Origin of the sequence: Candidatus Cytomitobacter indipagum (assembly GCF_008189285.1) — a bacterium.
Taxonomy (GTDB): Bacteria; Pseudomonadota; Alphaproteobacteria; order CAJXXZ01; family 1604HC; genus Cytomitobacter; species Cytomitobacter indipagum.
The window spans coordinates 519,045-627,924 of sequence record NZ_CP043315.1; the positions used below are offsets into that span (position 1 = coordinate 519,045).

A 108,880-nucleotide genomic window follows, 5' to 3' on the forward strand; every position below is an offset into this window, starting at 1 on the left:
CACTTCCCATTGAGGAAGATCCATCAGAGCTCATCACATCAGCCACAACTCTGCAAACTTTTTTATTCTCTGCTATTTGTCTTATTGATCTTTTTGCCAAGTTTCCATGACCTATATCTCTTCTAGAAACGCAAACTTTTCTTATATCTCCGCATGAATATGGATCAAACATATAGTGAAATATAAATCTATCCTTATAATTTCCATCCAAGGACTCTATTATTTGCGAATCTTCATTTTCTCCAAAAGTCACAGAAGCAAGGACTTGGGTATTTTCTTTAGAATATAATCCACTTCCATTGGCTCCATTTAAAATTGATGTTTCAAATTGCATTTTTCTTAAATCTTGCAACCCTCTCCCATCAAATCTTTTTCCAGACCAAACCAAATAATTTCTCGCTATAGATCTAATAATTTGATTCCATTTTTCTTTTCCAACTGATTCGTTTTCCCATTTAGAAATAAAATCTTCTTTTTCACTGCTAATACTTTCATTCTTCTTCATTTTCTCAAGCAAAGCAGATGTATCTATGCAAATATTTTTTCTCTCTACTAAAGGAGCGGCCTTGACTTCAGATTTTTTGTCAGAAACAAAATTGCTACACATTTGCAAAATACTATTAATATCTTGTTGAGCAGAATTAATCCCTTCAGAAATCACACTTCTTTTAACCGGCTTTCCATATGAATCAAACATAACTATTCCATTTGCAGATTTAGCAAATGTTAAAGCATGCTTTCTGTCCTTAGAAGTTCCAAAACTCCACTTCTCACCATTCCAACTCATTTTATAACCACAAATTGGCACGCATGGAATTCCAGCTAATTGCATAGCAACAGAGCTTCCAATAATTGATAACATGTCAGAGCAATATTGATTGTCATGACTAAGAACTGTGCAAATAACTTGCATATTAAATCTGTAAGAACTATCAACAGAAGACCTTATAGATCTATCTATCATACGTGAAATTATAGATTCTTTATCGCTTTTTCCTTCTCTTCTTAAAAATCCTCCAGGAATTTTTCCAGAAGCATAAGCTCTTTCTTGATAAATAACTTGCAAAGGCAAATAATCCGCTTGATTTTCCCAATTCCCTATACATACAGTACAAAGAATTGAAGTTTTTCCATGTTGAATAAGAACAGACCCATCGCTATTTGGTCTAATAATATCATTTCTTAGACTTATAGGAGATCCTCCAATAATATAACTAGACATATATTAGTTACGCAATCCCAACCTTTTATTCAGCTCAAGCAACTTGTTTTCGCCTTGCTTGCGTACATGCAAACCTAATTTTTTTCTATAGCTTGCAAGTTGCTTTAATCTTCTTTGTACAGGAAAATCTTTCTTGTGAGTTTTTAGATGCTCACTCATTTCTTGAATTCTTTTTGTCAAAAGAGCAATTTGCAACTGAGAAGACCCAGTGTCTGTGTCGTGCTCTCTGAATTGATTGATGATTTCTTGTTTATCGATATTTACAATATCTTCTTTACTCACCAAATTCTCTACTAATTTCTCCACTAAAATTCTCCTAAAATCAAGCATATTTTAACATACGTTTTGGATAAAGTATACCCTCTCGCATTTCTAAAATACCTATCACATCGCCTTGATAAAGCCCAACCACTTCTCCATCATAATGCGTATAATTCACTGTTCTTCCATGTTTTAAGTTATCATATTGCTCGCTTGATAGATCAATTTTGCTTTCCCATTGAACGTCTTTCAAGTCAATTATTTTTCCTTCTGAATCTTCAGAAAAATACCAATAATGCGTTCTGGTAAGACTTTTTACATAACATAAGCTGTTTAGATTCTTTGCAATATCAACTGCTAAAGAGCGAATATAAGTGCCAGAAGTGCATTCTGTAGAGAAAGTTGCAAATGGAGCATTGAATTCATCTAAAACTAAAGATTTAATTTCAACTTGTTTTGCATTTAATTCAAAATCTACATTTTTTCTTGCTAAATCATAAGCTCTGCGACCGTCTACTTTGCATGCAGAGAACTTTGGAGGAACTTGCATTATTTTGCCTAAGAAATTAGGAATCATTTCCAATATCATGCTTTTTGAAGGAATTACATCAGTTTCATCAATAACACTTCCTTCTTCATCGTAAGAATCTGTATGCTTTCCGAACTCAACAGAAAATGTATATTTTTTAGTTTGATCATGAAATAAAGTTGTGAATTTTGTCGCTTCCCCTATTAGAATAGGAAGAATTCCATCAGCCATAGGATCTAATGTTCCAGCATGCCCAACTTTTTTTATATTTAACTCTCGTTTGCTTTTTCTGATTAAATCCATTGAAGTGCAACCTCGCGGCTTATTTAAAATTAAAACTCCATTATCCATTTTTATCAACTTTTTTTATCAGCTGAATATGCGCCAAATAATAATGATGTATTTGTTCCACCAAATCCAAAAGAATTAGATATAGCGTATTTAAAGCTATGATCCTGACATTTAGGAACAAAATTTATTCCACTAATTTCTTCAATTGGATTTTCAACATTTAGTGTTGCAGGAATATGTTGATTCATAAGAGATAGAATTGTGTAAATAGATTCTATTCCACCTGCAGCTCCTAACAAATGCCCTGTATAAGATTTTGTAGATGATAATGCAAATTTATCTGAATACACATGATCTCCAAAAACAGATTTAATGGACCCAATCTCACATTTATCCCCAACAGGAGTAGATGTGGCATGAGCATTAACATATCCTATATCTTCAGGGTTCAATCCAGCCATTTTTATTGCAAAAGACATAGCTCTTTCTGATTGTTTTCCATCAGGAGTAGTAATATGACTAGCGTCACATGTCATTCCATATGAAAGTAATTCGCCGTATATTGTTGCATTCCTAGCCAAAGCGGAGTCCAAAGATTCTAATACCAAAACACCAGCACCTTCTCCAATTACAAACCCATCATGTCCAGCATCAAATGGTCTAGATGCAACTTCTGGGCGGTCATTGAATGAAGTAGACAATGCTCTTAAAGCAGCAAATCCACCAACTCCCAACGGACATATAGCAGCTTCAGCTCCTCCAGCAATCATAATATCAGCATGACCTTCTTTGATTAACATCGCAGAATCAGCTATAGAGTTTGCAGCAGATGCACAAGCACTAGAAGCTCCATAGTTTGGACCTTTGCATCCAAATTTTATTGCTACATAGCCTGGGGCCAAATTAGTTAAAACAGAAGGAATAAAAAATGGGCTAATTCTCTTAGATCCATATTCTTCTTTTTGTTTTTCAAACACGTTGCTTGTACTGCATATTTCTGGCAATCCACCAATTCCTGATGCAATACAAGTTCCAATTCTTTCTCGGTCTTCAATGCTATCTAAATTGGCCATTTTTACAGCCTCGGTTGCAGCAGATACAGCATAGGATATAAATAATCCATTTCTTCTTTGCTCAGAAGAGCTCATAAAATCATTTATATTAAACTCCCCTTCATTAGAACCAACAGGAACTAAACCAGCAACCTTGGAAGGAATTTTATCATATCCTTCTCCTAATTTTGCTAATCCAGATTTATGAGATTTAATAGAATCCCAATTCCTTTTAATTCCATTTCCAAGCGGAGAAACAATCCCCAATCCAGTAACTACTACTCTTTTCACAGTCAATTATCCTTTTGTTGTAATATTTGCGCTAATATAGCTAACTATATCACCTATAGTTTTTAATTCTTCAACTTTTTCATCTTCAATTGAAATGTCAAACTTTTCTTCTAGTCCCATAACTAATTCAACTGAGTCCAAACTATCAGCTCCCAAATCATTCATTAAACTAATTTCGCTAACATTTTTATTTAACTTTTCAGAAATTTCGCTAACTTTTTTATCTAACTTTTCAGAAATAATAGCAAAAACCTGATTCTGTATCTCTTGATTGTCCATATAATATTTTCCTCTTAACAAGAAGTTTTTACCATAACCAAAACAAAAAATCCATAGATATTGATAAATTTAACAATTATACCGAAGCATTCTTAGGTAAATTTATTCATATTTTTCATATTTTTATACACTTCATCTTTTTGAAGCATTTCTATTGCCTCTACATTCCAAAAATTGCATGTTTCTGGAGATATCTCATCGATTAAAACTATGTTTCCATCTATTTTTCCAAACTCTAATACAACATCTCCTAGCCTCATATTATTGCAATAAAAATAAGCTTGCAAAACATCATTTGCTCTAGTTGCCACAGACTCCATTTCAACAATTTGCTCCTCTTTAAGCCATTCAAAATGTCGTATATGTCCTAAAGAAATTACAGGATTCCCTAGTTCTTTTGATTTTAAATGCCATTCCAGAAGAGGTTTGTGAAAACATGTTCCCTCTTCGATTCCAAGCCTTTCATGCATTTCTCTTGAAACAATATTATAAACTTTTACAAAAACAGAATATGTTTCTGCAGTTTTAACTAATTGCTCTCTCAAACTCAACCTTTGTATAAAGTGATTTTTTATACCCATGCCAGACAGGTATTTCCATATCATGGAAGATGCGTAATTTCTCCAAACATCATTCTGTAAATTCTGAGGATAATGAATCACTAAAGTGTCTTTGCTAGCTCCATATATTTTCTTAGTAGTTCCAGAGTATATTAATTTTCTTTGGCCTAAGCTTCCACTATCAACGTACATACAAACTTCCAAATCGGAATATATCAGTCATATTTTTCAATGCTCTTACTCCTTCCAACTTCTTCACTAACAATACCGTAGGTAAAGCTTCATGACCTAATGAAGAACATAAATCCCTAGTTTCTTTAATTAAAATAGGAATCTTTGAATAAATTTTCTGTAAATCTATGCTTTCTAGTCTACTACACAAATCAATCAATTTGCGAGAGGAAAGCAGAATATCATTTTCATTAAACCATATTTGTTGAGTTTTAAATATATGCTTCCGCATTTTTTCAGGATTGTTAGAATGCATAATAATGGAACTTCCTATTGCATCCAAAACATTAACAGAAATATCAACATATCTTATATTAAATCTATTATTATTATATTTCTTAATAATGTCATCACATTTCACATGAAATTCAGAGCAATAACGGCAAGATGGAGATGAATAAATCACAACGCTATCTTTCTCACATTCAAGCAAAGAAGCCCTGTCATATTTATTATAATACTTATTATAACTTTCTGTTTGAATTGGTGAAAATTCAATAAAAAATAAAGCAGACAAAATCCCAATGGAAAAAGTTATTAAATTATGCAAGATCATTGAACAATTATGTTTTATTAGTGGGAATTAATCTATAGACAATAAGATGAAAATTAATATATTTCTCTTCTTATTTCTCTTAAAAAATATAAATATCTTTAAGTGTATTATGTATTTCTTAAATTTATTATAGCTGCTTATTCATATCAATTTTATTGTTATTTATTTTACGTTAATTTTCATATCAAATATTCATATCAAATAATTAATGTATTCAAAAATTATGATATTGGGATGACTTGTTTTATGCCATTTATAATTCTTTTTAAACCTCTCTTCATACTTTTCTTTCAAATAAATAGGAACCTCGCATAATAGAATACCCTCATTCTTTAATGGCATATTTTGTAAAATAACTGTAGGGTCATCACAAAACACAGCTGAAATCGGATCAAATTTAGTTGCATGATCAATTTCTTCGCATACATATGGAGGATTGGAAACTATTAAGTCAAATTTCTCAGGAATTCTTGATTCTTGGTTCCTAGAATATAAATCCAATGTAAAAGCACATCTATCAATATTTAATTTTTCAGCATTATATCTAGCAGTATTTAAAACAAATTCTGAAATATCAACTCCAACCCCATATGAATTAGGAAACTCTTTTAATAAGCTAAGCAAAATACATCCTGTTCCAGTTCCAACATCTAAAATACATAACGGATTTGATTCTTTTGAATTCTCTATTTTTTTTGAAAAAATATCCTTGAAAGAAATGGCAGTTTCAATAATGCATTCAGTTTCTGGTCTAGGCTCTAAAGTATAAGGAGAAATGAAAAATTCATCTTTCCAGAAATATTTGCATTTCTTTGCTCTATACATAGGCATTCCATATTTTAATTTATCAAGCAAAAACATGTATTTCTTTACTTCAATTTCTGGCAATTCATTATTTTTATTAATCCATGCGTCTGTATGATTTTTATCTAAAAAATTCACTATAGCATGCCATGATTTCTGCATTTTATCTTCCTCAAAATAATTTGACGCCAAATGCCAAATATCATTCAGAGAATACTTTTGTAACATAATAAAGATGATATAATAATTGCTCAAAATATGTAATACTTATAAACAAATAAAGTGAAAATTGATCATATTGAAGTATAGATATATTTGTGTTTTGCATTGTTTTATAATAATATAAATTTTTAGGAGATCAAAAATGAATAGATTAGAGATCAAAAAATGAATAGTTCGGTTAGATCAGTAGGCCTTATAGGAGCAACCTCAATGGTTGTAGGAAGCATGATCGGAAGTGGAATCTTGATCATATCTTCGAAAATTTCCCTTTTCGGTGGATTTGGCTTACTTGCATGGGCGTTATCATCTTTTTGCGCAATATCATTAGCTTTTAGCTTCTCCGTAATGAGCAGGAAATTTAGCAAACCTGGAATTCCTTATTACGTCTATAAAGCATTTAATAGTCATTTTCTTGGCTTTCACACATCTTGGGCACATTGGCTAGGAATGGTAATAGGATGCTGCACAGTATCTATAGCCTTTTCAGATTATTTGTTTTTCATGTTACCTGACAACGTAGCATTCTTAAAGCCAATTGCATCAATTGCTATAATTTGGGCGCTAACTCTAATGAGCATTAGAAGTTCAATTTTCTCTGTAGGGCTGATAACATTGATAACATTTCTAAAAGTAGGAATATTGCTTTTGCTTGTTGGCTCATCTATAAAATATTTTTCCTTTGCAAAGCTATGCATATCAAGTCAAGCTAAAGATATTAGCGGGAATAGCATTAGCGGAATAGCTTCAATATTGCAAGCTATGCCTTTAGCATTATTTGCATTTCTAGGATTGGAATCTGCTACTGCATCTGGAGATTCAGTTAAAAATCCTGAAAAAACATTGCCTATTGCTACATTGCTTGGAACTCTAATTGCTTCTTTTGTGTTTATAGCAATTCACATTTCTGTCATGTCTGTATTGCCTATTGAAGCGCAAATTGCAAGCAAAACACCAGTTGCAGATGTTGCCAATTACACTATGGGAAGTTTTGCAGTTATACTGACTTCATTCATGGCATGCTTTGGATTAATTGGAAGTATTAATGGATTGGTTTTTGTATCTTCATATATTTTATTCAGCGCATCTAAAATGGGATGGATATCAGAAAAGATGCAATTTTTAAGCAAAAAATCTAAATTCCCTGCTGTGTCTGGACTTTGTTCAGCTCTATTAATTACAGTTGCAATATTGGCATATAATTTTGGAGTTATTGACATGCGAATGCTAGTTTATATAGATGCATTCTTATTAATCTTTGTTTATTTACTTGGAAGCATAGCTTATAAAATTCATGGAGGAAATTATTTTATATCTTTCATTAATCTTGCAGCATGTTTGGTTTTGATGTACGGATGCGGATTAATTGCTGCATTAAGTGCTATGTTTCTAGTATCAATTGGAAGCATAATATTCTACTTCAGAAAACATTCATTTAACAATATTTCCTAATCACACAATAGATTCCACATGACTGATAGGGTAATTTAGAGCTTATAGCTAATCATATATTGACCTTAATTCATTTCTAAACTTGCAATTAATAATTGTTAAATGCACCATAATCATGCGTTAATTCCATAAATATTTTCTTATCGTATGCAATATGCAAATATTTTCAATCTATAACTAATGATAAATAATGAATGGCAATGATTTTTGATTTAATTGAAATGATTTAACTTCAAGATTATTTTTTGAAATGAATTTAAGATCTGTTTTTAATAAATAATGCTATTTCAATATTTATATTCTCAATGTTTAGTGTTGGAATTTTGAAAATAATAAAGCCGATTGATTGATAAAAAACCACAAAATGATCTACTTATCTAGCTTCTTTAGTAATTTATTTAATCGCTTTAATAGCAAGGCATAATAAATAAATTAGCAATATGCGCACCCTCTTTGAATCATCTCAGGTCTGATTCCACATGTCTTGTATGCATCATGCCATCTCTTAACTACTGGAGTGTCAAAAACTAATTTGCTAGATCCATGAACATTAACCCACTCTCCATTTTTAATATCTTCAATGAATTCTGAATAAATAAAATTCATGCAACCATGCACCGCATAATACTTTTTTGGATAAAATTGCATCTTCTGTTCTGTGCTTGTAACAAAAATATTTTCTGCTAATTTCTCACTATTCTTCAATCTTTCATCTTCATCATGCAAAAAAAACATTTTTTTCTGCCCAGATATTTTTCCTTCATCGCAAATAGGATAAGCATAATGTTCGTCCCTATTTAGTTTATGTTGATTTATTTTGATAGCAGATACGATAGACTCATTGCATTCTAGTATCATTATAACAGTATTGTACAATAGTTTATTTGAAATAAATGGAGAAGAGGCGAGAAACTCTCCTTTTTGCATCTTATGATCTCTAAAATTATGAAAATTATACATATAAACATAATATCAAATAAAAAATTTCTATGCTACGCTATTAAATTCTGCACTTATGCTATTGATTTCATAAGTAAATTAGTTATAATTTGTCAATCGATAAAGAAAGTGAGATGAGTATAATGAATAAGCATGAAAATGTTAAAAATGACAATGAAAAGTATGAAGAAATAGAATTTGAAAGCGAAGATGAACTGGATCATTATTACGAATCAGAAGATTTGATAATGGATGCAACTGTAAGCATATTTACTGCTATAGTAAATAAGTTAGAAGAAAAGATAGAAATAGAAGACATAAGACAAATGCTTTATTCAATCAAATCTCAAGTTACTGATGTATTCAGATCTCCAGACAAGCCATTGAAGCCAGCTGTTCCTATAGAAGATTCAGTTCGTGATGATTGTATTATTTGTCTTGAAGACGGAAAAGAATTAAAAGTTCTAAAAAGATATTTGCAAAACAGATATCACATGTCTCCTGAAGTATATAAGAAAAGATGGGGATTGCCTGAAGATTATCCTATGGTAGCTCCTAACTATTCTGATGTAAGAAAAAGACTTGCAATTAAAACAGGCCTTGGTTATTCAAAAACTAAAGACAAAAAAGCAAGCAAATAATAACTATAACTAAATAGTTATTCAAAATAATCATTTAAAATAGAAGCAATTGAGTGGCTATTAACTTTATGTAAATTTTATCATTATATTGAAAATGAAACTTTTTATTATTTATGCGATCTTGCTAAAGGATTTTGTCGCAAACAAATGAAAAATCTTTCTTAAATTTTATCATAGAATACAATATGAAATGAATACAATATGAAATCTTTTTTATATTTAACATATTTTTCAGCACTTACAATACATTGCAACCATGAAGAATTTTGTTATCACAAACAGAAATGCTCTAATAACAATGAACAACTACTAAATGAATATATGGATTCTTTTGTAGAAAATTCAAATTTTTATGACATGCATCATGAAGAATTATTGCGAAAAAAAGAGCGATCTTTTAAAATTTTCTCTTGTATTACACTTATTCATTAACAAATTTTTGGAGGAATCTCATCTTGCTGAAAAAAGAATATGTCTACTGCGGAATACAATAAAAAATATGATTTGACTCAAGACTACACTGTAATAGCTCCTAATTATTCTGATATTAGAAAAAACTTACACTTAAAGCAAACCTTGATAATTCAAAAACTAAAGGTAAAAAGTAAGCAAATAAGCATACTCCCTTAAGATTAAATTGCCATTTCTAAGTTTATTTAGAAAAAGCGCTTATATGACCAAATTGTAAAAATGCAATTTAAAATCAATAAAATTAAAATTAAATTGCATAATATGCATAATAAAATTAAAAATAAAAATTTACCAAATGAATATTTTAAACGCAAAACGTCTCTTGGCAAGAATGAATCTTCTTTTAGCATTAATTTTCTTTTAGCAGTAACAATTAGAATTCAGCCACTTAATTAATCTGATAATATTCCTCATCATTGAATAATTTGCATTAATTGAAAGATCTGAGAAAGCAGCTAAAAAATACTCCAATTAATTAATGTAATTTTCATAAAAGCAAAATAGCAATGTTGAAAAATAGTTAAAATAATATTTTTGAAAAAATTATATAAAATCAAACTGTATATGGAGGCTTAACATATGGAGATTCAGAAAAAACATTTTTTCTTATATGCAAACTGGCTAAAGCTGCTTCTGAGAATCCACATACAATTAAATTATGTCTATTTGTATAATATGAAGAATCTCCTACAGCATATATTCCTTCGCATGAAGTTTTCGCAGTAGCAGGGTCAATTTTCACTTTTGACCCATATAAATCTACTCCTATGTTATATAACAAATCATTGTTGCTTTGTAATCCATAACAAGGAATTAGCGTATCAATATCGATCACTTTCTTTTCTTTGGTATCTTTGTGTGCAATATTCAAATTTCTAATAATATATTGATCACATTCATTTAAGCTATCCAAAGTATATGGGGTCAGAATTTCACATTTTCCTGTTTTACATATCTCATGCAATTTATCTAAAGATCCATCCATAGCTCTAAATTTATTTCTTCTATGTATCAAAAATACTTTATTTGCATGATTCGCCAAGCTCAAACACCAATCAACTGCAGAATCTCCTCCTCCAACTACAGCTATATTTCCAGTAAATTGCGCTGGATTTTCCAATTTATAAAAAACATTGTTATAAAGATCTATATTTGGCAAATCTGGTTTTTTAGGGGCGAATGAACCTGCGCCAGATGCAATAATTATCGCCCTAGTTCTTATGCAACTCTCATTATATCGAACCATAAAATGATCTCCATCTTTTTCAATATTTGAAATTTTTGTTTCTAATAATATATTTGGACTATATTGAATCATCTGATTATATAGTCTATCAATCAATTCTTGAGCATATATCTCTTGAAAACCAGCAACATCATATATATATTTATCTGGATATAAGGCTGTGCATTGCCCTCCTATTTGGGATCTAGAATCAATCAATGTGCATTTAAGCCCAACTTGCCCCAACATAAATACACTAAACAAGCCACTAGGGCCAGATCCAATTACAACAACATCAGACTCAGTTATTTTTTCCATGATGACTCCATTCATTATTTACTTATTCTATATATATTTGACAGCTTGCACAAATAATTCGACAATAAATCAATATGCAAGAACAAGACGTCTTAGAGAAATTAGAGCAAATATCACAATACTTAAATTTTTGGCAAATTTATATAGAGTGTAATGATGTTGCAAATGCAATTGAAAAGCTAGAAAAACAATCTTTAGATCAAAACTTATGGAATGACCAAGATAATGCAAAAAAGGTTTTGCAGGAATTATCAAAATTAAAAAACATGTATACTGAATTCAATAAATCAACAAAAGATTTAAAAGATTTAAAAGAAGCAGTTAAAACAGACTATGATGATTTTGCAGAAATGATCTCAGAAGAAACATTAGATTTATATAGCAGAGTAGAATCATGGTATGTGCAAACTTTATTCTCTGATGAATCAGATGCTTTGGATTGTTATTTAGATTTAAATGCTGGAGCTGGAGGAACTGAATCTCAAGATTGGGTTGAAATGCTTCTAAGAATGTATATAAGATTTGCAGAGAAAAATGGATATAAATGCGAAATCACAGATCAATTAATGGGAGAAGGAGCTGGTGTAAAATCAGCAACAATTAAAATTTCTTCTGGAGAATCCTCATTTCCATACGGATGGCTAAAAGGCGAATCTGGAGTTCATAGATTGGTAAGGGTTTCTCCTTTTGATTCAAATAATAGAAGACACACTAGCTTTGCCTCTGTTTATACTACCCCAGCAATCAATGATGATATTAAAGTAGAAATAGATGCAAAAGATATTAGAATCGATACTTATAGAGCATCAGGAGCTGGTGGTCAACATGTTAACAAAACAGATAGCGCTATAAGAATTACACATATTCCTACAGGAATAGTCGTTCAATGCCAAAATGACCGATCTCAGCACAAAAATAAAGATCAGGCTATGGGAATGCTTAAATCTAGAATATATTCTGCAGAGCTAGAGAAAAAGAAACAAGAAGCGGCAGAGGGAGTGGCCGCTAAAAGAGACAATGCGTGGGGAAGTCAGATTAGGTCTTATGTTTTGCATCCTTATAAAATGATAAAAGATGTTAGAACTGGAACTGAATCCACACAAGCTGATAAAGTTTTGGATGGAGATATAAAGGAATTCCTTATATCTTTTCTAAAGCAACAAAGATACAAGAAAAAGTCTTAATAATCTTATTTTTATCATGCATTAAAAAATAGTTGTATTAATTGCCTATTGTGCATTTCTTTTCATTGCTACAAATTAGATAGTATTATGAAACTACTAAAATTAATCATATTTACTTTATCTTACACTATCAATGCAAATGATCAAATATTTCAATGGATTGATCAATGTTATAGAAAAGAATTGCAAAATCCTGCGTCAATAATTCAAGATAAAAAAGAGGATGACCCGGAAACTCTCATCATGTTTTTCTTATGCGATAGCGCATCAAATCACATGCAAAACTTAGCTTCAAATTTATTAAGCAAAATAAATCAAATATTAGACAATGCATCACAAAATTCTCAAATATATCCTATACTTTGCATTAAATCAGTTCGCTTTGAATCAGAAGTTATAATTAGTATTAGCAAAGAAATATGCGGCCTGGTAAATTTTGTACTTGCAAAGCCTTCTCAAGATGTGGTTATTAATGCAAGAAACTTATTAATCGGCATAATTTTTGACAATGAATATACGAATCCAAACATAAATAATAGATTAGAGTTTGTCAAACGCTTAGAAAATAAAATAAGTAATTATTCTGATGATAATTATGAACATTGTATATATAAAAATATTAGTCAAAATGATTATTTTCTATATTTTAGGAAACTTATAGTTGAGATTATGCATAATAAAATGAAATTTCTAATTGAAAATGAAGCAAATGATTTCGTAAATTAATAATTGCAATCTATTAAATGTGATTTGCTTATAAAGCATGCTATATAAATTGTTTAGCACTCTCTTTGTTAAGCTTTGTATTTTTTTTATTTCTTTGATATCTTATTAATATGACATTAAATTTAATTAAGCCCTCTAATATAAAAAATAGAAAAAGAGTGGGTAGAGGCATTGGTTCAGGAACCGGAAAAACAGCTGGAGCAGGACACAAAGGACAATGCGCTCGTTCAGGTGTTTCAATAAATGGATTTGAAGGTGGACAAACTCCTATTTACAGACGTTTGCCAAAAATCGGATTCACTTCATGGAAAAAAGTAAATGATAATACATACATATTGAATATTCATGATTTGTTGTTTGCATTCCAAAAAGGAACTTTAAATAAATCTGATACAATCGATATGGATGTTTTGAAAAAAGCTAAAATTGTAAAATCAGAGAAAAAAGTTAAATTAATTGGTAAAAGCAAAATTGACTTTCCTATTAAAATTAAATTAAATTCCATAACTTCTGGAGCTCAAGAGTCAATCGAATCTGCTAATGGAGTAGTAGAAAAAATATAATGAGTTTTCTGAATAGCATCAAAAGCTTTAAAGAAGTAGCATCTAGAATATCTTTTACTTTCTTCATAATTTGCTTATACAGACTTGCTGTATTTGTTCCAATACCAGGAGTAGATCTTACAGCGGTTTCATCTTTCTTAGAAGCAAAATTTAATGCAAAATTATTTAATATATTTAATTCGTTTTCTGGTAGAGCATTAGGGCAAATGTCTATCATGTCATTGAATTTAGCTCCATATATTTCTGCAAGCATTGTTTTGCAACTTTTAACTTCTTCTGTGCCAAAATTCAGAGAATTAAAAAAAGACGGACCTTCTGGGCAAGCTAAAATTAGACAATATACCAGATATTTAACTCTGATATTAGTTGTTTTGCAATCATATTCTCTATCTTTATTTCTAGAATATAATACAGGAATTGACAGTCCATTAGTTATGTATCCAGGGTATTTCTTTAGAATTTCCACTGTTCTATCATTAATGGGATCCACTTTATTGCTTATGTGGTTTTCTGAGCAAATTACAGCTAGAGGAATTGGTAACGGATCTTCGATGTTGATTTTTGTTAATATTATAAGCGCTTCATTTGTAGGCTCTCTTAATTTTATTGGAACAGTATTAAGCAGCAAAATATCTTTAATTTATGCCATTTTTTACTTAGCTTTAATTCTATTTTTATTGCTTGTAGTAGTTTGCTTTGAAAGCGTAATAAGGCCTGTAAAAGTTAAACTCCCTCAAAATCGCATGATGGGATCTGATCATGAAATGCCTGTGAAATTAAATGTATCTGGTGTTTTGCCTCCAATGTTTGCACAAATGTTTCTTGGATTCATTTTGATTGGATTGGACAGGCTGCTAAGTTGGAAATTGCTTAATCTTGGAGACTCATATAAGGCTATTTTATATAATGATTATTTAAATATATTATTTAAAGCTGCAATGATTATATTTTTTGCTTTTGTATATTCTTCTATGACATTTAACCCAGAAGAAGTGGCTGACAATCTAAGAAAAGGCGGCTCTTACATTCCTGGAATTAGACCTGGAGAGAAAACAAAGCAGTACTTTAATAAATTGATAAACACTTTAACTGTATTTGGATCTATTTACTTGATGTCTATTTCTATTATCCCTGATTTTCTTTTAGACAAATCAAGTGATATATACATAAATGGAACAAGTTTATTAATTGTTGTTGGTGTAACATTAGAATTCTTTACGCATGTTTATTCTCATATAAATGCTAGCAAACTTAAAACAGGAAGATTTAAGAGATAATGCTGAACTTAGTTTTTTTAGGGCCTCCTGGATCTGGGAAAGGTACTCAAGCTTCAATAATTTGTAAAAAATTTGACTTAGAACTCATATCTATGGGGGATATGCTAAGAGCAGAACAAGATTCTCAAACTGAATTAGGAAAACAAATAAACAGCTTGATATCTCAAGGGAATTTAGTTCCTTTGAATGTTATAATCGATATATTGAAACAAAAAATACAGTCTACAAATAAGGGAATATTGTTTGATGGAGTTCCTAGAAGCCTTGACCAGGCAAATGCATTAGAAAATATATTACATTCTTTAAAAATGACATTAGATGCAGTCATTGTATTCAACATAGATTATGACACAGCAACAAAAAGAATGAAGCATAGATATATATGCAAAGATTGCAATGCTATATTGTCTATGCAAGATTCAGATGAAAAGATTTGCGATTTATGTCAATCATCATTAATTGAAAAAAGAGAAGATGATATTTGCGATCAGGCAATAGAAAAAAGATTGAGTGTATTCGAAGAAGAATCTAGTCATATTATAGATTTCTATAAGAAAAAAGGGATTCTTCTAGAAATCAATGCTTGCAAAAATCAAGATGAAGTAACAAAAGAAATATTATCCAATCTTTCAAAATAATTCAATAAAAGGATTAATAATTTAAAACGATAAAAGTGATTGTTTGACCTTCCTCAACAATCATCTAAATTCAATAAACTTCATTGATGTTGAATAAAATCCCATAAATCATTAACTATTAACTATTAACTATTAACTATTAACTATTAACTATTAACTATTAACTATTAACTATTAACTATTAACTATTAACTATTAACTATTAACTATTAACTATTAACTATTAACTATTAACTATTAACTATTAACTATTAACTATTAACTATTAACTATTAACTATTAACTATTAACTATTAACTATTAACTATTAACTATTAACTATTAACTTTGAATTATTAACTTTGAATTATTAACTTTGAATTATTAACTTTGAATTATAAGATTTCTATTTAATCAAATTATCAGATTATGCATTTTGAGATGCGCACCAATCACTTGATCGCTCATTTTGCTCACTTATATCATTTTCAGCTTCGCTTGGATCATTCGTTTCATTGAATTAATAAATTTCATTTGCACTTATTGTATTTGTTAAATCCATTAAAATTATAATTTGCATCATATTTTCATTTTCCTGCATAGTTGTTGTTCTTTACATTAACAAATCTTTTGACATAAGAAATCTCTTAATCGCTATATTTAATTCTTACATTAGAAATCGCTATATACCCTAATTGAATATTAATTAAATCTTTTAATTCTGAAGATTTATATTGCAATGATAATAAATTAGCAGTTTTGTCTGTTTTGAGCCATAAAGTTTTTGTTTGTCTTGCATAATTAGAAGGAGTGAGTGAGCTTGCCCACTCAGGCATATAAGACCAACTTTTAATAATATTAGCTATAATTGGATCTTTAATTATAGGAGCAATAATCTTTTTTACAGAATCTCCCAATTTTTTTGCATAATATTTTTTTACCATATTCTATTATATATTGATTGGACTTGAAGATGAATAAACTTAGGCGCAATATAGAATTTAATAAAAGAACAAAGCAAGTGATATGAGCATTAATTGAATATGCAAAGTTTGTTATGTAAATATTTCATATAACTATAACAATTTAAGTCAATGTGATAAAATATCTCTATGCCTAATTTAGTGATCTGGGACTGGTCAGAAACCATTGAAAAGAGTGAAAATGCACATTTTTTTGTAATGAACAAATTATTGAATAAATATACAGGCAAATCTTTTGACTCATCTCATACAATGAATGAATATTGGAATCAGATTTCTTTTGCTGTCAGAAATGTCATTAAAGCCCAAATCCCAATTGAGATTGAGAAATGCTCTACGTGGGTTGCTCCTTACGCTATATCTCTAATAAAATATTTTAAAGATAATAATATTCCGCAATGCATTATTAGCAATGGAGATTCTAAAAAAATTAGAGAGCAAATTTTTCAATCTAGACTAGATTATTTTGATTCTGTTATAGGGCATGATGATGGTTTTATGCCAAAGCCAAACCCTAGCTCTATTTTGCATTTATGCAAAAAATATAAATTGAAAAATGATCATAATGTATGGATGATAGGAGATTCTAGCCAAGATATGGAATTTGCGATGCATGCACAGGTTAAAGGAATTAAAATCACAGATGGATTGCATATAGTATGGGATGAAATTCACAATCTTGAAAAATAAAGTCATTTAATATTTTTGAATAACTAACATTTTTGAATAACTCACCTACTCATTCATTATTTAGACACTGAATTTATTGTGTTCCTTTTCATGTTCTATAAGCCATTTTTTACGCTCTATTCCACCTGCATATCCACCAAGCTTTCCATTGCTATTAATAACTCTATGACATGGAATAATTATCGCCATATAATTCGCTCCATTTGCATTTGCTACTGCTCTAAATGCCTTGTTATTCCCTATTTTCTCAGCTTGCTGTAAATAGCTTATAGTTTTACTGTATGGTATTTCAATTAACGCATTCCAAGCTTTTCTTTGAAATTCACTTCCTAATATATGAATTGGAGTTTGAAATTTTTTCAATTTTCCAGAAAAATACAACTCCATCTCTTCTTCTATCATCTTGATTGGATTTGTTATATGAGAAGTAATTATTGCTATTTTACTTAGTTTCTTGACATGTATATTCAAATTCTTTTGATCAACAAATTCCAACATAAATAATTTTTCATCATCACTAACTACATACATAGACCCAAGCTTTGTGTTAATCAAAGATGATTTTAAAATCATTTGCTTATTTTCCATCAATTGCCCAACCAATCTTTCCATTTTTTATTTGAATTTTAATCCATATGCAAAAACATGTTTTCACTCAATTCTTTGAATGATTTTGCTCATTACTTATTATATTATATTTATTTTATTATCTTTAAACTCAATATTCAATCCTTTTCAGCTCATGAAATATATTTGCAAAATTATATATTACTTGAAATAGCAAATCTTTCTACTTATTTAATAATATTTCTATCAATAAAAATTTATTTATTTTATCGCTATTAATATATATTTTTCTACTTCAAAGACTGCGTATTTTTAAGCAATTTTTTGAAATTTGTATATAAATTATAATGCAATACTTTGATTTATATATAATTTGCCTAATGTCATGAAAATTAAAATTGAATTTTTTGTTCCACATGGAACATTTATATATTTTATATAACTTTTTATAAAACTGTAAAAAATTTAAGCATTAAAGATGTGCAAAAATATCAATATCATGCCATCCCGCACAATCTAAATGAACTCTATGCTCTAAGAAATCAAAACATGACATTGCCAAATTATATCTTCCTTCTCTAGTAAGCATCTCGCTAAGCTTTTCTTGTAATTTGTGCAAAAAGACTACATCTTTAGCAGCATAATGCTTTTGATCATCTTGCAAAGCTTCAGCTGCCCAATCAGAGCATTGCTTATCTTTAGATATATCTATACTTAACAATTCTCTGCATAATTCACGCAATCCATGTCTTTCAGTATAAGTTCTCACTAATTTTGAAGCTAATTTTGTACAATATATTGGCCTTGGCATTACTTTAAAAGCCTGATAAAGCATTGCCATGTCAAACCTTCCAAAATGAAATATTTTTTCTATTTTTTCATCTGCAAGTATATTAGTTAGATTTTTTGCTTCTGTTTGATCTTTATCTATTTGAATTAGATGGCAAATTCCATCGTTAAATGTCAATTGAATTAAGCAAAGTCTATCTCTGTATAAATGCAGTCCAGTTGTTTCTGTATCAATAGCAACAGAATCAGATTTTTCTACATAATCTGGCAAATCACCCTTATGCAATATAACTTTGCATGGCTGTCTTCCATAATAATTTATAGTCACCACGAATTATAGCATAATACAAGAATTTATTAAAGTTATATAATATTCTTCATCAATTCATTTAAATTTTATTAATTCTTATTTGATTTATATTAAAAAATAGAGAATTACTCTCAACGGGATTTGAACCCGTGTTACCGCCGTGAAAGGGCGGCGTCCTAGGCCTCTAGACGATAAGAGCAATAAGTCTATTATACTAAACTTAAGCCAAAAAGCAAGCTCCATTGATGAATGAGATTATTTATGAATGGATTGTGTATTTTAAACAACATAAATACATCTTAAAAATATTAATAAACATTAATATAATGTTATAATAATGCAATGAACTATAAATTTATTTCTACATTATTATGCTCATTAACAATAAGCATATCATCATCTCCTCAAGAAAAACTTTCTGAGAAATACAATGCACTAGATGAAAAAATCAATAGAATGGAAAATAATTCTATTTGTGAATAAACTTCGGAAGATATAGCAGTCATTGAAGAAGGAAGGAAGAATACAAACTTCCTACAATGTTCATATTATTCAACAGGATTCAAAGAGGATATTTGCAGAATAATCAATTCATTTTTATCTTTCGATGATGATTTGCATCAATTGATTTATTTAGAAATTTTATTTGATTGGTCCAAAAATGATAAATTAAAATCTTTAATGAAAAAGATGTATATATTGGCATATGACGATATAAGCAATCAACTTAGAGAAAGTATACACAAAGATGTTGAGTTGTTAAATCAATTATCTTTGCAAGGTTGCATCATTCCAATTATTCCCAATTTATTGCTTAATAATTCTATACCTATATAAAATCTTGATTTATCAAACTGTGAACTGCAACTTCTGTCTAACAATCAATTTGAGAAATTATATAATTTGAGGGAATTGCATATATAACAATAATATTTGGTCAATTCCAGACTCTCTATTTTTAAATGCTAAGAATTTAAAATATTTAGATGCAAGTTTTAATAAGCTCAAATCATTTGATGGAATAACTAAAGCGCAATCATTGGAACATCTTAATATGAGGGGAAATAATTTAGAGCAAATAGGAGTGCTTGTTCAATTTAAATCATTGAAGCATATTAATTTAAGTGATAATAAATTAACATCAATCAAAAGAAGATGATTTTGCTGGATTTGTCCAAATTGAATGCATTATATTACAAAGAAATAAAATATATAATTTAGAGGATAATACGTTGAGAAATTTATTCAATTTGATAAAATTAGATTTGTCTGGAAATGGATTAAAGAGCATTAATGGAAAGCAATTTAAAGATTTGATCAATATAGAGGAGCTAATATTGCAGATTTAATATATTGTTAAATAAGCATATAACAAATAATTACAATATTACTTTGCATTTTATTTTTGATTATTTTCTCTAATTAGCTATTAAATTCATCAATTCTTATTTCAATCTAATTGGCTATTCATTTTTGAAAGTCAAAATATTAATATTTTGAATAATTCATTAATCTCATTGTTCCACGTAGAACATTTGTGATTATTAAAAAAGTAAATTTTATCAACTTATAATTCTCTAAAATTATTAATTCAATTATTAATTCAATTTAATTAAATAAGGTTTTTGATTATTGTGCTATTTATTGAATTGAATTTTCCATTTTCTAAATCAGAAATCATTTTGGATAAATTATCTAATTTCGCGAACACTAACGGCAAATTATTTTCCTTTGCAATAAGTGCAGCAGATTTATCATATGCATCATATTTCAAAGCCTGATCATAATCTAAATAATTCAACAACTTAGCTTCTGGGTTAATATTTGGATCTTCTTCGAAAACTCCTCCTATTTCAGATATTTTGCAAACCCAAGAACATGATAATTCTAACCCTCTCACAACCATTGCTGTGTCTGTGCTAATATTTCCACTCCAACCCAATCCTCCACATACAATAATTTTATGCGTATTTTTTTGCATTAATTCTTTTATTTTCATTGGATTGTATGGATTTATAACATCTTCATTGCAAATTGGAGCACATATATATGGATTCAAACTTAAACTAAGCATTTTTTCTCCTAATGACACCCCATTAATTAAAGTGCTTAGTATTCCCATTCTGTCTTTTAAAAGCCTATCTTTGGATTCTACATATCTTCCTCTGGTAATGTTTCCACCACCAACCATAAACACTAACTTCTTGTCACGATTTTTATTCAAGAAATTCATTAATTCTTCTTCTTTATCTTGAAAATATGCCCCAGATATTTTTATAAGTCCAAAATTATTATAATTCATCAATTCTCCAAATATTTATTTTATTATTTTGCATATCGCATTGTACAGATAGCGAATGCATAATGCTCAACAATTCATGAAAAAAATCTATGAAATTGCATTAATGAACAAATTCACTATTAAATTGCAGTGAAAATTATTTTAAAATCTCAATTCTTTTAAATTCTAAGATTTCAATTCCTTTTTCTTTAGCAAATTGCTCTATAGTGTATTTTTTTCCTGATTCATAATCTTCATAATCTTGTGATAGAAGAACTTTGTCTTTAAGAGCTTTTTTAAGCATTCCTTCTAACATCGCACTTTGAACAGCTTCAGGCTTGCTTTGGTCAACCTTAGCAGATGCCACTTCTTTTTCTCTTTCCATTATATCAGATGGAATTTGACTATAACTTATAACTTCTGGATTCATTGCTGCAACATGCATTGCAATTTTCTTTCCGAAATCATCATTTGGCTTAGAAATTCTTACCAAAACTCCTATTATTCCTATTGTTGGCAATGGAACTATATTTCCATGTGCATAACCATATACATAAGTATCAGGTTCAGATTTTAGAGTTGCAACTTCTCCAAGCTGTATATTTTCTTTAATTATTGCAGATTTATCAACCAGCAAATCAGAAACTTTAGTTCCATTTAATGCTTGATTTGGCAAATCTTTTGAATTCACTATTGAAAGCGGACATAAATCTCTAGCTATTCCCCAGAAATCCTCGCTTTTAGCAACAAAATCTGTTTCACATTTCAATGAAACTAATGTTCCAGCATTTCCTTCAAGTAGCATTGCAATGATACCTTCAGATGCATCTTTTCCAGATCTTTTTGCTTGTGATGCAATTCCTTTTTGTCTAAGCCAATCTATAGCTTTTTCTTCATTTCCACCATTTGCAACAAGAGCTTCTTTGCATACTGCTATACCTGATCCAGTTCTGCTTCTTAAAGATTTTATTTGATCCATAGAAATATTAGTCATTTTTCTCTTTTTCCTTTTCCTTTTCTTTCTTTTCTTCTTCTTTTCTCTTCAAAATTTCTTGCTCATCATGAATTCCAAGCAACCCTGCTCTAGAACATAATGCACAAAACAAATGAACAGAAATAATTGAGTCATCATTTCCTGGAACTGGGTATGAAATTCCCTTAGGGTCTCCATTAGTATCCAGAAGAAGAATTATAGGAATATTCAAAACTTGAGCTTCTTTAATTGCTGTTTGCTCATGATGAGAAGTGATGATAATCAAACTAGGAAGATCACTCATATCTCTTATTCCTTCAAAAAGACTTTTATCTTTTTCATAGTTTTTTTGTATCTTAACTTGCTCATGCTTTTTATATGTGCTGAAATAGCCTTCTTTTATCTTTTTTTCTATGTCTTTCATTCTCTTAATGGATTTTGAAACTGTATTCCAGTTTGTTAGCAAACCACCAAGCCATTTTTTATTAACATAATATTGAGCACATTGCATTGCTGCTTCTTGCACTGCTTCTGAAGATTGGTGCTTTGTTCCAACAAATAATATTCTTCCATTACGAGGGTTTGAAGCGTGTTTTCTAACAGCCAATAATGCATTTTTCAACAAAGGAATGGTTTTTCCCAAATTTATTAAATGTATTCCATCTTTTTCACCATATATATATGGAAGCATTCTTCTGTTAGTTCTAGCTACTTTATGCCCGAATTGTAACCCTGCATCTTGCAAATCTCTAAAACTAAACTTAATGATAGATTCTATATCAGAATCGCTTTTTTGTTTTTCATTAACATCTTTAGCATCTTGCTCTTGACTTGCTACAATTTCAGACTCTATATCAGCACCACCGTGCTTACTATTAACATCTTTAATGCTTTGTTCGTCTATAACTTTATTCATTTAATCTCCTTCTGTTTTATGCTGCAATCAAGAATTTTAAATAATTTAATACTTTTATTTTCTTAAATTATTTTTACAAAAATTCCACAGAAATAATTTGACTGCACTTACTGGACATTGTTTCATAAAAAGATATAAAATACAAATACGTGAATAAGGCGGAAGAATATGAATAACTATTTTCCAATTACCAAAGAAGGGTATAAAAAGCTAAATGATGAGCTTTTTGAATTAGAAAATGTAAAATTGCCTAAAATTATAGAGGCTATACAAAAAGCTAGAGCATTAGGCGATTTATCTGAAAATGCAGAATACAAAGCTGCTAAAGAAATGCAAGGAGCTCTTGAATCAAGAAGATCTTATTTAAGAAGAAGGATTCCTGCATTAAGAATTATAGATTTTTCAAATGGATTTGATGATATAAGATTCGGAGCAACAATTACATTATGCGATTTAGATAATGATGCACAAGTATCATATCAACTTGTAGGTGAAGATGAATCTGATCCTGATTCTGGTAAAATATCTATCAAATCACCTGTAGGGCGATCTTGTTTAGGTAGATCTGAAGGTGATTGCTTTGAAGTCATAACTCCTGGCGGATCAAGAGAATACGAAGTCATTAAAATATTATACAAATAAATTACATAAATAATAAATTATTCCAGATAAAATTTTAACTTCTTAAGCGAAATTAAATAGTAATTTTTTCGCAATTCTGATGTTGCAGAAAAATGATATAATTAATATTATATTGTAAAAGAGAGTAAATTTATGACAAATCATATAGAATCAGATTTAAAAAACAGAATGGAAAAAACGATAGTCGCATTGAAAAGCAATTTATCTGGACTTAGAACTAATGTTGTGACTCCAGATTTTTTAAGTTCAATTAAAGTTGATTCTCATGGCCAAATCATGCCTATCAAGTCTGTTGCAAGCATTACAGCAAGAAATCAAGCTTTACATGTTCAAGTTTGGGATAAATCCCTTATTAGGTCTACAGAAAAAAGCATTAGAGATAGTAATCTTAATGTAAATCCTTATGTAGAAGGGGATTCTATAGTGGTAAAAATTCCTTCTTTGACACAAGAAAGAAGAAATGAAATTGTAAAAGTTGCCAAAGATTTTAAAGAAAAGGCAAAAATATCTATGAGATCAACTCGTCAGGATATTATGTCAGAATTGAAAAAAATGGAAAAAGACAAAGAAATATCTGAAGACATAAGAAAAAAATCTGAAAAAAGCTTCGATGAAATTGTAAAAAAATACACTGCTAAAGTTGATGAAATTGTTAGTCAAAAAGAAAAAGAAATACTAAACTAATTTCTTTTCAATAATTTGAACAATCAATTTAATTATATTTTTAATACCTCTGTCTCTCTTATCACTTAATGATGATTTATTTATCAAATTACACATGGAGTAATCAAATTTTGCAATTTATTTTCATAATGTTATAAGAGCCTTAATGAAATGTAAAATTATCCAATTGCTTTCCATAATATGCGCTGCAAATATAAGATCCAGCAAAGATCTATTCTATAAATACATGATTAAAGTGGATTCTTATAGTTCTAATTATCTGAAAAAGGTTAAAACTGAAGCAGGATATGAAAGATATTTATCACAAAAAGTAAAAAAGAAGCATTAACATTATATTGCGCTTATCAAATTAAAAAAAATAAGCCAAATGCATCTCATTTTGTAAGAGATTATAATCAATTTCAAAAAAATAAGGCAAATAACTTTCTATATACACTTTGCATGGGAGATAAGAATGTTTTAAATAGATTGAATAAAGTTGCTATATGCAGATGGGACCCCTAAGTATATTCCAGATAATTTGTTTGATAATTTGCATAACTTGAGAGAGCTTAATATCTCAAACAATGAATTGACCAAACTGCCTATTTGTCTAGGGAGCTTGAAGAATCTAACAAAGCTTAGCATTTGTGATAATAGATTGGTCACATTGCCTGGCTTCCTAGGAGATTTGAGCAATTTAGTAAATCTTTCTGTATCATACAATAGATTGACTGCATTGCCAAATAGGATTGGAGATTTGAGCAATTTAACAATGCTTGATTTAGGGAATAATAAATTAACCTTATTGCCAGCTTGGATTGGAGATTTGAGCAATTTAACAGAACTTTATATACAAAATAATTGCTTAACCTGCTTACCAGAAGATGTATGCGATTTAGATTTATCATTAGGGAGTTTTTGTTATTCAAGCAATAATGTTAATATAATCTCTAATTCTGATTCATGCGTTCAAGAATGGATTGATAGTGGACTAGAAGCCTTAGAATGGGATGAAGAGGAAGAAGAATATGAAGAAGGACGCTATGAAGAGCAAAGAGTGGAATACACATGCGATCCATATTTAACAACATTAGAAGCAAGCGATCAAAATCAAAGCTATATCGATATAATTAATGTGAATGCTTGGGCAAGAGAATATCCTAATTATAATTCGCTTAGTTTATGCCGCAATAATTTAATGAAACTGCCTAATTGGATAGGGTCGCTTTATAATTTGACATCACTTGATATATCAGATAATCAATTAAAAACACTTCCAAAAGAAGTTGAAACGTTAAAATATTTACATTACTTAACTTGAACGACAATCAACTAACTGTATTGCCAAAAGAAATGAGAAAGCCGAAAAATTTAGAGAAACTATTTTTAAAAGATAATCAATTAAGGTCATTTCCAACTTGGATTGGAGATTTAAGAAGTTTGGCATTACTTAATATATCGTATAATCATTTAGATGCGCTACCATTTGGGATTGGGGATTTAAGAAACTTAGAAGCACTTGATGTGTCATATAATAAATTAACCATATTGCCAAAGGAAATGGCATATCTATATAATTTAAAATATCTTGACATGCAAAACAATTACATAACCTTTTTGCCAAATTGCATTAAGGAATTGAAAAATTTGACAGGACTTTATATATCTAATAATCAATTGACTTCACTGCCAGATTGGATTGGAAATCTGGAAAGATTAGAAGAGCTTGATGTATCTAATAATAAATTAACTGCGCTACCAGAAGGAATTTGCAATTTATCATTAAAAGAATTTAATTATTCAAACAATGCTATTAATTTAGAATTTTCTTCTATGAATATGAAAACATGGATGCAATATGAAGGAAAATACACTATTTCTTACATTGTATCCGCACAAGATCGAGAGCGAGCAATAGAAAAACAAAAACAAAAACAAATGAAAGTATTGGAAGAAGAGCAAAAACGACAAATAGAAGAAAGAATCCATGCAGAAAGAATCCATGCAGATGCAGAAAAAAAATAAAAGCTTATTCAAGAAGGTATTTAATATTTCTGCTAGTCAATCAGATATAAATAAAAGCGCTAAAAGATACTTTGAACAAAATAAAGATCTTTTTTAATCAATAAATTTATATTTAATGTATTTTTTGTTCCACATGGAACAAAAGCTTAATATTATATCTTATTTAGAGAAAATCTACTCTCTAGCTCTTTTGCAATTTTGCAGCTTTAGTCATTTTACATTTTCTGTAAACTGTATATAAAAGTTGAAAGGTCATCAAAAATAGGAATTCTACTAACGTTTATTTTCAATTTTTTCAAGGTATTGCTATTATATAAGTTTTGTTTAATTCATTGCATTGAATAGCTTTATGCATTAAGGTTGATTGGTTGTTTGGATTTTATTTATGAAGATTTTAGGATTAGATGTTGGATTGTGTAAAACTGGATGGGGATTGATCAAAAAAGGGAAAAAACTTCAATGTGTGGATTATGGACTTATAAAGCCAAATCCTAAGCTCCCATTAGAACAAAGATTGGCTCTTTTATGGTCAAATACAATGAATATTATCCATACTCACAATCCAGAAAACATAGCTATAGAGCAAACTTTCTTTGGCCTAAATGCATCTTCTGGAATTAGATTAGGAGCTGCATATGGAGCTATTATATCTGCTGCTGGTTTAGCAAAAGTCCCTGTTACATCATATCCTACGACAGTAATTAAGCAAAAAGTAGCTGGAAAAGGCAATGCAACTAAAGAAGATGTCATGAGTTTTGTTTGTAAAATTTTAAAAACTGAAATAGACCAAGAAGATATTTCTGACGCGCTTGCAACTGCTATATGTCATTTACAAAAAATAGAAAATAATTCGCAAGAAATTGCATAGAATTTGTTAGAGATGCAAGGATTTAAAATATAGATATCTAATGGAAGCATTATAGATGTAGAAATTTAAAGATTTAAAATATAGATATCTAATGGAAGCATTATAGATGTAGAAATTTAAAATTCAAATAATATCACAACTTCACTTTAACTTGCCCTGCAAAGGATATGCTAATTACTCCACCCCAAATGCAAAATGCTTTAGATTGATCATTCAATGCTGGAATCTCTCCAATTAATACATCTGGCTTTCCAGTCACCCATGGAGCAACAACTGCAGGCACACATGGAGCCTGAGTAACAGTTCCTAAACTTGCTATGATAACAGCTTGTACAGCTGGATTTGCAGGAGATGTGCACATGACAAACGGATGAATATTTGCGATTGGAATATTATCTGCAATTGTTGCTGCTGGCTGCCCACAGGCATTAACTCTTTTTGCTGGCAAGATCATTAAATCAGATTGAACTGTTCCAAATGTACAATTCGCACAAGCTCCATTACATACTAGATTCATTGTATATTTTTTGAATCATAATGATTAATTTTTGATTAAACTTTTATCTTCAATTACTTTGCTATTTTGCTCTATTCGCTCCATTATCTTAATATTTTTAAGATCTTAACTCAATTTATCTTTTTTATTATTCGCTACATTTATTAAATTTAGAGCCGTTATCTTGAATAGCAATTCATTTCATCCAGTTTAGATTCGCTTTTTTATATATCAACTCCACTTGCCCTTCTCGCTTTGCTCAACTTAACTTCTATTTCTCGTTTCTCTCAAAATCTTGCTCTTCTCGCTTTGGTCTGCTTATTAAATCTCAATTCAATGAAGTTTCAAATATAGAGCTTACAAATATTACAGATGGAGCTCTTTTGTGAATAATGCATTGTGTGTGAATTCTACTTACTGCATTGTATATTTCATCATAAGATCTTTTCACTCGTTTAATAATAAATTGCAAAACATCATTATGTGCATCAAGTCCAAAATCTCTAAACAATTTATGCATTATCGCAATGCAAATTTCATTATCTGGATTAGGTATTTGCATGTGAGTAATTACATTGAATCTTGACCTAATATCTGGAATTAGATTATCAATAAAATTCAAATCCTCAATAAGCCATAAAATATTACCATTAGATTGAGATGAATTAAACAAAATATTAAAAATTTTCTCTTCCGAAAATCTATTCACATTATCTATAATTATATTTTTTGAGTAATCTATATTGCTGCATTCAGGATCCAAGAAAAAACCTCCAGAAATTTCTTTCCAAATATTCGCTAAATGGGTTTTTCCAGATTTTTTAGGGCCCACTAAAATAGTTTGGCCATTCCATAAATTATCATTTTCAATCCAATTTATTATAAATCTATTTGTTTTATTGGTAAAAAAATTAGCTTTAGAAGAGCTCTCGCTCCAATTAAAATTTAAGATCATTTTTTCTTATTCAAGACCATTTCCTTTTAATTATTCCGGTCCTCCATACTGCTGCAAAAATCACAGATAGCGGCAATGTTAATATAATACCGCTAATTCCAAGTAATTTTCCAAAAATTAACAACAGTATAAATAAAAATAAAGGATGTATTCCCGCTTTTCTTCCTATAAATAATTGAACCATAAAAACATTTTCCAATACAAATCCAAGGCTTAAAATAGCAAATGAATATATCATAAATTCTGAGAAAAATGGTTGATAACCAGATAAAATACTAAACATAATGATAAATGAAATCATGTCTCCAATATATGGAATTATTGATAAAATACTAAATAAACAAGACAGTAAAAAGGCAAATGGCATATTGATATAACTTAATGCCATAAAGTAATATGCAAATAAAGTTAATGTAACTAACATTTGTCCATAAATCCATATTTTCAATGAATGCATAATGTCTTCGAAAAGTATATTTGCCGTACTTTTATATTGCTCTGGAACAATGCTAAGAAATCTTGGCCTCCATAGCTCCCAATCTTTCAACATATAAAAACACATCATAATGACAGAAATAAATTGTAAGACTAAATTTACCAAATCATAACCATATCCAGATGCAACAACAACAGCTTTTTGCAAACTATCTTTACTAAGAAGCATATTGCTTAAGGGTTGTTGGCCATAATCATCCAAAATATGCGCATATTTATCAATGACTAATCTATATACTAATTGAAGAAATTTAAATAATTCAATTGCCTGCATGTAAAGTTTTGGTACTGAATAAATTAATAACAATACCAATAAAATAGCAGCAATAAACACAGATAATAAAGCAGATAAAAATCTAGAAAATCCTATTTTCACTAATTTTTCATAAATTGGAGACAGAACATATGCAAGAAGAAAAGAAGAGAAAACAAGGGTTATAATATCTAAAAAATAAAATGCAATTCCAGTTGCAATAATGTTCATTTAATCAGCCTTCTGCAATAATCTAATATATTGAAAATCATAAATACTATGCATATCAAATACATTCTCCTCATGCAGAGTTGGCAATCTTCATATAAAGATAAAATTATTGTTGATCCAATTATAACAGCAGTCAATTTTCCAGACCAACTTGCTTTGAAATTATTAATTCCATTTATAAACATAAATATAAATGCACTGAAAAACATCATATCTCTTGCTATGCATACAAATAAGAACCATTTAGGAATAATGCTGCTCAAATACAAGCGAGATAAAATCAACATCCAGAATATTTTGTCTGATATTGGATCAATTATTTCCCCTAATCTTGAACATAGTCCAAATTGCCTAGCTATAAATCCATCCAACACATCGCTAAATGCTCCAATGAACAAAAATATAACCGCATAACTTTCTGGGTATAAGCAAAAAAAAGATATTCCAAAGAAAATTCTAGAAATGCTTATTAAATTTGGTATTGCCATAATTGGCATGAATACCATTAGCAAATTTCCAGATCAGAAAAGAAGAAAGAGATTTCTCTGTTAGCGCTTTCTTCTGAATCTGAACCATGCACAGCATTGTTGTCGATAGAATCTCCATACATTTTTCTGATTGTTCCGTTATCAGACTCTGATGGATTTGTAGCTCCCATTAGATCTCTATTTGCTTTAATTGAATTTTCTCTTTCCAAAACTTGAACAATTACAGGTCCAGAACACATAAAATCACATAAATCCCCATAAAACGGTCTTGCAGAATGCTCTTTATAGAATTCTTCAGCTTGTTTTTTAGACAAATGAATCTTCTTCATTGCAACTATATTGAATCCATTGGACTCGAACATGCTTATAATATTTCCAGACACGCCTTTTTTAACTGCGTCAGGCTTAATAATAGATAAAGTTTTTAAAATCATAATAAAATTCTATCGTGTTCCTAAAATTAATTCAATTCAATTGAAACATTTCCTATATTGAAATGCTAAAAACTCATTATAAATTATTTTATATTTCAAACATTACTGGAACATGATCGCTTGGTCTTTCCATTTTTCTGTAATGCTGCAAAGTTTTCAGTTTCCCTGAAACATTTTTAGATAATATATAATCTATTCTCAAGCCTTCATTAGGCCTTCTATAATCCCACCAAGTAAAATCATTTTTTCCATCAGATATTTCATGGCAATCATCAAATTCAGCATCAAACACTTTTTGCATTCCATTTCTAACTTCATCTGTGCATAATACACTTCCAATCCATTTTGCAGGAGTTTGCATATCATCATCAGACATTGCAACATTGAAATCCCCTCCTATAATTGCACTTTCTTCGCCCTTCCATCTCGATGCAATAGATCCTAAAAATTCTTGCTTGTACTTATATGCTTCATCAGACTTATTTCCACATGGAACATATGCAGAAACTACATAATGTCCATTTGTAAATCCTTCAATATATCTTGCTTCTGTAGAATCATCTAAATCCCATTTCACATTCTCTATAGGATATTTTGAAATAATAGCAACTCCATTATAAGTTTTTTGACCATGTATAGCTAAATGATAATTATGAGATTCAAAAAAATCTTTTGGGAAAAATTCATTCATGCACTTCGTCTCTTGCAGCAATATAACATCAGGATTTTCTTCTGCAATTAATTGCTCTATTAATGGCAACCTCACCCTTACAGAATTAACATTCCATGTAACAATTTTCATATTTATCATATTATCACGTTCTTTAATTTAGTAGTAACAGCTCTCAAAAAAGATATCGCCATAAATATTAGAAATTTGTCAAGAAATTGTATTGATTTTGGAGCGCTGGATTAGTATGATGTTTATGTTGGGGTATAGCCAAGCGGTAAGGCATCGGGTTTTGGTCTCGTGATCCTAGGTTCGAATCCTAGTACCCCAGCAATTTTCAAATATCATTATATTTCAGCAAAGATAAAATATCATTAGATTTCAATAAAACAAATAAATTATATAAATATTGCCCATTTTGCAGCTATGAATCGAAAAACGCTTCTCTCTTTCGTTCTTGCTTCGCTATGAATCGAAAATCGCTTCTCTCTTTCGTTCTTGCTTCGCTATGAATCGAAAATCGCTTCTCTCTTTCGTTCTTGCTTCGCTATGAATCGAAAATCGCTTCTCTCTTTCGTTCTTGCTTCGCTATGAATCGAAAATCGCTTCTCTCTTTCGTTCTTGCTTCGCTATGAATCGAAAATCGCTTCTCTCTTTCGTTCTTGCTTCGCTATGAATCGAAAATCGCTTCTCTCTTTCGTTCTTGCTTCGCTATGAATCGAAATTCGTTTCTCTCTTTCGTTCTTGCTTATCTCATAATTATCATCAACCATTTAATTGCAAAATCACCTATAATACGATTATGAATATTATAGTTCTAGATACGGAAACCACTGGATTAAGCAGATCAACAGATAGGATCGTAGAAATAGGATGCATAGAATTAAATAATTTTGAATATACTGGAAGAAAATTACACTTGTATATCAATCCGGAACAAGAAATGGGAGAAGAAGTACAAAAAATTCATGGAATAACTAATCAATTCCTTAAAGATAAGCCTGTCTTTAAAGATGTATATGAACAATTTCTAGACTTTGTAAAAGACTCAACTATAGTTGCTCATAATGCAAAATTTGATATGGGATTCCTAAACGCTGAGCTTTCAAGGCAAAAGCAAGAAAATTTAAGTAATAAAGTTGTAGATACTTTAGCTGTAGCGAGAAAAATGTTTCCAGGATCTCCTGCAAACTTAAATGCATTAGCTAAAAGATTCAATATTTCACTTCATGAAAGAACATTGCATGGAGCGCTGATTGATGCAAAAATATTGTCGAAAGTATATGTATCTCTTTATGCGCCAAAGCAACAGTCTCTTTTTGTTGAAGAAAAGAAAATAAAAACTGTATCTGGGAAAATTGAAAGATCTGAGAGCAAATTAACTGTTTCTGAAGAAGAAATGGATGCGCATAATAGTATTATGGATCAATTGAGGCAGAAATGAATAATGATTGCAATATAGCTGATGATGAAAAAAATAATGCAATTGATAATGCAAAAAACCATGTAATTGATAATGCAGTTTTTATAGATAATAAAGTTGATTTAGATAACTTTATAATCACGCTTGAAGCTCCAGAAATAATATATTTTGACACTGAATTTCATCGCAGAAACACTTATTGGTCTACATTATGCTTAATACAATTAAAAATAAATAATAAAATTGCCATTATTGATGCTCAAAAAGTAGAAATAAAAAATACTCTTATAGCAGAAATGTTTGCAAATTCTGAAATTCTTAAAGTATGCCACGCATGCGAACAAGATTTAAACGTTCTTAAACATGCTGAAATTAGCATAGAAAATTGCTTTGACACTCAAATAGCAGCTTCATTTTGTCAATTAGGACACAATATGTCATATCAAAATCTTACAAAGCAAATTGTAGATGTAGAATTAGAAAAAAAATACCAAGATGCAATATGGAATGTTAGGCCACTTACAAAAGAAATGCTCGAATATGCAAAATATGATGTGATGTATCTTGATGTTATATTTAAATCATTATCATGTAAATTAAAAAATACAAATAGATATGAATGGGTTAAAGAAGAAGTATCAAATATTAAATATAACCCAAAGAAAAAATCTATGATTCATTTGTGGAGAGATAAATTAGCACAGAAAAAAAATATTCCACCTGGATGGATCCTGAACAATAAAATTCTTCATTCAATATCATGTGAAACAGATAGAAATAAAATAAAATCTATGATTCCAGATAAATTGCAAATATACTTGCAGGATATAATGGATATTTTAAATTCCAGCACAAAACAAAAAGATAACATTGATGCTAATTTGCAAAATGCGCTACATATATTAATTAAAATTATTGCTGAAAATGAGAATATTCCTGCAAGCTGGCTTTGTAGCTCTGAGCAAGTAAGATTTATATGCGCAAATGGAAAATTACAATATAAATATGGATGGAGATATGAAATGCTAAATCAATCGATAAATGATTTCTTAAATGACAAAATTAGCATATCATGCAAAAATAACAAAATGCATATTAAAAATAAGTAATCCATAATTTTCTAAATTTATTAATTTATATAAAATTTATGATTTATGCCATGAAATTAATTAATATAATTCAAATCATCAAAATAAAGAGATAATCCAAAATGGAGAAACGATATTGTTCCACATGGAACAGTAAATTTACAATTGTTTTTTGCTGATAAGTGTTCCACATGGAACAATGAATCCCTCAATGCATTCTTCAGAAAATGCTCCACATGGAACATATCTTGTCACATTAATAATTTCATAAACTTTCATTTTTATAAGATATTTTACAAAAGCTAATAAATCATTCAACATTCTTAATGCCTTTGTTCCACATAGAACATTTGTTAATTGCTATATTTGATAAGTGTAATTATATATTAGAGCAATTATGCCAAACATTTTGAACATCATCATGATCTTCCATTATATCAATGAAATTTTTCACTTTTTCTATATCTTCAGCATCAATTTTACTTGTTGTCTTGTATGCTGATTCACAAATAATTTCACTAAATTTGCTTTCAAGCGCATTCTGAATGTTAAATAAATCTGAGAAATTAGCAATTACATTAATTCCATCATCTTCATAAATATCATCAATATCAAAATCTGCAAGCAATTCCAATACATCATCTTCACTAACTTTCTCATCATTTGTGCTTTTAATATTTGCCAATGCGATATGCTCAAACATAAATGATAAATCATTAAGTCCAGATCCATATTTATTAAATAAAACTTTTAATTCTGTAAATGTTCTATTGCTATTATCTGTAATTCCTTCAATAAGAAATGCTATTTTCCCAGGCCCATATCCTGTATATTTTACTTCTATATCGGCATTCTTATCAGCAGCTTTATTGATAGCATTTTTAATATTATCTTTGGGCATATTAGCCCTTCTTGCTGCCTCTAATGCCGTTCTAAGAGAAGGATTCATCTTAGGGTCAGTCCCATTCCGAGCTGCTATAGTAAGAATTTTTCCTATTTTTGTAAAAACTTTAGCTCTTTTTGAGTCTTGTCTTTCTTTTCTATGTTTAATATTATGAAATTTCGAATGACCAGCCATGATTTCATTCTATCATTTTATAAAATTGCAATCTATTGCCTGGAACCAAACAAGCATTAACGAATTATCAAGCAAAATCTGCGCAATAATTCAACGGATTATCTGTATATTCGCTAGTGTATTGAGGTTGATCTGACTCCTCGCTTAAAGCTCTATTTAGATTCTGTAAGTAATCAGGAACAGAAGGATTTGGCAATCTTGGAGAAGCAACTGATTCAGTCAACTCTACATCTTCATAAATCTCTTCTTCTGCCCCTGTAAAGTTTAATCTTCTCGCAGCTACATCTTGCTCATAAGATGACAAAGAAAGGCAATCAATCAAATTATTCACTAAAAGATCTGCAGAATCTTCTTCAGATAACAAAGTAGGAGCACTACAAGAATCTGATGAATCACTGCATGATGAAAAACTTTCTAAAGCAGGAATACTTGATAAATCACTGGCATCACAAGACATTGGAATTAAATTAGGCATATCCAAATTTAATAATTCGCTTAATAATTCACTTGATATTTCATTATTAGGCAAATATGCATTATTTGCTGGCTTCCACTCTATTTCTTCTTCAGAAATCGGATCCAATGAATTGACTTCATTTGTTTCTTTTATCCAATTTGCGCAAGATTCAACTTTATCTAAATCTTCGCTTATTTCATTTACCATTGCTTCTGAAGTTGTATTTTTTCCTATAAATGTATATGGATTATGATTAAATAATTCATTATTTAAGTCATCATCTGTAGCGCAAATACTACTTGCCAATATTATTAATATACTATTTTTTAACATAACTATACTATAACATAAATTAATATTCAAAGTAAAGAAATAATTAAATTATTATTTAATCAATACTGAAAAATACATAATAAGTAATAGTTTATACTATTCTTTGATAATATAGAAATAGCAAATAAGTTGATTAATATAAACAAAATGAAAGAAATGGGAATTTGAAAATAAAGATAGTAAAATAGCAAATTGCTATAATATACAATACAATATGCATCATATGAAAGTAAAAATTGAGCCATACAATTCAAACTGGATTAAACAATTTGAAATCGAAGAATGTAAAATTAAATCATCATTAGGGAAAAATTTAATATCTATTCATCACATTGGATCTACAGCAATTCCAGAATTATCTGCAAAACCTATAATAGATATAATTGTAGAAATTGATAACTTAGAATTTGAGCACAAAGACTTAGAATGCTTGAATTATGAATACAGAGGTGGATTCAATTTACCTTTGAGAAAATGCTTTACTTACAGATCGTCAAAATTAAATATTAATCTTCATATTTTTGAGAAAAATAATCCAGAAATAGAGCTAAACTTATTATTTTGCGATCATTTAAAAAATAATGATAACAATAAAGAAGAATATGAAAAGTTAAAATACAAACTTATTAAAAATGCAAAATCACATCAGAAAGATAATTCAATGTTTAAAAATTATACTTTAGGAAAACATGATTTTATAAAAGAAATATTGAAAAAGACAAAATTTAATCGTTTGAGATTTGTAATATGCGCGCATTTTGAAGAATTAAATGCAGCAAAGAAATATCGTAATGAGTATATTAGAAACGATAAATATGAACTCACTTTTCATGACGAAGATCACAAGCATTTTATTTTGTATGAAGGAATTAAAATTATTGGATATTCTCATATTCAACTGAAATTTGAAAAAAGAGCTATAATGCACATAATTGTAATAGATAAGAATAATTGCACCCAATCAAATTATGATAAAAATTACATCAAAGAATTTCTATTTTTAATTGATAAATGGCTAAAACTGCAAAATTATATAAGATATGACAAATAGATTTTTCCTGAAAACTGCATTATATATTATATTTTTGAAAATGTTCCATGTGGAACAAGAGCTCAACTTTTTAATTAGATAGATAATTTTGAATATATTTTGTTTATTGTTTTGTTTATTGACCTGAATACTCAACATTGTTCTACGTGGAACAATTTGTTTTTACATCACTTGTAAAAATTTAAAATTTGTTTGCAATGCCAGTCAAAAAATACTTTATGCATTGATGCATTGCTCAATTTGCATCAATGCATTAATTTTCAAACCCAACTCAATATGAAGAACTTTACATCAAATGACCTGCGATCGATAATTTTATTTATTGATATTTTCTTCATTAATATGAAGATTTTGCATAAAATTGACAATTTTATAGACGTTTAATTATTTTATAGATATTAAATTAAGTGAGACAATATGCATTTTGCACATTTTTATTAACAAAATTTCTTTGTAAAAACACTTAGTACACATTCAAATAATTCTGAGAATTTTACATTGAAAGATTCTTTTTTCAAAACAATAACGATATTTTTCTTGATTTCTGTTTGAAATGTGCTTAAAGATAAGTCTATAGCACTTCTCATTCTTCTTCTGCATTTATTCCTAAACACAGCATTGCCTAACTTTTTACTCGTTATAATTCCTATGCACAATTGAGATTCATTATCCATATGGCGCACAGTAAAAAATTGAGTAAAGAACGGCTTACTTTTTTTAATTTCTCTAAAGATAGATTTCTTATTTAAAGCAAGATACTTTCTCACCTAAGCTGAAATCTTAATTCTACCTTTTCTTCTTCTAGCAGCTAAAATATTCCTACCGCTTTTGGAAGACATTCTTTCTCTAAATCCATGTCTTCTTTTTCTTACCAATTTACTTGGTTGATACGTACGTTTCATATCATTATTTTCGCCACTTTCAAGCAATATGTCAATAATAATTTAAAATTTATAAACAATTTTTGCATTTTAGAGAAAATTATATTGTAAAACAAACAATAAAAGAGTAAAATCCATTCTGGAGAGGTGGCCGAGAGGCTTATGGCGGCGGTTTGCTAAACCGTTATACGTTTTCAGCGTATCGAGGGTTCGAATCCCTTCCTTTCCGTGTTTAATAAAATTACAAAAAGAGGGACAGAAAAAGATTTTTGAATAAATAAATATTGAAGTTTAAGACTCCTAAAAAGGGCAGAGCCAATTAGATTCTCATAGAGATTTAGCTAAGCATTAAAATTTAAAGTGCTAAGTAAGAGAATTAAGCAAAATTAGCTTATAAACAGGTAAAATTATATTAAGATGAATTCTTTATCTTGTAGATTTTGCAAATATTTAATAGAGAGATAAAATTTAATGGGATAAATAACTGTATTCAGTATTTTCCTTTTTGTTAAAATATTATAAATATTTAAGTTTTTCGAAATTTAAATAAAGAAAGGGAAATAAAAAATGAATGAAAATGACACAGTAAATAACTCAAACTCTGGAAACGACGGAGGAAACAGAGAAAGAAGTTCAGGCGGAGATTTTAGAGGAAATCGTGAAGGCGGCGGAAGTCGCGGAGGTTTCGGCGGCGGACGTGACGGTGGAAGTCGCGGAGGTTTCGGCGGCGGACGTGACGGTGGAAGCCGTGGCGGATTCGGTGGCGGACGTGATGGCGGAAGCCGTGGCGGATTCGGTGGCGGACGTGATGGTGGAAGCCGTGGCGGATTCGGTGGCGGAAGTCGCGGAGGTTTCGGTGGCGGACGTGACGGTGGAAGCCGTGGCGGATTCGGCGGAGAAAGATCTGGCGGATTCGGTGGCGGACGTGACGGTGGAAGCCGTGGCGGATTCGGTGGCGGACGTGATGGCGGAAGCCGTGGCGGATTCGGCGGAGAAAGATCTGGCGGATTCGGTGGCGGACGTGACGGCGGAAGTCGCGGAGGTTTCGGCGGCGGACGTGACGGTGGAAGTCGCGGAGGTTTCGGTGGCGGACGTGACGGTGGAAGTCGTGGAGGTTTCGGTGGCGGAAGTCGCGGAGGCTTCGGTGGCGGACGTGATGGCGGAAGTCGTGGCGGATTCGGTGGAGAAAGATCTGGTGGATTCGGTGGCGGACGTGACGGCGGAAGTCGTGGCGGATTCGGTGGAGAAAGATCTGGTGGATTCGGTGGTGGACGTGACGGCGGAAGTCGTGGCGGATTCGGTGGCGGACGTGACGGTGGAAGTCGCGGAGGTTTCGGTGGCGGAAGTCGCGGAGGCTTCGGTGGAAGCCGTGACGGTGGAAGCCGTGGCGGATTCGGTGGCGGACGTGATGGCGGAAGTCGTGGCGGATTCGGTGGAAATCGTGATGGTGGAAACAGATTCGAAAATGAAAATTCAAACAGAGGAAACTTCAGAGATAATAACAATGAAGAAAGATTCAATAACGAAGATGCAAACGAAAATCAATTCGAGAGCAATATAGTGATTGAAGATGAATCCGAAGAAGGAATTTCAAATGAAAATCAATCTGAGAATGAAACATCCAATGAATCTGAAGAAAATTCTAACGATGAATCTAAAGAAGATGAATCCGAAGAAGACTCTAACGATGAATCTGAAGAAGATGAGTCAGAAGAAGATTCTAACGATGAGTCAGAAGAAGACGCAACAAACAAGGACTAATAATCCAAATTTCAAAGAAATGATGCAATCTGCATCGATTTTGCGATTATTTATCGCAAATAAAATTACAATAATACAATAAATATAGCCAGGATCGAGCTACTCAAGTTAAAACAAAGAATATAAATGCTCCAAGCGGAGCATGCTAAAATACTAATAAATTTACTTCATATAAAATATTTTTGAATATACAAATTAACAAGCATATCTAAACAATTATTATTTTATAAAAAATATTGATGCTCCACGTGGAACAATTTATAAGATCTTGCATTGTCTGCATTTTAAATTTTAAACATATCATTAGAAAAATTAATCTTATTGATAATAATGCGATTTATCTTAATGATAATTTTTTAATGAATTAAAGGAGATTTATATAGCAAGACTAAAAAATAAAATAGCATTAATCACAGGCGGGGACATGGAGTTAAAATAGAAACTATCTTGCTTGCTTAATTCTAAAGGAGCAACTGTTATTATAGTTGATTTGTTGGAAAATGAAGACCAAACAGTGGCAGATAGCATTAATGGGGATCTTGTACTATGTATGTTGCAAATAAATCAGAATGGGTGGATTATAAATGCAATAAAGAATAAATTTGGTTGATTGGATATTTTATTTAATAATGCTAAAATTACAGGTTTTGATGAGAATTTAGGTCAGGAAAATATTAGATTGGAAACTTGGCATCATGTGCATAAAATAAATTTAGATGACGTATTTTTGAGATGCAAATATGGAGCTTCTCTTATGAAACAGAACGGTGGATCAATTGTTAATATCATCTAGATTTTGGAGTTGTTGAAATTCCTAGGGCTAGCCGCATATACATAAAGCAAAGCAGCTGTAAGAAATCACACAAAAACTGTTGCCCTATATTGCGCAGAACAAGGTTATAAAATTCGTTGCAATTCACTTCATCCTGGAGCAATATTAACTCCAATGTGGGATTCTATGTTTGGAAATGACAAAAAATCTCGCGAAAAAATGATTAATTCAATTGCTTCTGGCGTGCCACTTGGAACTATGGGAGAGCCTAGCGATGTTGCAAATGCTGTACTTTATCTTGGTTCTGATGAATCAAAATATATAACTGGAATAGAATTAAATATTGACGGAGGAATTCTTGCAGGAAGTCAATCTGCGCCAAAAAAGAATTAGAATGAATAATAAATTGTTCCACATGGAACGCTATAATTTGTGACTATGAATTCTTAATAAACTTTTCATTTGAAATTCTTTGTATAAAATATGCATCAAAGAAATTAACATCATATCTTTCTCCATCTAATCCGCTACAGCTTCCACCTTCACACCACTTAAACCTCCACGAATTCTATAATCGAATACGCTAATGAAGTTTAATGCTTTAAATTTAGCATTTTAAACTTTTGTTCCACATGGAACACTTCTCCTTTAAATATCTTCACTAAATTTATATCAATTTTTAGCATCATTTTTACAGCATATCGTTTTATCTTATTGGATCTACTTAACAAACTTTTAGATTAAATTTAATTCCATTTTTCATTTCTTTCATTTTCGCTTAAGTTTAATTCCGTTTTTCATTTCTTTCATTCTCAGTTAATATTTAGATTTAATTTTCCATTCAGAAGAATGTTTTCTATTCAGAAGAATTGCTAAACAAGCTTAATCCTGCACATACAGCTGTTTCTGCTCTTAATATATTATGGTGCAAAGAAATCTTTTTATATTTATTTAAAGCATTTAGTTCATTATCTGACCATCCGCCTTCAGGCCCAATAAGCATTCCATCTCCATTCCAGAAATCTTTTTTATTATTTTGAGAAGAATCTGCTACAACCCATTCTATATCTGGCAAATCAATTAATTTAATATTTTCATGTATTTTAGGAACTCCAATTCTTCCACATTGCTCAGCTGCCTCTATTGCAATTTTATTTAATCGCCTTGAATCAATATATTTGCGATTTACTCTATCAGTAATTAATAAATATATTTCATCAACATCAAGCTCAACAGCTTTCTCTATTGCTACTTCTAGTTTATTTTTCCTTATATAGCCAATGCCTAGCTTTGGTCTTTTTCGCATAACAGTAGATAGATTTTCTATTATTTCAATATTTGGAAATAATATTTTTGCTTTAAATGCATTTTTATTATCGAAAATTTCAATAATATCTTCATCATTACATCTCATCACATTTTTAAGATAATGTAATTGCTTGTCATCAAGAGTCAATGTACTTGAATAAATGCTTTCTATATATATTCTTATCATACTCTGATTGTTCGCATATGATGTGTAGTTGTGTCAATAATCAATGACTCATTTCCCGTAACATTTTGATCATCTTCAATTCCCATAGCATCAATTGTAATTTCACTAAATTTAGAAGCATTGTCATGAGATGAAATATTTGCACTTGTCATGCATAGTGGCATTTTTACTTCATTTAAAATTTCTTGAAAAACTCTATTCTCTGGCACTCTAATTCCTATTTTTCCAGTGAATTTTGATCTGGAGTGAAATCCATGAGGAATGTCGCTTTTGATGATCAATGTAAAAGGGCCAGGAAATAATCTATCGCACAAATTATGAAGATTTTTTGGAATATTAAATTGATCAAGCATGTTTTTTGTTATATGCAAACTAATTGGCTTTTCTATATTTCGATTCTTTATATCAAATAATTTATCAATAGCAGTTTGAGAATCATACCTTGCTCCAATTCCGTATACTGTTTCAGTAGGCAAAATTACAATTTCATCATTCAGTATTTTTTGTATTATTTTATTTTTTATTGAATAAATCATGCGCCATTTTTCTCAAATTATCAGAAGATTCATTAGACTTAGAGCCTCCAAAAGATTTATTTGACTCAGAGCTGCTAGAAGACTCATTCAATTTATAGTTTTCAGAAATCTCATTCGATTTGGAATTTACAGCAGATTCACTTGATTCAGGCTTAACTCTAGAAATATTAATAGAATTATTGCTATTTTCTCCCACTCTTATCTTCTCTTTCATATCTTTGCTATCTTCCTCTGAATGATTGTGAATATCTTCTGAATTACTATAACTATTCTCTACATTATTATTTTGAGTAATTTGATTAGCCATGCTATTATTTCCAGATTCATACATCATTGATGCTTTAAGCAAATGTACATCGAATATCTCTTCTGGATATGGGCTCTGATGCAACTCTACAGAGCTTTGAGCCAACATATACCCTAAAGCAATATCTTGCTGAGAAGCATAATTCTCTCTTATTTGAATTAATAGCTGTCTTATTACATTTAATGAATCTGATCCTTCAGAAATGACTTTTTGCGCAATGGATTTCAACTTATTATAAGATTTTTCTCTTATGCATTTTAAAATTTGAGATAAGTTATCTTCAGATGCCAATCCAAGCATTTTTTGCATACTGCTCTCAGTTATTTTCTGTTCACATAAAAGAGAAGCTTGTTCCAAAATAGAAATAGCCTGCCTCATTGATCCATAAGATGCAAGAAAAATCATATCTATAGCATTTTTTTCAATGTCTATTCCATATTGCTTTGATAAATTCTGTATATGCAATTTCATACTTTCTTGCTTAATGCTTTCAAGTGAGATTCTAAAACATCTCGATATAATAGTTTTTGGAATTTTATCGATATCTGTTGTGGCCAACACAAATTGGGTGTAACTATTTGGCTCTTCAAGTGTTTTTAGCAACGCGCTAATTGCACTTCTAGAAAGCATGTGAACTTCATCTATAATATATATTCTCTTTTTTGCATTAACAGGCCTGTAGACAGATCCCTCAAGAAGATTTCTGATTGAATCAACGCTTGTATTACTTGCTCCATCCAACTCAAATACATCTGGATGAATATTATCAATACAATCTAAGCAATTTTTGCATACACCGCAAGGCTCATCATTTACATGATCTTTGCAACAAAACCATTGCGCTATCAATCTAGCTAAAGTAGTTTTTCCAACCCCAGCTGGACCATGCAATAAACAAACATTCCCCAATAAATCTCGCTTCAATCCATTGTGAAGTAATTTTACAGCTAACTCTTGACCAATAACATCTCTAAATTTTCTTGGCCTAGCTTGTTTTGGTAAATTACATTTCATTAAACAATTTTACCCTTCTTTTTATATTTGTTCAAATGCCCTATTTTTTATATATTTTTGTGTAATTTATTAATTTTATACAATTGCTTTTTGTGCTACTTTTTATTTTCCACCTGTAAAGTTTTTCCTATTGATATAAAAATTATTAATGATACTCTATGATCAATTAGGAGTTTTTATGACAATATCAACAAAACCAAATTTACAACTTATTTATGTATCGGACATTAAGCGTTCCACAGCTTTTTATGAGAAACTTTTTGATGCAAAGCCAATAGTTTCTATGGAGAATTATGTAGCATTTTCAGCTGGAGGAGATTCAGTATTCTCAATATGCATACGCTTAGAACACGAACCAAAATACGATGCTGAGCGATTCTCTGAAATTGGAATTATGCTTCCTTCAAATGAAGATGTAGATCGATTTTTTGAAAAATGTAAAAATGAGCTTAATGCTAAAGTAGTGCAAGAGCCAATAACTGAATGTTTTGGACGCACTTTCTTAATTGCAGATCCTGATGGACACATTATTAGATCTTGTCCAGTAGGATAAATATTTTAGATCTTGCCCAGTAGATTATTAGATATTGCCTAGTAGGATAAATATTTTAGATTTCATTCAGTAGGATAAATATTTTAGATTTCATTCAGTATGGATGAAATATTTTAGATTTCATTCAATGGGATAAGAAGAATTATCTTGTAACTTGATTTTTACTACAATTTCTTCATTTTACTATAATTTCTTCAAATTAGTTTTGTTGGAAAATCTTATTAATAATCGCAGGGTCATTAAATTCATTTAATATTTCTGCAAAGGATTTATTTTCCCACTCTACCGCTTTATGTAACAAGTATGGAGTTGCACTATGAGGGTCATGTTTTTTTAGATATTTCGTTATATCTCTAATCAAGCTATATGCATGCTCTCTAGATTTTATTTCATCACTAGATTCATTTTTTACTTCATGAACTATAGACTCACTAATACTTAGTTTGTCTTTTTGATTTTGAAAATCATTAATAATTTTTGATACTTTGCTCATTTTTAGATTTTTCTTTTCACAATGAGAAATGATAGATTTAATAATATTAATCAAATCAAGAATTATTCTTGCTTCATCATCCAGCAATTCACTGCAGTAAGAAGGGGCAATATTTTTGTAGAAATCAGATAATGCATATTTATTATCTCCAGATCCGCATAATGTTAAATTATCAGGCATCATTTTGCATAATACTTTATCAAGATAATTTGCTGCCTTTTGAAGAGAGTCCTGATCATTGCAATGATTTATCATTATAAAATCAAACATCTCTAGAGAAATTTGCAAATCTTGCTTTAAATATAAGTTAGCCTCAACAAGCCATACCATAACTTGTAAATCTTTTTTATGCTTAACAAGAATATCTAAACATAGATTTCTAATTGTAGTCCAATCTTTTTGCTTTGCGCTTCCCCATGCTCCTTTTGGTAAATTATCATGCTTTTGCTCTACCAAAGTTTCTAATTGAACAAATAAATTAGTGCCTCTAATATTATCAATTGGATCAATAAGATTTTCTTTTATATCAATTATTTTGAACATAATCTTGCTTCTCCTGCTGGGAATTCAGCGGCATAACTTGGGAAATTTGGCCAATCCATTAGATTGCCTTTAAGCTCTACATCACACCATACTACTAATTCTTTTCCACATCGTAATGGAATCTTCATTTTTAATTTCTTGCCTTTATTGCAATTTTTTGCACAGAATTTATCTATCAATCTTATTATTCCGAAAAATCCTTTATATTTCATTTCACAAGACCCTCCTTTTTCAAATGCATAATTGCTCTCTTTAGAAATTTTCATTGTATTGCTGAAATCATAATTTCCTAATTCAATTTCTTTAGGATCCATATTCATGCTAACTTCTTGATTTCCGAACTTCATATTCCAAATCGCAAGATGATCTCCTAATTTTTCATTTTCTCTATTTGTTCTTAGAGTTATTAAGAATGATCCTGGGTATTTCTTTATATCTGACATAGACTCTAACCATGGAATAATGCTATTCATTTTATACAAAAACATAGCCCATGTGTATTTATGCTTCAAATAGCGTGATAGTAGGTCAATATTCATATTTTTCTCTCGCCAAATAGCTAAGAAATTTCTCGCTTCTTCAGGAGTAACCTCAACATTGGATTTTTTGTTAAAAGGAAATCTATGAGCCATATACTTATTGAAATAACTTCTGATTTTCCTATATTGAACTTTAACTGTATTATAATTATCAAATAAACACTTGTTTCCTATAGATGAAATAATATCCATTTTCTTTCTATCAAAATAATCCTGATTACTTGAAGATTCTATATCCAAAATTTCACTGCAATCTTTTCTATCCAATACATAAGTTTTAATGAACTTTTCTATTGATTTGATTTGATTTGCCTTTCCTTCTCTATTTTTTTCAACAGACTCATTGATTGTTTTCCATTCCAAGAAAGTAGGAGAATAAATTTTCTGACCCATATCTGATACTTTGCTCAATAATCGCACTGCAGGCTCAGATAATTCAGATAAATAAGTAATTTGCTCATTTTGCTTTACAAGATACTCTTCAACATCTGCTTTGCGAATATTCTCGTCAAAATAAAAATCAGACTTTGCTATATTATATAAATCCTTGTTAACTAGCATATGATTCATTTTTTCTATAAATTTTATTGATTGCTTTTGTATAGCATTCTTCAAATCAGCAAATAAAACTGCATTTCTAAATCTGATAAAATCTAGAATTTTTGTCAAATACTTTTGCGCTTCTTTAAAATTCTGCGAAATATTGGACAACAACGCATCTTCTTTATCGAAAGTATCAAATTGAGTTTGACTATTTGATAAAGTATATGAAATATTTTTCATAATACTATTGCATGCAACTATAGACATAGCATTTGTTGCTTTTTCATGCTGATAAAGCATGTTGTGATCTGTAAATCTCCTAAATTCATCTATCATCTTGGCAATATTAGCCAGTTTATTCAAATTCCATTTTACTAAACTATCTTTAATCGCATAATTCATCTCAACTTTTCTATATTTCATAAACGATTTTCCAGCTAGTAAGTTCAACACTCCTTGGAATTCAGAAAAATTCTTAGAAAACAGCATCACGCCATTCTCATTTTTATGAAAAATTGATCCAATAATTGGAATACGATGAGTTAGCATTCTCTCTTTCAATGAAATAATTCTACTGCTAATTCTTTTCTTCATTTTATGAGCAACTTTAGGTCCCAAAACATGACTATCTTGTATTCTATAAATCATATTATTCAAATTATCATTAAAGCCTAGCTTCTCTTCTGAAACCCACATTAATTTCTTGTTATTAAATGAAGAGGCCAAGTCATTGAAATAAGAATTCAGTTTTTCTGTATCATAATTTTGCTTATCTTCTATTTTTTTTAATGTAGTTTGAATATAAACTATATTTGGTATAATTTTTTCATATTGCAATGCATTATTAATAAATTTATCAAACATATATTCCGCTTTAAATATTATTTCTTTTTTATATGATTCAATTGAATTTATATTAAATTTAGCATATTTCAATACATTGCTAAATATCCTCTTGTTTTTCTTTAGATTGTGACTTGCATCAAGATTTAGCAAATTTTTCATAACATATGCCACATCATCAATATTATGCAAATAAGGAATACGTTGAATTTTGTTATAAATATTCTCTAATTTTACTACTTGCTTTACATATTCATAAAATTCAACAAACTCATCAGATACAAAAGGGTCAAATGCTTTTTTGTTATCATTTTTAAAACTCACCTTTCCGGCAATAGCATTTCTAAGATCTAAATTAAATTTACTTGCAATAAATTTGAACAAAATAACATCGCACGCACTTCCTAACATAAAATTAATGTCATATCTTAAAGAAGAAAACCAAGAAGGTGGAAGAAAATATGAAAACAAACCATCTGCATTAATATTATTCATTGCATTAATTAGGGAAAGAGATTGATCTTCTAGTATTGAATTATCTAATTCGTCATATGTTCCTTTGTAAACTAATTTCGCATTATGCACAGCAAGTCTTATTCTCTCTACACCTTGCCTAAAATCAGATTTAGTTCTATATATCCTAGAATAAAAATGACTCAAACTAACAACGCCGCCTAAGCACATAATCATAAAAAGATATTGCAATATTCTTACTTTATTTGAATTATCTAATATGCGCCTAGATAAAGAAGAGGCTATGCTTTTTTCCTTAAATATCTTATCAACAAATAAATTGTTAATAAATAAAATATCATCAGCTGCTTCAAAATCTGAATGATGCATAATTGATCCAAACTCTACACTTTTCAATGATTGCGAAAATTCATGCGAAGCATATGCATTTTTTCTTGCAGATCCTACAAAATAAATTCCTCTTAACATGAAAGAATCATGCAAAGAATTTCGCTTAAAAATGTAGTATAAAAATTCAGATATCTTACTCCTTAGTTTATGCATTTCAAATGGAAAGGCAAATAATCCACCTGGAGATTCAATTTGACTAATCATAATTTCTTGCTGTAGAACTAACAACCTATCAATTACTTGATCAATAGCATTTTCGATAAATTGAATATCTTCTATTCCAGAAATATAATTTGGATTTGACCATCCAAACATTTCATTTTGCAATTTATATTCCAAAGAATTAGCAAAATGAGCAAACCCTGGAATCAAATCAGTATGAGTAATTACAATATATATAGGAATATTAACTCCAAATTTTTTCTGCATATTCCATAGCTTGATATAATAATGCTCTGCAATATTACTTAAATTCATCGATTCGTCAAGAATATCATTCATTGAAATAGTTAAAATTAAACTATCGATTGGTCTCTCTGGTCTGTGATAAGACAATAAATGCAATAACTTATTCCAATTACTATCATCTGATGAAACATACGCCTCTCCAGATGAGAAGAGAGCGCTATTCATTTCAAGCAATACAGCATCATTAAAAAAGAACCAATCGCAAAATTCATTTTTTTCAACCAAATCATCAATTGTTCTTTCAAGCTTTAAGCTATTTATTATTGAGGATTTCCCTGATTTTTCTGCTCCCATAATCATAATAAATGGCAATTTGTATTTAAAATCTTTATTTCCCAAAAATGAATATAAAGTGTGCATATTATTATCAAATGAATTTTTCATTCTATTATCAAATACATTCTCAAACTTAAACAAATCAGAAATATATTTTTTAAACTTAGTTAAATATATTAATGACACCTTAAATGCTTTAGGTATTTTGCCATGATGCTTATTTAACAGTATGAAGATAGTAGCTGAAATACTGCTAATTAATACTGTTGGAAGTAAATTATATATTTTGAACATTTTCTATATCCTTTTGCACAATGCTAATTAAATTAGATATTTCATGAGTAGATTGATACCATAAAATATAACTAATACTTATATAAGACAGCAATGAAATCCCCAATATCATCATCCAAACTTGATAACTCTTCATATTTGCATTAGATATTTTAATAATTGTATGCTGTTGAGATTGTGGAAATAAATTATCATTATGAATATTAGGGTCATAATTATTGACTAATTGAAATAATTGACTCTTATAATCTTTGATAATTCCTCCATCATCCAATCCTCTGTATTTTCCTCTAAAATTTAATCCCAAACAAAGCAAGTAAGAGCTTCCTATATCATATTTATAAACTGCATTAGAATGAATAAAATTGCTTATATTGTCAAATAATTTTGTCCCACCTATATGAGTTCCAAAAATTTGCATCTCCAAATTATTTTTTTTCCAAGCCTCTTTATCTTTCCATTCTATATTAATAAAAGTTTCATCAGCAAAAACAGTCATTATATAGGAAATTTCCTTATACCCTGATTCTATTAATGTTCCTTCTTCTGCTGCTAAGTCTCTTTTATAGTATATCATTCTCATCAAGATATCTTGTATATCTCTTGAATTATAGTTATTTTGATTTAATAAGATCAATTCTTTAAATTTCAAAACTTCATTTAAAAACTCTTGAAAACACCCCATTAGGAATGATTGATCTATCTTATTACTTGCCATATCTCAAGGCAAACTTAATATATAAAAGTAAAATTTGTTTTAATTAAATAATTTTTAACTTGCATTTCCCATTTCACTCAAAACATTGCTATAACTCAATTCTTTCATTTAGATAAATTTCATTTGCTCTTCTTGCTTTCATTCATTTTACTATATTTTATATAAACACTTCATATAAAACATTTATTTGCAATTGCTTCATTATTTGAATAAATTTTTTACTTGGAACATTATGTATAATTCACATCTAAATTAACAATATTAAATTCTTTTTTGATAAATTCAATGTTTTATTTTTGTTCCATATGGAACATTTATATTTATTGCATTTAACGCTCTACCGCAACTCACCAACGCCCTTTATTATTGCAATAACGAATGATCAAAGCAAAGCTGAGAATGAGAGAAACGAATGATCAAAGCAAAGCTGAGAATGAGAGAAACGAATGATCAAAGCAAAGCTGAGAATGAGAGAAACGAATGATCAAAGCAAAGCTGAGAATGAGAATGAATGATCAAAGAAACGAATGATCAAAGCAAAGCTGAGAATGAGAGAAACGAATGATGATCAATGATCAAAGCTGAGAATGAGAGAAACGAATGATCAAAGCAAAGCTGAGAATGAGAGAAACGAATGATCAAAGCAAAGCTGAGAATGAGAGAAACGAATGATCAAAGCAAAGCTGAGAATGAGAGAAACGAATGATCAAAGCAAAGCTGAGAATGAGAGAAACGAATGATCAAAGCAAAGCTGAGAATGAGAGAAACGAATGATCAAAGCAAAGCTGAGAATGAGAGAAACGAATGATCAAAGCAAAGCTGAGAATGAGAGAAACGAATGATCAAAGCAAAGCTGAGAATGAGAGAAACGAATGATCAAAGCAAAGCTGAGAATGAGAGAAACGAATGATCAAAGCAAAGCTGAGAATGAGAGAAACGAATGATCAAAGCAAAGCTGAGAATGAGAGAAACGAATGATCAAAGCAAAGCTGAGAATGAGAGAAACGAATGATCAAAGCAAAGCTGAGAATGAGAGAAACGAATGATCAAAAAGCAAAGCTGAGAATGAGAGAAACGAATGATCAAAGCAAAGCTGAGAATGAGAGAAACGAATGATCAAAGCAAAGCTGAGAATGAGAGAAACGAATGATCAAAGCAAAGCTGAGAATGAGAGAAACGAATGATCAAAGCAAAGCTGAGAATGAGAGAAGCTGTTTAAAATAAACACAAATGTTCCATATGGAACAAAAAAGAAAATATTTAATATTGTTAATTATTAAATGAAAAATTAATTTATCATTTTGCGAGAGAATTATTTAAATAAAAAATCGCAAATTAGATTGATTGTATTTGCTTAAAATCTTAATAATTTGAAATAAATATTTAAATAAATAAAATTGACAACTGTTAAATTTAACAATTTTTTGAAATATTAATTAAGAAAATTAACTAAATTAATTAATCCAAAGCTAAGCATTCAAAGAATGACAGTTAAAAGAACAAGTATTAAGCAGCTTCTGCTTTACCGAATACTTTATCCATTGAAATACCTCTTTTGATAGCGATCATTTTTGGAGATTGCATGCTAAATACCCCTTTAAACAGAGCTTTAACAACGTTATGAGGGTTATTACTTCCAATAACCTTTACAACTGCATCTTTTACTCCCAAAGCATCTAATGAAGATCTAACTACTTCACTGGCAATGATACCAGTACCAACAGGAGCAGATCTTAAGCAAATTCTAGTGCTGCAATATTTTACTTCAGCATCATGATGGAATGTTCTTCCTTCTTTCAGTGAAACTTTAAACATAGATCTAGAAGCTTTGTCCATAGCTTTTCTTACAGCATCAGAAACTTCTTTTGCCTTACCTAAGCTATATCCTGCAGATCCATTTCCATCTCCAACTATTACAAACGCACAAACTCTTTGTCTTTTTCCACCTTTTGTAACAGCTGCAATCCAATTCAAAGAAAGAACGTGATTGATCAAATTTTCTTTCTTCCTGGAAGAATCAAATCTTCTATTGCGTGATCTTCTAGCTTGAGGAACACCTGCATTACTATCTTTATTAAAAGTATTTTTAATAGTATTCATCAAAACTCCAATCCATTTTCTCTTGCAGAATCAGCAAGAGCTTTAATGCATCCATGCATTTGCCATCCACCTAAATCAAATACGATTTTAGTAATCTTTTTTGCTTTTAGTTTATCTGCAATTGTTTTTCCGATCCATTTGCATCCCTCTACTCCATATGTCTTTATAGAGTCAGGGAAATCTTTTGAAATAGAGCTAGCAGATGCAATAGTTTTATGTTGCTCGTCATCTATTGCTTGAACATAAACAAATTTATTAGACTTAAAAACAGATAATCTTAATCTATTATCATGATTGATAGATCTGATCTTAAATCTTCTTCTTCTTTGTCTTCTGCAAAATGATAAATCTAATCTAGACATTATCTTTTACCTTCCTTCTTGATTCTGGATTTCAAACCCAAAATTTCTCCACCTTTGTAAGCTATAGGCTTTCTATGTGAAGCAACTTCAGATGCAAATTGCTTTACCTTTTGAGCATCAATTCCTTCTATATCTATAATAACAGGCTTTACACAAGTCACCTTTATATAAGAAGGAATATCAACCACTATTGGGTGACTATAACCCAATAAAAGCTTAAGAGTTGATCCCTCAATGGAACTTTTATAACCAGTTCCAGAAAGAGTAAGAGTTACTTTAAATCCATCAGTAACGCCTTTAATTGCAGATACTATAATTGCTCTAATAGTTCCAAGCATGGGGAAATTTTTATTTTTCTTATCATTTCCTCCATTCATGGAAAGCATAATAGAATTGTTATCAAGATTTAAATTCAAAAAAGAGGGTATATTTAATTCTCTTTCTCCTTTAGGTCCCTTAACAACAAGCATATTATCATTAAAATTACAGCTTATTTTATCTGAAAACATAATTGGATTTCTAGCTAATCTTGACATTAACGTACCTCACAAACTATTTCTCCACCAATGCCATGAGCGATTGCTGAAACATCAGATATAACTCCCTTTGAAGTGCTAAGAATTAACATTTTAGAAATTTGTCTTAATTTCTTAATTTGTGCCAAATCAACATGCACTCTTCTGGAAGATTTAGAAATTCTACGCAAACTAGATATTACAGGATAGCCTCGATCATACTTTAGAGTAATGATGATTTCTCTTTCTGATTCATCTAATTTTTCTATAAATCCTTCTTCTTTCATTACATTTAACACATTTCTAACAAAGTTAGATTTTTGAACATTTGTGGAATCCTTACCAACCAAGTAAGCATTCCTAATTCTTGTTAAAGTATCAGATATTTTATCATTCATAACTACCTCACCAACTTGCTTGCTCAACGCCAGGTAAGTAACCAAGCACGGCAAGTTCTCTTATTTTGTTTCTACAAATCCCGAATTCTCTATGAACTCCTCTAGGTCTTCCAGTTAATGCGCATCTTCTTCTGTATCTGATTCCAATGCTTTTTCTTGGAAGGTCGTTCAATTTGTTCATAGCTTCCATCTTTTCTTTCCAGTCTAGATTAGGATCTTTAATTAACTTCTTTAATTCTTTTCTTTTTGCTTCATATTTCTTACTTAATCTTAATCTCTCTAGATTTCTATAAATCATACTTGTCTTAGACATTGTGTACCTTCTCTCTGAATGGGAGCCATAAGTTCTTTAAAAGCACTTCACAATCAGCATCACTAGATGCAGAAGTAATTAGCGCAATGTTCAAACCAAATGAAAATGTGCTATCGCTTTCAAAAAATACTGTATGATCTTTAATTCCTAAATTATAATTTCCATTACCATCAAAAGCATTTAATGACATTCCATGAAAATCTCTAACTCTTGGCAAAGCTAAATAAGCTAATCTTCTAACAAACTCATACATAGAAGCTTTTCTTAAAGTAACAAATACACCAGAAATCATTCCTTCTCTAACAGAGAATCCAGCAACTGATTTTTTTGCTTTTGCTTTTACAGGCAATTGTCCAGTAATTTTCATAATTTGATCAAAAATAAAATCAATTTTATTTGGATCTTTTAGATATTTACCACAACCAGCACTGATAACAACTTTAAGCAACTTTGGAACGCTAAAATCATTTTCTAAAGAAAGCTGACTTTTAACAGTTGGCATGATGTCGCTAAAATTTTCATAATGCTTCATGTTCATGATCTAACCTCTTTCTCAGATTTTCTAAATACTAATACTTTTTTATCATTCTTAAAGACATATTTTGTTTTAGATGGCTTGCCATTTTCTATGTGAGCAACATTTGAAACATGCATTGATTTTTCACGTTTAATTATTCCACCTTGAGCAGTATTTGTAGGCTTTTGATGCATTGTTTGCATGTTAAGCCCTTCTACTATAACTCTCATATTCTTCTTATCAATAAGTGATATTTTACCTGAAGCGCCTTTGTCTTTTCCATTAGTTATAATAACAACGTCGCCCATTTTAATTCTTAAATTAATTGCATTCATATTAATACACCTTCAGAGCTTTTGATGTAATTTTTGCATTTACACTTCCACTCTCTCTTGCAACACATCCAAGAACTCTAGTTCCAATCATTTCATTTTTTTCATTAATCAACACAGCAGCGTTGTCAGAATATTTCAATGAAACTCCATTTTTTCTATTAATAATTCCCTTAGTGCGCACTATAACAGCATTGTAAACATCTCCTGATTTTACTTTAGCATTAGGCTCAGCATCTATAACAGAAATTTTAATAATCATTCCAACTTCAGCTCCACCTTGAAGAGATCCCATGTTAAAACATCTTACCTTCTTAGCGCCAGAGTTATCAGCAACATTTAAAACAGTTCCTTTATAAATCATGATTTATCCTCTACAAGGCACCAGCTTTTTCTTTTAGAAATAGGCGCGCATGATTTTGCTTTAATAAAATCTCCTACTTTGCAAACATTTTGTGGATCATGAATCATAAATTTCTTTGATCTCTTAATAACGCTTCCATAAATAGGATGTTTATAAATTCTCTTCACTAGCACAGACACAGTCTTGTCAGAAGAGCACGACACGACCTTGCCACTTATGTATTTAGTCATTCTTCACCTCTAAAATCCTCATTTGAGTTTTCATTTTTGCTATTTCTTTTCTGGTCTTCTTAAGTACAGAAGGGTCCTTCAAAGATTTTTTAGCATGCAAAAATAAAGATTCTAGATAGCTACTCATAAGCTTTTGTAATTTTTCTTGCATAGAACAAATTTACTACAAACATTAGATCAAGTCCATAGATCCGCATGAAATATTAACAATTAAATTGCATAAACTATGAATATATTAATATGCGATAAATTAAATTATGCAAAATCATAAAAATCTAATAAAATTAAATCACACAAAACATCATAAAATATATGTTATTTCAATTAAATTTAAAAAAAGTACTTTACCCTATAGACAAAAAAAATTGTTTTTGATACATTGATAGTGTTGGTTACCATAGCGGAAAACATAACACCCGATTCCATCCCGAACTCGGCAGTGAAAGTTTCCAGCGCTGATGGTAGTGCATCTTAAGGTGTGCGAGAGTAAGACGTTGCCAACTTTTTTTCAATTTAAATTATCAATCAATTTTTTTAGATGAAGCTTGTTTTAGCAATTTTTATTATTACACAATTTTTTTATTTTTTATTAATTCAATTTTTATTTTTTATAATTTATAATTTCAAATTTATTATCAATATATCATTTAAAATAATTTATTTATATAATTTTCATAATGATTTTTACAACAAACTCATATCACAAGGGAATTTTTTACGAATTATTATCAGTTGTTATTTTATTTCTTAGGGGTCATAAAATATTAAAATGGAGATTTAAAACTCCCGTAGGAGAAATCGATATAATATCCAAAAAAGGAAGTTTTGTATTTGTAAATGAGGTTAAATACAGAAAAAATATAGAAAATGCTTATCATTTCACAGAATCAAAATATCAAAATAGATTAGAAAGAACCTATTATTGGTGGTTAAAATCAAATTCAAAATATGAAAACTGCGAATTAAAAATAAAGTATATTTTCTGGCATAAAAAGTTTAGAATGAGATACATATGACATGGCACTTAATTACTGATGGATCTTGCTTAGGAAACCCTGGCCGAGGAGGCTGGGCTTTCATGTTGCAAAATGGAGAAAATAAAGATATTCATTCTGGATATGAAGAAAAAACGACAAATAATAGAATGGAGTTACAAGCATTAATATCTGGATTAAAATATTTTTCTCAGCAATCTAAGGAAAGTTTAGACGTCACGATGGATAGTCAGTATGTGATCAATGGAGTAAAATCTTGGATGGCAAATTGGAAGCGAAACAATTGGCAAACAGCAGCAAAAACACCTGTTAAAAATAAAGATTTATGGATGGAATTGGACAAAATAATACCAAGCATGTCGTTAAATTTTATTTGGACAAAAGGACATCAAGATCATGAGCTACATAACATAGTTGATGAAGCTGCTAGATGCGCTGCAGACAAGCATGCAAGCTGCACATGCAAATAAATAAGATCTCTTATCTATAAATATATTACTTGATTTTAACTAATATCAAAAATTTATTTTCACATATTTTTATACAAATATTTCATTTCATCATCAAAAAACATCATTTTTCATTGACAATTACTTCTTGTGGGGTAAGATTGTAGTAATTTAGGGGGGTTGTTATGAAGAACCTGAGAATTTTGATACTAGCTATGATGTTAGTTGGAGCGAGAGAGTCTATATTTGCTGGAGAAGGGGATTTGAGTGAAAATCCTAGTATAGTAGAGGTAAAGGCTAAAAAAGGAATATTGGATAAGTTTAGTCCAACTTTGTATGAAAAAGGGATGAAGTCTATTGAGAAGATTTGCCCAAAGAAATCTCATGCAGAAAAAGAAAGGCTATATTTTATAGTATTAGCTAACAAAGGCGCTGGGGGGAGATATGCGATTTCTATATCTAAGATGCTTGATGAGCAACTTGGTTGGGAAGAAGGAAAGCATAGAGTAAGATTGGAATTAGTTAATTATGCATACAAGACAAGGCATGCATTGAGTGAGATTTCTGGAGCTCAAGTTTTGGTAGATTCTATACATGGTATGGCCGATGATATACATCAATCTAAGCTAAGCGAGTTGATTGAGTTTGCAGATTACTTGCTAAAGAGTCATGAGAATGGTGAAGTAGTGGACTGGAAGCTAGAAGCAAAGAGAGCACAGTTTCACATCAATCCCCCAACAGATAAAGATGATCTGGAAGATGTATTCCTGTACCAAAGAGATCAAAAGGTTAGAAAAATGAGAGGGGCTTTGAGGAAGTTTATTGGGGCAATTAGTTATAGCAGCGATCTTTCTCATGAAGATTTATCTAAGATGTTTTCGGAAGATAAAGAGCAATGCAAGAAAGCAATCATTGATGCATTTGAAGCAAATGATAATGTTTTTAGAAAGAGATTATTCCCATCAAATCCAAGCTCAATCGAAGAAGAAAGAGTTATAAGATGGTTATTTGAATCCTTAGAGTTAGATATAAACCCAATCTTTGCTAAATACAAAGATGAGTTTAAGAAAATGCGCCAAGAAGAAACAGATGCAATGTGGTCAGATAAGTCTAAAGCTCCTAAAGTTAGCCCAGATCTAGATGAATCAGATATCAATGCAATGATATGTTTGTATGGTATTGGAGAATTGCATGAATTTATATTTAATAATTATTTGAAAGATGCGCTTGTTGTTGAATTTAACAAGATAACTGAAGAGAATAAAAGTTATAAAGATTGCTCATTAAGCGCAGAAACTCTATCACTAGGAGGGATTGCATTTGAAACATGTAATGGCAATCAAAAAATAGCGATTCATCATATTAAGTATGGAGCATACGAAGCTGCCAAAGAACACATCGATGCATTCGTAAAATCTTATGTTATGCCAAGAGCAGAAGTTTTTGCTAAAAACTATGTTGAGAATTTAAAGAAATCTTAAGATAATCTTAATCAATGAAGTCTATGCTTTGTCAAAATGCAAAACATATCTGGCGGTAAAAGAAAAAGAGGAAGTGATGATGATATTCAATCTACTGTAGTAGTTGAAGATAATCGTCGTATTGTTAAAGTAGAAAATAAGCAAGAGCAGGTAGAGCCTGATTCTAAGAAGCAAAAGAAAGCTGATCCGTATAATATAGAATGGGTCGCAACATTTAACTATGACTTAACCGATAAACCAGAAGACTATGTTGGTCATGTGTTTGTTTTAAATATACAAGAAGGTTTATCTGAAGCTTTTTGTGTAAATGGATCAGGATCTTTTAAAAATAAGCAAGAAAATATGGTTGGCAAGAAAGTTAGACTTGGATTAAGTATTGGAATACCTGGTCTAGATACTAAATGTTGGCATGGCGTTGTAAATAAATGGGAATACTTAAGAGATAGTAGCGCTAAAGATGTAGATGGCAAGAAAATACATCACTATATGTATAAGTTTAGCATAATTCCTGAAATACAATTTAAGTTAAGCACAAAACGAAGCAGAGTTTTCTTCCCATCTGGTGATGATCAGTCATATTCTGATAATCAAGATATCAAGTTTAATAGGGCAAAATTGATGAATTATGTTGCAGAAAAACTGATTAAAGATAATGGAGTTGATTTACAAGATAATCCTCCAAATGAAAAAAGAAAGAAAAGTATATATGAAGAATATGATGCTATATACTCATTCTATGATTATTTAGTTGGAAATAGGGAAAATACTGATCCAGAAAATAAAGTTGATAGAGGGCTTCTTGAAAAATTAGATGAGAAAAATGGTATATCAAACAACATTGCAGTGCAAATTAAACTTGTTGATGCTTTTGGTAAATTGAGCAAATTTGATGGGAAGATACCAATCAAAGGTGCAGATAACTCTCAAAAGAATGCAATTGAAAAGGAAGAAGAAGCAACAAAACATAAATGCCCACCCAAGCGCCCATTTTTCAATTACGAAGATAAAACTAACTTTTCACAAACAGATGAAGAAGAGTTTCCTGAGTATATTGTGCAGTATGATGAGACGGATTGGGAATTTTTAAATAGATTGTGCAGGGAGTTTGGAGTGTATTATTGCTTCGAACATACTGATTATCATACTGGAATGGTGTTTTATAGTAATCCTCAAGGAGGAGATTCTGACAATGCATTCGAGGATTTTGGAAGATTTGAGGAAGACGAAGATGATGAGGATTATGAGTCGCAAGAAAATGAAGAGTCTTCAGCCGAATCCAAACCATATAAAACTTATCTAGGATATGAAAATGCGATTTTAGGCTATAAGCCAGATGGCTCATATGATGAGGAAGCGATTAAAGTTCATAAAAGTAAGCAGAAATCACTTAAATCTAATGAAACTTCTAATAGTTCTGCAGGAAATTCTGATTCTGACGTAGGGAATAACGAAAATATCCAGAATAAAAGCGATGATAAAACAATTCCTCATGTAACACGTGGCGATGAGAATAAGGTTTTTGATTTGAGCGATCCATTCACTGATTCAAAGCCATTATATTATAGCAATGCAAATTTGAAGCGAGCAGATGATCAATATATTTCTCAATGGCATGAAGTGAATCAATTCGTTCAGCCTGCTCCACAACTTTATGGATATAATCCTGATTATGATCCAGAAAAGCGTAATGTTCTTCGTGAGCAAGATCAAAGTGAAGGTGGAGGCAGTTTTTCTGAAAGTGAAAGTGCAAATTCAGAAAAAGGAAGCAGTAGAATTCAGAATTACTATAATGAGAATTTTACATCTGAGAAACGAGTAAATGATTATAATGAGCTATATAAACAGCATGCCCAATCTACTGAGACGGAATATTATGCGAAAACTTATCGTCAAGAAATTAGCCCTGGATATAAATTTGTCCTTACACATCACCCTGATTTAGATATGAATGGGCAATATTATGTAAAGCGAGCTGTTCATAATTTGAGCTACGAAGTTGTAAATAATGCAGACCCCGAATCTGCAGATTTGGATGATATGGAGTTGCGTTATGAAAATGAAGCTGTGTTTGCAAAAATAGATCAGCCATTTAAGATTTTGCCAATTCCTCAAAGGAAAATTCTTGGAATTCAAACTGGAATTGTTGTTGGAGGGGAAGATCAGAAAATTTATACTAATCATATGGGTCATGTGAAGGTTTATTTTCATTGGGATAGCGCGAGAAAAGATTTAAGTGATGGAGAAAAACTTCAGCAAGCAATTTGGGTTCGTGTAGCTCAATGGGGAGGAGCTGGAAATGAATGGGGAGGATTTTTTGTACCTCGCGTTGGTCAAGAGGTTATAATTTCATTCGAAAATGGCAATCCTAGCAAGCCGATTGTGATGGGATGTTTGTATAATCGCTCAACAATGCCTCCATATAATTTAGTGGAAACTGAAGAAGTTACAGCGAAAACTGGAATCAAAACGGAGTCTTTAAAAGATGTTGAAGAAGGAGAAGAAAAAGGATTTAATGAGCTTAGCTTTGAGGATAAAGCAAATGAGGAAAAGGTTTTTCTTCATGCTGAAAAAGATTATGAACAGATTATTAAAGATACGCGCAAATCTAGTATAGGAAGCGGTTCAGATGAATTAACTATTAGCAAAGGTGATAGAAAAGTAGAGATTCTAGGCGAGGATGATCCAACAGACGGCTCTGGAAATGATATTCTGATTATTAAAAAAGGAAATAAGGAAATAAAACTTGAATCTGAAGAGGCGAAGAATTTTCTTACAGAGCTAAAAAATGGAGATATAATTAATAAAATTGAAGAGGGGAATTATAAACTAGATCTGCAGAAAGGAAATCAGGAGATCAAATTACAAGATGGGGATGTTGAAATTAGTATTGAAAAAGGAGATATGAAGATAAATATGAATCAAGGAGATCAAAAAGAAAATATTACTGGAAACAAAGATATAACTATTGTTAATGGAAACTATACTATAAAAATTGTGGGAGGAAATATGGAGATTGAGGCAAGTCAAATTTCATATCAGGCAACTGATTTCTCGATTAAATCTGCAGGTAATTTGAGCTTGGAAGCTGGTGGAAATCTGAGCATTAAGGGAGGAAATATAGAGATGAAAAGTGAAACAACGGCAGATATTGAGGCGTCAGCGATGATGAATATCAACGCAGGAATAGTGAATATAAACTAATGAATATTGAGCAAATAATAAAAAATCAACAACTAGCATGTGATTCAGAGAATACGATTTCTAGCAATGATTTTGAAGAAGTGATAGTAGATGGAAAAACTATTGAAAAACATGCAATGCAGGATGGAGTGAGAAATGGGGAAAGTATATATTATAAAGATGGGAAGATTTCTCAAAGAATAAATTACAAAGATGGGAAGATTTTTGGCGCAGTAGAAATATATAAAAATGGATCTTTGAATTTAATTATGAATTATAAGAATGAAAAGCCAAATGGGCCTATGTATGTTTTTGAAAAAGGGAAATTATCACAAATAGGATTTTATAAAGATGAAAAGAAACATGGGAAATTCTTTGTTTTTAATAATGAATATCTATCAAAAGAAGAAAATTATAAAGATGATTTATTGGAAGGAATTTCAATTATATACTATCCAAAATCTACAAATATTTTTGAAATTGGAGAATATTTTGCAGGAGACAAAAATGGATCCTGGAAGCAATTTGACTTAGATGGAAACATTATCAAAGAAGAATTCTTCGATTAAAGTGTATTTGCCCTACCAAAGAAAATAGTAATAATTTATAGATATTTATACAATATTGGAATTTCATTTATAGTTTTGTATAATCTTAATTTACAAAAGACGCATTCATCAACTTTGCTCTATTAAACTTAATATCTTGATTATCTGAATACGATTGATCATCACCAGATGGGAAGAAAACTCTGCTTCGTTTTGTGCTTAACTTAAATTGTATTTCAGGAATTATGCTAAACTTATACATATAGTGATGTATTTTCTTGCCATCTACATCTTTAGCGCTACTATCTCTTAAGTATTCCCATTTATTTACAACGCCATGCCAACATTTAGTATCTAGACCAGGTATTCCAATACTTAATCCAAGTCTAACTTTCTTGCCAACCATATTTTCTTGCTTATTTTTAAAAGATCCTGATCCATTTACACAAAAAGCTTCAGATAAACCTTCTTGTATATTTAAAACAAACACATGACCAACATAGTCTTCTGGTTTATCGGTTAAGTCATAGTTAAATGTTGCGACCCATTCTATATTATACGGATCAGCTTTCTTTTGCTTCTTAGAATCAGGCTCTACCTGCTCTTGCTTATTTTCTACTTTAACAATACGACGATTATCTTCAACTACTACAGTAGATTGAATGTCATCATCACTTCCTCTTTTTCTTTTACCACCAGATATGTTTTGCATTTTGACAAAGCATAGGCTTCATTGATTAAGATTATCTTAAGATTTCTTTAAATTCTCAACATAGTTTTTAGCAAAAACTTCTGCTTTTGGCATAACATAAGATTTTACAAATGCATCGATGTGTTCTTTGGCAGCTTCTCCATGTTTAATATAATAAATGGTCGTGCCTTGCGAAGCATTGCATATATTGAATGATATTTGATTGATATTAAGTTGATTGTCTTTATTTTCTTCATTTATCTTACCAAGCTCTTTACTCAAAGCAACTGCAATGTATTCATTAAATATGAAATGGTATAAATCGTCTCTTATATATGTTCTTGTCATTGCAATTTTATCTGATTCATCTAGATCTTGGCTAACTTTAGGAGCTTTAGACTTATCTGACCACATTGCATCTGTTTCTTCTTGGCGCATCTTCTTGAACTTAGCTTTGTATTCTTCAAATATAGGATCTATTTCTAAATCTAAAGCACTTAATAGATATCGAATAGTGCTTGCTTCTTCTTGATCGCTAGGACATCTTAGATCACATAATCTTATATAAGAGCATCTGTCATAATCTGCTATTATATCAAGCATGAATTGAAAGCATTGCTCTTCATCTTGAGAAAAAAGTTCTTTCAAATCTTCATTATCTACATGTCTTCTAGCTCCTAATCCTGAAAGACATTGTCTCAAAGCCCCTCTCATTTTTCTAACCTTTTGATCTCTTTGGTACAGGAATACATCTTCCAGATCATCTTTATCTGTTGGGGGATTGATGTGAAACTGTGCTCTCTTTGCTTCTAGCTTCCAGTCCACTACCTCACCATTCTCATGACTCTTTAGCAAGTAATCTGCAAACTCAATCAACTCGCTTAGCTTAGATTGATGTATATCATCGGCCATCTGCTCTATTGCTGAAGTTAATACAGATGCATCTTCTGGAAGATTCGATTTAATCTCATAAATATATCGCACTATCATATATTCTGTTTTGTCATCAAATGATGATAATTTATAATCCAGCATATTTTGCAATCCCTGCTCATCATACTTTTTGAGCGAAATAACAAAACTATCATCATCATTACCTTTAGACATTTGCAAATATATCATCAATTTATACTTGCCATTAGATTCATTTGGGCACAATTTCTTAGTTTCATCTAAGTATTCTTCATACAATTCTTGAGTATAGAAATCAAAACGATTTTCATCATTTGAACTTTCTGATTTCTCATCTATATCAACTCTGCTAGGATTTTCACTCAAATCCCCTTCTCCAGCAAATATAGACTCTCTCGCTCCAACTAACATCATAGCTAGTATCAAAATTCTCAGGTTCTTCATAACAACCCCCCTAAATTACTACAATCTTACCCCACAAAAAGTAATTGTCAATGAAAAATGATGTTTGACTAATAAATTAACCAATAAAAGGTAATTCTAAATTCATTTTTAATGTTTTAATGTATATTAATGCCTAATTCAATGCATTTCAAATTATCGACAAATACATTACGTAAATGCAGTTCTTTTAGATTGTTTTTTGTCAATACATGTTGTAACATTCTTTTGCGGGGCGTAGCGCAGTCTGGTAGCGCATCTGCTTTGGGAGCAGGGGGTCGGAAGTTCGAATCTTCTCGCCCCGATTGATTAGGAAGAGTGGCCGAGTGGCTGAAGGCGCATGCCTGGAAAGCATGTATACGGTTTCACCGTATCGAGGGTTCGAATCCCTCTTCTTCCGTATTAGTCGCCCGCAAAAATCTAAGAATAAAAGAGGGAAGAACGAAACGAATGGAATGAGTGGAAGTTAAATCCCTCTTCTTCCGTATTAGTCGCCCGCAAAAATCTAAGAATTAAAAATAAGATTTTGAGAGAAAACGATAAATAGAAGTTAACTGAGCGCAGCGAAGAGAGTAAATTTAAATGTAATGCAAATTTATCAAGAGAGCGTAGCGAGCTGGAATGAGATTTTGAATTAAATGAAAAATTTAGTCATAATTAAAATATGCTCAACGAACTATGTCAAGTAAATTTGTTTTTTGGTTATTCAAAAAATTACTATAAATCTCATATAATTTGCTAAAATATAAAAACTTTTTTCATTTCTCATTGTTATTAAATCATTTAAAATTTCTAACAATTATAAATCTGCTATTTTAACCCTCTATACAAATCAAGAGCCTTGTTTCTGGAATCTGCTAAATCAACAATGGGATTTGGATAAGTTTCTCCCAAAATTATTCCAGCTGATTTTAAAACTTCCTCAGTAGCCTCCCAAGGCTTAAACAAATATTTATCAGGCAAATTACTTAATTCAGGTACAAATTTCTTAGTATAATCACCATGTTTGTCAAATTTTTCTCCCTGAATGATTGGGTTAAAAATCCTAAAATATGGAGACGCATCAACCCCACTGCCAGCAACCCATTGCCAGCTTGCGCTATTATTAGCAAGATCTGCGTCAACCAAGCAATCCCAAAACCAATCTCTTCCTTCATGCCAATGAATATTTAAATTTTTTACCAAGAATGATGCAGTCACCATTCTAATTCTATTATGCATATATCCTGTTTTCCATAACTGACGCATTCCTGCATCAATAATTGGATATCCAGTATTTCCATATTGCCATGCTTTTAAATGCTTTTCATTACTCTTCCATGGAAAGTTGTCAAATTTACTATTAAAATTATCTTTATGAATATTCTTAGAATGGTGCAATAAGTAACATGAAAACTCTCTCCATATTATTTCACTTAAAAAATGATCTATATCGCAATCTATTGCATGCAACTTTCCAACATTGCTAATATATTCCCAAACTTTAGAAGGAGATATTTCGCCAAAATGTAAATGAGCAGATAACAGAGATGTGGAATTTTTTGCTGGATAATCTCTATCTTTTTTATATCCAGAAAGCTTGTTTTTTACAAAATAACTAAACTTATTTTGCGCTGCCATCTCTCCTATATCGCATGATTCTAAAATTTTTTGATGCCATTTTTCCTTCATCGGAATTAAATCTAGATCCAACAAAGTGGTTTTATTTTCAATATCTTTGATAGTGCTGATTTTTTTTAAATTTTCTACTGCCTTGCGCGGAGAAAGCAAGTAAGACTTATTTTTATATGCAGAAAAAACTTTATAATAACTTTGATCATTTTTTAATATATCATCTGGATTCCACAAATAATTACTGTTGAATTCTTTATAATTAACAAATCTTTTATTGCAAACCATTTTAACGTCATTTGCTTGCATTGCGCTCCAAGGCTCATAACATAAATTGCAAAAAACATTGCTAACATTATATTTTTCAATAATTTCTTCAATAATCTTACTTGACACTCCTGAATATATATTAAGGTTTCCATTTAAAGACTTGTTTAACATATCAAGTGAATGATGCAACCATATCTTGCTAGCGCTGCCAATTTTAAATGAGTCAGGAACATAGTAATCATCTAATATATAAATAGGAAGGATGTCTCCTAAATTAGATGCTGCAACAACAGATAAATTATCAGATAATCTTAAATCCTGCCTAAACCAAGCTATGGAAATCTTTTTCACAATACCAATATAATTGAATATAATTATTTTTAGCAATTAGTTACGCATTATTTCAATATTTATTGCATGCACCATAGGAAACAAGTAAAATTTAATAAATATATTCAATAGATTTAGAGTGAAACGCGAAAAATTTAAATTAAACTCTTCTTCTTTTATATTAAATCACACGCAAAAATCTAATAATCAAGAAGAAAAAGCTAAAGAAATAGAGCAAGTGAGAACTAAACCCTTATTCCATTTTAACTATTTGCAATAACTAAAAACATATAAAGTTATCCTCAAATAATTTAAAATCAATAAAGCCAAATCAAAAAATGCTTAACTTTAACTTGATATATTGAGCCTTTTTATTTATAATCTCGTTGTTGGAGGTCTCTAAATGAGAATTTACGGTTTCGTCTTGCCTAAAAATAAAGTTTTTAGATATGCTTTGAGAGCTATCTATGGCGTTGGTGAATATAGAGCTAGACTTATATGCGAAGATATGAAAATAGAAGACTCTGTTAGAGTGAAAGACTTAGATGATTCACATGCTGTGCAATTAGGTAAAACTATTGAAAAGCATGGATTTGTTATTGGTCCTGATCTTCAAAGAGAAATTAATGAAAATATCAAAAGACTGCAAGCAAATGGTAGTTTGAGAGGCAGGAGACATCTATATGGACTTCCTGTTAATGGACAAAGAACCAAATCAAATGCTAAATCTGCTAGACGTAGAAAGAAAGTGATGTAATGGTTAGAGTAACTAAAAGAAGTAAAAAAGAAATTCATTCTCATGTTATGGTTCATATCAGTTCAAGTTCTAATAATACTATAATGACAGCTTTTTCAGACAAAACTAAAGCTGTTGTTGCATGGTCTTCCCCTGGTGCAGTTGGATTTAAAGGAGCTAGAAAAGCTACCCCTTTTGCCTCACAAGCTGCCGCAGAAGACCTATCTAATAAAATGGATGGATTTAGCGTAAAAAGCATATCTATTATATTTAGAGGGTTAGGAAATGGTAGAGACGCTGCATTGAAAACATTTCAAACTAGAGGATTCATGGTAAAAACAATAGCAGATAGAACTAGTTTTCCATTTAATGGAGTTAGAATGCGTAGGAGACGTCGTGTCTGATAAGAATATAATGTTAAATTCTTCATTTACTGAAGAACAAGACTCATCTTTTGTAAGTTCTAATAATAAAAATACAGAATCTGTTGTTTTTGGACCTCTGGATCCTGGATATGGAGTTACTGTAGGAAACTCTATTAGAAGAGTTTTGCTTTCTTCAATTCCTGGATTAGGATTAGTTGGGTTCAAAATCAAAGGCGTTAACAATGTGTTTTCATCTATTGATGGAGCTCATGAAGATGTTAAATACATAGTTATAAACATGAAAAAAATGATATTTAAATCCAATTTAAATGAATTTACCATGTCATTAAAAGCTAAAGATGGTCAAGTTACAGCTGGAATGTTTTCTTTAGTAATCAATAGAGAGAAAATTTCTTTTGATTCCCTAAACTCAGCTAAAGATGAAGACTTGTCTGATGATTTGAATTTTGATGAAAGTGAAAGCTCTTCTGATAATTTAGATTCTGAAGAATCCAATGAAAATGAAACAAATGATGATAGCTCAAAAGAGGTTGAGTCTAGCGATATTGCTGACGAACTAGATGATTCTGATTTATCTGTTGAGATTTTAAATCCTGATCAACATATATGTCATTTATCCAAAGACACTGAAATTGAGATTGAGATTTTTGTTAAATTAGGAAAAGGATACGCTTCTTCAAATTCATTAGATATTCCTGATGGGTTTATCAAAGTTGACGCCTCTTTTAGCCCAATAAGAAGGGTAGCTTGTGAAATAAGCAATGTTAGAGTTGGTCAAAGAACTGACTATGATCAATTAACTCTAAATGTAGAAACAAATGGAACCGTTCAGTCTTCAGTTGCTGTTAATAAATCTTGTTCTATTTTGCGAGACTTGTTTGATGAGCTAATGAATCAAAACCAATCTGAAAAAAGTGTTGTGGATCAAGATGACACAGTTGACGAAAGATGGTCTCATGAAATTAGCTCTGCATTAAATTTGTCCAATAGAGCTCAAAATCTTATAGATGCCTTGGAATTTGTTTATATAGGAGATCTTGTTATATCAAATGAAAAGCGCTTGCTTTCTGTAGCTGGATATGGAAAGAAAACTATCAGTGAAATTAAAGATTCTTTGTATGCTAATTATAAATTTTACTTAGAAACTAAAATAGATAATTGGGAAACAATAAGACCTAAAGGAGTGTTATAATGCGTCATTGCGTAAGTAAGGTAAAGTTAAATAGAAAACAAGGAAACAGAAAGGCTTTGATTATGAATCTTGCCAGATCTCTCCTTTTGCATGGAAAAATTCATTCTACTAAAGCAAAAATAGCTGCTTGCAGGCCTTTTGCAGAAAAGATGATCACCTTAATGAAAAAAGGCGATCTAGCTTCAATAAGAAGATTAGTTGGTGTTTTTAGAAGCAAAGAATATGTTAAAGAGGTTTCTCAAAAAATTTCTGAGATGTATAAAGACAGAAATGGTGGATACACCAGAACTGTTAAAATTGGATATCGTCAAGGTGATGGAGCTCCAATTTCTGTTATTGAATTAGTATAATTTCATTCGAAATTATAATAAAACTTTAAGTAAAAGTAGATTTATATTAGTTTTTAGCTTAGTTAAGAAGGAAATATAAATTATTCGTTTGATTTTTTTCAGCAAACTATAATAATTATCAACTGATTGTCAATTATTTTATATCGCTATTTCATTGTGAAGCTATCATTAAATGCATGATTCTTATCTTATTTTTTTTCAATCTACTTTTCTATAATTTCATTTAATTATGCTTTATTGGGATCATTTGTATTTTTCTACAAACCTCAACAAATTCCATTTATTTCTTTAGATTGAATGAATTTTTTTACGATTCAAATCAAAACAACGAAAAGTTCAAATTTATATCATGAATTAAAAAATAATGAGAACTTATTAAAATTGGATTTAGATTATTAGGATTGAAAAGTGTCAAAAAAAATCATATAGAAAACTATGCAAGATAATCGCATAAGAAAATGAATTTGCGATCTATTTATCAAAAACTCATAGAGACAACAAAGGTTAATTAGAAAAGGTAGTTCATTTTAAGGCTTTAATTTATTATTTTGCAAAAGCAATAACAAGCCAATGAAAGTCGCATAAATCAGGCCAATCATATCATTTCTTGTATTTATTTATAGATTTTAATTTATAATTTAATTTTGGATTTTTTAAATTAATAAACAATCTCTTGTTTTTTTATTTAGACTCTATCTTGAAGAGCTCAATAAAAATCACTAGATCATAAATTGTAAATAGCATTTATTTTCCATTCTATCAAAGAAAAAACCTCAAACACTATGTTAAAATTTATATTAAGATATATTTTATATCATTTGCTTGTGTGCAATCAATTAACAGCATTAGAAAACTTAAACAAACTTAAACAAACTTAAACAAACTTAAACAAACTTAAACAAACTGAGATTCATTGTAAATTTATTCAGAAGAACGATGTAAAAAAGCATTGTGAAATAAATTTCACATTTCATAAACAATTAAGCAGATGTGTGTTAATAAAAAAACATATGAATAAAACTAATATATGAAGCGTGTTTATTTTTTGCTCATTGCCATGAATTTTGCTTCGCATACTTTAGTATCATCTATGAACCCTGTTCCTGTAAATTGAAAAATAGATCCTCTTCCTTTTTCTTGATTTACAATAAACTTAACTGTATCATTTTCCTCAACTGGCTTTCTAAATTTCGCCTGATCTATGCTCATAAAAGCAACTCCTGAAGGTTTTTTTTGCCCTTCTTTTTCATAAGAGTATGCAACGCATAGAGTAGCTAATTGAGCCATAGCTTCTATCAATATAACTCCAGGAACTACATGATAATCAGGAAAATGCCCAACAAAAAAATTCTCACTTGAGGAAAAAGTTCTGTACCCTATTGCTGATTTCCATAATTCTACTTCCTGAACTCTATCAAGGAATAAAAATGGATCTCTGTGAGGTATTAAAGCTTTGATTTGATCGATATTAAGCAAAATCAATCCTCTTCTGAATTTGATTCAGCGATCATTTCATCTGTTGCATCTTGCACATCTTCAGAATGAGCAACCACATGATTTGCAGGCAATATGATAGATCCATTTTTCTTTTTTAATATTTTTTTACCAGCTCTTCGCATTTTTTCACCAAGATCATTTAATGCTTTTTGGTGCATTAATTCCATTTCATCTGCTTTTGCATCAATTTCTGACTGGAAATCTTGTTTCTGCTTTTGTAATTTTTTTTCTAACTCTTTAATTTCATTCTTTTGAGCTTCGCTTTTTGCAATTTTCTGCTTATTTCTTAGCTCTTCTTCCATCTTTTTAAGATTTTTCTTTTTTTCTTCACATTCTTTATCAAATTCAATTTTTTCTCTTTTAAGTCTTTGTTGTAATTTTCTAATTATATTTGATGAATAAGCAATCTTCTCCATATCAATAACCAAAATTCCAGACCGTTCAGATTTATTATCAGAAGAAGTTGTGTCTGCCTGTGAATTAAGCACGCAACAAACAAGCGAGCAAATTATGACCTTATGTAACATAGATCCTCCTAATTAATAGATTAATCTAAATTGATCTCTATTTAAAGTGCCAAACGAAATTGAAAGCTGGTTAGGGTGAAAAATGCAAAACTGTATTGAGAGTAAGAAAAATAAAATGGCAAAGCTATAAAACTAAGCGCAATAAGTTGCTCCAATCAGGAAAAATGATGATTTAAAAAATATAGCAACTAAACTACTGAGTCAAACCTATATTAAAGCTTTGAAATGAATTAAGTGGAGACTTCCCTCCGCAAATAGGGTAGTTTAACGATATTGCCATTTTTAGCACAGCTACCTTAAATTCCATTCCTATTCCACAAGAAGAAACTATCTTAAATTTATTTTGAGATATATCTGCTGTATTTTTATCCCATCCTCTCATTTCGCATAATGATTCAGGAACTCTTCGCGCGCTTAATCCACAATCCCACAGCGACCCAATATCTGCAAACGCAAACCATCTTGCTTCAAATGCTTTAGGAAGCATTAAAGGGGCATTAAACATAATTCCAGAGCTTAAAAATTTCTTTCCTCCAAGAACATTATACCTAATCGCATCTCTTGGTCCATGAATATCAAATCCCCTTATATTTGCAGATTTAAAATTATCCATCCAGCTGTAATTATAAATTGGCGTAATGTGCCCACCATTTACTTCTAATGAAACATTGTATTTCTCTCCATAATATCTTGTTATCTGCATTCTTATATTATTCTTAAGAAAATTAGAAGTTCCAACATTAATAGTTGATCCTATTTTTGTGCTAAAAGTGTATTTTTCCGCTAAATCAGACATGGAAAATGCATGACCAATATTAAGAGCAACTTGACTCTTATGCTTGTCAAATTTCTTTATATCTTTGTCAAAAAATCTTGTAATTCCCACACCCTTTGAATACATTTCATCTGAATCTTTAGCGTATGTAGAGTTATCCACTACTTCTATATGCTTAAAACTTGGAGAAATTGACAATGAAAGCCCATGCTTCTTATGAGAAGAATGAATTCCTGCTCTAAACTCTATGCCTTTTGTTTTTGTTTCTATGGTTTTTGAATTTTCAGACCAATAAACTTTTTTGTCGTCTTTTTCTACTTTGTCTGGCTTTTTTTCTGATAAAGATAACTTGGCATATTTATCATTTTCTGTATTCTGAGTTTTTTCAAGTATATCTGAATACCTAATTCTTTCTGACAATATTCTATAGCTATCTGGAGATTGATCTGACCAAGTATTGAAATTGATTCTATTGTCTATAAAAGAGTTGTCTTCTACAGCTGGAAGAAAAAATACATCTGCTCCTGCAAAAACATGAACAGGCTTTCCATTTACAAATCTTTCTTCAATCTCAAAGCCAAATGACCTTGATTCTCTAGATATAGACACATTGCTCTGCAAGCTTTTTCCCAATCCTAAGAAATTAACATCGCTATACCCAAACGTAAATGAATATTCCATCTTTTTCTGCAATGCAGCGCTAAGTTTAAATACCAAACTTCCAGTGCTTTTTTCTTTATAATCCATAATAAGGTCGGAATTATCTTTGTTATCCTCAACGTTTATTTGAACATTATCACAAAATCCAGACCAAACAAGATTCTTTTTAGTTCTTAAAATTTCTTTGTCAGAAATAATATCACCAGGATTTAATGTAATTCTCTTCAAAATGACATCAGTATGAGTTCTAACATTTCCGTTGATAATAATATTGTTCAGTATTTTTGGCTTTTCCTCTTCGGCGTTAAATTCTATACTAGCTTCATTGTTCTTTTTGTCAATTTTATGATTTACTTTATAGTTTCTCCCATACTTATATGCAAGTCTATCTTTAATTAATTGCTTCGCCTTGTTGATCTTTTCATGTGAAAATAGATCTTTGCATGCTATCAATTTCTTTATTTCTTGTAATAGAAAAGCAGCATAATTCTTTTCTATGCTTGACGAAATACTTACATTTTTTACCGTATATTGCTTTCCTTCAAATAAGTTCACAACTAGAATTTTTTCATTTTTTACTTTTTCCACTGTCATAGAATTTACTCTAAAATCTAAATAACCTAAATTATAAGCGTGCCCTTCAATTTGCTCTTTGCTTTGATCTAACGATGAAAAGCTAATGCTCTTTGTGATAAATAACTTTAAAATAGCTCTGTGTTTTTTAGCAATCTGATCATATAAATCTTCAGTGCTAATTTCTTTGTTTCCAATAAAAATTACCTTATTTATGTTTTTAGGCTTTTCAACCATTACAACAAATTTCAAATCAATTTTCCCATTTTCTTCATTGGAATATGATTTAACTTCAACATAAGATGTCTCTTCCATGATTTGATACTGCATTCTTATTGTTTCTTCAGTTGCTTTAATGGTTTGCGGAGACACAAAGCTTCTTTTTTTTAATTTAGTTAAAGCCTCCCACTCTATTGGGTTTGAATTTTTTACTTCGTAAGTCACTTTTCCTAAAATAGGAAACTCTTTCACGCTTACAATCCATTGGTCATTTTTTCTACTAACTTTTATGTCTTCAAAATAACCCTGTTCACTTAAAGAAGAAATAATATCGTCTTTGTTTAATTCATCTATAGAATCCAATATTGAAACAATCAAATCTTTTGATATTCTTTTATTTCCAGAAATTACATAAGATCTCTTGCTATGTTTTTCCATAACATCAATTGATTTAGATGAAGAGTCGCAATTTAAAGTGATTCCAGAAGTTAGAAGAAATAAAAATATAAAGAGACTCACAATATCATTCCTTTTAAGTCTGACAACATTATAAGTATCATGATCCCTAAACCCAAATACATTGTAGTGTAGCAAAATATTTGAGCTAATTTGCTGCTTATTAAATTGAATAACTCGTATGCTATTCTTCCTCCATCTAAAGGCAAAACAGGTAATAAATTAATTACACCCAATCCTGCAGAAAGCATGATAAGCCACATTAAAATATCTTTATATTCATACTTAGACACAACAGAATTGGTTGCCTTAAGAACCTTTAATGGACCTCCAATTCCTTTTAATGACATATTTTTGATTGATAGAATAAGATTTTTTGCATTAAGATAAAATAGCATATAAGAATACTTTGTCCCTTTTGCGATAGATTGAATAAATCCAATTTTTTTATATGAAATTTTGCTTTCAATATTCTTGATGCCTTCTATTAATTTTTCAGTTTTATCAGCAAAAATGACTTTATATCTAGCAACCCTAGCTTCATCTGAATTACTTGATTCAATTGTTTCTTGAGAAATTTTTGCACTATCTAATAGATTTTCTTTTTGTTGAAATTGATCATTTAATTTATTTATTGAAATAATTTCCTGATTATGAAGATATAATTTTTGCTCTTGAGTTCCAAATTGTAAAAACAAAAATGATGAAACTAGTGCAGAAAAAACAAAATTTCCCATTGGCCCACCTAAATATAGAATGATTTTTGATAAGAATTTTAAATTCCCCTCTTCGCAATGAACATACCCTCCTAGTGGAAGCATTTTTATTGTCCATTTCGTTTGTCTTTTATCTGTATAAGAAATAATATCTGGACCAAACCCAACAGAGAATTCCTTTACTGTAGCCTTGTTCATTCTTGCAACTAGGTAATGTCCTAGTTCATGAAATATAACAACTATACTTATTGATAACATTGTAAAAATTAAATTGAATACATTATGATGCATGATGCATTTTAACCAATAAATCAATATCGATCAAGGAAGCGATTTGTATTTTTAAGACTTTTTAACCTTGATTTCATTCTCATTTGCATGTCTTATTAATCACATATGCCTAGAAAATAAATATTGCAAAGCCAAAAATTAACTTTGTCTTATCTAGAGATTGATTAGTTTTGTTTGTTTAAGCCAGCTTTGATCAAGTTATCAAATAACGGATGCGGGTTATTTAAATAAGTCTGAAACTCAGGATGAAATTGAACTCCAACATAAAATGAATGATCCTTGATTTCAAATCCTTCTAGCAAGATATTATCTGGAGACCATGCAGATAAATTAAAAACTTTTTCCAACGCTTCTCTGTAGTGCAAATGATTTACTTCATATCGATGTCTATGTCTTTCGCTAACTATTCCATCTTGCAATCTATCCTTATACATCTCCTGCATTTTGCCAGACATTTTGCATGGATACTGTCCCAAACGCATTGTTCCACCTTTAACGTTTTCCATGCACTCATCTATTAGTCCAATTGCAGGGTTTTCTATGTTTTTACAAAACTCTGAAGAATTAGAATCAATGTTTACAACATTTCTCAACCCTTCAATGACCATAAGTTGCATTCCAAGGCAAATTCCTAAGCATGGAATATCATTCTCACGAGCAAATTGAAGAGCATTGATCTTTCCTTCAGTTCCTCTTCCGCCAAACCCTCCAGGGACTATAATGCAATCAAACTCTTTTAACTCTTCAGTTGCCAAGCAATCTGAATTAATTGCAACTACATCAGCTTTGCATCTATTATACATCGCTGCATGCTTTACAGCTTCAATGACTGAGCAATATGAATCATTGATTTTGTTATATTTTGTAATTAATGCAACTCTAATATTTTTCTCATAATGAAAAGATGGCATGCCTATTTCTTGTTTGGTCAGATGTTTGGTCATTTTTTGTTTAAAAAACTTACAAATTTTCGCATCCAATCCATCTTCATAATACTGCTCTAAAACATCATACAAGGATTCTTGATCCCAAGCTGGAAACACCATCTCCTCATCTAAATTAGCAAACATAGCAATCTTCTTTTTCCATGATAAGTCGCCATAATATTTAGTAGATCTACACAAAATAATATCAGGCTTAATTCCAAATTTCTGTAATTCGCTTACAGAATGCTGTATTGGCTTTGTTTTAAATTCTTCAGATTTTTTAAGAAATGGCATCAATCCAATATGCAAATACATAACATCACAAGATCTGGATTTTTGTCTAATAGATTCTAAAAATGATAATCCTTCTATATCTCCAACCGTTCCTCCAATTTCACAAATCAAAAAGTCTGTATCTTCATCAATATTTGAAGTAATTCTTTCCATGATCATATTTGTAACATGAGGTATAATTTGCACAGTTTCCCCTAAATAATCACCTCTACGCTCACCTTGGATAACTTCAGAAAAGATTTTTCCAGAAGTTATATAGTCATCTTTAGTGCATGTAACTCCTGCAAAACGCTCATAATTACCAATATCCATATCAGTTTCTGTTCCATCTTCAGTCACAAAAACCTCTCCATGCTGATCAGGGCTTAAAGTACCCGCATCAACATTTAAATAAGGCTCTAACTTTCTCATCCTAACTTTAAAGCCGCGTTTTTTCAGCAATAAAGCAGTCATAGATGCAGTAACTCCTTTTCCTAATCCAGACATAACTCCACCAGTAATGAATATAATTTTTAAAGACATATTTTTTTATTCCTATTTTACTTAATTATTTGACCTGATGAATCATCTTCTGAATCAGAATTTTTACCTTCATCAGAATCACTTTCATCTTTTTCTTCAGATTTGCTTGGATACTCAGAAATCTCCGCTGCATTGCTTTCAACCTTAACAGAAGTTTCAGTTTCAAATTCTTTATTTAATGCAATTTTTTGCTTTTTGATCATTATTCCAATGACCAAACATAAAAACACAAACATACCATATAAGAAATAAGTCAATTTTGTTAAAAAGGTAGACATTGCTCTAGGAGTCATGAATTTAGACTGACTCATGCTAACGGCATCCTCTCCTTTTTGCAAAAAAACTAAAATCGACAAACTTAACACGACTACCAAATAGATAGACCATACGACACTCAACATAAAAACATTTTATAAGAAATGAGCGACATGCGCAATTGAAATTACTAAAATCTTTAGCTTTCTACAAAGATTCTTTAAACTTTAACAAAAAAACCTGCTTAATAGCATTTAGGTTGCTGCAAATATATTAGTGATTTTGGAAAGAAAGCTCGTTTTGCACTATTTATTGCAAAGATTTTTATAACGTAGAGATAAGAACCTATTTTATACCTTGAAGTTTGACGCAAAGATCTTGGTAATTTGGTGGAAGATCTTGGCCAATAAACCAATTCATTAGTTGATCTAAGTAATGTTTGACTTTAGGTCCGGGAGCAATGTCAGCAATTTTCATAATATCTTGACCAGAAAAATAAAATAAATTTTCTTTCCATATATCCAGAAATGACAAATCAGATAACCTTCCTTTCAGGATAAATCCATCGTCCCACAAATCTCTAGGGGCATTATTGATCCATTTTACATAATCTTTCTTGCAATTCATGTTTGGTAAATCTCTTAACAATTGCACATTTCTTTTTTGCAAATTGGACAATTTAACATCATCAACACTTCCCTTGAAAGACGCAAACTTACATAAAGCAGAAGATTTAAGATTTAAGATTTTTTCTTGGGATATTATTCTATCTATTACTTCAAAATCTGGAGATGGAAAATCACAGTAGTTCCATAAATTAATTTTATCCATTAACTTTAAAGTGAAAAGAAAATTATCTGCATGAAGCAATTTTATCATTTCTACAATGCATCTTTCTCTAGCAATGCCAGTCAAATTTGACACATATTTACCGCATGATTCAAGAGATTTTACATCATGCTCTTGTCCATAATGAGCAAGAAAACGAAAAAATCTTAAAATACGCAAATAATCTTCTTGTATTCTTTGGTCTGGATCTCCTATAAATCTTATCATTCCTCTTTTTATATCTTCCAATCCGCTTGTATAATCATATATTTTCCCATCAAGGTCTGAATATAATGCATTGATTGTAAGGTCTCTTCTTTTTGCATCCTCTTCCCAAGATTTAGAAAATTCAACTTTTGCATGACGTCCATCTGTTTCAATGTCAACTCTAAGCGTTGTAACTTCAAAAACATCTTTGTCCATTATGCAAGTTACAGTTCCATGCTGCAAACCAGTAGGTATAACTTGAAATCCAGCATCCTTAGCAAGCTTCATTACTTCCTCAGGCAAAAGCGAAGTTGCAAGATCCACTTCATCATTGAATGTTTTTTTCATAATATGATTTCTCACACAACCGCCAACTGCCATACATGGATTAAGAGTTTTCATAAGTTTGTTTAAATTGTCATTGTTGAGCCATTTAACCATCGAAAGACTCGCATTTTACATTCATTAACTTACAAAAATTATTTCCAGTAATTTGAGCAAATTCTGCCTCATCAATATTTTTAAGTTGCGCAATGTATTTTCCCACATAAGACACAAATGCTGGCTCATTAGATTTTCCACGATGAGGTGCTGGAGCCAAATATGGAGCGTCAGTTTCAATTAATATTCTGTCTAAAGGAACAAATTGCGCTATTTCACGAACTTGATTTGCATTTTTGAATGTTATTATTCCTGAAAAAGAAATCATCCAACCTAAATCCAGAACTTTCTTGGCAAATTCCATAGATCCAGTATAGCAATGAGCAATCCCTTTAATTCCATCGTACTTTTTAATCATTGCAATTGCATCATCTTCAGCATCTCTCATATGTAAAACCAATGGTAATTTGTGCTTATGCGCATAGGCAAGCTGAATATCAAACCCTGCAAATTGCTTCTTTAAATTACTTCCTTTAAATCCATCTAATCCACATTCTCCAATTGAAACAACATTCTTCCTTCCTATCCATTCTGAAAGATAGCTCTCTATTTCTTGTATATCTTCAATTCTTTCATCAAGAGGATGCACGCCAACTGCAAACCATAAATTATCACGCAAATAACTGTAAGTTTTATCCAAAGTTCCTATAGTTGTGCTTATGCTCATTGCACCTACAACTTGGTGTGTTTTCATATTCTGAAATACTTTTTCTATATCATTTGACATAGGCTCATAATCTAAATGACAATGGCTATCTATCCATTTTATTGGATCAATTGTTTTATTAACAAAATTCATTGAACAAATCATATCTTTATCATTAAATTCAAGCAACGCTTGTGTTTGACTTGCATACAAGTGTAGAATTGTTTTAAGGCCGAGTGGCAGAATGGCTTATGCAGAGGATTGCAAATCCTTTTATGTCGGTTCGATTCCGGTCTCGGCCTTTTCAAACACCTTATAGACTATCCATATCATGATGTATAAAATAAAGATGAATGAAAAGAATATATGCATGTTCAATAATTGTTAATATGATTTTAGGATTAGCTACATTTAAAGCTTATGTAAAATATTATAATTTGAAATGTCAGTCAGTAAATTATAGAACATCATCCAGACAAATAAAGCATAATCAAATGTGTGTTTTGCAATCTCAGCCAGAGTGGTATCATTTTGGACCAATTAGCGCAAAAGCTATGTATACATGGTTTTATAACGAAGATATTAAATGTAAAATTACTGGAAAGATTGAAAATAATGAATATATTACATACAATATTTCTCTAAAATCTAGCAATCACAAAAACATGGCGAATGCTATTGAAAATGTTCCGTTTGGAAACTTTCTTGTTTATACAATTATTCACGAAGGTGATTACATTACATCAAATGGGTCCATTACATTTAGCAAGCTAATAAGGGATCAAAATTTTAAGGAAAGAAATGACATTGACCTTAAATTGAATGCAATTATTAAAAGCAATGAAACATGGCAAATTCGCTTGAATGAAGATTGGATTAATAGCAATCAAAAAAATCCATGGGATATTGATATAGTTGATGTTCAACATGACCGTATTAAAGTTCAATGGAAAATACTAGGGAAAATTAATAAAGAAACAATAAAGTTGAATCAAAAAATTGAATTAAGATATGAATACGATGCATGACATATAAATACAGCATATTGCTTCCTGAATCATGGACAAAAGATAACTTTTATACATATACCTCAGAACAATCCATAGAAAATGGGTCATTTGTTGTGGTTCCTGTAAAAACAAAAAAAGCTACAGGGATTGTTATGGGCACAGATTCAGAAAATAACTTTGATGGATTGAGGGAAATTACAGAAATTCTTTCGTATAAATTAAATGAACAGGTGATAAATTGGATTATTGTATCAAGCAAATATACATTAATTCCAATGAACCAAATATTGAAAATGATTCTCGTGTCTAATAAAAATACCAAACCTGGATATCTCGAAATTCAATCAGAGGTTAATGATTTAAAGCCAGGTAAATACCCTATCGAAATGCTTAAAATGCATTGGAATAAAGTTAGAGCAATGATGAAAGAGGGAGTTATCACAGAAACAGAGTTTCCTTCTTCTGATATTCCTATGGAGCAAGATTTTTTCTCTCCAGATCAAACAAAAGCTATTAATAGCATTCAAGCAATTACCTCAGGCACTGTTCTTTTAAAAGGGTCCACTGGATCTGGGAAAACAAATGTATATTTTGAAATATTGCATAAAATATGGCAACAAGGGAAGCAAATACTTATCCTAGTTCCTGAAATATCATTAACATATCAGCTAATTGAAAGATTTCATGAAAGATTTAAAGTTTATCCATATAGATGGCATAATTCATGCAAACAACCAGTTTGGAATTGGGCTGTAAGTGGAAAACCAGGAGTTGTTATTGGAGTAAGATCAGCTCTATGGATTCCATTCTCAAATCTAGGCTTAATTATTGTAGACGAAGAGCATTCAACAACATACAAGCAGGAAAATGGCCCTCGTTACAATGCAAAAGACATAGCTATACTTAGAGCAAAATCAGAAAATATTCCAATAATTCTTGTTTCTGCTACACCTTCTCTTGAAACAGTAAAAAATATCAGAGATAAAAATTATAAATGTGTAGAACTTGAACGAACAATACCAAATAAATTAAATATAAAATTAGTAAAAACAAATAAATGGATGTCTGATGATCTAAAAAAGCATATTCAAGAAACTTTGGAAAGAAAAGAGCAAGTAATGTTATTTCTAAATAGAAAAGGGTTCTCAACACATATACATTGCACTACATGCAATAATAGACTGTTATGCAAATCATGCACTGCTGGATTAATATTCTACAAAAATAATTACACCCATTGCAGCTACTGCTCTCAAAAACAACTAATGCCTAAGGTATGCCCAGAATGTCAGTCAGAAGATTCATGGAAATTCTATGGAATGGGAATAGAGAAGATACAAGATCAATTATGCGAAATATTTCCAGATCATAAAATCTCGCTATTGAGCAGTGACACTACAGAAATAATTGATGAAACAATGCATAAAATGCAAAATAATGAAATTGACATATTGATAGGAACTCAAATTCTAGCTCAAGGATGCCACTTTCCTAATTTAACATTAGTTGGAATCGTGCAAGGAGATATTGGTGCGCATTCTGGAGATATTAGAAATACAGAAAGAATGTATCAATTGATTTCTCAAGTCAAAGGAAGATGCGGAAGAGCAGATAAGCCAGGAACAGTAATTATACAGAGCGCAGATGACAAGCATCCGCTTTTACAAGCAATTGCTCAGGAAAATACTAAAGAGTGGCTAGATCAAGAGCTGTCTATAAGACAAAATCATAATTTGCCTCCATTTTCTAGAATGATAAGAATTATTATTGGGTCTAAATCAGCTGCTTTGACAGAAAAAATAGTCATGAATATAAAAAAACCTACAATTCTAGGAGTAGAAATTATGGGGCCAGCGCCAACTCAATTACATAAATACAACAATGATTATCGATGGTCATTTCTAATTCAGTATAGCAAAAACATATTTCCTCAAGCAAAAATCAAGCAATGGATAGATGGGTTTCGACTGCCAAAAAATGTAAGATTAACAATTGATGTTGATCCACAAAGCTTCTTTTAATCAAGCAGAATAAAAAGCTCTTTTAGAGAAACAAAGCTCTTTAAATCTTTTTTAAGAATGCATAAAGCTTCTTCTAATTGCATAAAACTTCGAGGAATATATAAAACTTCTTCTAATTGCATGAAACTTCGAGGAATATATAAAGCTTCTTCTAATTGCATGAAACTTCGAGATTTTTTAGACATGCATAAAGCTTTAAAACTTCTTTTGGCCTCTTTAATCCAATTCATTAATTTAACCCAATAACAAATTTATTAAAAACTTATTTTGTAATTTTTTTGCAAAAAATTATACTATTATTTTGTTAAATCTAAATCATTCTTTTGTTAGAGCTGAATTTCAATGAAAAAACACTATTTTCAAATTTAACATCTCCAGATATCCACATAACTACAACAAAATTCTTATCATCAAATTTTCCTGCACTAACTTTTGGATTAATTAATCTTGGCTCATACTCCATAATATCTCTCTCAATTTGAGAAGAAAGGGAGCTCAACTTATATGAATCATATGGATTGTTTGGCACATCAATCCTAATGTTAGAAGAAGAAATAGATTGCTTATCAACTATGCATTCTATTTCGTGAAAAATAGAATCGTATAATTCTTGAATAGATTCATATCTTTCTACTGGATTAATTTGTATTCTTTCAAATAAAGCTGGTTTCATATATAAGCATTTACTATATAAAAACTAAATAAATATAAATATTTTACTTATAGCTTAAATATAAGCGATATTAAACGTTTTATTGCCTTCATAATGCTTTTTATCAATAAACCTCTTAACATTTCTTAACCTTCTTTTTTGTCTTTCTCTTCACTTGGTTCTTCTTGATTTTTAGTTGGATTTATCATTCCATGTAATTTTCTCTCAATTTCATCGCATACTTCGGAATTCTCATAAAGATATTCTTTAACCGCTTCTCTTCCTTGTCCAACTTTTGTGTCTCCAATTGAATACCAAGAACCAGATTTTGTAATTAAATCATACTTCACACCTAAATCAACAATCTCTCCTAATTTAGAAACTCCTTCTCCGAAAAGTATTTCAAATTCTGCTATTTTAAGAGGAGGCGCCATCTTGTTTTTTACAACTTTAACTCTAGTTTGATGACCATAAACGCTATCATTTTTCTTTAGTGCAGCAATTTTTCTTATATCTAATCTAATTGAAGCATAGAATTTCAAAGCATTTCCACCAGTAGTTGTTTCTGGACTTCCAAACATAACACCTATTTTGTGTCTAATTTGATTAATAAATATCACAATGCATCCTGATTTTTTAACAACTCCAGTTAGCTTTCTCAATGCCTGACTCATCAATCTTGCATGAAGTCCCATATGGCTATCTCCCATATCTCCTTCTAGCTCTGCCTTAGGAACTAAAGCAGCAACACTATCTAAAACAATAACTTTCATAGATTGAGATCTTACAAAAGTATCTATAATTTCTAACGCTTGCTCACCAGTATCTGGTTGAGAAAGAATAAATTTATCACCACTAAGGTTAACGCCTAATTTCTTAGCATATTCTGGATCCATCGCATGCTCTGTATCTACGAAAAGACATGTTCCATCTTTCTTTTGGGCCTCAGCAATTACTTGCAAAGCCAAAGTTGTTTTTCCAGAACTTTCAGGTCCGTATATTTCTATAACTCTACCTGTTGGAAAACCTCCAATTCCAAGAGCCAAATCAACTCCTAGAGACCCTGTCGAAATTACTTCCAAATCTAAGTCTCTTTTCTCATCCAGTTTCATTACAGACCCTTGTCCATGAGCTTTTTCAATGCTTTTAATGGCAGCTTCTAATGCTATTTGCTTTTCAGTTTTATTCATTGTTTTCATTTTAACTTTTTTAGAACAAACAAACAATTAGGAATAAGAAAAATATGACGATTTATTCATTAATATATTTCTTCGCATAAACTAAAATGAATCGCATAAATTAAATAGAAGTAAACGCATCAATTAATAATGAAATAGTGATAAATTATCAATTTTTTAGCTCTTTATAATCTTTGTAAAATTTATCAAATAGAGATTTAACATCACTTCCTTTTAAATCATTATGCATAACTTCTCCTACAAATGAGCAAATGTATTTTTGATCTGGAAATCTTTTTATAAATGCAATTGCAGAATGCTTTGCCTCACTTAGCTGATGATTCTTAATATTCATAACTCTATTAAATCCTTCATTGTAATTTCTAGACTGAGAACTTGTACATGTTAGTATGAGATCTCCAATACACGCCTGATTATATATCATATTACTTTCTAAATTTAACTTATTAAATATTTCATTTATTTCTTCTATTACAAGTGAAAACATAGATGCTGAAAAATTCTTACCTAACTTTAATCCGTCAATTATTCCAAAGAAGCATGCATATATATTTTTCAATGCCCCCAATAACTGTATTTCAATTTTATGATGAGAAAACTTCACATTCATATTTTTCCATTTCATTACTTCTGGAATCTCTGAATCTGCACCAAGAACAGAACAGGTCTCTAAATTTTGAACTAATTCTGATGCAAAATGAGGCCCTGCAAAAACTGCCCACTTTAACCCTATTTTATCTGCCCATTCTCCAATTAATTTTCCATTTTCTAAAAAACCCTTAGATACAAATATTATAGTTTTTTCTTTTTCATCCAAAACATCAGGCACTGCGTAAGAAGGAACAGCTGGAATTACAAATTCATAATCTATATCTGAAATGACAAAACCTGAATTCTTTATCACATGCCTTAGCGCTGTTCCAAAAGATCCGCTTCCAATAATTTTAAACATACCAAAATTTTATATTAATGATCATTAATTATGTAGGGCAGAGTATTTTGCTATCACATTTCATATTTAATTTTTTCTTTACGATCTATTGTATAAACCCACATCTCCTTACTTAATTCACTTTTCTCTTTCATAAAAATAAAGCTTAATTTTCTATTTTATAGAAAACAATGCTTGGATTTAGTAAAATTTTGACAAAAATCTCGCATCTTAACTTATTGCATTTCTTGAACTTTTTCTGATAATTGAGTGATGGTAAATGGCTTTGGAAGAAATTCATCATAATCGAGGAATTGTGCTTTTACTGTATCTTCATCATATCCAGAAATAACAAGTATTTTAAGATGTGGAAATAACTTCTTAGCCTCCATAGAAAGTCTTCCTCCATGCAATTCAGGCAAAGAAGCATCTGTAATCATTAAATCAAATTCATCATCTTCATTTGCTTGTTTTTTTAACTTTTCTAAAGCTATTGCTCCGTTATGAGCTTCAGTTATTTTGTGCCCTTTTTTCTTTAAAGCATGGCATATAATTTTTCTTATCCCGGCTTCGTCTTCTACAATTAATATTTTTTTGCTCTCAGTTACCACTTTCTCGCTTTTTTTAGTTTCTTGTTTTTTGATTCTTACTACAGGAAGAAATATAGAAATTGAAGTTCCATCTTTATTGCTTTGTATGTCTATTTTTCCATTAACATTTTTAACAATTTTAGCTATATTTGACAGCCCAAGCCCAGTTCCATTTTCTTTTGTGGAAAAAAATGGATCAAAAACCTTCCTTTGATATTCTTTTGGTATTCCGCATCCATTGTCTGATACAGAAACTACCACATAATTATCTCCGTCCAACCTATCTTCTCTTAGGCTTATCTTTATATTCCCTGTATCTTTCATTGCATCTTTACTGTTTATGATCATATTTATAATGATTCTCTCTAAACTACTGCTAGACATTTGAATATTATGATTTGTTTCACGTAAATCAAATTCAGTTTGAATATTCTCATCAACCAACTTGCTAGCTATCCTGCTTAGATCAGACATTACATTATAAGGATTGCAATTTTCTATATTATTATTAGACACAAACTTAACTAATTGTTTTGATAAATCTTGAGCATTTTGTATATGACGCATAATCTCTTCAACTTCTTCATGTATTTCTGTATTTTTTGTTTTCTCAATCAAAATTTCACAAAATCCACTAGTTGCTGTAAACATATTATTAAAATCATGACTTATTCCTGCAATTAATTGGCCAAGCGATTGTAAATGTTGAGCATTTATCATTTTGTATTTAATTTCATTAATCTCGCTTTTGTCTGTAAAAGACATGATCCACGTAGAGCAATTAGTAGGTTTATATTTGACCAATACAGTTTTATCATTATCTAAATTCACTTCGCTAGACATTTCAACTGCCTTTAAAATATTTGGATTAAAATTAAATAAATTGGATAAATTTTGTTTTTCTACAGCTGTATTGAAATATTTTTGCAACTCTGCATTAAAATGAACTATATTTCCATCATTATCTATCACAGCCAATGGAGATGGTATGTCAGCCAAGAAGTTGTCATTTGTATATGGGAAAAATACCACATGATATTCTTTTTTGGAAATTTGCAAATAATTCAATTCCCATTTATTGTTAAATTTTTCAGTAATAATTTTATCATGATCATGAGAAATCTCTACTATATTAGAGAATGTCTCATTAATTTCTCCATCAAATATAATTTTAAACTCTCTATTAAAATCTAATAGTTTCCCTTTTTTGGATACAATTGCACAAGGATAAGTAAAGCAATTGTGATATCTATTTCTATTTGCAAAGCAAAACCAATTTATCATATTTTTTATCATTCCTAATTATTTTTTAATATAACAGATTTTATGGAAAATTGTATTAATAACTTGTTAACGAGGTATTTGAACTCTCATGCCATTTAATTCTTCAGTAAGAATTACCTGACATCCTAATCTCGATGTATCTTCTAGTCCAGAAGCAACCTCTAGCAAATCTTCTTCGTCTTCACTTGCAGATTTATCATCAGATTCAAGAATATTGAATGATTTCTCATCTAACACTACATGACATGTAGAACACGCAAGAGCTCCTCCACATGAACATGGTATAGGTATGTCATTATTCCTAATAACATTTAGTAAAGTTTCGCCAATATTTGCTTCGCATTCTTTCTCACTTCCATCGGGAAATACAAAAACAACTTTTATTTGTTCATCTTCCTGTATTCCATGCAATGTATCGATTTTGTTTTCATTCATAAGAAAATTATATATGCAGCATTAAATTTTTAATAGTGGAGATATTTTAAAGCTATATTCTAAAATGGATAAATTGATCTGACAAGAGTCAATAATTACTATCAAATCAAAATGAAATAATAATAGCAAAATCTTGAAAAATTAAAGTTGAAATAAAATCTCAAACAAAATTACAAATCAACCTATAAGCTAAAAATAAATAAATTATCAAGTTTCAATTAAAATATGAAATAGAGATCAATAAAAATCACATAAGATATATATCAATTATATCAATAAATATCACTATTTCTTTTGTCAAAACAACTAAATACAATAAAGCCCCTTAGAAATCAACTTGTTTGATTAGGGAAACTCTAACAATAAAATTGCAAGCATCATTAAATTACATTAAGAAAATTATATTTCTGCAAATCTTGCTTAAACTTATTTGAATATTTAAGAAAATGACAAATGATGAATCTATTCAGATTTTACAATCTTATCTTTTAAAATTATTTTCTTAGACTGCTTGTCAAATTTCTCAACTTGTCTCCATGCAATCATGCATTCCAAATCAGTGTCTAAAATTAATCCAGCTCCAAAATCATATACATCACTAACAACAGATATCTCACTTCCGTCAGGATTGCATACTTTCATCCCAACAAGATCAGCGCAATAAACTTCATTATCTTGTAAATCTTCTTTTTCTGTAACAACATTTTTTTTGCAGAATCTCTCTATATCTTCTATTGTGTCAAAATCTACAAATTTAATTATAGACTTATTGTCATGTAAAATATTTATTGATTCTATTTTTAACTCATTGCCATCAATAAACACGGTGTCATAATCAACATTTTCATAATATAAATGCATTTTAATATGACCTTTTAGACCATGTGATTTGATTGTTTTTCCAATTGTAATAAAATTTTCTGATATATCTTTTTTGTCTGACATGTAAAAAATCTATTTATAATAAATTTAACTTAACTCAAAAAGAGATTAAGCAAATTTCCTTGGCTCAACGATGCCTTGTACTCCAAGTAGATAATGAGCTCTATCTGTCAATTGAGCTCCTTTAGAGATCCAATATTTTACTCTCTCTGGATTAAAAATAAATCTCTGTTCATTTGTTAGTCTTGGGGTATAAGTTCCAAGTTTCTCAACAAACTTTCCATCTCTCGGAGATTGACTTTCAGCTGCTACTAAGAAATAAACAGGATTTCTCTTTTTTCCACCTCTGGCTAATCTAATTTTTAACATTATTTTCTCCTATTTTCGTGATTAATTTTAACTTTTGCAAGCAAAAAGCGCAAGTCTGAAAACAAAACACATGCAGCAGGTATGACAAACAATGTGAAAAATGTTCCAAATGACATTCCTCCAATTATAACCCATCCGATTTCTCTTCTGAATTCAGAACCAAATCCTCCAGCTATAACCAAAGGAACAGCTCCTAATACCATGGCTAGCGTAGTCATAAGAATAGGGCGCAAACGCAAAAGAGAAGCATTTGTAGCAGATTTAAACAAATCAATGCCTTTGGCTCTTTCTTTCTTGTAATAATCTACAATCAACACTGCATGCTTAGTAATCAAACCAATAAGAGTAACAAGTCCAATTTGACTGTAAACATTCAAACTTAATCCAGGGATCACAAATATTGTCAGAACAGCTCCTGCAAGTGCAAGAGGCACTGATGTCATAATAATCAATGGATCATAGAAGCTCTCAAATTGAGCTGCTAAAATCAAGAAAATAAAGATCAATGCAAGCATCAAAATAACCGTGAAATTATTACCTTCCTCGATAAGATTTCTAATGCTAACACTAGGGCTTACTATGTATCCATCAGGAAGAATTGCGTATAATTTTCTTTCTATTTCTTTGTACACAGCGATGGCGTCATTTCCAGATTTCAAAGAACCATGCATAGAAAATGATCTCATTCCATCGCTATGGAACATCATTGGCCTTGAAGATGTTTCAATAATATTTATAACATCTCTTAAAGAAATAAGCTTCCTAGATGACTTATCGTCTGGGTCATTCAAGTTAGTATAAACATGAAATCTGGTAATTCCATCAGGATCTTTTCTGAATTTTTCATCAGCCCAAACACTAACAGGATAACGTTTTCCATCTCTTTCATACCTAACTGCTGGAGGATTTCCTCTCATGATCATTGCAATATTGTCTCTCAACGTTCCAAGATCAATACCAAGAGAAAGGGCTCTTTCTTTATTTATCTCAATGTTAAAGTTTTTCTCAGGACTTGTTCTGCTAATTCTAACATTTTCTATTGATGGGCTTGACTGCAAAATACGCACAGATCTCATACCCATTCTTTCTATTTCGTCATATGATTTATTGCTTTTAATAATAGCAGCAATATCTCCAGATCCTCCTCCAATAGTTCCTCTATTCCAAGAAATATCAACTCTATTTCCAGGCAAAGAAGCTCCAAATTGTTTTCTCAATTCTTGAGAAATTGCATTTGCTGATTTTCTCTTAGAGAATGGCTTCAACAAAGCAACCAATGAAACTTTATCAGTTCCACTTGAGAAATTGGAATAAACAGATTCAACTCCATCTTGGCTCTGAATAATTGACTCTGCCTTAGAAATTGCATATTCCATATACTTCACATTTGCACCACTAGCAGGTGTAATATTTATATCTACAATTCCTTTATCTTGCTCGGGAGCAATTACAGATCTTACCCCATATTTTGCAATTCCAAATCCTAACAATCCAAAAAGAAATGCCCCTAATACAACATAATTTCTGTAATCAATAGCATATCCTAAGTATTTTTTATACAACCGCTCTAAACTCACAATATGAGAATCAAAAGTTTTAATTATTTGCCAATTTAAAGGCTTGTCATTTTCTAGCAAGTATGACGCCATAACTGGAGTCAAAGTTAGAGCAACGACACCAGAAACCAAAACCATCATAGCAAGAGAAATTGCAAACTCAGCAAATACTTTACCAACTAATCCGCTAGATAAAGCAATAGGAGCATACACTGCAACTAATGTAAGGGTCATGGCAATGATAGAGAATTGAATCTCAGACATTCCTTTTATTGACGCTTCTCTTGCTGTTTCTCCATTATGAATTCGTCTATGTATAACCTCAATTGCAACAATTGCATCATCAACAACAAGACCAACAGCCAAAACCATGGCTAGCAAAGTAATAACGTTGATAGAAAATCCAAATGCAGAAATAGTAATAATACCTGCTAACAAACAAATAGGAATTGTGATTAATGGAATTATAGATGACTTCCATGATTTCAAGAATAAAAGCATCACAATAATAACAAAAATAATTGCCTCGAAGATTGCTTGAATAACTCTATTAAGAGATTGCTTTACAGGTTCGGATTGATCCATAATGACATCAATCTTCACTCCATTAGGCAAACTTTTATTAATATTTTCAATTTTTTTCTTTACTGATGCAGCTACTTCAATTTGATTTGCTTGAGGCTGAATTCCTATATTAATAAATGAAGCAACTCGCCCGTTATATCTTGTTCTAACTTCTTCGTCAGATTTTTGCATTTCAACTTTAGCAACATCGCTTACTTTAATAACTTTTCCACTTTTTTCTTTAATAACAACATCTTCAAACTCTTCTACTGTTTTAAGATCATTTACAATTGTTGTGTTGTAGCGAATATTATTAATCTCGATATGGCCAGCAGGGTGCAAATAAGATTGCCTTCCAATTGCATTGTATACATCCATAGCAGTCAATTTAAATGCATGCAATCTATCTGGATCAAGCCATACATCTATTCTAAATGTTCTTCCTTCTCCAGCGATTCCAGAAACTTTAACAGAAGATATTCCATTAATTGTTTCTAGCTCGCTTTTTGAATATCTATATCCAATATCAGACAATTCTGAAGCAGAATATTTGTCTCCAGTGATCGCTAAAATCACTAAATCTTTATCTTCTCCTGATGATTTTCTAATAACTGGATCTTTCAATCCTTGAGGAAATGTATTCTTAACTCTACGCATTCTTGTTTCTATTTCAGACGCAATAGAATCGGTTGATCTGTTTCCTGAGAACCTCATGTCAATTTTAGCTTCTCCTGATTTGGAGATAACTGTTTCCATGCTTTTTAGACCCTCAACACCAGACAATTCTTCTTCCATCACATTTGCAATTTGTGATTCGACAACTTGAGTGCTTGCTCCTGGATATTCCATGCTAATACTAATAGTAGGCGTTTCAATTTTTGGATTTTCTCTTAAATTAACACTTCTCAATAAAAATAAACCAACAATTGCAGTGGCAATATAAATCACCCATGTGAATACTGGTCTAGATATGAAAAAAGAAGCAAAGCTTTTATTCAACTTTATCTCCTAATATTTGCGCTTGAACTTTTAGTCCATCGCTAATGCTATCACCAACTTCAATAATAACTATATCTCCTTCTGCAAGGCCATCAACAATTTCCACGTATCCGTCATCTCTGATTCCAATTTTCACAGGAGAGTGACCAGCTTTTCCATTTTCGATTTTATAAACATAAGCGTTTCCTTGCTGTATTCTTACAGCAGCTTCAGGCGCTTTCACAACATTATGCTTCATGCCCAAAGGAACGCTAATTCTTACAAATTGACCAGGAATAAGATCTTCATCTACTTCTTCTAGTTTTGCTTTAACTGCAACACTATGAGTTGCATCAGCTTGAACTTCATATGCCACAATTCTAGCTGTTCTTGGAATAGCATCTTGCTTATCTGGGTAAACATCTATTTCTAGACCTTTTTTAACATCAGATTTGCTAATTTCTGGAACTGAAAAATGCGCATACAATGGACCATCAGAAACAAATACAGCAACTTCTTGATTGTAAGGAAGAACTGAACCTGCATTGTATTTAACCAATCCAAGCATTCCATCAAACGGAGCCTTAAAAATCATTTTTGATAATTCTGAAAAAGCTCTTTGATAATCTGCTTGAGCTTTTTTATAAGAACTTTCTTTGCTGCTTAAATCAGCATCGGAAATAATTGTATCTTTATTTCCATGCAATTTAACTGCTCTTTCGTACTTTGCTCTTTCGTCAAGCAAAACAGCTTCTGCACTCAAAACAACACTTTTTTCTGTATCATTAAAGAGCTCCATTATAAGATCTCCTTCTTTAACAGACTCTCCATCTTGTCTAATGCTTTTAATAGTTGCAGATCTTTCTGCTGTGATATTTATAGATTTTTCAGCTTTTAACGAACCTGAAAAAACCTTTCTCTCAGACATGGACCCGCTCTTAACTCTTGCTGCATTTAAAACAATGGCTGGCACATCTTTCTTCTTTGATGACCTACCTTTGTTAAATAAAAATATCACACCAAATCCTAATAAAGCAGCTATAGCTATCTTTTTATAGTCAAAATCTTTGTAGTCAAAACTCATTTTTTATACCTTTCTGCAATCTCAATCTCTTCTACGCTCACCTAAAAGGCTTAATAAAGAGATAAAAATGTTTACAAAACTCATTAATAATTGAAGAGCTCCTATAATTGCAATTTTTTCCTTTGTCTCTACATCAACTCTAGAATAATACAAATTTGTTAGCATTCCGTGATCGTAAACTATAAATCCAGAGAAAATAACAATAGTTGCCAATGATAAAACTATATTCATAACAGACGACCAGAAAAACATATTTATTAAGCTAGATAATATCAATCCGATAAGAGATGCTTGTAAAATATTTCCCATTTTGGATAAATCTCTATCAGTCACTCTTGCATAATAAGAAAGTCCTCCAAAAATCGCTGCTGTTGATAAAAATGCGCTTACAATGCTTTCTCCTGTGTAAATAGCAAAAATTGCTGACAAGGAAATTCCAAGAGAAGCGCTAAACAACATATACATCAACTGTGCGGTTTCAACTGACATTCTTCGAATATTTGTGCTTAACCCTACGCTAATAATCATAGGCAAGAACATCACTAACAATCCACCAAAACCTCTAGGATATAGCTTCATGCTATGCATAAAATAAGCTATCGAACCCATTACAGCTAGTCCGATACCAACATTTTGATATATAGCAGCAAAATATCTTCTCAAACCAGAATCAGAATGAACTATGTAATCTTTGTTCATAAACCCTCCTCTTTAAACAAAAAGATTCTATCATGAATAACAATTCATATAAATGTATTATCAATTCAATTTGTTATGTATATTTAATATATGCAAGATTATTCACATATTTTTGTAGATTTAGATGGAACTCTTATCAAACAAAATATCAGTTTAGAGCTGTTTAAAAGACTTATTATACGACATCCACTGATAGCTCTTAAAATACAGATTAATTTCTGTTTAAATAAAAAACAATTAAATATAGATATATTAGGAAAATATGTCAATTGTATCGATATTAGGAAAATGCAATTTCATAACCAACTCTTAAAATTCCTAAAAGAGAAAAAGAAGTTAGGGAAAAAAATTGTCCTTGCAACAGGGTCTCCGGTAAAATTAGCTGAAAAGGTAAATTTTTACTTAAACAATCTCTTTGATGATGTTATAGGGTCATATGGAAAATTGAGGTGCGTTTCTAAAGATAAATTAGTAGAAATAGAAAAATACCCCAACAAAAATAAATTTATGTATATAGGAAACAGCAATCAAGACATTGAAGTTTGGCTTGGATCAGATTTATGTGGAGTAGTTGAAAAGGAATCGTTTGCTAAATTAATTTCAGAAGAGCATGGCATTAATTTCGATATCGCATTTAAAAATTTTGAATAGTTTTAGTTTGATTTAGACAAATACTGCATGAATTAAAATGATATATATGCATATTGAAATTTTGCATATTGTTTAATTATTGTTTAATTAAATTGCAAAGTATTTATCTTTCTTATTTAGTTTGATAATTTTTGCATATGTGGAATGTAAATATTGGAACTATTTTTCCTGATATTTTTCCTGGTACTTTAGGAGTATCTTGCTTAGGCAAAGCTCATAAAAAATACTGGGAATTATTTGTTCAAGACTTCAGAAATTATGCAAATGATAAGCATAATACTGTAGATGATACTCCATTTGGAGGTGGGCCTGGAATGGTTATGAAATGCAATACTATCGATTCATGGCTAAGCGATGTTTATAAAAAAGGCAAAATAATTTACATGTCTCCAAGAGGAAGAACTCTCAATCAAAGCTACGCAAAAGAATTAATAAAAGAAGATTTATATATTATCTGCGGAAGATACGAAGGGGTTGACTGTCGAGTGTTAAATCATTGGAATGTAGAAGAAGTTAGCATGGGGGATTATGTTTTATGTGGCGGAGAAGTTGCATCTATGGCTTTAGTGGAAACATGCGCCAGATTAATACCAGGAGTTCTTGGAAACAAAGAATCTGCAGAACAAGATAGCTTTTCCAATGACTTACTTGAACATGATCAATATACAAAGCCTAATATCTGGGTTCCAAATAATAGTGAAATGTCATATAATACTCCGTGTGTTCTAAGATCTGGGAATCATAAAGCAATTTCTGACTGGAAACTGTCCAATAGCGAGGCAGTGACTGAGAAAAATAGATATGATTTGTGGATCGAATATATTAGAAAGAAGGAGAAAAATGTACATTCTTGAGCTGTTCGAAAAAAGAAAGCGAGAAGCAGCAGCACAAAGACTTAATTCAGATCAATTTAGAGCTGGAGATACTGTCGCTGCTCACGTCATATCCGATGTAAATCAAAAAACTGCAAGACCATTTACTGGACTTTGTATAAGAAAGAGTGCTTCAACTGCGCTAATTAGAGAAACAATAGGAAATGATGCTGTAGAATTTATTTTCCCTTTGCATTCTAATGTTCAATTTAAACTTTTAAAATCTTCAAAAGTAAGAAGAGCGAGACTATATTACTTAAGAGAGCTTAAAGGTAAAAAAGCAAGATTAAAAGAAAGGCGTAGAAAAGCATAATGACAACATTAAGACAATTATGTAGGAAAAAAAATGGAGGAAGAAAAGTTAAGGCAGTAGCATCTAAGTTTGTTGCTTTATCTGGATCACCTCAAAGAAAGGGAACATGTTCAAGAGTATTTCACATGAACCCTAGAAAACCTAACTCTGCGCAAAGACCAGTTGTTAGAGTAACTTTAACAACCGGTTATGAAGTAACTGCATATGTTCCAGGAATGGGACATGCTTTACAAGAGCATTCCATGGTTCTAGTAAGAGCTGGAGGCCCTGCTGATTTACCTGGTGTAAACTATAGAGTTATTAGAGGCGTGTTAGACGCAAAAGGTGTAGAGGCAAGAAGAAGCAGTAGATCCAGATATGGAGCTTCTAAGCCAACACAAAAAGGATAGAATCAATTGCATTCTTCTAGGACAAAAATGATAAGGAGTTATTTATGAGTCGTAATAGAAAAGTTAATTCCATCAGTATATTTGATAAGGATCCTATTGGTGGTTTCACAAATGTATTAATGAAAGATGGAAAGAAAGCTGTAGCTGAGGATATAGCTAGAAAGTCTTTTGCCAAAGCGGGAGAAGAGCTTAACATGGAACCGCAAAAGGTTGCTAAAGATGTTTTGAGTAAAATCAAACCTCTTGCTGAAGTTAAGTCAAGACGTGTGGGAGGTTCCACATATCCAGTTCCTGTAGATGTAAGACCTAAAAGAGCTTACATGCTTGCATCAAGATGGATAATCGGAGCAGCTAGAAGCAAAAAAGGCATGAGCATGATTGAAAAATTGTCTATAGAGCTAATCAACATCATGACAGATGGAAAAAGCGGAGCTATAGATAAAAAGACAGCAGTTCATAATATGGTTAAAGCAAACCAAGCATTTGCCCACCTTGGGAGCAAATGATGTCAAAACCCGAACAAGGCAATAAAGTTAATTTAAAATCATATAGAAATATTGGAGTTGTAGCTCATATTGACGCTGGAAAAACAACAACAACAGAGAGAATTCTTTATTACACAGGAAAAACTTACAAAATAGGAGAGGTTCATGATGGAGCAGCTACTATGGACTGGATGGCGCAAGAGCAAGAAAGAGGAATCACTATTGTTTCTGCTGCCACAACATGTTTTTGGAAAGATCATCAATTTAACTTGATTGATACTCCAGGTCACGTTGATTTCACTATCGAGGTAGAGCGATCTTTAAGAGTTCTTGATGGAGCTATAGTTGTTTTTGATGGGGTTGCTGGTGTAGAACCTCAATCTGAAACAGTTTGGAGACAAGCTGACAAACATCAAGTTCCTAGAATTTGTTTTGTTAATAAAATGGATAGAGCTGGAGCAAATTTCTTTAGATGCGTTGACATGATCGAATCTAGATTAGGTGCTAATAAAGTAGTGATTAATCTTCCAATAGGATCTGAATCAGATTTTAAAGGAATTATTGATTTAGTTACAATGAAAGCTATCATTTGGAAAGGTGATGATCTTGGAGCTTCTTTCGAAGAAACAGATATTCCTGAAGAATTTAAAGAGCAATCTCAAGAATACAGACAAAAATTAATAGATGCTGTAACTACTTTTGATGATAATTTAATGGAAAAATGCCTAAACGAAGAAGAAATTTCTGAAAAAGAGATTAAATCTGCACTTCGTGGAGCTGTTATAAAATCTGCAATATTCCCTGTTTTGTGTGGATCAGCATTTAAAAACAAAGGTGTTCAAACATTGCTAGACGCAGTTGTTGATTACCTTCCTTCTCCATTGGATTTACCTCCCACAGAAGGAAAAGACCCTGAAACTGGCGAACCAGTATTCAGAAATCCAGATCCAAAAGAACCATTTTCTGGACTTGCGTTTAAAATTGCATGCGACCCATTTGTTGGTTCCGTAACTTATTTTAGAATATATTCAGGAACTTTATCTTCTGGAGATCAAGTGTATAACAGCACAAGAAGCAATAAAGCAAGAATTGGAAGAATGTTAATCTTGCATGCAAATGATAGAGAAGATATTAAATTTGCAAGCGCAGGAGATGTAATCGCATTGTGTGGAGTTGACACAGTAACTGGAGATACTCTTTGTAGCGCTAAAGAAAAAATTGTATTAGAAACCATTTCAGCGCCTGATCCAGTTATTTCTCTTTCTATTGAGCCAAAAACAAAAGCAGATAGAGACAAGCTAGCGAAAGGATTGGAATCACTATCTAAAGAAGACCCTTCCTTTAAGGTTACTTCTGATCAAGATACTGGACAAACTTTGATTCATGGAATGGGTGAATTACAGCTTGAAATTATTGTAGACAGATTGAAGAGAGAGTTCAAAGTTGATGCTATAGTAGGAAATCCTCAAGTTGCTTACAGAGAAACAATTAAGAAAACAGCTGAAATACTGTATGAACACAAAAAACAAAGTGGTGGTGCAGGTCAGTATGCAAAAATTAAAATGATTTTTGAACCTCTTGAAAGAGGAGATGGATTTGAATTTGTTAATGAAATTAGAGGAGGAGCAATACCTTCTGAATATATTCCTGGAGTTCAAAAAGGGTTAGAATCAGCTATGAATTCTGGTCTATATGGACATCCAGTGGTAGATTTCAAAGTAAGGCTTATTGACGGTTCTTATCATGAAGTTGACTCAAGTGTGTATGCATTCGAAATAGCTGCAAAAGAAGGATTCAGACAGATGATCAGAAGTGGATCTGAGCTATTGGAACCTGTTATGGGTGTAGAAGTCACTGCTCCTGAGGAGTACGTTGGAGGAATAGAGGGAGATCTTACAAGAAGAAGAGGAATCTTCGAAGATAAAGAGTATCTAACTGGCGGAACAAATGTTATTAAATATTTTGTTCCACTTTCTTCAATGTTTGGATATATTAATGATTTAAGATCTAACACTCAAGGAAGAGCTACGTTCTCTATGTCGTTTGATCATTACAAATCAGTGCCTAAAAGCATAGCTGAAAGCTTGCATGAGGGCGTGAAAAGGTGAGATTGATTTATTTGTTTATATACGTTAATCTTTTGGAGTACTGTATATGTTGAATGTAAAAAATGCAAATCCTGAGCAAAAACATAGCTCGGTTGATGTAGCATTAAAAAAAAGGTTTAAGAAAAAAGATTTTGTCAAAGTAATTCTTAGATCTTGTGATTCTTTTGTTTTGGATAAATCAGCTATGAATTTAGTCAACAACGTTAAAAGAATTATAGGATCAGGAGCTGTAGTAGGACCAATACCTTTGCCTAGAAAGCGAAGAGTTTGGACCATACTTTCAAGTCCTCACATTGACAAAAAAGCTAGACAACAGTTGTCAAGAATTGTTAAGTCTAGATTAATAGAGTTGCCTGCTTCAAAGGATGTTATGAACATGCTTGATGGCAATTGCTCTATTCCCGCATCAGTGGAGATTGAGATTAAAGCATGAAAAATTTTGGATTATTATGCAGGAAAATGGGAATGTCCCAAGTTATATGTGATGGCAAATTCTTGCCCTTAACTTTGTTGTACATTGAATCTCCTGTAGTTATAGGTTTTAAAACAATGGAAAGAGATGGATATTCTGCTATTTTAGTTGGATTCGGTCACTCTAAATTGAAACATTGGAACAAGTCTCAACACGTTCTATGTCAACACGAAGAAAGAATATTTGAAAAAATAAAAGAATTCAGAGTTGACGACGTGGAAAGATTTAGTATAGGCCAAGAAATAGTTATTAAAGATTTCTTTGGAGAAAATGATCTAGTTAGCGTTCAGGGAATCACACTCGGTAGAGGGTTTTCTGGAGGAATTAAAAGACATGGATTCAAAGGATTAAGAGCTAGTCATGGTGTATCTGTATCTCATAGAAGCATTGGTTCCACAGGTTCCAGAACTCCAAGCAGAGTTTGGAAAGGGAAGAAAATGCCTGGTAGATATGGTTGCGAGACAGTTACTATAAAAAATGTAAAAGTTAAATACATAGAAGAGCAAACTAGTCTTATGACAGAAAAGCCTGGATCTATTATTGGTGTATATGGAGCAGTTCCTGGATCTAAAGGGTCCTTTTGCAGCATATACAGATCTGAGAGGAATAGAATATGAACAAATTATTGAAAAAAGTTATTGATTTCTCAGGATCTTCTGTTAAAGAAATTTCTTTAAATCCAGATATATTTCAAGTTCCTATGAACAACACTGTGCTTTATGAAGTCAATAGATGGCATACAGCAAAGAGAAGACAAGGAAATTCTTCTACTAAAGGAGTTTCAGAAGTAGCTGGATCAACTAAAAAAAGCAGACCACAAAAAGAAAGTGGAAAAGCTAGACAGGGTGATGGAAGAGAGCCTCATTGCAGAGGCGGTGGTACTACATTTGGACCTAAACCAAGATCATATGCATTTTCTGTCAACAAGAAAGTTAGAAAATTAGCTGTGAAAATGTCTATTTCTAATAAGATTGCAAATGAAAATGCATTATTTATAGATGATTTCAAGAATTACTCTTCTTCAAAAACTTCTGATTTTTCAAATATGCTTGAAAGTATTTTGAAAGAGAAAAAGAATAAGAAAGCTTTGTTTATAGCAAATGATTTTCAAGAATCATTTAAAATGGGGTCTTCTAATATTTACAATGTTAATTTATTAAAATTAGAAGGACTAAACACTCATTCTTTATTAATGCATGACATAGTAATATTTGATTCTGGAGTATTAGACTTAATGGAAGGAAGATTGCTAAAATGAACCAAGAAATTAAAATTTTAGATTCTATTATTAAGAAGTTCAAAGGAAATGTTTTCTCTGAAAAATCAGTTAGCATGTCCAAAGAAGGAGTTCTTACTTTTAGATTTAGTAGAGTTTCATCTAAATATGCGATAAAAGATATGTGTTATCAAATGCTTGGAGTAGATATTCTTTCTGTAAATACATGCAATGTAAAAGGAAAGAAGAGAATCTTCAAAGGAATAGCTGGAAATAAATCTTCATGGAAAAAGGCGTTTGTTAAAATTTCAAAAGAAGATATTTCCAAGATTGCAGAGGTAGCTTAATGAACAATATTGCATCACAAGTTTCATCACAAGAAGTTGTATTAAAACGCTTGTCTCCTTCCACTCCTGGTCAAAGAGGCGCGGTTTTAATTGACAAGAGATGTTTATGGAAAGGGAAGCCTTGGAAAGCGCTAGTCAAAGGATCGGCAAGAAAAGGCGGAAGAAACTCTTCTGGAAAACTTACAGTTAGATACAAAGGTGGAGGAAGTAAATTTATTGGAAGACAAGTTTCTTTTAACGATAGATCTATCTGGAATCAAACTGGTACTATTGAAAGATTTGAGTACGATCCTGGAAGAACAGCGTTTATCTCTCTAGTTGATTTTAATGGAGAGAAGAAATATCTTCTTTCTACAAATGGATTAAAACAAGGGGATAAAATAGAAATAGGGGATTCAGCTCCTATTGCTCCTGGAAACTCCACTATGTTAAAGAATGTGCCAACAGGTGTTCAAGTTCATAGTGTTGAATTAGTCCCTGGACGAGGCGGATGCATCTCAAGATCTGCAGGATCTCATTCTTCAGTATTAGGTAGAGAAGGAGAATATGTAATTCTTAAGCTAACCTCAGGAGAAAAAAGAAAATTCTTAGGGGATTGCAAATGTTTTATAGGATCGGTATCAAATCCAGATCATAAAAACGTTAAAATAGGAAAAGCCGGAAGAAACAGATGGAAAGGCATTAAACCTCATGTAAGAGGTGTTGCCATGAACCCTGTTGATCACCCTCATGGAGGAGGTGAAGGTAAAACTTCAGGAGGAAGGCATCCTTGCTCTCCTTGGGGTCTTGCCACAAAAGGTAAAAGAACTAGATCTAAGAGAAAGACTAATAAATTAATTATAAGGAGAAGAAATGGCTAGATCATTAAGAAAAGGACCATTTGCGGATTCGCACATCTTAAAACATGTCGCAAGAAACAAAGCTAATAGAAGCACTGATTCGATTAGAACCAGATCCAGAAGATCTACAATCTTCCCTGCTTTTGTTGGAATAAATTTTTTGGTTCATAATGGAAGAAAGTTTATACCTGTATATGTTACAGAAAGCATGATAGGTCATAAATTAGGTGAATTTTCTTTTACAAGAAGAGACAATCCTCATCGCAATGGAAATAAGAAGGCTAAAAAATGAACAGACAAATGTTAATTAGCAGATTCGCAATAGCTGAAAGCAATAAGATATATGGAAAATCATTTTGCTTTCAGATGATAGCTAGATCTATGAGAGGCGAAGATGCTTACAAAATATCAGGTGCTCTGGATTATATGCCAGGAAAATATGCAAGAGTCATGAAAAAATTAGTTGATTCTGCAATTTCCAATGCTATTAATAAAGGGATTGATGGCTCATTGGTAATAGATGAAATTCTAATAGGTAGAGGAAAATATCTAAAAAGAATAGAATTCAAAGGTAGAGGAAGAGTTGGTTCAAAATGGAGACCTTTCTCAAACATAAAGGTGGTTTTAAAAAATGTTTAAGGATGTGTTAAATGGGAAATAAAGTACCTCTTTTTAATTTATGGGGAAAGAATTATTTATCAAATTGGTTCTGCCCTTACAGCAAATACTCTGGAAATGTAATCGAAGATTATAAAATCAGATCTTTGCTTAATTCAATGGATAAAGCTTACAGATGGGATATGTCTTCAGTTCATATTACTAGAATATCGAATAACATTCATATCGAAATCAGAGCAGCTAGACCTGGAATTATTATAGGAAAATCAGGAAAAGATTTGGAAATGCTTAAAAGTAGAATATCTTCTGTTTTGCCAATAAGAACAGAATTGAAAATACAAGTTAATCCAGTCAAAAAACCTGAAATAGATGCAAAGTGTCTTGCTAAAAAAATTGCATTTGACATATCTAAAGGAAAACAATACAAATTCTTGATTAAAAAATATATTGCTGAGGCGATGAGATTTGGAATTAAAGGAATTAAAATAATTTGCTCCGGAAGACTTGGTGGTGTAGAAATAGCTAGAAAGTTTGCATTAGCACAAGGAAGTGTTCCAAGACATACTATAAGAGCGGACATAGATTATTCTCTTGCTGTTGCTGAGACTAACTCTGGTTTGTGCGGAATAAAAGTATGGGTCCATAAAGGCGCAAGAAAGGATAATACAGATGCTACAACCTAAAAAAAGAAAATTTAAATACGGTTTAAAAAAAGTTCCTAAAGGCATTGCAACAAGAGGCTTTTCTCTTCAAGGAGCTTATGGATTAAAAGCTATGAAGCATGCAAGAGTTACAGCAAGACAAATTGAAGCTTGTCGTAGTTCTATCAGGCGTTCTATGAAACGTGCTGGTAAGCTGTTAATTAGAATTTTCCCTCATAACCCTATAAGTGCTAAACCTCAAGAGGTGCGAATGGGTAAAGGTAAAGGAAGTATAGATAGACACGTTGCTATGGTAAGGCCAGGAGCTATTCTTTTTGATATAGATGGAGTTCCTTTGGATGTCGCTAAACAAGCCCTTGATATAGCAGCAGCTAAATTGCCTATGCAAGTAAAATTTGTAGAAAAAGGCGTTTTTTAATTAACAATTAATTAACAATTTCAATTATTTCAGCACATGCATCTAGAATTTTATTTTAGTATGTATTAGGATGAACCCAAGGTGATATATGATCGATTTACACATTAATCAAAATGCTTACTTGGGCGTAATCATAAAAAATCATTACTTATTAGATAAATTTACTTCACTTATTGCAAGTTCTATTCAATTTTTATATTTTAGGAGAATCTAGTGAAATTTATCAAGAAAATTCGTTTAATTCTTAGGTCAATGAGGGATGCCAATAGGCCAAATTTCATTAATGCTCTCCCTTCATTTGAAAGAGATATTGCAAATGAATGCATAACAGAAATAATTCCTGATAAAATTCCTGGAAGTCTTAATTTTTCTGAAAGAAGAAGATGGATTCAACATAAAGAGAAAATACTATTCGATAAAAAAAGCTTTTCAAGATTTATTGTTAGAAATCATTGTGTATGGCTTTATACAAATAATGATACAAAGCCAAAAAAATGGGCAATATTAGAAAAAATCAAAGCTCTTAAACTAGTAGTTAGCGACTTATCTGAAAGTGAAATATGGATTCTAGATGAAAAAGATCAAAAAATATGCCTAGCTTTACTTGATGGCAAACTGGTAAATTTTAGATTATTGAAAGATTTTTCTAATGCCATGCTGGAAAGCTTTGTTCAGCACATGAAAAGATATACTTTTGAAGCTCCAAAAGTTAGATTATTTGATTGCTGCTTTGATTTTGATTATCAAACAGAATCATATTCTAAAGAATTTATAGAATTTAAAACTAAATTGCCAATCGATAAAATTAAATATAAATATGTGGAAAATTATATACAATTATGCAAAATTGGATTTGTTAACTTGCTTACAGTTCTTAGCTTTGCATTTTTATTAATTTTTCTTAACAATCAAACTGAAAAAACACATTTACGAATTAATGAGATCAAGAGCAATCTTGATCGCATAAACAAGCAAATGTCGTATTATCCAACAGTAAGCCATATTAAAAGCTTGCAATCAGATAGCAAAATTCAAAGGAAGATGAATCTTAAAAAATTTACTGAATGCATCAAAGATTATCAATACAGGCTTAAGATTACTGCAAAGCGCATAATCAAACTTGAAATCAATGGGCTTACTACAAAGCAAAAAGAAGATATTATGAAAGTTGGAAGTGAAAGTGGAATAACAGAAGTAAAATTTGCTAAAGTGAATTTTACAGATTCTGCCTATAAATTATCTACACATACAAATATTACTTAAGAAATAAATTTGATTAAGAATTATTTCTCCCTAACTTTTCTAAAAACACAAATTCAGTATTAGAAAAATGCTAATCTGCAATTTCTGAAAATACTTATAATCAAAACAGTGGAATTTATCTTTATTTGCCAAGCTGCAATTATTTCCTATTCTATAAATTCCGAGTCTATAAATTTAAATTCTAAATCCTATTTGAATGAAACTAATGATAAAAGCATGTCTCAATTTGCAGTCAAAAAATCAGTTTGATAAAATTTAATGAATCTGCAGATATTTAAATCAATGTCATCAATATGAGCGTATAATAAATTAAAAATGTTGATTTAATTAAAATTCCAAATAATTTAATCTATACAATCTAACAGTGTTTTTGATAGTTATATTTTCTATATAATTAATTTAGTCAAAAAAAGATTATATGTAATCTTTTAAACTTGATGAAGATTTTTGAGTTTATTCAAAAAAAATTGTGCATTATTAATTTCCTCTGTTAGGCAATAAAATAATCCTGTTTTGTTTATAGAATTCTTATGAAGATATAAAATAATATTAAGCAACTTTAGAGGTATTTTGCCTTCTAACGCGCTTTATAAATGATATAAATTATGAATTATTTTAATGATTATAATTCTGAAACAAATCAAAGCTTTGCAAATGAAAAACTTATAAAGAAAGTTTTTTGCTAATTTCTTTGCAAATATTTTCTGGTGTAAATCCAAGATGATTCATGATATCTTTTGCTTTTCCAGAAAAGCCAAAATTCTGAACCCCAAGCACTAAAATATCTTTTGCATATTGTCTATATTTATACCAAATATGTGAATTACTTAATTCTATGCAAACCAATAAATCGCATTCTAACGCTTCAAATCTTTCCTCTTTGTCAAATAAATTTGTACTTATCATTGAAATTACATCAATGTTAAGATTTTCATGTTTTTTCATAAGCAAACTCGCAGTCTCATATGCTAATTCAACCTCTGACCCTGTTCCAATAATCTTAACTGTGTAATTATGAGAAATATTATGAATTTTTCTATGGAATTTCTTAATTGTATAAGCAGATTTTATCTCTTCTTCAGAATTAATTCGCTTAATTTTCTGCCTGCTAAGCACAAGAATCGAAGGCAATTCAGAATGCAATGCCTGTTCCCATGCCCAAGCAACTTCTAGTCCGTTAGAAGGGCGAAATACATTTAAATTAGGCATTACTCTAAAACTTTCTAAATGTTCAATAGGTTGATGAGTAGGGCCATCCTCCCCAACTGAAACTGAATCATGAGTTGCAATAAAAATCATAGGTATTTTCATCAAAGCTGCCATTCTAATTGCCGGCCTTGCATAATCAGTAAAAACAAAAAAAGTTGCACAACAACCTTTAAGTCCAGATAAAGTTATTCCACCAGTAATCGCAGTCATTCCATGCTCACGAACTCCAAAAGAAATATAATTTTCATCAATCATTGTATTGGTAGAAATTCCCAAATCAGCAGATCCAAACACAATATCATTATGTCTCTCTGATAAATTCTTCAAAACTATACCAGAGGCCTCTCTTGTAGATATATCTTTTTCTAATAGATGTGAAATTGATTCGCTAACTTTGTAATATTTTTCATTTTTCATTTTTTCATTTGTTGTATTTATATTATTTTTAATATCATTTTCAAAATTTGCATTTTTTTCACTACGATTATTTGCTTTAACATTATTTTCATCATTCTTATTAGTGAAATAACCATTATTTCTCTCAATTACATTATTCCAGAAGCATTTGATATCGGGAGGGGTCATGAAATCTGTATATTCCATGCAGTAATTTCTTTTCATTTCATTTATATCTTCTTTGTCTAATATTTTTCCATGAATTTTCTCACTTTTTTCATATTTTGAACCACGCCCGATAATAGTTTTGCATCTTATAAGAGTTGGCTTATCTGATTTCTTAGCGCTCAATATAGCAAGGTCAATTTCTCCAATATTATGACCATCTATCTCTATTACATTCCAATTATAAGACTTAAAAGTCATTGGAATTTGATCGCTTCTTGATAACTCTGTAGATCCGTCTATAGTAATTTCATTATCATCCCAAAAAACTATTAATTTATTTAATTTCCATTTTCCAGCTAAAGAACACGCCTCATGAGAAATTCCTTCCATCAGATCTCCATCACTAGCTAAAACATATGTAAAATAGTCCATATTCTTCAATTGTTCTGCTTTTGCCATTCCAATAGCCCAAGCAATGCCTTGCCCTAAAGGTCCAGTAGAAACCTCAACTAAATCATCTTTTTCTGGATGACCTGGAAGATTGGAGTGAATTTTTCTAAAAGTGTATAAATCTTTTCTATCAATTTCTTCCATACAATATAAAGTTGAGTAAAGTAGAGCTGACCCATGCCCAGCTGATAAAACAAATCTATCTCTATTTGAATGTTGTTTTTGAAAATTCAAATGATCAGACCACAAAACAGTCATGACATCGGCCATTCCTAGCACTATTCCTTGATGTCCTGAATTAGCTATATCAATCATATCTAACGCAACGCATCTTAGAAAATTGGCAGCTCTTCTTTTATCGCAAATCATCTTTATTTCCTATCTTTTCTCTTATTTTTTTATACGCCTTACGCCTCTTTGTTTATCTACTTTCATCTCTCTTTTTCTATCCTGTTGGCTGTCATTTTTATGTTTTACAATCAAATTTAAATGAACGCCATAGAAATCAAAGTAGTCTATCATTCTATGCTCCAAAAATCTTAATCTCGTTGTTTCAATAGTCCTACTGCTAAACAAAGAAAATGTAGGAGGCTTTGTACCAACTTGAACGATATATTTTATACCAGAAACACTTACTAAATCTGTATTTTTAATAGAAACAAACCACTTGTTAAGCGCTGAAGTTTTTATCTTTGTTTTCATTTTTGACTCAATTTCATTCATAACATTGAATAAATTATTAATTCCAAAACCAGTAACTCCAGAAACAGCAACACAATTTACTCCATAAAATCTTTTCTTAATTTGTTTTTTCGCATTAGATAAAACAACCAGATCATCCATTTTATCCCACATTCCTATACCAACAACAAGGCCTTTTCCTCTGGACCATATTTTATCCATCAAAAGCAAATCTGCCCTGTTAATTCCTTGTGTAATGTCAATTAAGACAACAAAATTGTCAGATCCATAAGCTATTTCTTTCAATAATCTATACTGACTTCCTTTTTCTAAATCAGACAAATTATTATTTCTTCTATATCCTGGGGTATCAAGCATTTTAAATGTTCTGTTTTTTCCACTTACAGTAATTTCATTAACCTCTTGAGTGGTTCCTATCTCATCTTGAGCCAAGAACCTATCTTTGCCAATTAATTTATTAAGCAATGTGGATTTTCCTACATTTGATCTTCCAATAAAACCCCATGAAGGAACTTTGTCTTGCTCGCTATCCTCAAACCAAGCTGAAACTTTATCTAGTAAATCATTTACTCCTGTGTTTTTTATAGCAGAAACATAATGAACTTCTATGCCTTTTCTGTTAGAGCTTCCTTCTCCTAAATCAGCTTTATTAGAAACAATAAAAACATTTTTCTCTTTAGACATAGCGTATTTTAAGAATTTTCTACTTGTGTCGTTCCATCCTTTGTTGTCTATAACAACCAAAAAACCATCTATACTTGGCAATTTGTCTAGAAAAGAATCGGCTTCTTCAATTCTATGAATTCCAGGAAGATCAACTAAGTTAAAATTCCTAACAGATCTAACTATAATATCTCTTGTAAGATCTTCTACATCTCCTACCAAAGAAACTTTATCGCAAATTATTTTATTAAAAAGCGAGGATTTTCCCACATTAGTTTCTCCAAGCAGAATTACATTTGGTATTGGGTCAAAAATTTTCACGAAACAAACATTCTTCCATTGTTATGAAAAGCAATTTTACTTCTCAAACAATTCGCATCTTTTTCACTCATACCTTTAACAAGCTCTTTGTTTTGTAAATACGCAAACAAATTTCCATCCTTTGACAGTGAAAACAAAACTTCATTGCTCATAAAAAACTCTCCCTCTGCTTTATAATGATTCAAAAACTCTCTATTAGAAACTCCATTCAAATCACATACAAAAACTTCATTGTCAAATATCAAATAAATCAAATTTTTGTTATCAAAAAACACTCTCCTTAATCCAGGAAACTCTTTTTCAGAACCATTTCCATTCATGTTCAAAGAAATAATTCTTTGATTTATTCTTGAAACTATATTTTTCTCAGAAACAAACAAATCAAAGCTTTCTGCTGAATTAGAAGACATGTGAACCCACAAATCTTCTCCGTTAACTGGATCAAGCGATGTTATGTCTCCATCATAAGATATTTGTATTATTCTATCATTTTTAACGAAAATAGAGTTCTTCATACCAAAAGCTAGATCTTTTTTTCTTTCCCACAACACATCAAAATTTTGATTAAAAGCCTTCAAATTCCCACTTGTGCTACAAACAAACAACCTGCCAAAAGCTTTAACAGCATCCCCCAAAGGAGACCCCAACACTCCTTTATGTTCAATTTTATAGGAATTTTCTTTTACAGAAACAACATAAAAATTATTTGATAAATCTCCAATAATATATAAATTATCAGAAAGCTCTTTAGTTATTATATTTTTCTTCAAATCAATATCAATCAAAATATTTTTAATGTAAAGCTTCTTTTCTTTGTACGATATATTTGGCAATTGCAAATCAATTCTTGGAATTTCCTTCCATACAATATTTCTACTAACCTTCTTAAAACTTTTTCCCTCATGACTCAAAGCCTTCCAGTTAACATTGCTGTTGTCACACCCAAAAAGAAAGATGCACAATAAAGATCTTGCAAAGAAACTAACTCCCAATCTTGTAAAAAACACTCGCAAAACTCCAATCACTTAGAAATCTTTTCTTTGTCTTGAGCGGCAAAAATAGGAAGCAAAAGGTGATTATCAGGAGAAGAAAAACAATTCATAACATCAAGCTCATGAGCCGTATCGCTCCAAGGACTATTGATGGATTTAAAAGTTCTCAAACTTTCCTTTTTTTCAAAAAGAAAGAAAATCTTAACTAAATCAGCAAAAACATCATCTTTAATTCCTGTTAATAAGTTGTGTAATTCACTTTCATGCTTTTTCGAGTAATTATTAATAATATTTGAAGCGATAATCAACCTAAGAAGATCATATCTATTGGCATCTTTTACTACCAATCGCTTCATCGTTTCATAATCAGAACTTGTCACTGACTCAGAAGCAAGTTCTGCATTTACAAAAGCATTCCTTTTGCCATAAGAGTAATAAGACAGCCAACCAAGAAAAACAAAAGACGCAGCAAAGAACAGCTTAGATTTAAAAAAGTCCTTTACTTGATCCTTCAAATGGTCGCTTTCCAAATCTTTTAAAAAATTCATAACAAATTTTACTTCATAGTTATGCACTTTTCAACTTCATTATTCAACAAGAACAAAAACTGGATATTTGCTCCTCATCTAATCATTTTGACTTTTACACAGAATCCACAACACAAATAACAAATAACAATATAATTTATATTTATTTTATTAAGGTAATTTTAAAAAAAAATAAACACCTAGAATCTTTTTTAAAGATGTATTAGGATAACCCCAAG

122 protein-coding genes, 6 tRNA genes, 1 rRNA gene and 1 pseudogene (1 of these 130 running past the window's edge) are annotated in these 108,880 nt (G+C 30.8%); 60 read left to right on the forward strand and 70 right to left on the reverse strand.

Annotated features, from left to right (window positions below; translation table 11 throughout):
- The 8 genes from FZC35_RS02245 to FZC35_RS02280 all read right to left on the reverse strand — a co-directional run.
- On the reverse strand, positions 1-1,222 hold the 5' portion of the coding sequence (locus FZC35_RS02245; protein ID WP_148981028.1) for a KH domain-containing protein. Its footprint begins 953 nt before the window's first position; 1,222 of the gene's 2,175 nt are visible here — the first part of the coding sequence; the start codon lies at positions 1,220-1,222; its stop codon lies off the left edge, out of view.
- 3 nt (positions 1,223-1,225) lie between these two features.
- The gene (rpsO, locus tag FZC35_RS02250) at positions 1,226-1,528 is read right to left on the reverse strand and encodes a 30S ribosomal protein S15 (protein WP_246118472.1); all 303 of its coding nucleotides are present in this window, start codon (positions 1,526-1,528) and stop codon (positions 1,226-1,228) included.
- Between the two features lie 16 nt (positions 1,529-1,544).
- Complete coding sequence (gene truB, locus FZC35_RS02255; RefSeq protein ID WP_148981029.1) at positions 1,545-2,363, reverse strand: tRNA pseudouridine(55) synthase TruB; 819 nt, start codon at positions 2,361-2,363, stop codon at positions 1,545-1,547.
- Positions 2,364-2,368: 5 nt separating this feature from the next.
- Positions 2,369-3,646 carry a beta-ketoacyl-ACP synthase II gene (fabF, locus tag FZC35_RS02260; RefSeq protein WP_148981030.1) on the reverse strand — a complete coding sequence of 426 codons (1,278 nt, stop codon included), beginning with the start codon at positions 3,644-3,646 and terminating at the stop codon, positions 2,369-2,371.
- Positions 3,647-3,652: 6 nt separating this feature from the next.
- Positions 3,653-3,925 (reverse strand): acyl carrier protein, encoded by a 273-nt coding sequence (gene acpP / locus FZC35_RS02265; protein ID WP_148981153.1) that lies wholly within the window; start codon positions 3,923-3,925, stop codon positions 3,653-3,655.
- Between the two features lie 92 nt (positions 3,926-4,017).
- Entirely contained in the window at positions 4,018-4,677 is a 660-nt protein-coding gene (locus FZC35_RS02270) for a phosphoribosylaminoimidazolesuccinocarboxamide synthase (RefSeq protein ID WP_148981031.1), read from the reverse strand.
- Complete coding sequence (locus tag FZC35_RS02275; RefSeq protein ID WP_148981032.1) at positions 4,667-5,272, reverse strand: DsbA family protein; 606 nt, start codon at positions 5,270-5,272, stop codon at positions 4,667-4,669. The genes FZC35_RS02270 and FZC35_RS02275 overlap by 11 nt, the downstream gene beginning before the upstream one ends.
- 192 nt (positions 5,273-5,464) lie before the next feature.
- Positions 5,465-6,304: a HemK/PrmC family methyltransferase gene (locus tag FZC35_RS02280; RefSeq protein WP_148981033.1), complete on the reverse strand. Its 840-nt coding sequence runs from the start codon at positions 6,302-6,304 to the stop codon at positions 5,465-5,467.
- 159 nt (positions 6,305-6,463) lie between these two features.
- Between FZC35_RS02280 and FZC35_RS02285 the strand changes: the two genes are divergently transcribed.
- The gene (locus tag FZC35_RS02285; RefSeq protein ID WP_148981034.1) at positions 6,464-7,747 is read left to right on the forward strand and encodes an APC family permease; all 1,284 of its coding nucleotides are present in this window, start codon (positions 6,464-6,466) and stop codon (positions 7,745-7,747) included.
- 432 nt (positions 7,748-8,179) lie between these two features.
- Here FZC35_RS02285 and FZC35_RS02290 read toward each other — a convergent pair whose 3' ends face one another.
- Positions 8,180-8,707, reverse strand: coding sequence for a YqgE/AlgH family protein (locus FZC35_RS02290; RefSeq protein ID WP_148981035.1), 528 nt, complete (start codon positions 8,705-8,707; stop codon positions 8,180-8,182).
- Positions 8,708-8,820: 113 nt separating this feature from the next.
- On the opposite strand from FZC35_RS02290, the gene FZC35_RS02295 reads away from it, so the two are divergent.
- Both FZC35_RS02295 and FZC35_RS02990 read left to right on the forward strand, forming a co-directional pair.
- Positions 8,821-9,327, forward strand: a complete 507-nt coding sequence (locus FZC35_RS02295) for a MucR family transcriptional regulator (protein ID WP_246118473.1) — start codon at positions 8,821-8,823, stop codon at positions 9,325-9,327.
- Positions 9,328-9,798: 471 nt separating this feature from the next.
- Positions 9,799-9,957, forward strand: a complete 159-nt coding sequence (locus FZC35_RS02990) for a MucR family transcriptional regulator (protein ID WP_148981036.1) — start codon at positions 9,799-9,801, stop codon at positions 9,955-9,957.
- A gap of 394 nt (positions 9,958-10,351) precedes the next feature.
- Here FZC35_RS02990 and FZC35_RS02305 read toward each other — a convergent pair whose 3' ends face one another.
- Positions 10,352-11,341, reverse strand: a complete 990-nt coding sequence (locus FZC35_RS02305; RefSeq protein ID WP_172619033.1) for an NAD(P)/FAD-dependent oxidoreductase — start codon at positions 11,339-11,341, stop codon at positions 10,352-10,354.
- A 74-nt stretch (positions 11,342-11,415) separates the two neighbouring features.
- On the opposite strand from FZC35_RS02305, the gene prfB reads away from it, so the two are divergent.
- From prfB to FZC35_RS02330, 5 genes are all read left to right on the forward strand, one after another.
- Positions 11,416-12,525: a peptide chain release factor 2 gene (gene prfB, locus FZC35_RS02310; RefSeq protein ID WP_148981038.1), complete on the forward strand. Its 1,110-nt coding sequence runs from the start codon at positions 11,416-11,418 to the stop codon at positions 12,523-12,525.
- An 87-nt stretch (positions 12,526-12,612) separates the two neighbouring features.
- Positions 12,613-13,251: a hypothetical protein gene (locus tag FZC35_RS02315; RefSeq protein ID WP_148981039.1), complete on the forward strand. Its 639-nt coding sequence runs from the start codon at positions 12,613-12,615 to the stop codon at positions 13,249-13,251.
- Positions 13,252-13,361: 110 nt separating this feature from the next.
- Positions 13,362-13,814 carry a 50S ribosomal protein L15 gene (gene rplO, locus FZC35_RS02320; protein WP_148981040.1) on the forward strand — a complete coding sequence of 151 codons (453 nt, stop codon included), beginning with the start codon at positions 13,362-13,364 and terminating at the stop codon, positions 13,812-13,814.
- Positions 13,814-15,091 carry a preprotein translocase subunit SecY gene (gene secY, locus FZC35_RS02325; protein WP_148981041.1) on the forward strand — a complete coding sequence of 426 codons (1,278 nt, stop codon included), beginning with the start codon at positions 13,814-13,816 and terminating at the stop codon, positions 15,089-15,091. Before rplO ends, secY begins: the two co-directional genes overlap by 1 nt.
- Positions 15,091-15,729: an adenylate kinase family protein gene (locus FZC35_RS02330; RefSeq protein ID WP_148981042.1), complete on the forward strand. Its 639-nt coding sequence runs from the start codon at positions 15,091-15,093 to the stop codon at positions 15,727-15,729. Before secY ends, FZC35_RS02330 begins: the two co-directional genes overlap by 1 nt.
- Positions 15,730-16,355: 626 nt before the next feature.
- Here the strand turns inward: FZC35_RS02330 and FZC35_RS02335 are convergent.
- The gene (locus FZC35_RS02335) at positions 16,356-16,652 is read right to left on the reverse strand and encodes a DUF721 domain-containing protein (RefSeq protein ID WP_148981043.1); all 297 of its coding nucleotides are present in this window, start codon (positions 16,650-16,652) and stop codon (positions 16,356-16,358) included.
- Between the two features lie 168 nt (positions 16,653-16,820).
- On the opposite strand from FZC35_RS02335, the gene FZC35_RS02340 reads away from it, so the two are divergent.
- A complete protein-coding gene (locus FZC35_RS02340) occupies positions 16,821-17,381 on the forward strand; it encodes an HAD family hydrolase (RefSeq protein ID WP_148981044.1) in 561 nt (186 codons plus the stop codon).
- A 60-nt stretch (positions 17,382-17,441) separates the two neighbouring features.
- On the opposite strand, the gene FZC35_RS02345 is transcribed toward FZC35_RS02340, so the two are convergent.
- The 3 genes from FZC35_RS02345 to FZC35_RS02355 all read right to left on the reverse strand — a co-directional run bounded on the left by FZC35_RS02345 (position 17,442) and on the right by FZC35_RS02355 (position 19,246).
- On the reverse strand, positions 17,442-17,993 hold the full coding sequence (locus tag FZC35_RS02345) for a methylated-DNA--[protein]-cysteine S-methyltransferase (RefSeq protein WP_216362643.1): 552 nt from the start codon (positions 17,991-17,993) through the stop codon (positions 17,442-17,444).
- Positions 17,994-18,420: 427 nt separating this feature from the next.
- Positions 18,421-19,068, reverse strand: coding sequence for a ribonuclease D (locus tag FZC35_RS02350; RefSeq protein WP_246118474.1), 648 nt, complete (start codon positions 19,066-19,068; stop codon positions 18,421-18,423).
- 105 nt (positions 19,069-19,173) lie between these two features.
- Positions 19,174-19,246 (reverse strand) — tRNA-Glu (locus FZC35_RS02355).
- Between the two features lie 143 nt (positions 19,247-19,389).
- Between FZC35_RS02355 and FZC35_RS02895 the strand changes: the two genes are divergently transcribed.
- From FZC35_RS02895 to FZC35_RS03000, 4 genes are all read left to right on the forward strand, one after another.
- Positions 19,390-19,530 carry a YdcH family protein gene (locus FZC35_RS02895; protein WP_172619034.1) on the forward strand — a complete coding sequence of 47 codons (141 nt, stop codon included), beginning with the start codon at positions 19,390-19,392 and terminating at the stop codon, positions 19,528-19,530.
- Positions 19,531-19,671: 141 nt separating this feature from the next.
- Complete coding sequence (locus tag FZC35_RS02360; RefSeq protein WP_148981045.1) at positions 19,672-19,884, forward strand: hypothetical protein; 213 nt, start codon at positions 19,672-19,674, stop codon at positions 19,882-19,884.
- A gap of 94 nt (positions 19,885-19,978) precedes the next feature.
- Positions 19,979-20,206 (forward strand): leucine-rich repeat domain-containing protein, encoded by a 228-nt coding sequence (locus FZC35_RS02995; protein ID WP_407078988.1) that lies wholly within the window; start codon positions 19,979-19,981, stop codon positions 20,204-20,206.
- 31 nt (positions 20,207-20,237) lie between these two features.
- The gene (locus tag FZC35_RS03000) at positions 20,238-20,396 is read left to right on the forward strand and encodes a hypothetical protein (RefSeq protein ID WP_407078989.1); all 159 of its coding nucleotides are present in this window, start codon (positions 20,238-20,240) and stop codon (positions 20,394-20,396) included.
- A gap of 263 nt (positions 20,397-20,659) precedes the next feature.
- Here FZC35_RS03000 and FZC35_RS02375 read toward each other — a convergent pair whose 3' ends face one another.
- The 3 genes from FZC35_RS02375 to rpsB all read right to left on the reverse strand — a co-directional run bounded on the left by FZC35_RS02375 (position 20,660) and on the right by rpsB (position 23,217).
- Entirely contained in the window at positions 20,660-21,349 is a 690-nt protein-coding gene (locus FZC35_RS02375; RefSeq protein ID WP_148981047.1) for an amino acid kinase family protein, read from the reverse strand.
- A gap of 136 nt (positions 21,350-21,485) precedes the next feature.
- Entirely contained in the window at positions 21,486-22,322 is an 837-nt protein-coding gene (gene tsf, locus FZC35_RS02380; protein ID WP_148981048.1) for a translation elongation factor Ts, read from the reverse strand.
- Complete coding sequence (gene rpsB, locus FZC35_RS02385; RefSeq protein WP_148981049.1) at positions 22,315-23,217, reverse strand: 30S ribosomal protein S2; 903 nt, start codon at positions 23,215-23,217, stop codon at positions 22,315-22,317. The genes tsf and rpsB overlap by 8 nt, the downstream gene beginning before the upstream one ends.
- Before the next feature lie 168 nt (positions 23,218-23,385).
- Between rpsB and greA the strand changes: the two genes are divergently transcribed.
- The 6 genes from greA (at position 23,386) to ruvC (ending at position 27,418) form a co-directional block, all read left to right on the forward strand.
- Positions 23,386-23,859 (forward strand): transcription elongation factor GreA, encoded by a 474-nt coding sequence (gene greA / locus FZC35_RS02390; protein ID WP_148981050.1) that lies wholly within the window; start codon positions 23,386-23,388, stop codon positions 23,857-23,859.
- A gap of 132 nt (positions 23,860-23,991) precedes the next feature.
- A complete protein-coding gene (frr, locus tag FZC35_RS02395) occupies positions 23,992-24,543 on the forward strand; it encodes a ribosome recycling factor (RefSeq protein WP_148981051.1) in 552 nt (183 codons plus the stop codon).
- Positions 24,544-24,688: 145 nt separating this feature from the next.
- Positions 24,689-24,871: a hypothetical protein gene (locus FZC35_RS02400; protein ID WP_148981052.1), complete on the forward strand. Its 183-nt coding sequence runs from the start codon at positions 24,689-24,691 to the stop codon at positions 24,869-24,871.
- 150 nt (positions 24,872-25,021) lie between these two features.
- A complete protein-coding gene (locus tag FZC35_RS02405; protein ID WP_148981053.1) occupies positions 25,022-25,846 on the forward strand; it encodes a leucine-rich repeat domain-containing protein in 825 nt (274 codons plus the stop codon).
- Positions 25,843-26,550, forward strand: coding sequence for a leucine-rich repeat domain-containing protein (locus tag FZC35_RS02410; RefSeq protein WP_148981054.1), 708 nt, complete (start codon positions 25,843-25,845; stop codon positions 26,548-26,550). Before FZC35_RS02405 ends, FZC35_RS02410 begins: the two co-directional genes overlap by 4 nt.
- Before the next feature lie 385 nt (positions 26,551-26,935).
- Positions 26,936-27,418 carry a crossover junction endodeoxyribonuclease RuvC gene (ruvC, locus tag FZC35_RS02415; protein WP_148981055.1) on the forward strand — a complete coding sequence of 161 codons (483 nt, stop codon included), beginning with the start codon at positions 26,936-26,938 and terminating at the stop codon, positions 27,416-27,418.
- A 133-nt stretch (positions 27,419-27,551) separates the two neighbouring features.
- Here the strand turns inward: ruvC and FZC35_RS02420 are convergent, their stop codons facing one another.
- The 6 genes from FZC35_RS02420 to FZC35_RS02445 form a co-directional block, all read right to left on the reverse strand.
- Positions 27,552-27,935: a DUF4280 domain-containing protein gene (locus FZC35_RS02420; RefSeq protein WP_148981056.1), complete on the reverse strand. Its 384-nt coding sequence runs from the start codon at positions 27,933-27,935 to the stop codon at positions 27,552-27,554.
- A 307-nt stretch (positions 27,936-28,242) separates the two neighbouring features.
- Complete coding sequence (locus FZC35_RS02425; protein ID WP_148981057.1) at positions 28,243-28,869, reverse strand: P-loop NTPase family protein; 627 nt, start codon at positions 28,867-28,869, stop codon at positions 28,243-28,245.
- 10 nt (positions 28,870-28,879) lie between these two features.
- On the reverse strand, positions 28,880-29,848 hold the full coding sequence (locus tag FZC35_RS02430) for an AI-2E family transporter (protein WP_148981058.1): 969 nt from the start codon (positions 29,846-29,848) through the stop codon (positions 28,880-28,882).
- Positions 29,845-30,354 (reverse strand): CDP-alcohol phosphatidyltransferase family protein, encoded by a 510-nt coding sequence (locus tag FZC35_RS02435; protein WP_148981059.1) that lies wholly within the window; start codon positions 30,352-30,354, stop codon positions 29,845-29,847. The genes FZC35_RS02430 and FZC35_RS02435 overlap by 4 nt, the downstream gene beginning before the upstream one ends.
- On the reverse strand, positions 30,354-30,770 hold the full coding sequence (gene ndk / locus FZC35_RS02440) for a nucleoside-diphosphate kinase (RefSeq protein ID WP_407078982.1): 417 nt from the start codon (positions 30,768-30,770) through the stop codon (positions 30,354-30,356). Before ndk ends, FZC35_RS02435 begins: the two co-directional genes overlap by 1 nt.
- An 88-nt stretch (positions 30,771-30,858) precedes the next feature.
- Positions 30,859-31,572 carry an exodeoxyribonuclease III gene (locus tag FZC35_RS02445; protein WP_172619035.1) on the reverse strand — a complete coding sequence of 238 codons (714 nt, stop codon included), beginning with the start codon at positions 31,570-31,572 and terminating at the stop codon, positions 30,859-30,861.
- 128 nt (positions 31,573-31,700) lie between these two features.
- On the opposite strand from FZC35_RS02445, the gene FZC35_RS02450 reads away from it, so the two are divergent.
- From FZC35_RS02450 to FZC35_RS02460, 3 genes are all read left to right on the forward strand, one after another.
- Positions 31,701-31,771: transfer RNA gene (locus FZC35_RS02450), tRNA-Gln, on the forward strand.
- A 471-nt stretch (positions 31,772-32,242) separates the two neighbouring features.
- Positions 32,243-32,884 carry a DNA polymerase III subunit epsilon gene (dnaQ, locus tag FZC35_RS02455; protein ID WP_148981062.1) on the forward strand — a complete coding sequence of 214 codons (642 nt, stop codon included), beginning with the start codon at positions 32,243-32,245 and terminating at the stop codon, positions 32,882-32,884.
- Positions 32,881-33,972 (forward strand): ribonuclease D, encoded by a 1,092-nt coding sequence (locus FZC35_RS02460; RefSeq protein ID WP_148981063.1) that lies wholly within the window; start codon positions 32,881-32,883, stop codon positions 33,970-33,972. Before dnaQ ends, FZC35_RS02460 begins: the two co-directional genes overlap by 4 nt.
- A 138-nt stretch (positions 33,973-34,110) precedes the next feature.
- Here the strand turns inward: FZC35_RS02460 and FZC35_RS02900 are convergent, their stop codons facing one another.
- The 3 genes from FZC35_RS02900 to FZC35_RS02470 all read right to left on the reverse strand — a co-directional run bounded on the left by FZC35_RS02900 (position 34,111) and on the right by FZC35_RS02470 (position 35,819).
- Positions 34,111-34,272 (reverse strand): hypothetical protein, encoded by a 162-nt coding sequence (locus tag FZC35_RS02900; protein WP_172619036.1) that lies wholly within the window; start codon positions 34,270-34,272, stop codon positions 34,111-34,113.
- A 58-nt stretch (positions 34,273-34,330) separates the two neighbouring features.
- Positions 34,331-35,029: a YebC/PmpR family DNA-binding transcriptional regulator gene (locus FZC35_RS02465; RefSeq protein ID WP_148981064.1), complete on the reverse strand. Its 699-nt coding sequence runs from the start codon at positions 35,027-35,029 to the stop codon at positions 34,331-34,333.
- A 67-nt stretch (positions 35,030-35,096) separates the two neighbouring features.
- Complete coding sequence (locus FZC35_RS02470; protein ID WP_148981065.1) at positions 35,097-35,819, reverse strand: hypothetical protein; 723 nt, start codon at positions 35,817-35,819, stop codon at positions 35,097-35,099.
- Between the two features lie 223 nt (positions 35,820-36,042).
- Here FZC35_RS02470 and FZC35_RS02475 point away from each other — a divergent pair, with 223 nt between their 5' ends.
- Positions 36,043-36,870, forward strand: coding sequence for a GrpB family protein (locus FZC35_RS02475; protein ID WP_216362644.1), 828 nt, complete (start codon positions 36,043-36,045; stop codon positions 36,868-36,870).
- 437 nt (positions 36,871-37,307) lie between these two features.
- Here FZC35_RS02475 and rnpA read toward each other — a convergent pair whose 3' ends face one another.
- Both rnpA and rpmH read right to left on the reverse strand, forming a co-directional pair.
- Positions 37,308-37,637, reverse strand: a complete 330-nt coding sequence (gene rnpA / locus FZC35_RS02480) for a ribonuclease P protein component (protein WP_148981067.1) — start codon at positions 37,635-37,637, stop codon at positions 37,308-37,310.
- Complete coding sequence (gene rpmH, locus FZC35_RS02485) at positions 37,638-37,772, reverse strand: 50S ribosomal protein L34 (protein ID WP_148981068.1); 135 nt, start codon at positions 37,770-37,772, stop codon at positions 37,638-37,640. It lies immediately after the preceding gene.
- Between the two features lie 120 nt (positions 37,773-37,892).
- Between rpmH and FZC35_RS02490 the strand changes: the two genes are divergently transcribed.
- From FZC35_RS02490 to FZC35_RS02950, 4 genes and pseudogenes are all read left to right on the forward strand, one after another.
- Positions 37,893-37,980: transfer RNA gene (locus FZC35_RS02490), tRNA-Ser, on the forward strand.
- A gap of 429 nt (positions 37,981-38,409) precedes the next feature.
- Positions 38,410-39,312, forward strand: a complete 903-nt coding sequence (locus FZC35_RS02495) for a hypothetical protein (RefSeq protein ID WP_148981069.1) — start codon at positions 38,410-38,412, stop codon at positions 39,310-39,312.
- Complete coding sequence (locus FZC35_RS02925) at positions 39,312-39,512, forward strand: hypothetical protein (protein ID WP_216362645.1); 201 nt, start codon at positions 39,312-39,314, stop codon at positions 39,510-39,512. The genes FZC35_RS02495 and FZC35_RS02925 overlap by 1 nt, the downstream gene beginning before the upstream one ends.
- A gap of 610 nt (positions 39,513-40,122) precedes the next feature.
- Positions 40,123-40,677, forward strand: a pseudogene (locus tag FZC35_RS02950) (SDR family oxidoreductase).
- Positions 40,678-41,140: 463 nt separating this feature from the next.
- Here the strand turns inward: FZC35_RS02950 and FZC35_RS02505 are convergent.
- From FZC35_RS02505 to dnaX, 3 genes are read right to left on the reverse strand one after another with little or no spacing between them, the layout of a single operon-like run.
- Positions 41,141-41,779, reverse strand: coding sequence for a 16S rRNA (uracil(1498)-N(3))-methyltransferase (locus FZC35_RS02505; protein ID WP_148981070.1), 639 nt, complete (start codon positions 41,777-41,779; stop codon positions 41,141-41,143).
- Positions 41,776-42,315, reverse strand: coding sequence for an L-threonylcarbamoyladenylate synthase (locus tag FZC35_RS02510; protein WP_148981071.1), 540 nt, complete (start codon positions 42,313-42,315; stop codon positions 41,776-41,778). The genes FZC35_RS02505 and FZC35_RS02510 overlap by 4 nt, the downstream gene beginning before the upstream one ends.
- A complete protein-coding gene (gene dnaX / locus FZC35_RS02515) occupies positions 42,293-43,636 on the reverse strand; it encodes a DNA polymerase III subunit gamma/tau (RefSeq protein WP_148981072.1) in 1,344 nt (447 codons plus the stop codon). Before dnaX ends, FZC35_RS02510 begins: the two co-directional genes overlap by 23 nt.
- Positions 43,637-43,814: 178 nt before the next feature.
- Between dnaX and FZC35_RS02520 the strand changes: the two genes are divergently transcribed.
- Positions 43,815-44,189: a VOC family protein gene (locus FZC35_RS02520; RefSeq protein ID WP_148981073.1), complete on the forward strand. Its 375-nt coding sequence runs from the start codon at positions 43,815-43,817 to the stop codon at positions 44,187-44,189.
- 199 nt (positions 44,190-44,388) lie between these two features.
- Here FZC35_RS02520 and FZC35_RS02525 read toward each other — a convergent pair whose 3' ends face one another.
- The 13 genes from FZC35_RS02525 to FZC35_RS02585 form a co-directional block, all read right to left on the reverse strand.
- Positions 44,389-45,225, reverse strand: coding sequence for a type VI secretion system protein TssA (locus FZC35_RS02525; protein WP_148981074.1), 837 nt, complete (start codon positions 45,223-45,225; stop codon positions 44,389-44,391).
- On the reverse strand, positions 45,213-49,052 hold the full coding sequence (locus tag FZC35_RS02530) for a type VI secretion system protein (RefSeq protein WP_148981075.1): 3,840 nt from the start codon (positions 49,050-49,052) through the stop codon (positions 45,213-45,215). The genes FZC35_RS02525 and FZC35_RS02530 overlap by 13 nt, the downstream gene beginning before the upstream one ends.
- On the reverse strand, positions 49,036-49,770 hold the full coding sequence (locus FZC35_RS02535) for a DotU family type IV/VI secretion system protein (protein WP_148981076.1): 735 nt from the start codon (positions 49,768-49,770) through the stop codon (positions 49,036-49,038). Before FZC35_RS02535 ends, FZC35_RS02530 begins: the two co-directional genes overlap by 17 nt.
- Positions 49,771-51,276: 1,506 nt before the next feature.
- The gene (locus tag FZC35_RS02540) at positions 51,277-51,870 is read right to left on the reverse strand and encodes a ribosomal protein S5 (protein WP_148981077.1); all 594 of its coding nucleotides are present in this window, start codon (positions 51,868-51,870) and stop codon (positions 51,277-51,279) included.
- Positions 51,870-52,232 (reverse strand): 50S ribosomal protein L18, encoded by a 363-nt coding sequence (rplR, locus tag FZC35_RS02545; RefSeq protein ID WP_216362647.1) that lies wholly within the window; start codon positions 52,230-52,232, stop codon positions 51,870-51,872. Before rplR ends, FZC35_RS02540 begins: the two co-directional genes overlap by 1 nt.
- Positions 52,232-52,768: a 50S ribosomal protein L6 gene (gene rplF / locus FZC35_RS02550; protein ID WP_148981079.1), complete on the reverse strand. Its 537-nt coding sequence runs from the start codon at positions 52,766-52,768 to the stop codon at positions 52,232-52,234. Before rplF ends, rplR begins: the two co-directional genes overlap by 1 nt.
- Positions 52,768-53,145, reverse strand: coding sequence for a 30S ribosomal protein S8 (rpsH, locus tag FZC35_RS02555; RefSeq protein WP_148981080.1), 378 nt, complete (start codon positions 53,143-53,145; stop codon positions 52,768-52,770). The genes rplF and rpsH overlap by 1 nt, the downstream gene beginning before the upstream one ends.
- A 7-nt stretch (positions 53,146-53,152) precedes the next feature.
- On the reverse strand, positions 53,153-53,458 hold the full coding sequence (gene rpsN / locus FZC35_RS02560) for a 30S ribosomal protein S14 (protein WP_148981081.1): 306 nt from the start codon (positions 53,456-53,458) through the stop codon (positions 53,153-53,155).
- A complete protein-coding gene (gene rpl5 / locus FZC35_RS02565) occupies positions 53,451-53,996 on the reverse strand; it encodes a large ribosomal subunit protein uL5 (RefSeq protein WP_148981082.1) in 546 nt (181 codons plus the stop codon). Before rpl5 ends, rpsN begins: the two co-directional genes overlap by 8 nt.
- Positions 53,993-54,310, reverse strand: coding sequence for a 50S ribosomal protein L24 (gene rplX / locus FZC35_RS02570; RefSeq protein ID WP_148981083.1), 318 nt, complete (start codon positions 54,308-54,310; stop codon positions 53,993-53,995). Before rplX ends, rpl5 begins: the two co-directional genes overlap by 4 nt.
- A 1-nt stretch (position 54,311) precedes the next feature.
- On the reverse strand, positions 54,312-54,671 hold the full coding sequence (rplN, locus tag FZC35_RS02575) for a 50S ribosomal protein L14 (RefSeq protein WP_148981084.1): 360 nt from the start codon (positions 54,669-54,671) through the stop codon (positions 54,312-54,314).
- Positions 54,668-54,901, reverse strand: coding sequence for a 30S ribosomal protein S17 (rpsQ, locus tag FZC35_RS02580; protein WP_148981085.1), 234 nt, complete (start codon positions 54,899-54,901; stop codon positions 54,668-54,670). Before rpsQ ends, rplN begins: the two co-directional genes overlap by 4 nt.
- Complete coding sequence (locus FZC35_RS02585) at positions 54,894-55,052, reverse strand: 50S ribosomal protein L29 (protein ID WP_148981086.1); 159 nt, start codon at positions 55,050-55,052, stop codon at positions 54,894-54,896. Before FZC35_RS02585 ends, rpsQ begins: the two co-directional genes overlap by 8 nt.
- A 236-nt stretch (positions 55,053-55,288) precedes the next feature.
- On the opposite strand from FZC35_RS02585, the gene rrf reads away from it, so the two are divergent.
- From rrf to FZC35_RS02615, 6 genes are all read left to right on the forward strand, one after another.
- Positions 55,289-55,404, forward strand: a 5S ribosomal RNA gene (rrf, locus tag FZC35_RS02590).
- A 174-nt stretch (positions 55,405-55,578) separates the two neighbouring features.
- Positions 55,579-55,917 carry a YraN family protein gene (locus tag FZC35_RS02595; RefSeq protein ID WP_148981087.1) on the forward strand — a complete coding sequence of 113 codons (339 nt, stop codon included), beginning with the start codon at positions 55,579-55,581 and terminating at the stop codon, positions 55,915-55,917.
- Positions 55,914-56,366, forward strand: coding sequence for a ribonuclease HI (gene rnhA / locus FZC35_RS02600; protein WP_148981088.1), 453 nt, complete (start codon positions 55,914-55,916; stop codon positions 56,364-56,366). Before FZC35_RS02595 ends, rnhA begins: the two co-directional genes overlap by 4 nt.
- A gap of 164 nt (positions 56,367-56,530) precedes the next feature.
- A complete protein-coding gene (locus FZC35_RS02605) occupies positions 56,531-57,826 on the forward strand; it encodes a hypothetical protein (RefSeq protein WP_148981089.1) in 1,296 nt (431 codons plus the stop codon).
- 36 nt (positions 57,827-57,862) lie between these two features.
- Positions 57,863-61,027, forward strand: coding sequence for a type VI secretion system Vgr family protein (locus tag FZC35_RS02610; protein WP_148981090.1), 3,165 nt, complete (start codon positions 57,863-57,865; stop codon positions 61,025-61,027).
- Complete coding sequence (locus FZC35_RS02615; protein ID WP_148981091.1) at positions 61,027-61,575, forward strand: toxin-antitoxin system YwqK family antitoxin; 549 nt, start codon at positions 61,027-61,029, stop codon at positions 61,573-61,575. Before FZC35_RS02610 ends, FZC35_RS02615 begins: the two co-directional genes overlap by 1 nt.
- Positions 61,576-61,660: 85 nt before the next feature.
- Here the strand turns inward: FZC35_RS02615 and FZC35_RS02620 are convergent, their stop codons facing one another.
- Both FZC35_RS02620 and FZC35_RS02625 read right to left on the reverse strand, forming a co-directional pair.
- Positions 61,661-62,266: a hypothetical protein gene (locus FZC35_RS02620; protein WP_148981092.1), complete on the reverse strand. Its 606-nt coding sequence runs from the start codon at positions 62,264-62,266 to the stop codon at positions 61,661-61,663.
- Positions 62,267-62,302: 36 nt separating this feature from the next.
- A complete protein-coding gene (locus FZC35_RS02625) occupies positions 62,303-63,601 on the reverse strand; it encodes a hypothetical protein (protein WP_148981093.1) in 1,299 nt (432 codons plus the stop codon).
- Positions 63,602-63,829: 228 nt separating this feature from the next.
- Here FZC35_RS02625 and FZC35_RS02630 point away from each other — a divergent pair.
- A tRNA-Pro gene (locus tag FZC35_RS02630) sits at positions 63,830-63,903 on the forward strand.
- A 7-nt stretch (positions 63,904-63,910) separates the two neighbouring features.
- Positions 63,911-63,998, forward strand: a tRNA-Ser gene (locus FZC35_RS02635).
- 410 nt (positions 63,999-64,408) lie between these two features.
- Here FZC35_RS02635 and FZC35_RS02640 read toward each other — a convergent pair.
- Complete coding sequence (locus FZC35_RS02640; RefSeq protein ID WP_216362648.1) at positions 64,409-65,830, reverse strand: cryptochrome/photolyase family protein; 1,422 nt, start codon at positions 65,828-65,830, stop codon at positions 64,409-64,411.
- Between the two features lie 382 nt (positions 65,831-66,212).
- Between FZC35_RS02640 and FZC35_RS02645 the strand changes: the two genes are divergently transcribed.
- Genes FZC35_RS02645 through rplQ form a run of 4 tightly spaced genes read left to right on the forward strand, consistent with a single transcriptional unit; the run spans position 66,213 to position 68,473 of the window.
- The gene (locus FZC35_RS02645; protein WP_148981094.1) at positions 66,213-66,566 is read left to right on the forward strand and encodes a ribosomal protein uS13; all 354 of its coding nucleotides are present in this window, start codon (positions 66,213-66,215) and stop codon (positions 66,564-66,566) included.
- A complete protein-coding gene (gene rpsK, locus FZC35_RS02650) occupies positions 66,566-66,949 on the forward strand; it encodes a 30S ribosomal protein S11 (RefSeq protein ID WP_148981095.1) in 384 nt (127 codons plus the stop codon). The genes FZC35_RS02645 and rpsK overlap by 1 nt, the downstream gene beginning before the upstream one ends.
- Complete coding sequence (locus tag FZC35_RS02655) at positions 66,915-68,123, forward strand: DNA-directed RNA polymerase subunit alpha (RefSeq protein ID WP_148981096.1); 1,209 nt, start codon at positions 66,915-66,917, stop codon at positions 68,121-68,123. Before rpsK ends, FZC35_RS02655 begins: the two co-directional genes overlap by 35 nt.
- On the forward strand, positions 68,123-68,473 hold the full coding sequence (gene rplQ, locus FZC35_RS02660; RefSeq protein ID WP_148981097.1) for a 50S ribosomal protein L17: 351 nt from the start codon (positions 68,123-68,125) through the stop codon (positions 68,471-68,473). Before FZC35_RS02655 ends, rplQ begins: the two co-directional genes overlap by 1 nt.
- A gap of 1,038 nt (positions 68,474-69,511) precedes the next feature.
- Here the strand turns inward: rplQ and fabZ are convergent.
- The 8 genes from fabZ to FZC35_RS02700 form a co-directional block, all read right to left on the reverse strand.
- Positions 69,512-69,955, reverse strand: a complete 444-nt coding sequence (gene fabZ / locus FZC35_RS02665; RefSeq protein WP_172619037.1) for a 3-hydroxyacyl-ACP dehydratase FabZ — start codon at positions 69,953-69,955, stop codon at positions 69,512-69,514.
- On the reverse strand, positions 69,952-70,497 hold the full coding sequence (locus tag FZC35_RS02670) for an OmpH family outer membrane protein (protein ID WP_148981099.1): 546 nt from the start codon (positions 70,495-70,497) through the stop codon (positions 69,952-69,954). Before FZC35_RS02670 ends, fabZ begins: the two co-directional genes overlap by 4 nt.
- Before the next feature lie 193 nt (positions 70,498-70,690).
- Positions 70,691-73,243: a BamA/OMP85 family outer membrane protein gene (locus FZC35_RS02675; RefSeq protein ID WP_148981100.1), complete on the reverse strand. Its 2,553-nt coding sequence runs from the start codon at positions 73,241-73,243 to the stop codon at positions 70,691-70,693.
- The gene (locus tag FZC35_RS02680) at positions 73,240-74,154 is read right to left on the reverse strand and encodes a M50 family metallopeptidase (RefSeq protein WP_172619038.1); all 915 of its coding nucleotides are present in this window, start codon (positions 74,152-74,154) and stop codon (positions 73,240-73,242) included. The genes FZC35_RS02675 and FZC35_RS02680 overlap by 4 nt, the downstream gene beginning before the upstream one ends.
- A 197-nt stretch (positions 74,155-74,351) precedes the next feature.
- A complete protein-coding gene (locus tag FZC35_RS02685) occupies positions 74,352-75,929 on the reverse strand; it encodes a CTP synthase (protein WP_148981102.1) in 1,578 nt (525 codons plus the stop codon).
- A gap of 17 nt (positions 75,930-75,946) precedes the next feature.
- Positions 75,947-76,330 (reverse strand): preprotein translocase subunit SecG, encoded by a 384-nt coding sequence (secG, locus tag FZC35_RS02690; protein WP_148981103.1) that lies wholly within the window; start codon positions 76,328-76,330, stop codon positions 75,947-75,949.
- Positions 76,331-76,529: 199 nt separating this feature from the next.
- Positions 76,530-77,660 (reverse strand): CCA tRNA nucleotidyltransferase, encoded by a 1,131-nt coding sequence (locus tag FZC35_RS02695; protein WP_148981104.1) that lies wholly within the window; start codon positions 77,658-77,660, stop codon positions 76,530-76,532.
- A complete protein-coding gene (locus FZC35_RS02700) occupies positions 77,653-78,459 on the reverse strand; it encodes a TatD family hydrolase (protein ID WP_172619039.1) in 807 nt (268 codons plus the stop codon). Before FZC35_RS02700 ends, FZC35_RS02695 begins: the two co-directional genes overlap by 8 nt.
- Positions 78,460-78,536: 77 nt before the next feature.
- On the opposite strand from FZC35_RS02700, the gene FZC35_RS02705 reads away from it, so the two are divergent.
- The 3 genes from FZC35_RS02705 (at position 78,537) to priA (ending at position 81,337) form a co-directional block, all read left to right on the forward strand.
- Positions 78,537-78,608 (forward strand) — tRNA-Cys (locus FZC35_RS02705).
- A gap of 51 nt (positions 78,609-78,659) precedes the next feature.
- The gene (locus FZC35_RS02710) at positions 78,660-79,334 is read left to right on the forward strand and encodes a hypothetical protein (RefSeq protein ID WP_148981106.1); all 675 of its coding nucleotides are present in this window, start codon (positions 78,660-78,662) and stop codon (positions 79,332-79,334) included.
- A complete protein-coding gene (priA, locus tag FZC35_RS02715) occupies positions 79,331-81,337 on the forward strand; it encodes a replication restart helicase PriA (RefSeq protein WP_148981107.1) in 2,007 nt (668 codons plus the stop codon). Before FZC35_RS02710 ends, priA begins: the two co-directional genes overlap by 4 nt.
- Here priA and FZC35_RS02720 read toward each other — a convergent pair.
- The 11 genes from FZC35_RS02720 to FZC35_RS02770 form a co-directional block, all read right to left on the reverse strand.
- On the reverse strand, positions 81,334-81,567 hold the full coding sequence (locus FZC35_RS02720) for a hypothetical protein (RefSeq protein ID WP_148981108.1): 234 nt from the start codon (positions 81,565-81,567) through the stop codon (positions 81,334-81,336). The two genes, priA and FZC35_RS02720, sit on opposite strands and share 4 nt — an antisense overlap.
- A gap of 80 nt (positions 81,568-81,647) precedes the next feature.
- Positions 81,648-82,010, reverse strand: a complete 363-nt coding sequence (locus FZC35_RS02725; RefSeq protein ID WP_148981109.1) for a GPW/gp25 family protein — start codon at positions 82,008-82,010, stop codon at positions 81,648-81,650.
- Between the two features lie 125 nt (positions 82,011-82,135).
- A complete protein-coding gene (gene recA / locus FZC35_RS02730; RefSeq protein ID WP_407078983.1) occupies positions 82,136-83,188 on the reverse strand; it encodes a recombinase RecA in 1,053 nt (350 codons plus the stop codon).
- 148 nt (positions 83,189-83,336) lie between these two features.
- Positions 83,337-84,140, reverse strand: coding sequence for an NAD(P)H-dependent glycerol-3-phosphate dehydrogenase (locus tag FZC35_RS02735; protein ID WP_148981111.1), 804 nt, complete (start codon positions 84,138-84,140; stop codon positions 83,337-83,339).
- A gap of 215 nt (positions 84,141-84,355) precedes the next feature.
- The gene (locus FZC35_RS02740; RefSeq protein ID WP_172619040.1) at positions 84,356-85,993 is read right to left on the reverse strand and encodes a hybrid sensor histidine kinase/response regulator; all 1,638 of its coding nucleotides are present in this window, start codon (positions 85,991-85,993) and stop codon (positions 84,356-84,358) included.
- Between the two features lie 66 nt (positions 85,994-86,059).
- Positions 86,060-86,428 (reverse strand): 2Fe-2S iron-sulfur cluster-binding protein, encoded by a 369-nt coding sequence (locus FZC35_RS02745; RefSeq protein WP_148981113.1) that lies wholly within the window; start codon positions 86,426-86,428, stop codon positions 86,060-86,062.
- 462 nt (positions 86,429-86,890) lie between these two features.
- A complete protein-coding gene (locus FZC35_RS02750) occupies positions 86,891-87,373 on the reverse strand; it encodes a ribosome maturation factor RimM (protein WP_148981114.1) in 483 nt (160 codons plus the stop codon).
- Between the two features lie 45 nt (positions 87,374-87,418).
- On the reverse strand, positions 87,419-87,679 hold the full coding sequence (gene rpsP, locus FZC35_RS02755) for a 30S ribosomal protein S16 (protein WP_216362649.1): 261 nt from the start codon (positions 87,677-87,679) through the stop codon (positions 87,419-87,421).
- Positions 87,679-90,798, reverse strand: a complete 3,120-nt coding sequence (locus FZC35_RS02760; protein WP_172619041.1) for an efflux RND transporter permease subunit — start codon at positions 90,796-90,798, stop codon at positions 87,679-87,681. The genes rpsP and FZC35_RS02760 overlap by 1 nt, the downstream gene beginning before the upstream one ends.
- On the reverse strand, positions 90,791-91,861 hold the full coding sequence (locus FZC35_RS02765; RefSeq protein ID WP_148981117.1) for an efflux RND transporter periplasmic adaptor subunit: 1,071 nt from the start codon (positions 91,859-91,861) through the stop codon (positions 90,791-90,793). Before FZC35_RS02765 ends, FZC35_RS02760 begins: the two co-directional genes overlap by 8 nt.
- A 21-nt stretch (positions 91,862-91,882) precedes the next feature.
- A complete protein-coding gene (locus tag FZC35_RS02770; protein ID WP_148981118.1) occupies positions 91,883-92,560 on the reverse strand; it encodes a Bax inhibitor-1/YccA family protein in 678 nt (225 codons plus the stop codon).
- Between the two features lie 90 nt (positions 92,561-92,650).
- On the opposite strand from FZC35_RS02770, the gene FZC35_RS02775 reads away from it, so the two are divergent.
- The 17 genes from FZC35_RS02775 (at position 92,651) to FZC35_RS02905 (ending at position 103,462) form a co-directional block, all read left to right on the forward strand.
- Complete coding sequence (locus FZC35_RS02775; RefSeq protein ID WP_148981119.1) at positions 92,651-93,211, forward strand: haloacid dehalogenase-like hydrolase; 561 nt, start codon at positions 92,651-92,653, stop codon at positions 93,209-93,211.
- 137 nt (positions 93,212-93,348) lie between these two features.
- Entirely contained in the window at positions 93,349-94,065 is a 717-nt protein-coding gene (trmD, locus tag FZC35_RS02780) for a tRNA (guanosine(37)-N1)-methyltransferase TrmD (RefSeq protein WP_148981120.1), read from the forward strand.
- Positions 94,052-94,396 carry a 50S ribosomal protein L19 gene (locus tag FZC35_RS02785; RefSeq protein WP_172619042.1) on the forward strand — a complete coding sequence of 115 codons (345 nt, stop codon included), beginning with the start codon at positions 94,052-94,054 and terminating at the stop codon, positions 94,394-94,396. Before trmD ends, FZC35_RS02785 begins: the two co-directional genes overlap by 14 nt.
- A complete protein-coding gene (gene rpsL, locus FZC35_RS02790; protein WP_148981122.1) occupies positions 94,396-94,785 on the forward strand; it encodes a 30S ribosomal protein S12 in 390 nt (129 codons plus the stop codon). The genes FZC35_RS02785 and rpsL overlap by 1 nt, the downstream gene beginning before the upstream one ends.
- A 44-nt stretch (positions 94,786-94,829) precedes the next feature.
- Complete coding sequence (locus FZC35_RS02795) at positions 94,830-95,291, forward strand: small ribosomal subunit protein uS7 (protein WP_148981123.1); 462 nt, start codon at positions 94,830-94,832, stop codon at positions 95,289-95,291.
- Positions 95,291-97,378 carry an elongation factor G gene (fusA, locus tag FZC35_RS02800; protein ID WP_148981124.1) on the forward strand — a complete coding sequence of 696 codons (2,088 nt, stop codon included), beginning with the start codon at positions 95,291-95,293 and terminating at the stop codon, positions 97,376-97,378. Before FZC35_RS02795 ends, fusA begins: the two co-directional genes overlap by 1 nt.
- Before the next feature lie 46 nt (positions 97,379-97,424).
- Entirely contained in the window at positions 97,425-97,811 is a 387-nt protein-coding gene (locus FZC35_RS02805) for a 30S ribosomal protein S10 (RefSeq protein ID WP_148981125.1), read from the forward strand.
- On the forward strand, positions 97,808-98,467 hold the full coding sequence (gene rplC / locus FZC35_RS02810) for a 50S ribosomal protein L3 (RefSeq protein ID WP_148981126.1): 660 nt from the start codon (positions 97,808-97,810) through the stop codon (positions 98,465-98,467). The genes FZC35_RS02805 and rplC overlap by 4 nt, the downstream gene beginning before the upstream one ends.
- A complete protein-coding gene (gene rplD, locus FZC35_RS02815; protein ID WP_148981127.1) occupies positions 98,464-99,108 on the forward strand; it encodes a 50S ribosomal protein L4 in 645 nt (214 codons plus the stop codon). Before rplC ends, rplD begins: the two co-directional genes overlap by 4 nt.
- Positions 99,105-99,413, forward strand: a complete 309-nt coding sequence (locus FZC35_RS02820; RefSeq protein ID WP_148981128.1) for a 50S ribosomal protein L23 — start codon at positions 99,105-99,107, stop codon at positions 99,411-99,413. Before rplD ends, FZC35_RS02820 begins: the two co-directional genes overlap by 4 nt.
- Positions 99,413-100,273, forward strand: a complete 861-nt coding sequence (rplB, locus tag FZC35_RS02825) for a 50S ribosomal protein L2 (RefSeq protein WP_148981129.1) — start codon at positions 99,413-99,415, stop codon at positions 100,271-100,273. Before FZC35_RS02820 ends, rplB begins: the two co-directional genes overlap by 1 nt.
- On the forward strand, positions 100,266-100,544 hold the full coding sequence (rpsS, locus tag FZC35_RS02830; RefSeq protein ID WP_148981130.1) for a 30S ribosomal protein S19: 279 nt from the start codon (positions 100,266-100,268) through the stop codon (positions 100,542-100,544). Before rplB ends, rpsS begins: the two co-directional genes overlap by 8 nt.
- The gene (locus FZC35_RS02835; protein WP_148981131.1) at positions 100,541-100,891 is read left to right on the forward strand and encodes an uL22m family ribosomal protein; all 351 of its coding nucleotides are present in this window, start codon (positions 100,541-100,543) and stop codon (positions 100,889-100,891) included. The genes rpsS and FZC35_RS02835 overlap by 4 nt, the downstream gene beginning before the upstream one ends.
- A gap of 11 nt (positions 100,892-100,902) precedes the next feature.
- Positions 100,903-101,553 carry a 30S ribosomal protein S3 gene (rpsC, locus tag FZC35_RS02840; RefSeq protein WP_148981132.1) on the forward strand — a complete coding sequence of 217 codons (651 nt, stop codon included), beginning with the start codon at positions 100,903-100,905 and terminating at the stop codon, positions 101,551-101,553.
- A complete protein-coding gene (gene rplP, locus FZC35_RS02845; RefSeq protein WP_148981133.1) occupies positions 101,540-101,950 on the forward strand; it encodes a 50S ribosomal protein L16 in 411 nt (136 codons plus the stop codon). Before rpsC ends, rplP begins: the two co-directional genes overlap by 14 nt.
- Before the next feature lie 213 nt (positions 101,951-102,163).
- Positions 102,164-103,213, forward strand: coding sequence for a hypothetical protein (locus FZC35_RS02850; protein WP_148981134.1), 1,050 nt, complete (start codon positions 102,164-102,166; stop codon positions 103,211-103,213).
- A gap of 108 nt (positions 103,214-103,321) precedes the next feature.
- The gene (locus FZC35_RS02905; RefSeq protein ID WP_172619043.1) at positions 103,322-103,462 is read left to right on the forward strand and encodes a hypothetical protein; all 141 of its coding nucleotides are present in this window, start codon (positions 103,322-103,324) and stop codon (positions 103,460-103,462) included.
- A gap of 414 nt (positions 103,463-103,876) precedes the next feature.
- On the opposite strand, the gene FZC35_RS02855 is transcribed toward FZC35_RS02905, so the two are convergent.
- Genes FZC35_RS02855 through FZC35_RS02870 form a run of 4 tightly spaced genes read right to left on the reverse strand, consistent with a single transcriptional unit; the run spans position 103,877 to position 108,662 of the window.
- Positions 103,877-105,805, reverse strand: a complete 1,929-nt coding sequence (locus FZC35_RS02855) for a transketolase-like TK C-terminal-containing protein (RefSeq protein ID WP_148981135.1) — start codon at positions 105,803-105,805, stop codon at positions 103,877-103,879.
- Between the two features lie 21 nt (positions 105,806-105,826).
- Entirely contained in the window at positions 105,827-107,122 is a 1,296-nt protein-coding gene (locus FZC35_RS02860) for a GTPase (protein ID WP_148981136.1), read from the reverse strand.
- Complete coding sequence (locus FZC35_RS02865; protein ID WP_148981137.1) at positions 107,119-108,129, reverse strand: PQQ-binding-like beta-propeller repeat protein; 1,011 nt, start codon at positions 108,127-108,129, stop codon at positions 107,119-107,121. The genes FZC35_RS02860 and FZC35_RS02865 overlap by 4 nt, the downstream gene beginning before the upstream one ends.
- Before the next feature lie 14 nt (positions 108,130-108,143).
- Positions 108,144-108,662 (reverse strand): hypothetical protein, encoded by a 519-nt coding sequence (locus tag FZC35_RS02870; RefSeq protein WP_148981138.1) that lies wholly within the window; start codon positions 108,660-108,662, stop codon positions 108,144-108,146.
- Positions 108,663-108,880: the final 218 nt, after the last annotated feature.

Coding starts and splice junctions, on each gene's coding strand:
- truB (WP_148981029.1), bottom strand. CDS start 2,363: ATGGATAATGGAGTTTTAATTTTAAATAAGCCGCGAGGTTGCACTTCA.
- acpP (WP_148981153.1), bottom strand. CDS start 3,925: ATGGACAATCAAGAGATACAGAATCAGGTTTTTGCTATTATTTCTGAA.
- FZC35_RS02270 (WP_148981031.1), bottom strand. CDS start 4,677: ATGTACGTTGATAGTGGAAGCTTAGGCCAAAGAAAATTAATATACTCT.
- FZC35_RS02275 (WP_148981032.1), bottom strand. CDS start 5,272: ATGATCTTGCATAATTTAATAACTTTTTCCATTGGGATTTTGTCTGCT.
- FZC35_RS02280 (WP_148981033.1), bottom strand. CDS start 6,304: ATGTTACAAAAGTATTCTCTGAATGATATTTGGCATTTGGCGTCAAAT.
- FZC35_RS02285 (WP_148981034.1), top strand. CDS start 6,464: ATGAATAGTTCGGTTAGATCAGTAGGCCTTATAGGAGCAACCTCAATG.
- FZC35_RS02290 (WP_148981035.1), bottom strand. CDS start 8,707: ATGTATAATTTTCATAATTTTAGAGATCATAAGATGCAAAAAGGAGAG.
- FZC35_RS02295 (WP_246118473.1), top strand. CDS start 8,821: ATGAGTATAATGAATAAGCATGAAAATGTTAAAAATGACAATGAAAAG.
- FZC35_RS02990 (WP_148981036.1), top strand. CDS start 9,799: ATGTCTACTGCGGAATACAATAAAAAATATGATTTGACTCAAGACTAC.
- FZC35_RS02305 (WP_172619033.1), bottom strand. CDS start 11,341: ATGGAAAAAATAACTGAGTCTGATGTTGTTGTAATTGGATCTGGCCCT.
- prfB (WP_148981038.1), top strand. CDS start 11,416: ATGCAAGAACAAGACGTCTTAGAGAAATTAGAGCAAATATCACAATAC.
- FZC35_RS02315 (WP_148981039.1), top strand. CDS start 12,613: ATGAAACTACTAAAATTAATCATATTTACTTTATCTTACACTATCAAT.
- rplO (WP_148981040.1), top strand. CDS start 13,362: ATGACATTAAATTTAATTAAGCCCTCTAATATAAAAAATAGAAAAAGA.
- secY (WP_148981041.1), top strand. CDS start 13,814: ATGAGTTTTCTGAATAGCATCAAAAGCTTTAAAGAAGTAGCATCTAGA.
- FZC35_RS02330 (WP_148981042.1), top strand. CDS start 15,091: ATGCTGAACTTAGTTTTTTTAGGGCCTCCTGGATCTGGGAAAGGTACT.
- FZC35_RS02335 (WP_148981043.1), bottom strand. CDS start 16,652: ATGGTAAAAAAATATTATGCAAAAAAATTGGGAGATTCTGTAAAAAAG.
- FZC35_RS02340 (WP_148981044.1), top strand. CDS start 16,821: ATGCCTAATTTAGTGATCTGGGACTGGTCAGAAACCATTGAAAAGAGT.
- FZC35_RS02345 (WP_216362643.1), bottom strand. CDS start 17,993: ATGGAAAGATTGGTTGGGCAATTGATGGAAAATAAGCAAATGATTTTA.
- FZC35_RS02895 (WP_172619034.1), top strand. CDS start 19,390: ATGAACTATAAATTTATTTCTACATTATTATGCTCATTAACAATAAGC.
- FZC35_RS02375 (WP_148981047.1), bottom strand. CDS start 21,349: ATGAATTATAATAATTTTGGACTTATAAAAATATCTGGGGCATATTTT.
- tsf (WP_148981048.1), bottom strand. CDS start 22,322: ATGACTAATATTTCTATGGATCAAATAAAATCTTTAAGAAGCAGAACT.
- rpsB (WP_148981049.1), bottom strand. CDS start 23,217: ATGAATAAAGTTATAGACGAACAAAGCATTAAAGATGTTAATAGTAAG.
- greA (WP_148981050.1), top strand. CDS start 23,386: ATGAATAACTATTTTCCAATTACCAAAGAAGGGTATAAAAAGCTAAAT.
- frr (WP_148981051.1), top strand. CDS start 23,992: ATGACAAATCATATAGAATCAGATTTAAAAAACAGAATGGAAAAAACG.
- FZC35_RS02400 (WP_148981052.1), top strand. CDS start 24,689: ATGAAATGTAAAATTATCCAATTGCTTTCCATAATATGCGCTGCAAAT.
- ruvC (WP_148981055.1), top strand. CDS start 26,936: ATGAAGATTTTAGGATTAGATGTTGGATTGTGTAAAACTGGATGGGGA.
- FZC35_RS02420 (WP_148981056.1), bottom strand. CDS start 27,935: ATGAATCTAGTATGTAATGGAGCTTGTGCGAATTGTACATTTGGAACA.
- FZC35_RS02425 (WP_148981057.1), bottom strand. CDS start 28,869: ATGATCTTAAATTTTAATTGGAGCGAGAGCTCTTCTAAAGCTAATTTT.
- FZC35_RS02430 (WP_148981058.1), bottom strand. CDS start 29,848: ATGAACATTATTGCAACTGGAATTGCATTTTATTTTTTAGATATTATA.
- FZC35_RS02435 (WP_148981059.1), bottom strand. CDS start 30,354: ATGGTATTCATGCCAATTATGGCAATACCAAATTTAATAAGCATTTCT.
- ndk (WP_407078982.1), bottom strand. CDS start 30,770: ATGATTTTAAAAACTTTATCTATTATTAAGCCTGACGCAGTTAAAAAA.
- FZC35_RS02445 (WP_172619035.1), bottom strand. CDS start 31,572: ATGAAAATTGTTACATGGAATGTTAATTCTGTAAGGGTGAGGTTGCCA.
- dnaQ (WP_148981062.1), top strand. CDS start 32,243: ATGAATATTATAGTTCTAGATACGGAAACCACTGGATTAAGCAGATCA.
- FZC35_RS02460 (WP_148981063.1), top strand. CDS start 32,881: ATGAATAATGATTGCAATATAGCTGATGATGAAAAAAATAATGCAATT.
- FZC35_RS02900 (WP_172619036.1), bottom strand. CDS start 34,272: ATGTTGAATGATTTATTAGCTTTTGTAAAATATCTTATAAAAATGAAA.
- FZC35_RS02465 (WP_148981064.1), bottom strand. CDS start 35,029: ATGGCTGGTCATTCGAAATTTCATAATATTAAACATAGAAAAGAAAGA.
- FZC35_RS02470 (WP_148981065.1), bottom strand. CDS start 35,819: ATGTTAAAAAATAGTATATTAATAATATTGGCAAGTAGTATTTGCGCT.
- FZC35_RS02475 (WP_216362644.1), top strand. CDS start 36,043: ATGAAAGTAAAAATTGAGCCATACAATTCAAACTGGATTAAACAATTT.
- rpmH (WP_148981068.1), bottom strand. CDS start 37,772: ATGAAACGTACGTATCAACCAAGTAAATTGGTAAGAAAAAGAAGACAT.
- FZC35_RS02505 (WP_148981070.1), bottom strand. CDS start 41,779: ATGATAAGAATATATATAGAAAGCATTTATTCAAGTACATTGACTCTT.
- FZC35_RS02510 (WP_148981071.1), bottom strand. CDS start 42,315: ATGATTTATTCAATAAAAAATAAAATAATACAAAAAATACTGAATGAT.
- dnaX (WP_148981072.1), bottom strand. CDS start 43,636: ATGAAATGTAATTTACCAAAACAAGCTAGGCCAAGAAAATTTAGAGAT.
- FZC35_RS02520 (WP_148981073.1), top strand. CDS start 43,815: ATGACAATATCAACAAAACCAAATTTACAACTTATTTATGTATCGGAC.
- FZC35_RS02525 (WP_148981074.1), bottom strand. CDS start 45,225: ATGTTCAAAATAATTGATATAAAAGAAAATCTTATTGATCCAATTGAT.
- FZC35_RS02530 (WP_148981075.1), bottom strand. CDS start 49,052: ATGTTCAAAATATATAATTTACTTCCAACAGTATTAATTAGCAGTATT.
- FZC35_RS02535 (WP_148981076.1), bottom strand. CDS start 49,770: ATGGCAAGTAATAAGATAGATCAATCATTCCTAATGGGGTGTTTTCAA.
- FZC35_RS02540 (WP_148981077.1), bottom strand. CDS start 51,870: ATGAATACTATTAAAAATACTTTTAATAAAGATAGTAATGCAGGTGTT.
- rplR (WP_216362647.1), bottom strand. CDS start 52,232: ATGTCTAGATTAGATTTATCATTTTGCAGAAGACAAAGAAGAAGAAGA.
- rplF (WP_148981079.1), bottom strand. CDS start 52,768: ATGTCAAGATTAGCTAGAAATCCAATTATGTTTTCAGATAAAATAAGC.
- rpsH (WP_148981080.1), bottom strand. CDS start 53,145: ATGAATGATAAAATATCTGATACTTTAACAAGAATTAGGAATGCTTAC.
- rpsN (WP_148981081.1), bottom strand. CDS start 53,458: ATGTCTAAGACAAGTATGATTTATAGAAATCTAGAGAGATTAAGATTA.
- rpl5 (WP_148981082.1), bottom strand. CDS start 53,996: ATGAACATGAAGCATTATGAAAATTTTAGCGACATCATGCCAACTGTT.
- rplX (WP_148981083.1), bottom strand. CDS start 54,310: ATGAATGCAATTAATTTAAGAATTAAAATGGGCGACGTTGTTATTATA.
- rplN (WP_148981084.1), bottom strand. CDS start 54,671: ATGATTTATAAAGGAACTGTTTTAAATGTTGCTGATAACTCTGGCGCT.
- rpsQ (WP_148981085.1), bottom strand. CDS start 54,901: ATGACTAAATACATAAGTGGCAAGGTCGTGTCGTGCTCTTCTGACAAG.
- FZC35_RS02585 (WP_148981086.1), bottom strand. CDS start 55,052: ATGCAAGAAAAATTACAAAAGCTTATGAGTAGCTATCTAGAATCTTTA.
- FZC35_RS02595 (WP_148981087.1), top strand. CDS start 55,579: ATGATTTTTACAACAAACTCATATCACAAGGGAATTTTTTACGAATTA.
- rnhA (WP_148981088.1), top strand. CDS start 55,914: ATGACATGGCACTTAATTACTGATGGATCTTGCTTAGGAAACCCTGGC.
- FZC35_RS02605 (WP_148981089.1), top strand. CDS start 56,531: ATGAAGAACCTGAGAATTTTGATACTAGCTATGATGTTAGTTGGAGCG.
- FZC35_RS02610 (WP_148981090.1), top strand. CDS start 57,863: ATGCAAAACATATCTGGCGGTAAAAGAAAAAGAGGAAGTGATGATGAT.
- FZC35_RS02615 (WP_148981091.1), top strand. CDS start 61,027: ATGAATATTGAGCAAATAATAAAAAATCAACAACTAGCATGTGATTCA.
- FZC35_RS02620 (WP_148981092.1), bottom strand. CDS start 62,266: ATGCAAAACATATCTGGTGGTAAAAGAAAAAGAGGAAGTGATGATGAC.
- FZC35_RS02625 (WP_148981093.1), bottom strand. CDS start 63,601: ATGAAGAACCTGAGAATTTTGATACTAGCTATGATGTTAGTTGGAGCG.
- FZC35_RS02645 (WP_148981094.1), top strand. CDS start 66,213: ATGAGAATTTACGGTTTCGTCTTGCCTAAAAATAAAGTTTTTAGATAT.
- rpsK (WP_148981095.1), top strand. CDS start 66,566: ATGGTTAGAGTAACTAAAAGAAGTAAAAAAGAAATTCATTCTCATGTT.
- FZC35_RS02655 (WP_148981096.1), top strand. CDS start 66,915: ATGGAGTTAGAATGCGTAGGAGACGTCGTGTCTGATAAGAATATAATG.
- rplQ (WP_148981097.1), top strand. CDS start 68,123: ATGCGTCATTGCGTAAGTAAGGTAAAGTTAAATAGAAAACAAGGAAAC.
- FZC35_RS02670 (WP_148981099.1), bottom strand. CDS start 70,497: ATGTTACATAAGGTCATAATTTGCTCGCTTGTTTGTTGCGTGCTTAAT.
- FZC35_RS02680 (WP_172619038.1), bottom strand. CDS start 74,154: ATGTTATCAATAAGTATAGTTGTTATATTTCATGAACTAGGACATTAC.
- FZC35_RS02685 (WP_148981102.1), bottom strand. CDS start 75,929: ATGTCTTTAAAAATTATATTCATTACTGGTGGAGTTATGTCTGGATTA.
- secG (WP_148981103.1), bottom strand. CDS start 76,330: ATGTTGAGTGTCGTATGGTCTATCTATTTGGTAGTCGTGTTAAGTTTG.
- FZC35_RS02695 (WP_148981104.1), bottom strand. CDS start 77,660: ATGGTTAAATGGCTCAACAATGACAATTTAAACAAACTTATGAAAACT.
- FZC35_RS02700 (WP_172619039.1), bottom strand. CDS start 78,459: ATGAATTTTGTTAATAAAACAATTGATCCAATAAAATGGATAGATAGC.
- FZC35_RS02710 (WP_148981106.1), top strand. CDS start 78,660: ATGAAAAGAATATATGCATGTTCAATAATTGTTAATATGATTTTAGGA.
- priA (WP_148981107.1), top strand. CDS start 79,331: ATGACATATAAATACAGCATATTGCTTCCTGAATCATGGACAAAAGAT.
- FZC35_RS02720 (WP_148981108.1), bottom strand. CDS start 81,567: ATGAATTGGATTAAAGAGGCCAAAAGAAGTTTTAAAGCTTTATGCATG.
- FZC35_RS02725 (WP_148981109.1), bottom strand. CDS start 82,010: ATGAAACCAGCTTTATTTGAAAGAATACAAATTAATCCAGTAGAAAGA.
- recA (WP_407078983.1), bottom strand. CDS start 83,188: ATGAAAACAATGAATAAAACTGAAAAGCAAATAGCATTAGAAGCTGCC.
- FZC35_RS02735 (WP_148981111.1), bottom strand. CDS start 84,140: ATGTTTAAAATTATTGGAAGCGGATCTTTTGGAACAGCGCTAAGGCAT.
- FZC35_RS02740 (WP_172619040.1), bottom strand. CDS start 85,993: ATGATAAATTGGTTTTGCTTTGCAAATAGAAATAGATATCACAATTGC.
- FZC35_RS02745 (WP_148981113.1), bottom strand. CDS start 86,428: ATGAATGAAAACAAAATCGATACATTGCATGGAATACAGGAAGATGAA.
- FZC35_RS02750 (WP_148981114.1), bottom strand. CDS start 87,373: ATGTCAGACAAAAAAGATATATCAGAAAATTTTATTACAATTGGAAAA.
- rpsP (WP_216362649.1), bottom strand. CDS start 87,679: ATGTTAAAAATTAGATTAGCCAGAGGTGGAAAAAAGAGAAATCCTGTT.
- FZC35_RS02765 (WP_148981117.1), bottom strand. CDS start 91,861: ATGAGTTTTGACTACAAAGATTTTGACTATAAAAAGATAGCTATAGCT.
- FZC35_RS02770 (WP_148981118.1), bottom strand. CDS start 92,560: ATGAACAAAGATTACATAGTTCATTCTGATTCTGGTTTGAGAAGATAT.
- FZC35_RS02775 (WP_148981119.1), top strand. CDS start 92,651: ATGCAAGATTATTCACATATTTTTGTAGATTTAGATGGAACTCTTATC.
- trmD (WP_148981120.1), top strand. CDS start 93,349: ATGTGGAATGTAAATATTGGAACTATTTTTCCTGATATTTTTCCTGGT.
- FZC35_RS02785 (WP_172619042.1), top strand. CDS start 94,052: ATGTACATTCTTGAGCTGTTCGAAAAAAGAAAGCGAGAAGCAGCAGCA.
- rpsL (WP_148981122.1), top strand. CDS start 94,396: ATGACAACATTAAGACAATTATGTAGGAAAAAAAATGGAGGAAGAAAA.
- FZC35_RS02795 (WP_148981123.1), top strand. CDS start 94,830: ATGAGTCGTAATAGAAAAGTTAATTCCATCAGTATATTTGATAAGGAT.
- fusA (WP_148981124.1), top strand. CDS start 95,291: ATGTCAAAACCCGAACAAGGCAATAAAGTTAATTTAAAATCATATAGA.
- FZC35_RS02805 (WP_148981125.1), top strand. CDS start 97,425: ATGTTGAATGTAAAAAATGCAAATCCTGAGCAAAAACATAGCTCGGTT.
- rplC (WP_148981126.1), top strand. CDS start 97,808: ATGAAAAATTTTGGATTATTATGCAGGAAAATGGGAATGTCCCAAGTT.
- rplD (WP_148981127.1), top strand. CDS start 98,464: ATGAACAAATTATTGAAAAAAGTTATTGATTTCTCAGGATCTTCTGTT.
- FZC35_RS02820 (WP_148981128.1), top strand. CDS start 99,105: ATGAACCAAGAAATTAAAATTTTAGATTCTATTATTAAGAAGTTCAAA.
- rplB (WP_148981129.1), top strand. CDS start 99,413: ATGAACAATATTGCATCACAAGTTTCATCACAAGAAGTTGTATTAAAA.
- rpsS (WP_148981130.1), top strand. CDS start 100,266: ATGGCTAGATCATTAAGAAAAGGACCATTTGCGGATTCGCACATCTTA.
- FZC35_RS02835 (WP_148981131.1), top strand. CDS start 100,541: ATGAACAGACAAATGTTAATTAGCAGATTCGCAATAGCTGAAAGCAAT.
- rpsC (WP_148981132.1), top strand. CDS start 100,903: ATGGGAAATAAAGTACCTCTTTTTAATTTATGGGGAAAGAATTATTTA.
- rplP (WP_148981133.1), top strand. CDS start 101,540: ATGCTACAACCTAAAAAAAGAAAATTTAAATACGGTTTAAAAAAAGTT.
- FZC35_RS02855 (WP_148981135.1), bottom strand. CDS start 105,805: ATGATTTGCGATAAAAGAAGAGCTGCCAATTTTCTAAGATGCGTTGCG.
- FZC35_RS02870 (WP_148981138.1), bottom strand. CDS start 108,662: ATGAATTTTTTAAAAGATTTGGAAAGCGACCATTTGAAGGATCAAGTA.